The 115,343-nt window shown below is 45.2% G+C and carries 93 protein-coding genes, 2 tRNA genes, 4 rRNA genes, 1 other RNA gene, 5 pseudogenes and 2 other annotated features (2 of these 107 running past the window's edge); of the genes and pseudogenes, 13 read left to right on the top strand and 92 right to left on the bottom strand.

From position 1 onward, the window contains the following. Both AC04Q6_RS00535 and AC04Q6_RS00530 read right to left on the bottom strand, forming a co-directional pair. A protein-coding gene (locus AC04Q6_RS00535) for an NADP-dependent isocitrate dehydrogenase (RefSeq protein ID WP_244832802.1) crosses the window boundary here: on the bottom strand, positions 1–399 show its beginning. It extends 813 nt beyond the left edge of the window; the window shows 399 of its 1,212 coding nt (coding positions 1–399); the start codon lies at positions 397–399; its stop codon lies beyond the left edge, outside the window. Between the two features lie 163 nt (positions 400–562). Then, positions 563–1,399 carry a S8 family peptidase gene (locus AC04Q6_RS00530; RefSeq protein ID WP_118071634.1) on the bottom strand — a complete coding sequence of 279 codons (837 nt, stop codon included), beginning with the start codon at positions 1,397–1,399 and terminating at the stop codon, positions 563–565. A 170-nt stretch (positions 1,400–1,569) separates the two neighbouring features. On the opposite strand from AC04Q6_RS00530, the gene AC04Q6_RS00525 reads away from it, so the two are divergent. Then, positions 1,570–1,731, top strand: a complete 162-nt coding sequence (locus AC04Q6_RS00525; protein WP_021977706.1) for a hypothetical protein — start codon at positions 1,570–1,572, stop codon at positions 1,729–1,731. Between the two features lie 42 nt (positions 1,732–1,773). On the opposite strand, the gene spoIVA is transcribed toward AC04Q6_RS00525, so the two are convergent. From spoIVA to AC04Q6_RS00505, 4 genes are all read right to left on the bottom strand, one after another. Further along, on the bottom strand, positions 1,774–3,243 hold the full coding sequence (spoIVA, locus tag AC04Q6_RS00520) for a stage IV sporulation protein A (protein WP_244832803.1): 1,470 nt from the start codon (positions 3,241–3,243) through the stop codon (positions 1,774–1,776). A 214-nt stretch (positions 3,244–3,457) separates the two neighbouring features. Next, positions 3,458–5,155 carry a [FeFe] hydrogenase, group A gene (locus AC04Q6_RS00515; RefSeq protein ID WP_118062491.1) on the bottom strand — a complete coding sequence of 566 codons (1,698 nt, stop codon included), beginning with the start codon at positions 5,153–5,155 and terminating at the stop codon, positions 3,458–3,460. 15 nt (positions 5,156–5,170) lie between these two features. After that, positions 5,171–7,042, bottom strand: a complete 1,872-nt coding sequence (locus tag AC04Q6_RS00510) for an NADH-quinone oxidoreductase subunit NuoF (RefSeq protein ID WP_021977709.1) — start codon at positions 7,040–7,042, stop codon at positions 5,171–5,173. Beyond that, entirely contained in the window at positions 7,039–7,518 is a 480-nt protein-coding gene (locus tag AC04Q6_RS00505) for a complex I 24 kDa subunit family protein (RefSeq protein ID WP_021977710.1), read from the bottom strand. Before AC04Q6_RS00505 ends, AC04Q6_RS00510 begins: the two co-directional genes overlap by 4 nt. 400 nt (positions 7,519–7,918) lie before the next feature. Between AC04Q6_RS00505 and AC04Q6_RS00500 the strand changes: the two genes are divergently transcribed. Then, positions 7,919–9,427, top strand: coding sequence for a 4Fe-4S dicluster domain-containing protein (locus tag AC04Q6_RS00500; RefSeq protein ID WP_021977711.1), 1,509 nt, complete (start codon positions 7,919–7,921; stop codon positions 9,425–9,427). A gap of 205 nt (positions 9,428–9,632) precedes the next feature. On the opposite strand, the gene AC04Q6_RS00495 is transcribed toward AC04Q6_RS00500, so the two are convergent. The 16 genes from AC04Q6_RS00495 to AC04Q6_RS00420 all read right to left on the bottom strand — a co-directional run bounded on the left by AC04Q6_RS00495 (position 9,633) and on the right by AC04Q6_RS00420 (position 27,468). Next, positions 9,633–10,394 carry a glucosaminidase domain-containing protein gene (locus AC04Q6_RS00495; protein ID WP_476389423.1) on the bottom strand — a complete coding sequence of 254 codons (762 nt, stop codon included), beginning with the start codon at positions 10,392–10,394 and terminating at the stop codon, positions 9,633–9,635. Between the two features lie 21 nt (positions 10,395–10,415). Then, the gene (locus tag AC04Q6_RS00490; protein ID WP_118062494.1) at positions 10,416–11,267 is read right to left on the bottom strand and encodes a bifunctional 5,10-methylenetetrahydrofolate dehydrogenase/5,10-methenyltetrahydrofolate cyclohydrolase; all 852 of its coding nucleotides are present in this window, start codon (positions 11,265–11,267) and stop codon (positions 10,416–10,418) included. A 14-nt stretch (positions 11,268–11,281) separates the two neighbouring features. Beyond that, entirely contained in the window at positions 11,282–11,911 is a 630-nt protein-coding gene (locus AC04Q6_RS00485) for a cyclodeaminase/cyclohydrolase family protein (protein ID WP_021977714.1), read from the bottom strand. Between the two features lie 99 nt (positions 11,912–12,010). After that, the gene (locus AC04Q6_RS00480; RefSeq protein WP_015525292.1) at positions 12,011–13,696 is read right to left on the bottom strand and encodes a formate--tetrahydrofolate ligase; all 1,686 of its coding nucleotides are present in this window, start codon (positions 13,694–13,696) and stop codon (positions 12,011–12,013) included. A 90-nt stretch (positions 13,697–13,786) separates the two neighbouring features. Continuing rightward, entirely contained in the window at positions 13,787–14,449 is a 663-nt protein-coding gene (locus tag AC04Q6_RS00475; protein WP_118062495.1) for a DUF3786 domain-containing protein, read from the bottom strand. Between the two features lie 27 nt (positions 14,450–14,476). Continuing rightward, on the bottom strand, positions 14,477–16,417 hold the full coding sequence (gene acsV, locus AC04Q6_RS00470) for a corrinoid activation/regeneration protein AcsV (protein WP_118071627.1): 1,941 nt from the start codon (positions 16,415–16,417) through the stop codon (positions 14,477–14,479). A 148-nt stretch (positions 16,418–16,565) separates the two neighbouring features. Then, positions 16,566–17,351, bottom strand: a complete 786-nt coding sequence (acsE, locus tag AC04Q6_RS00465) for a carbon monoxide dehydrogenase/acetyl-CoA synthase methytransferase subunit (protein WP_118062497.1) — start codon at positions 17,349–17,351, stop codon at positions 16,566–16,568. A gap of 110 nt (positions 17,352–17,461) precedes the next feature. After that, positions 17,462–18,808 carry an acetyl-CoA decarbonylase/synthase complex subunit gamma gene (gene acsC, locus AC04Q6_RS00460; RefSeq protein ID WP_118071626.1) on the bottom strand — a complete coding sequence of 449 codons (1,347 nt, stop codon included), beginning with the start codon at positions 18,806–18,808 and terminating at the stop codon, positions 17,462–17,464. Between the two features lie 21 nt (positions 18,809–18,829). Continuing rightward, the gene (acsD, locus tag AC04Q6_RS00455; RefSeq protein WP_118071625.1) at positions 18,830–19,771 is read right to left on the bottom strand and encodes an acetyl-CoA decarbonylase/synthase complex subunit delta; all 942 of its coding nucleotides are present in this window, start codon (positions 19,769–19,771) and stop codon (positions 18,830–18,832) included. A gap of 172 nt (positions 19,772–19,943) precedes the next feature. Beyond that, a complete protein-coding gene (gene acsB, locus AC04Q6_RS00450; RefSeq protein ID WP_092072021.1) occupies positions 19,944–22,073 on the bottom strand; it encodes an acetyl-CoA decarbonylase/synthase complex subunit alpha/beta in 2,130 nt (709 codons plus the stop codon). A gap of 17 nt (positions 22,074–22,090) precedes the next feature. Further along, complete coding sequence (locus AC04Q6_RS00445; protein WP_015525298.1) at positions 22,091–22,864, bottom strand: ATP-binding protein; 774 nt, start codon at positions 22,862–22,864, stop codon at positions 22,091–22,093. Positions 22,865–22,908: 44 nt separating this feature from the next. Continuing rightward, positions 22,909–24,801 carry an anaerobic carbon-monoxide dehydrogenase catalytic subunit gene (gene cooS / locus AC04Q6_RS00440; RefSeq protein WP_118071624.1) on the bottom strand — a complete coding sequence of 631 codons (1,893 nt, stop codon included), beginning with the start codon at positions 24,799–24,801 and terminating at the stop codon, positions 22,909–22,911. A gap of 117 nt (positions 24,802–24,918) precedes the next feature. Further along, on the bottom strand, positions 24,919–25,689 hold the full coding sequence (locus AC04Q6_RS00435) for an ATP-binding protein (RefSeq protein ID WP_021975845.1): 771 nt from the start codon (positions 25,687–25,689) through the stop codon (positions 24,919–24,921). Between the two features lie 112 nt (positions 25,690–25,801). Next, positions 25,802–26,734 (bottom strand): methylenetetrahydrofolate reductase, encoded by a 933-nt coding sequence (locus tag AC04Q6_RS00430; protein ID WP_021975844.1) that lies wholly within the window; start codon positions 26,732–26,734, stop codon positions 25,802–25,804. 93 nt (positions 26,735–26,827) lie between these two features. After that, entirely contained in the window at positions 26,828–27,010 is a 183-nt protein-coding gene (locus tag AC04Q6_RS00425) for a CooT family nickel-binding protein (RefSeq protein WP_021975843.1), read from the bottom strand. 65 nt (positions 27,011–27,075) lie between these two features. Continuing rightward, a complete protein-coding gene (locus AC04Q6_RS00420; RefSeq protein WP_118071623.1) occupies positions 27,076–27,468 on the bottom strand; it encodes a DUF8180 domain-containing protein in 393 nt (130 codons plus the stop codon). Between the two features lie 346 nt (positions 27,469–27,814). On the opposite strand from AC04Q6_RS00420, the gene AC04Q6_RS00415 reads away from it, so the two are divergent. Then, positions 27,815–28,642: an aldo/keto reductase gene (locus AC04Q6_RS00415; RefSeq protein WP_178087518.1), complete on the top strand. Its 828-nt coding sequence runs from the start codon at positions 27,815–27,817 to the stop codon at positions 28,640–28,642. 275 nt (positions 28,643–28,917) lie between these two features. Here AC04Q6_RS00415 and AC04Q6_RS00410 read toward each other — a convergent pair whose 3' ends face one another. The 4 genes from AC04Q6_RS00410 to AC04Q6_RS00395 are packed head-to-tail and all read right to left on the bottom strand — an operon-like array spanning position 28,918 to position 33,272. Then, positions 28,918–29,934 carry an NAD(P)H-dependent glycerol-3-phosphate dehydrogenase gene (locus AC04Q6_RS00410; protein WP_118071622.1) on the bottom strand — a complete coding sequence of 339 codons (1,017 nt, stop codon included), beginning with the start codon at positions 29,932–29,934 and terminating at the stop codon, positions 28,918–28,920. Positions 29,935–29,946: 12 nt separating this feature from the next. Further along, positions 29,947–30,594 (bottom strand): glycerol-3-phosphate 1-O-acyltransferase PlsY, encoded by a 648-nt coding sequence (gene plsY, locus AC04Q6_RS00405; protein ID WP_118071621.1) that lies wholly within the window; start codon positions 30,592–30,594, stop codon positions 29,947–29,949. Between the two features lie 4 nt (positions 30,595–30,598). Further along, entirely contained in the window at positions 30,599–31,924 is a 1,326-nt protein-coding gene (gene der, locus AC04Q6_RS00400; protein ID WP_021975838.1) for a ribosome biogenesis GTPase Der, read from the bottom strand. Then, a complete protein-coding gene (locus AC04Q6_RS00395) occupies positions 31,887–33,272 on the bottom strand; it encodes a DUF512 domain-containing protein (protein WP_119248255.1) in 1,386 nt (461 codons plus the stop codon). Before AC04Q6_RS00395 ends, der begins: the two co-directional genes overlap by 38 nt. A 144-nt stretch (positions 33,273–33,416) precedes the next feature. Between AC04Q6_RS00395 and AC04Q6_RS00390 the strand changes: the two genes are divergently transcribed. After that, entirely contained in the window at positions 33,417–34,589 is a 1,173-nt protein-coding gene (locus AC04Q6_RS00390; RefSeq protein ID WP_015525311.1) for a ribose-phosphate pyrophosphokinase, read from the top strand. Here AC04Q6_RS00390 and pgeF read toward each other — a convergent pair. The 7 genes from pgeF to AC04Q6_RS00355 form a co-directional block, all read right to left on the bottom strand. Next, positions 34,576–35,421 carry a peptidoglycan editing factor PgeF gene (gene pgeF, locus AC04Q6_RS00385; protein ID WP_021975836.1) on the bottom strand — a complete coding sequence of 282 codons (846 nt, stop codon included), beginning with the start codon at positions 35,419–35,421 and terminating at the stop codon, positions 34,576–34,578. The two genes, AC04Q6_RS00390 and pgeF, sit on opposite strands and share 14 nt — an antisense overlap. Before the next feature lie 18 nt (positions 35,422–35,439). Beyond that, the gene (locus AC04Q6_RS00380) at positions 35,440–35,799 is read right to left on the bottom strand and encodes a YraN family protein (RefSeq protein WP_118062510.1); all 360 of its coding nucleotides are present in this window, start codon (positions 35,797–35,799) and stop codon (positions 35,440–35,442) included. A 51-nt stretch (positions 35,800–35,850) separates the two neighbouring features. Beyond that, a complete protein-coding gene (locus tag AC04Q6_RS00375) occupies positions 35,851–36,606 on the bottom strand; it encodes a ribonuclease HII (protein ID WP_021975834.1) in 756 nt (251 codons plus the stop codon). Next, positions 36,606–37,463, bottom strand: a complete 858-nt coding sequence (gene ylqF / locus AC04Q6_RS00370; protein ID WP_118062511.1) for a ribosome biogenesis GTPase YlqF — start codon at positions 37,461–37,463, stop codon at positions 36,606–36,608. The genes AC04Q6_RS00375 and ylqF overlap by 1 nt, the downstream gene beginning before the upstream one ends. Before the next feature lie 15 nt (positions 37,464–37,478). Continuing rightward, positions 37,479–38,087, bottom strand: coding sequence for a signal peptidase I (gene lepB / locus AC04Q6_RS00365; RefSeq protein ID WP_021975832.1), 609 nt, complete (start codon positions 38,085–38,087; stop codon positions 37,479–37,481). 97 nt (positions 38,088–38,184) lie between these two features. Then, positions 38,185–38,532: a 50S ribosomal protein L19 gene (gene rplS / locus AC04Q6_RS00360; RefSeq protein ID WP_015525316.1), complete on the bottom strand. Its 348-nt coding sequence runs from the start codon at positions 38,530–38,532 to the stop codon at positions 38,185–38,187. Between the two features lie 138 nt (positions 38,533–38,670). Next, positions 38,671–39,546 carry a methionyl aminopeptidase gene (locus AC04Q6_RS00355; RefSeq protein WP_021975831.1) on the bottom strand — a complete coding sequence of 292 codons (876 nt, stop codon included), beginning with the start codon at positions 39,544–39,546 and terminating at the stop codon, positions 38,671–38,673. Between the two features lie 307 nt (positions 39,547–39,853). On the opposite strand from AC04Q6_RS00355, the gene AC04Q6_RS00350 reads away from it, so the two are divergent. Next, positions 39,854–40,354: an Ig-like domain-containing protein gene (locus tag AC04Q6_RS00350; protein ID WP_021975830.1), complete on the top strand. Its 501-nt coding sequence runs from the start codon at positions 39,854–39,856 to the stop codon at positions 40,352–40,354. 93 nt (positions 40,355–40,447) lie between these two features. Here AC04Q6_RS00350 and AC04Q6_RS00345 read toward each other — a convergent pair. From AC04Q6_RS00345 to AC04Q6_RS00230, 24 genes and pseudogenes are all read right to left on the bottom strand, one after another. Next, positions 40,448–40,753 (bottom strand): annotated as a pseudogene (locus AC04Q6_RS00345) (energy-coupled thiamine transporter ThiT); the annotation flags it as partial. Between the two features lie 467 nt (positions 40,754–41,220). Continuing rightward, a 23S ribosomal RNA gene (locus tag AC04Q6_RS00340) occupies positions 41,221–44,108 on the bottom strand. 323 nt (positions 44,109–44,431) lie between these two features. After that, positions 44,432–44,549 (bottom strand): 5S ribosomal RNA (rrf, locus tag AC04Q6_RS00335). Positions 44,550–44,605: 56 nt separating this feature from the next. Next, positions 44,606–46,135 (bottom strand): 16S ribosomal RNA (locus AC04Q6_RS00330). Together the 16S, 23S and 5S rRNA genes form the textbook arrangement of a ribosomal RNA operon. Before the next feature lie 1,334 nt (positions 46,136–47,469). Continuing rightward, on the bottom strand, positions 47,470–48,585 hold the full coding sequence (locus tag AC04Q6_RS00325) for an OmpA family protein (RefSeq protein ID WP_021976318.1): 1,116 nt from the start codon (positions 48,583–48,585) through the stop codon (positions 47,470–47,472). 17 nt (positions 48,586–48,602) lie between these two features. After that, positions 48,603–50,264, bottom strand: coding sequence for a MotA/TolQ/ExbB proton channel family protein (locus tag AC04Q6_RS00320; RefSeq protein WP_021976317.1), 1,662 nt, complete (start codon positions 50,262–50,264; stop codon positions 48,603–48,605). A gap of 128 nt (positions 50,265–50,392) precedes the next feature. Then, positions 50,393–50,605, bottom strand: a complete 213-nt coding sequence (locus tag AC04Q6_RS00315; RefSeq protein ID WP_174088139.1) for a FeoA domain-containing protein — start codon at positions 50,603–50,605, stop codon at positions 50,393–50,395. A gap of 313 nt (positions 50,606–50,918) precedes the next feature. Continuing rightward, complete coding sequence (locus AC04Q6_RS00310; RefSeq protein WP_118170499.1) at positions 50,919–51,527, bottom strand: histidine phosphatase family protein; 609 nt, start codon at positions 51,525–51,527, stop codon at positions 50,919–50,921. Continuing rightward, positions 51,527–53,944 carry a phenylalanine--tRNA ligase subunit beta gene (pheT, locus tag AC04Q6_RS00305; RefSeq protein WP_118170496.1) on the bottom strand — a complete coding sequence of 806 codons (2,418 nt, stop codon included), beginning with the start codon at positions 53,942–53,944 and terminating at the stop codon, positions 51,527–51,529. Before pheT ends, AC04Q6_RS00310 begins: the two co-directional genes overlap by 1 nt. Positions 53,945–54,010: 66 nt before the next feature. Further along, the gene (gene pheS, locus AC04Q6_RS00300) at positions 54,011–55,030 is read right to left on the bottom strand and encodes a phenylalanine--tRNA ligase subunit alpha (RefSeq protein WP_118064244.1); all 1,020 of its coding nucleotides are present in this window, start codon (positions 55,028–55,030) and stop codon (positions 54,011–54,013) included. 95 nt (positions 55,031–55,125) lie between these two features. Next, positions 55,126–55,347, bottom strand: a binding site (T-box leader). A 47-nt stretch (positions 55,348–55,394) separates the two neighbouring features. Further along, on the bottom strand, positions 55,395–56,288 hold the full coding sequence (locus AC04Q6_RS00295) for a YihY/virulence factor BrkB family protein (RefSeq protein WP_118071835.1): 894 nt from the start codon (positions 56,286–56,288) through the stop codon (positions 55,395–55,397). 20 nt (positions 56,289–56,308) lie between these two features. Then, the gene (locus tag AC04Q6_RS00290; protein ID WP_021976311.1) at positions 56,309–56,896 is read right to left on the bottom strand and encodes a GNAT family N-acetyltransferase; all 588 of its coding nucleotides are present in this window, start codon (positions 56,894–56,896) and stop codon (positions 56,309–56,311) included. A gap of 36 nt (positions 56,897–56,932) precedes the next feature. Then, positions 56,933–57,991: an aldose epimerase family protein gene (locus tag AC04Q6_RS00285; protein ID WP_021976310.1), complete on the bottom strand. Its 1,059-nt coding sequence runs from the start codon at positions 57,989–57,991 to the stop codon at positions 56,933–56,935. A gap of 59 nt (positions 57,992–58,050) precedes the next feature. Then, positions 58,051–58,228: non-coding RNA, 6S RNA (gene ssrS / locus AC04Q6_RS00280), on the bottom strand. 73 nt (positions 58,229–58,301) lie between these two features. Next, positions 58,302–59,792: a threonine synthase gene (gene thrC, locus AC04Q6_RS00275; RefSeq protein WP_118064177.1), complete on the bottom strand. Its 1,491-nt coding sequence runs from the start codon at positions 59,790–59,792 to the stop codon at positions 58,302–58,304. A 180-nt stretch (positions 59,793–59,972) separates the two neighbouring features. Further along, the gene (locus tag AC04Q6_RS00270) at positions 59,973–60,809 is read right to left on the bottom strand and encodes a cell wall hydrolase (protein ID WP_021976308.1); all 837 of its coding nucleotides are present in this window, start codon (positions 60,807–60,809) and stop codon (positions 59,973–59,975) included. 471 nt (positions 60,810–61,280) lie between these two features. Continuing rightward, positions 61,281–63,227, bottom strand: coding sequence for a DUF2142 domain-containing protein (locus AC04Q6_RS00265; RefSeq protein ID WP_021976307.1), 1,947 nt, complete (start codon positions 63,225–63,227; stop codon positions 61,281–61,283). A gap of 109 nt (positions 63,228–63,336) precedes the next feature. After that, a pseudogene (locus tag AC04Q6_RS00260) lies at positions 63,337–64,993 on the bottom strand (2-isopropylmalate synthase). A 98-nt stretch (positions 64,994–65,091) separates the two neighbouring features. Then, positions 65,092–65,354 (bottom strand) — a binding site (T-box leader). 43 nt (positions 65,355–65,397) lie between these two features. Then, positions 65,398–66,015, bottom strand: coding sequence for a VanZ family protein (locus AC04Q6_RS00255; protein WP_021976305.1), 618 nt, complete (start codon positions 66,013–66,015; stop codon positions 65,398–65,400). Positions 66,016–66,136: 121 nt separating this feature from the next. Beyond that, entirely contained in the window at positions 66,137–66,643 is a 507-nt protein-coding gene (locus AC04Q6_RS00250; RefSeq protein ID WP_118064183.1) for a hypothetical protein, read from the bottom strand. 12 nt (positions 66,644–66,655) lie between these two features. Further along, positions 66,656–68,233, bottom strand: coding sequence for an AAA family ATPase (locus tag AC04Q6_RS00245; protein ID WP_118064185.1), 1,578 nt, complete (start codon positions 68,231–68,233; stop codon positions 66,656–66,658). Between the two features lie 12 nt (positions 68,234–68,245). Then, complete coding sequence (locus AC04Q6_RS00240) at positions 68,246–68,695, bottom strand: hypothetical protein (protein ID WP_021976302.1); 450 nt, start codon at positions 68,693–68,695, stop codon at positions 68,246–68,248. Further along, the gene (locus tag AC04Q6_RS00235; RefSeq protein WP_118071831.1) at positions 68,692–69,285 is read right to left on the bottom strand and encodes a zinc ribbon domain-containing protein; all 594 of its coding nucleotides are present in this window, start codon (positions 69,283–69,285) and stop codon (positions 68,692–68,694) included. The genes AC04Q6_RS00240 and AC04Q6_RS00235 overlap by 4 nt, the downstream gene beginning before the upstream one ends. Before the next feature lie 12 nt (positions 69,286–69,297). Beyond that, positions 69,298–71,022 (bottom strand): hypothetical protein, encoded by a 1,725-nt coding sequence (locus AC04Q6_RS00230; protein ID WP_021976300.1) that lies wholly within the window; start codon positions 71,020–71,022, stop codon positions 69,298–69,300. Between the two features lie 273 nt (positions 71,023–71,295). Between AC04Q6_RS00230 and AC04Q6_RS00225 the strand changes: the two genes are divergently transcribed. Both AC04Q6_RS00225 and AC04Q6_RS00220 read left to right on the top strand, forming a co-directional pair. Next, a tRNA-Pro gene (locus AC04Q6_RS00225) sits at positions 71,296–71,369 on the top strand. Between the two features lie 131 nt (positions 71,370–71,500). Next, the gene (locus tag AC04Q6_RS00220) at positions 71,501–72,388 is read left to right on the top strand and encodes a LysR family transcriptional regulator (RefSeq protein ID WP_118071830.1); all 888 of its coding nucleotides are present in this window, start codon (positions 71,501–71,503) and stop codon (positions 72,386–72,388) included. 182 nt (positions 72,389–72,570) lie between these two features. Here AC04Q6_RS00220 and ilvC read toward each other — a convergent pair whose 3' ends face one another. From ilvC to AC04Q6_RS00205, 3 genes are all read right to left on the bottom strand, one after another. Then, complete coding sequence (ilvC, locus tag AC04Q6_RS00215) at positions 72,571–73,590, bottom strand: ketol-acid reductoisomerase (RefSeq protein WP_021976298.1); 1,020 nt, start codon at positions 73,588–73,590, stop codon at positions 72,571–72,573. Positions 73,591–73,686: 96 nt separating this feature from the next. After that, positions 73,687–74,184 carry an acetolactate synthase small subunit gene (ilvN, locus tag AC04Q6_RS00210; RefSeq protein ID WP_021976297.1) on the bottom strand — a complete coding sequence of 166 codons (498 nt, stop codon included), beginning with the start codon at positions 74,182–74,184 and terminating at the stop codon, positions 73,687–73,689. A gap of 164 nt (positions 74,185–74,348) precedes the next feature. Then, positions 74,349–75,389: a tyrosine-protein phosphatase gene (locus tag AC04Q6_RS00205; protein ID WP_021976296.1), complete on the bottom strand. Its 1,041-nt coding sequence runs from the start codon at positions 75,387–75,389 to the stop codon at positions 74,349–74,351. Positions 75,390–75,538: 149 nt separating this feature from the next. On the opposite strand from AC04Q6_RS00205, the gene AC04Q6_RS00200 reads away from it, so the two are divergent. Beyond that, positions 75,539–76,483: an AEC family transporter gene (locus AC04Q6_RS00200; RefSeq protein WP_118071829.1), complete on the top strand. Its 945-nt coding sequence runs from the start codon at positions 75,539–75,541 to the stop codon at positions 76,481–76,483. 66 nt (positions 76,484–76,549) lie between these two features. Here the strand turns inward: AC04Q6_RS00200 and AC04Q6_RS00195 are convergent, their stop codons facing one another. The 19 genes and pseudogenes from AC04Q6_RS00195 to eno all read right to left on the bottom strand — a co-directional run bounded on the left by AC04Q6_RS00195 (position 76,550) and on the right by eno (position 95,036). Beyond that, the gene (locus tag AC04Q6_RS00195; protein WP_118071828.1) at positions 76,550–77,359 is read right to left on the bottom strand and encodes a Cof-type HAD-IIB family hydrolase; all 810 of its coding nucleotides are present in this window, start codon (positions 77,357–77,359) and stop codon (positions 76,550–76,552) included. Between the two features lie 17 nt (positions 77,360–77,376). Further along, positions 77,377–78,645: a M18 family aminopeptidase gene (locus AC04Q6_RS00190; RefSeq protein ID WP_118071827.1), complete on the bottom strand. Its 1,269-nt coding sequence runs from the start codon at positions 78,643–78,645 to the stop codon at positions 77,377–77,379. Positions 78,646–78,730: 85 nt separating this feature from the next. Beyond that, complete coding sequence (locus tag AC04Q6_RS00185) at positions 78,731–79,663, bottom strand: AEC family transporter (protein WP_476389422.1); 933 nt, start codon at positions 79,661–79,663, stop codon at positions 78,731–78,733. 222 nt (positions 79,664–79,885) lie between these two features. After that, a complete protein-coding gene (locus AC04Q6_RS00180) occupies positions 79,886–80,944 on the bottom strand; it encodes an FUSC family protein (RefSeq protein WP_021976291.1) in 1,059 nt (352 codons plus the stop codon). Between the two features lie 141 nt (positions 80,945–81,085). Further along, positions 81,086–82,360, bottom strand: a complete 1,275-nt coding sequence (locus AC04Q6_RS00175) for a peptidoglycan-binding protein (protein WP_118071825.1) — start codon at positions 82,358–82,360, stop codon at positions 81,086–81,088. Between the two features lie 81 nt (positions 82,361–82,441). Next, the gene (locus tag AC04Q6_RS00170; protein WP_178087531.1) at positions 82,442–83,266 is read right to left on the bottom strand and encodes a hypothetical protein; all 825 of its coding nucleotides are present in this window, start codon (positions 83,264–83,266) and stop codon (positions 82,442–82,444) included. Between the two features lie 127 nt (positions 83,267–83,393). After that, the gene (locus tag AC04Q6_RS00165) at positions 83,394–83,573 is read right to left on the bottom strand and encodes a site-2 protease family protein (RefSeq protein WP_476389421.1); all 180 of its coding nucleotides are present in this window, start codon (positions 83,571–83,573) and stop codon (positions 83,394–83,396) included. Between the two features lie 130 nt (positions 83,574–83,703). After that, positions 83,704–84,645: pseudogene (locus tag AC04Q6_RS00160) on the bottom strand (site-2 protease family protein); the annotation flags it as partial. Positions 84,646–84,682: 37 nt separating this feature from the next. Further along, complete coding sequence (dxr, locus tag AC04Q6_RS00155) at positions 84,683–85,825, bottom strand: 1-deoxy-D-xylulose-5-phosphate reductoisomerase (RefSeq protein WP_021976287.1); 1,143 nt, start codon at positions 85,823–85,825, stop codon at positions 84,683–84,685. A gap of 11 nt (positions 85,826–85,836) precedes the next feature. Continuing rightward, the gene (locus AC04Q6_RS00150; RefSeq protein WP_118064215.1) at positions 85,837–86,631 is read right to left on the bottom strand and encodes a phosphatidate cytidylyltransferase; all 795 of its coding nucleotides are present in this window, start codon (positions 86,629–86,631) and stop codon (positions 85,837–85,839) included. A gap of 3 nt (positions 86,632–86,634) precedes the next feature. Further along, the gene (locus AC04Q6_RS00145) at positions 86,635–87,342 is read right to left on the bottom strand and encodes an isoprenyl transferase (protein WP_021976285.1); all 708 of its coding nucleotides are present in this window, start codon (positions 87,340–87,342) and stop codon (positions 86,635–86,637) included. 66 nt (positions 87,343–87,408) lie between these two features. Next, positions 87,409–87,960, bottom strand: coding sequence for a ribosome recycling factor (frr, locus tag AC04Q6_RS00140; protein ID WP_021976284.1), 552 nt, complete (start codon positions 87,958–87,960; stop codon positions 87,409–87,411). A 45-nt stretch (positions 87,961–88,005) separates the two neighbouring features. Next, entirely contained in the window at positions 88,006–88,701 is a 696-nt protein-coding gene (gene pyrH, locus AC04Q6_RS00135; protein ID WP_021976283.1) for a UMP kinase, read from the bottom strand. Between the two features lie 14 nt (positions 88,702–88,715). Then, positions 88,716–89,768, bottom strand: coding sequence for a hypothetical protein (locus tag AC04Q6_RS00130; protein WP_118071822.1), 1,053 nt, complete (start codon positions 89,766–89,768; stop codon positions 88,716–88,718). Between the two features lie 150 nt (positions 89,769–89,918). Continuing rightward, positions 89,919–90,410: an acyl-CoA thioesterase gene (locus tag AC04Q6_RS00125; protein WP_021976281.1), complete on the bottom strand. Its 492-nt coding sequence runs from the start codon at positions 90,408–90,410 to the stop codon at positions 89,919–89,921. 50 nt (positions 90,411–90,460) lie between these two features. Continuing rightward, on the bottom strand, positions 90,461–90,931 hold the full coding sequence (gene smpB / locus AC04Q6_RS00120; protein ID WP_021976280.1) for an SsrA-binding protein SmpB: 471 nt from the start codon (positions 90,929–90,931) through the stop codon (positions 90,461–90,463). 11 nt (positions 90,932–90,942) lie between these two features. Further along, a complete protein-coding gene (gene rnr / locus AC04Q6_RS00115; RefSeq protein WP_118071821.1) occupies positions 90,943–93,204 on the bottom strand; it encodes a ribonuclease R in 2,262 nt (753 codons plus the stop codon). Positions 93,205–93,382: 178 nt separating this feature from the next. Next, on the bottom strand, positions 93,383–93,616 hold the full coding sequence (secG, locus tag AC04Q6_RS00110) for a preprotein translocase subunit SecG (protein ID WP_021652956.1): 234 nt from the start codon (positions 93,614–93,616) through the stop codon (positions 93,383–93,385). A 70-nt stretch (positions 93,617–93,686) separates the two neighbouring features. Continuing rightward, on the bottom strand, positions 93,687–95,036 hold the full coding sequence (gene eno, locus AC04Q6_RS00105; protein ID WP_021976278.1) for a phosphopyruvate hydratase: 1,350 nt from the start codon (positions 95,034–95,036) through the stop codon (positions 93,687–93,689). A gap of 768 nt (positions 95,037–95,804) precedes the next feature. Here eno and AC04Q6_RS00100 point away from each other — a divergent pair. Next, positions 95,805–96,656 carry a polysaccharide deacetylase family protein gene (locus AC04Q6_RS00100; protein WP_021976277.1) on the top strand — a complete coding sequence of 284 codons (852 nt, stop codon included), beginning with the start codon at positions 95,805–95,807 and terminating at the stop codon, positions 96,654–96,656. 176 nt (positions 96,657–96,832) lie between these two features. Here the strand turns inward: AC04Q6_RS00100 and AC04Q6_RS00095 are convergent, their stop codons facing one another. Both AC04Q6_RS00095 and mnmA read right to left on the bottom strand, forming a co-directional pair. Then, positions 96,833–98,140: an O-acetylhomoserine aminocarboxypropyltransferase/cysteine synthase family protein gene (locus AC04Q6_RS00095; RefSeq protein WP_118071820.1), complete on the bottom strand. Its 1,308-nt coding sequence runs from the start codon at positions 98,138–98,140 to the stop codon at positions 96,833–96,835. Positions 98,141–98,399: 259 nt separating this feature from the next. Further along, positions 98,400–99,488 (bottom strand): tRNA 2-thiouridine(34) synthase MnmA, encoded by a 1,089-nt coding sequence (gene mnmA / locus AC04Q6_RS00090; RefSeq protein WP_476389420.1) that lies wholly within the window; start codon positions 99,486–99,488, stop codon positions 98,400–98,402. Between the two features lie 208 nt (positions 99,489–99,696). Between mnmA and AC04Q6_RS00085 the strand changes: the two genes are divergently transcribed. Then, positions 99,697–101,856: a SulP family inorganic anion transporter gene (locus AC04Q6_RS00085; RefSeq protein WP_118071818.1), complete on the top strand. Its 2,160-nt coding sequence runs from the start codon at positions 99,697–99,699 to the stop codon at positions 101,854–101,856. Here AC04Q6_RS00085 and AC04Q6_RS00080 read toward each other — a convergent pair. After that, positions 101,846–102,145 carry a LysR substrate-binding domain-containing protein gene (locus tag AC04Q6_RS00080; RefSeq protein WP_476389487.1) on the bottom strand — a complete coding sequence of 100 codons (300 nt, stop codon included), beginning with the start codon at positions 102,143–102,145 and terminating at the stop codon, positions 101,846–101,848. The genes AC04Q6_RS00085 and AC04Q6_RS00080 overlap by 11 nt on opposite strands. Positions 102,146–102,162: 17 nt before the next feature. After that, entirely contained in the window at positions 102,163–102,717 is a 555-nt protein-coding gene (locus tag AC04Q6_RS00075) for a LysR family transcriptional regulator (protein ID WP_476389419.1), read from the bottom strand. 307 nt (positions 102,718–103,024) lie between these two features. On the opposite strand from AC04Q6_RS00075, the gene AC04Q6_RS00070 reads away from it, so the two are divergent. Together AC04Q6_RS00070 and AC04Q6_RS00065 are read left to right on the top strand one after the other, a co-directional pair. Next, complete coding sequence (locus tag AC04Q6_RS00070) at positions 103,025–104,791, top strand: ABC transporter ATP-binding protein (RefSeq protein WP_021977961.1); 1,767 nt, start codon at positions 103,025–103,027, stop codon at positions 104,789–104,791. Next, positions 104,788–106,551 carry an ABC transporter ATP-binding protein gene (locus tag AC04Q6_RS00065; RefSeq protein WP_021977960.1) on the top strand — a complete coding sequence of 588 codons (1,764 nt, stop codon included), beginning with the start codon at positions 104,788–104,790 and terminating at the stop codon, positions 106,549–106,551. Before AC04Q6_RS00070 ends, AC04Q6_RS00065 begins: the two co-directional genes overlap by 4 nt. 77 nt (positions 106,552–106,628) lie before the next feature. On the opposite strand, the gene AC04Q6_RS00060 is transcribed toward AC04Q6_RS00065, so the two are convergent. The 7 genes and pseudogenes from AC04Q6_RS00060 to AC04Q6_RS00030 all read right to left on the bottom strand — a co-directional run bounded on the left by AC04Q6_RS00060 (position 106,629) and on the right by AC04Q6_RS00030 (position 112,148). After that, positions 106,629–107,315, bottom strand: a complete 687-nt coding sequence (locus AC04Q6_RS00060; RefSeq protein WP_118071816.1) for a hypothetical protein — start codon at positions 107,313–107,315, stop codon at positions 106,629–106,631. Positions 107,316–107,441: 126 nt separating this feature from the next. Beyond that, positions 107,442–107,654: a hypothetical protein gene (locus AC04Q6_RS00055; protein WP_118071815.1), complete on the bottom strand. Its 213-nt coding sequence runs from the start codon at positions 107,652–107,654 to the stop codon at positions 107,442–107,444. A gap of 19 nt (positions 107,655–107,673) precedes the next feature. After that, positions 107,674–108,300 (bottom strand): TetR/AcrR family transcriptional regulator, encoded by a 627-nt coding sequence (locus tag AC04Q6_RS00050; protein ID WP_118071814.1) that lies wholly within the window; start codon positions 108,298–108,300, stop codon positions 107,674–107,676. Between the two features lie 211 nt (positions 108,301–108,511). Further along, a complete protein-coding gene (gene hydF, locus AC04Q6_RS00045) occupies positions 108,512–109,741 on the bottom strand; it encodes a [FeFe] hydrogenase H-cluster maturation GTPase HydF (RefSeq protein ID WP_118071813.1) in 1,230 nt (409 codons plus the stop codon). Between the two features lie 193 nt (positions 109,742–109,934). Next, positions 109,935–110,547: pseudogene (locus AC04Q6_RS00040) on the bottom strand (sugar O-acetyltransferase). Positions 110,548–111,006: 459 nt separating this feature from the next. Next, positions 111,007–111,567, bottom strand: coding sequence for a flavin reductase family protein (locus AC04Q6_RS00035; RefSeq protein ID WP_118071812.1), 561 nt, complete (start codon positions 111,565–111,567; stop codon positions 111,007–111,009). Next, a pseudogene (locus tag AC04Q6_RS00030) lies at positions 111,564–112,148 on the bottom strand (NUDIX hydrolase). Before AC04Q6_RS00030 ends, AC04Q6_RS00035 begins: the two are co-directional and overlap by 4 nt. Before the next feature lie 233 nt (positions 112,149–112,381). Between AC04Q6_RS00030 and AC04Q6_RS00025 the strand changes: the two are divergent. Then, positions 112,382–112,633 carry an RDAC family protein gene (locus AC04Q6_RS00025; protein WP_021977951.1) on the top strand — a complete coding sequence of 84 codons (252 nt, stop codon included), beginning with the start codon at positions 112,382–112,384 and terminating at the stop codon, positions 112,631–112,633. A gap of 105 nt (positions 112,634–112,738) precedes the next feature. Here the strand turns inward: AC04Q6_RS00025 and AC04Q6_RS00020 are convergent. Both AC04Q6_RS00020 and AC04Q6_RS00015 read right to left on the bottom strand, forming a co-directional pair. Beyond that, a tRNA-Asn gene (locus AC04Q6_RS00020) sits at positions 112,739–112,811 on the bottom strand. Between the two features lie 288 nt (positions 112,812–113,099). Next, a 23S ribosomal RNA gene (locus AC04Q6_RS00015) occupies positions 113,100–115,343 on the bottom strand; it runs 644 nt beyond the window's last position.

Raw genomic sequence — 115,343 nt, 5'->3', positions numbered from 1 at the left:
ATGACGTGCAAGTGTGATCGGTTTCACCCAGTTCTTTACACATGGCTCAATTCCTTTTACTACAATCGGAGCGCGGAATACGGTTCCATCAAGAATAGCACGGATCGTTCCATTAGGACTCTTGTACATTTTTTTCAGATCATACTCTTCCATTCTGGCTGCATTCGGTGTGATGGTAGCACATTTTACTGCAACTCCGTATTTCTTGGTTGCTTCTGCCGCATCAATCGTCACCTGATCATCTGTCTCGTTTCTGTGTTCAAGGCCAAGATCATAATACTCTGTATTCAGTTCCAGATATGGTGTGAGAAGTTCGTCTTTGATGATCTGCCACAGAATACGTGTCATCTCGTCTCCATCCATCTCAACTAAAGGTGTCTGCATTTTGATTTTTTCCATATTATTTTCTCCTTTTGAGGTTTATTCTCCTGTCCGGATTCCAGGTGCTCTTTCCTTTAGAATCTTTCTTTGGCACTTTTACTGTACATTGTACTCATATTTTTCATTTCCGTCAACGCTTTTATGCTTTACCACACTATGTTTATAAGAATTGTATAATAATTTAGTTTTTTATTAATTTTTCACAGTTAAATTTTCCCCACCCCTGCTGATTTCTGGGAAGTCCCATATCATCCGTGCTTTCTCTTAACAACATCTTTATTTCCACGTTGGAAAGCTGCGGCTCTTTTTCCAGAAGACAGGCAATTCCTCCGGATACCAGCGGCGTTGACATGGAAGTTCCACTCTTGATCCGGTACGTGTAGGGAATCCCCGGCGCACAGGAAGTTACACGATTCCCCGGTGCAACCAGATCAGGCTTGCACACACACTCAAACGTAGGTCCTCTTCCGGAAACTGCCTTATTTCCCTGCAGCATATCACTGGATCCTACGGTAATAATCTTCCGGCTGCTTCCCGGTGCTGTCACTGTGCCATCCCCAGGCCCTTGGTTCCCGGCAGCTGCCACTACCGTAAACCCTTTATCCCACAGCTGTTCCACGCCTGCAAGAAGATCCGTCTGTTCATTCATACTGCGCGAAGTTGTTCCTACCGAAATATTTACAATGCGGATATTATAAATTTTTCCAAAATCTTCAATCCACTGAAAAGCCTGAAGTACATCTTCACGGCTGCCATTCCCGAAACGATCCAGCACTTTAAGCGCAACAATGCCACATCCGGGAGCAGCCCCCTTATATCTGCCCTGGGATGCCGTGCCGTCTCCGCCCAGAATGCCGCTGACATGGGTTCCATGTCCGTTATCATCATAGGGACCTGATTTTCCTTCTGTAAAATCACAGAATGCCAAAATACGCCTGCCAAAATCTATATGCGGAAAAATTCCTGTATCCAGTACGGCTACACCGATTCCTTTTCCGGTATATTTTCTTTTATACATAAACAAAAAATCTCCTGCCGGACAGATGATTTCTCTTTAGCTTATTCCGGTTACAGCCCGAAGGCAACTGAAAACCGTTAAAATATCTTTGTGCTTTTTTTCATAGAATGTATAAAATCCAGTATTTTCTCCAATGCTTAACATATCTGAAAAATAAAGGAGGTTTTTCTATGCTTCTCTTTTTTCTTGTATTCTTCGGGATTCAGATATTTATTCTTTTCTGCTGTGCAGCGGCAGGTAACGATGCTGCTTCCCAGGAGCTTTCCGACCAGGAACAGCTTCAGTTTATCTCAGAATGGAAAAAACAGCATCAGAAAAAGGACGTCTGCTGAAGAACGTCCTTTTTACTGTAAAGCAAATGCAAATAGGATATTTTATATGATAATACAAACCAGGCCGCCTTTGCTGTCGTTTACGATCTTCTGCATGGTATCCTGGAGTTTTACCTGGCTTTCTTCACTGATCATGGCCAGTTTGTTTTTGATTCCGTCTTCTACCAGCTGCTGGATGGATTTTCCGAAAATGTTGGTCTCCCAGATGCTTTCTCCCCGGTCCGGGCTTTCCTTGATATATTTTATCAGATCTTCTGCCTGCTGCTCTGTGCCGACAATGGGGGCGATCTCCGTTTCGATTCCTGCCCGTATCATATGAATGGAAGGGCTTTTTGACCGGATCTTTACTCCGAATTTATTTCCCTGGCGGATCACTTCCGGTTCCTCAATGGTGATCTCGGAAAGCTCCGGTACCACGACCCCATAACCAGTACCTTTTACCGCCTCCAGGGCTGCCTGAACTTTTACAAACTGCTCCTTCATCCCGGCCAGTTCTTTCATGGTCTGGATCAGTTCATATTCACTTTCCATGGAAATTCCGCTCATTTCGCTGAGCATCTGATAATAATAAATATCTTTTACTGCAATCCGGACACGGACGGTTCCATCGGAAAGACTGATCTGCTCAAGCAATGTATCTTCTACATAGGGACTCTCCAGACGTATCGATTCTCTGTTTACATCCCGCACATGGGTAAGTCTGGTCATTTTTTCCCGGATTTCATTTAACAGTGCCGCTTTTACTTCATGTTCCGGAGAAAGCATCTCCACCCATTTCGGAACAAACAGTTCAATCTCGCTGACTGGAAATTCATAAAGGATTTTTTCCAGGATTCTGGTCACATCTTCTTTTTTGAGCTGTTCACAGTTCACTGCCAGAACGGATACTCCGTATTTCTCTTCCAGATTTTTTACGATTTTTCCGGTTTCCTCACCGTACGGAGTCTGGGAGTTTACCAGGAGCAGAAATGGTTTTCCCTGGGCTTTCAGCTCTTTTATCGTCTGCTCTTCTGCCGGAATAAAATTTTCTCTGGGAATTTCCCCGAAGCTTCCGTCTGTTGTGACTACAATTCCGATGGTGGAATGCTGGCTAATCACTTTTTCCGTTCCGATGCGGGCCGCATCATGAAATGGGATTGCTTTTTCCTGCCAGGGCGTTTTGACCATCCGTTCCCTGCCTTCTTCCACATTTCCGGACGCATCTTTTACCAGAAATCCCACACAGTCGATAAGCTTTACCCGGATTTTCTGGTTTTCCCCTATGGATACTTCCACCGCTTCTTTTGGAATAAATTTGGGTTCTACAGTCGTGATCATTTTCCCGGCACCGCTTAAGGGCAGTTCATCCTGAAGTTCTGCTTTTTTTCCTTCACTGATCGCAGGCAGTGCCACCAGCTCCATAAATCTCCGGATAAATGTGGATTTTCCTGTACGGACCGGGCCCACAACCCCTATGTAGATATCCCCGCCCGTCCGCGCCTGGATATCACGGTAAACCTGAAAGTTTTCCATATAAAAAAGCCTCCCTGCATATACTGTCCTGTAAGTTCCGGGAACTATCGTCAAGCGGATATTCGCAATCCGCTTCGCTACTTGCTCATAACCAAATAACTGCTCCGCAGTTGATTTGGTTAAAAGACCAGTTCCCGCATACCACAGTATATGCCCGGGAGGCTTCTTATATGCTGCTGTTCACCGGGAACAGCAGCTCTTTATATTTCTTACATCAGTCTTTGATATAGAACTCATTGTGAAGCAGATGATGCTCTTTGCCTTTGAGGAGTCCCTCATAAAGCTCCAGAACCAGCGGGTTCTCATCAGATTTCTTGATGATCATGGTGTTGTCCGCATTGTAAAGGCCTCTTGCTCTTGCTGCCTTGGTCCTGTCACCGGATCTGGTCGGCTGACCGCCACCCATAATACATCCACGGCGGCATGCCATAACCTCGATCAGGTGATAGTTTGCTTCGCCGTTCTTTACACGTTCCATAACGGTTCTTGCATTTGCAAGGCCGCTGGCTACGCATACATTGATATCCATGCCTTTATACGGAACGGTAAATTCCTTGATTCCCTCTTCACCACGGACACCGCACTCTGCGATCTCATGCATGGCTTCCTTGCTGTGATCCGGACTCAGTCTTCGAAGAACGGCCTCGGTAACACCACCGGTAACACCAAAGATAACACCACCGCCGGAACCAAATCCAAATGGCATATCACATGCTTCCGGATCCAGTGTTGCAAAATCAAGACCAAAGTTGTCGATCATGCGGAGAAGCTCTGTGGTTGTGATAACGATATCGGTATCCTGCTCGCCTTCTGTAAAGCTATTTGGCCGGATCGCCTCTGCCTTCTTGGCTGTACATGGCATAATGGAAACCATAACTGTTTTCTTGCCTGCTGCATGCTCCGGATCACGGAAGTATTCCTTGATAACTGCAGACATCATTCCCTGTGGGGAACGGCAGGTGGAGATATTTGGAACGTATTCCTTATACTGATCGGTGATAAATTTCACCCATGCCGGACAGCAGGAAGTCAGGAGTGGAAGGTTCTCGCCTTTTTCCACTCTGTTTAAGAACTCCTTGGTCTCTTCCATAATAGTAAGGTCAGCACTGAAGGTTGTATCATAGACTTCATCAAAGCCCATCTTATGAAGAGCATTTACGATCTTGCCCATTACACTTCTGCCTTTGGCAAGGCCATAATGATCACCAACTGCAACACGGACTGCCGGCGCAATCTGTGCAACCACACGGGTATCCTTATCAGCCAGAGCATCCCATACCTCGTCCATATGTGTACGGATGGAAATAGCTCCTGTCGGGCAGTAAACACGACACTGTCCACAGTTTACACACTGTGTTTCTGTGATCTTCTTGTTAAATGCAGGCATGACCATAGCCTCAGTTCCACGGAACGCAAAACCAAGAGCTCCGATTCCCTGAAGTTCCTCACAGGCACGTACACAATTACCGCAGAGGATACATTTATTCGGATCACGGATAATGGACGGTGAGCTTTCATCGATCTCATGCTGCTCTCTCGTATTTTCAAAACGGATGTTACGTACACCAAGGCGGTGTGCCAGCTCCTGAAGAATACATTCACCGCTCTTTACACAGGTTGTACAGTCACGGCAATGTGCTGCAAGCAGAAGCTCTACGATCAGTTTACGATATTTCTTGATACGGCCGGAGTTGGTATAGATCACCATTCCATCTCTCGGCTGCTCGGAACAGGATGCAAAAGTCCTGCCTCTGTCATCCTCAACTGTGCAGAGACGACAGGCTCCAAATGTGGAAAGCTCTGAATGGTAGCACAGTGTGGGGATATTGATACCGGCATTCCTGATGACTGTCAGGACATTTTTTTCGTCGGTAAATTCTACTTTTCTTCCGTCAATTGTCATTGTACCCATAAGATATCCTCCCTTCTATGCTTCCACATAAACCGCATCAAAGTTACAGTTATCCTTACAGGAACCGCATTTGATACATACGTCGTTGTTGATTACATGTGGATGCTTGATCTTTCCTGAAATCGCACCTGCCGGACAGTTCTTCGCACACTTGCCACAGCCGATACAGAACTCAGGATTGATATGGAATTGACGGAGCGCCGTGCAGACCTTCGCACGGCATTTCTTATCTACGATATGCTCTACATATTCGTCACGGAAACGCTTCAGAGTACTGATGACCGGAAGCGGCGCACTCTTACCAAGACCGCACAGAGCCATACTCTGAACCATGTTTGCAAGTTCTTCCAGCTCATCCAGATCGGAAAGCTCACCTTTACCTGCAACGATCTTCTCCAGGATCTCAAGCATACGTTTGGTACCCTCACGGCAAGGAACACATTTACCGCAGCTCTCACGCTGTGTAAAGCTCATGAAGAAACGTGCAACCTCTACCATACAGGTATTCTCATCCATAACAACAAGTCCGCCGGAGCCCATGATGGCATCCAGTTTTTTAACAGAATCAAAATCAAGAGGATGATCGATCTGATCATCGATCAGACATCCGCCGGAAGGACCGCCGATCTGTACACCCTTAAATGCAGCACCACTCTTAAGGCCACCACCGATATCATAAATGATATGACGGAGGCTTGTTCCCATTGGAACCTCGATAAGACCGGTGTTCTCAATGGAACCGGTAAGTGAGAAGGTCTTGGTTCCAGGGCTTCCCTCTGTACCGATGGTGTGGAACCAGTCAGCACCCTGAAGGATGATCTTCGGTACGTTGGCATAAGTCTCTACGTTATTAAGAACCGTAGGTTTGCCCCACAGACCCTGCTCAACAGTTCTCGGAGGTTTTACTCGAGGCATACCTCTGTTACCCTCGATGGATGCAGTCAGGGCAGAACCTTCACCACATACGAACGCTCCGGCACCACGGTTGATATGTAAGTGGAAATTAATACCGGAACCAAGGATATTATCACCAAGAAGGCCATAAGACTCTGCCTGCTCAATGGCCATTCGAAGTCTCTGTACAGAAAGAGGATACTCGGCACGTACATAAATGTAACCGTCTTCTGCGCCTACTGCATAAGCGGCGATCACCATACCCTCGATCATCTTGTAAGGATCACCTTCCATTACGGAACCATCCATGAAAGCTCCCGGGTCACCCTCATCACCATTACATACTACATAGCGTACTTTCTCCGGCTGGCGTGCTACCTGTGACCATTTCTTGCCAGCAGGGAAACCTGCACCACCACGGCCACGGAGACCGGATTTTGTGATCTCATCAATAACGCCCTGCGGGGTCATCTCAAAGAAAGCCTTCGCCATAGCGGAAAATCCACCTACGGAAATATATTCATCAATAGACTCTGCATCGATCTTACCACAGTTCTCAAGAACGATCCTTGTCTGCTGGTTCAGGAACGGAATATCGCTTGGATGTGGACAGGCCTCATCATTATGACGATAGAACAGACGGTCAACCGGCAGTCCGCAGATCACGGTTTTCTCTACGATCTCGCGGCAGTCATCTACCTGAACATGAACATACTGATAATCATATGGCTCAATTCTCATAAGAGGTCCAAGTTCACATAATCCCTGGCATCCGGTCTTAACGATACCTACATGAGGAACATCCTTCTGCATCTCAACCGCAACACCCTCGATACCTTCACAGAGTCTTGACATTTCTTCGTAAATCTTCTGAGCACCGGAAGCGATACATCCGGTACCGGAACAGACGAGAACACGGCAGGTATAGCCATCAAGATTCTTCTTAACCTCAGCCTGTTTGTTTTTCAGATCTTCCATACTGGTTATACTCATACGCTCTCACCTCTCAATTCATTTAAAAGCTCAACAGCCTTCTCAGGAGTCATTTTCGGGTGAACTTCATCATTTACAGTCAGTGTCGGTGCCAGTCCACATGCACCCAGACAGGAAACAGTCTCAACTGTAAAAAGCATATCATCCGTTGTATGTTTCTTATGGGTCAGTCCAAGCTCTTTCAGCATGGCTTCCTTAACAGGCATGGACTTACGTACATGACAGGCAGTACCATCACATACCTTAATAATGTACTTGCCTTTCGGTTCAAAGGAAAAGTTCTCATAGAAAGTGGCTACGCTGTACGCCTTCGCTTCTTTTACACCAATCTGTTCCGCAACATAAGTAAGAAGCTCTCCCGGGAGATAACGATACTCAGCCTGGATATCCTGCATGATCGGAATCAGTGATGCAGCTTTCCGACCGTAGTGCTCGATGATCTCATCCGTTTTCTTGTAATACGTCTGGTCTAACATTCGGTTCCCTCCTTGTTTCTCATAGATTTTCCACTTGATCAGCCTGCTCCCATTACAGGTTGATACTCTAACACTTTGTCAGTGCCGCGCGTTTATGCAAACCATTATTTTGCACTATTTTTGTGCTTTTAATTATAACTTATATCGTCATTTTCCACAAGTGCTTTTTTCGGTTTTTTCAGAATATATTGAAAAGTTTACAATAGCTTACTGGTTTTGTGTCTATTTTCTCCAAAAAATGTTCAATTTTTAACAGTTATGATAATAAAGGAACAAATTTACTTTATGTTCCCGGTAAAAAACATTTCCTGTTATTGATTTTATTTCTCATTTACTTTAATATGAAAGAAAAGTGCGTGGAAAACATTTTATTAATCTTATTTTGAAAAGGAGAAACTCTATGCGAAATCTCGACACACCAGTTAAACAGATCCGAAGAAAGATTTTTACAGAAATTGCGAAGATCGGATTTGAATCCACGGACGAATCCCTGATCCACGATATTGAATCCATTCCCTACAACATCGTAGAAGAACGTGCGAAATACCGTGAAAGTATCTACCGCGAAAGAGCTGTTGCAAGCGAACGTGTCCGCCTGGCCATGGGCCTTTCTCTCCGTCCGGAGAACCGTTCCGTCCATCTGACCGACGGAGTAAAAGCCAGCAACATTGACGAGAAATATTACGAACCACCTCTTATGCAGGTAATCCCATCTGCATGTTCCGCATGCGAATCCAACAAATACGAAGTCAGCAACATGTGCCGCGGCTGCGTCGCACATCCCTGTATGCTCACCTGCCCCAAAGGCGCCATCTCCATGGTAGACGGCAAATCCTTTATCGACCAGGATAAATGCATCCACTGCGGAAGATGCAAATCCGTCTGTCCCTACGACGCCATCGCCCACAAAGAACGCCCCTGCGAACGCGCCTGCGGCGTAAAAGCCATCGAAAGCGACGAACAGGGACGCGCATCCATCAATCAGGACAAATGCGTATCCTGTGGCATGTGCATGGTCAGCTGCCCATTCGGAGCCATCTCCGACAAATCCCAGATTTTCCAGCTGTCCCACGCCCTTCGCGAAGGAACCGAGATCATTGCAGAAATCGCTCCCGCCTACATCAACCAGTTCGGCGAAGACGTCACCCCGGGCAAATTCCGCTCCGCCCTTAAACAGCTGGGCTTCTCAAACATTTATGAGGTAGCACTGGGCGCAGACATCGGCTGCATCTCTGAAGCACACCACTACGCAAAAGAAGTAGCCACTGGCAATCTTCCGTTCCTCCTCACCTCCTGCTGCCCGTCCTGGTCCGTCATGGCAAAGAAATACTTCCCGGCCATGATCGACAACATCTCCCAGGAGCTGACCCCGATGGTAGCAACCGCCCGCATTGTAAAAAAAGAACACCCTAACGCCAAAGTAGTCTTCATCGGACCATGCGCCTCCAAAAAACTGGAAGCTATGCGCCATTCCGTGAGAAGTGACGTAGACTTCGTAATCACCTTCGAAGAACTCTGGGGTCTCTTTGATGCCAAAAATATCACCCCATCCACCTGCGAAGAACTCCCGGAAGAAACCCAGGCCGCAACCGCAGCAGGAAGAGGATACGCCATCGCAGGCGGCGTAGCCGGAGCCATCGAAAACTGCCTGAAAGAATACTACCCCGATGTACCCGTACACATCGAACACGCAGAAAGCCTTGCCGAATGCAAAAAAGTCCTCACCCTCGCCAAAGCCGGCAAAATCAAAAACTGCATGATCGAAGGCATGGCCTGCCCAGGAGGCTGCATCGGCGGCGCCGGAACCAACGCCGGCTTCGCCAAAACCTCCAAAGCCCTCAAAAAATACGTAGACACCTCAGAACCCAAGCTTCCCTCACAGGAACTTGAAAACCTGGAACTGAACTAATATATCGAAATATTTTTCCAGATAATTCCCAGAAATATTTTATACGAAACCAAAAACGGAGATGCAACCTTAATTAAACCTCAAGGTTACATCTCCATTTTTATCAACCAGGACAGGGCAAAGCCCGCCTCCGTCCCTCATCCACATCCTACCGTATAGCCAGACAGCCTACCACGGCCAACCCCTCCGCCACTACTGTCCGCCACTACCTCTCCACCGTCTCCGTGCTCTCCGGCCAGGCATACTCCTCACCTTTCAGACCCGCCAGAAGGCTCCGAAGCTTATATCCATAACTCCTCCCGGCAGCCCAGCCACCTCCATAAGGATTCTCCTGAATCCCCAGCCATTCCACATAAGGAGCACTCTCCCGGGCAACATATTGAAAGCGGTTATCCACACAGGCCTGGTTCAGATCCTCTGATGAGGCATAAGCCTTCAGATGCTGCACCTGCGCCCGGATCCCGGTCCTTACATCCGGAAAAGAATTTCCGGCAACGCCTCCACCCGTAGTCCCAAGCCCGGAAAAATTAAACTGCCCCGCGCTGGCATCCCCGCCAAACTGCAGCCATCCAGTCTCAAGCATCGCCTGCTCATAAACAACTTCTCCACGGACACCCTCCGCATCCGCCTCCTCTATCACAATCGTGCAAAACGAATCAATATCCGGTGCACCACCCTCTGTCAGGACATCCGAAGGATACTCCACATTCTGCGCCTCATACTGCGCCACCATATCCTCCACATCCACTGTGGTACACCCCATGATCGTATAATATCCATAAGTATTATCTGTGGAATCATCCACAAAACCATCTGCATTATTCTCTCCGGATGACTGCGGCTTCGAGATCTGCCCCTCCATGGAATGATCCACATCCTCTGCCAAAACACCTGCAGGCGTTCCGAACACCAGAACGCCTGCAAGCACCATCATCCGTAAACAAAAACGATTTCGGAATCTGTACATATCTAAATAATCAATCCTTTATTACTGCGCTTTTCTCATTGCAGCTTCAACTACATGACCTACAAGAACAGAAGTTGTAACACTTCCAACTCCACCAGGAACCGGTGTAATCGCATCAACGATCGGCTCAACTGCCGCATAATCAACATCACCGCAAAGTTTACCCTCAGCGTTTACATTGATACCAACATCGATGATTGTCTGTCCCTCTCTGACATAATCAGCACCAACAACACCAGCACGGCCAGCTGCAACGATAACAATGTCAGCCTCTTTTGCAACGGATGGCATATCAACGGTTCTTGTGTGGCAGATAGTAACTGTCGCATTTTTCTTAACAAGCATCATTGCAGCTGGTTTACCAACTACAAGGCTTCTTCCGATCACAACAGCTTTTTTGCCTGTGCAGTCGATTCCGTAATGATCCAGGATCTCCATGCATGCCTGTGGTGTACATGGCGGGAATCCGATCTTTTTGCCTGTGAATACACCGGACATGGAAAGATCTGTCATACAGTCAACGTCTTTTTCTGCTGCAAGAGCATTCTCGATCACTGCCTGATCCAGATGTTTCGGAAGCGGACGGAACAGAAGAACGCCGTGGATCTTGTCATCTTTGTTTACTTTATCGATAGTTGCAAGAAGCTCATCCTGGGAAACGTCCTCCGGAAGAAGAATCTTCTCACATGCAACCCCAAGAGTCTCGCAACGTTTGGTTGCTCCTCTCTCATAGGAAATATCGCTTGGATTCTCACCAACACGGATAATGCAAAGTGTAGGATTTACACCTTTTGCCTGAAGCTCTGCAACGTTAGCTTTGATCTTCTCGTTAAGAGCTGCTGTTACTTCTTTACCTAATAACTGCTTTGCCATTTGTCTGGTTCCTCCTATTTCAGTCTTCCGAGAACACTGTCAAATGTCTCGTCTGCGATCTTTGTATATTTCTCAAGCATAGCGTCTGCTTTTTTGTTTAATTCCTCTGCATACGCACGATCTGCCATAGACTTTGTATTGATGTATACATTCAGGCTTGCTCCCTTAAGAGCAGCTTTGCAGAATGCAGCACCTACGCCAGCATCACTGATCGCAAGCTTGGAACCTTTTGCGCCGAACTCAACGATAAGTTCAATGGCCTCACAGCATTTCTCCATGATCTCCATCGGAACAGAGCAGGCTTCTTTCAGAGCAGCCTCCATAACGCGGGCTTTCTCTGCTTTTTCTTCCTCTGTCTCTCTTGGCATTCCGTAAGCTTTGGAAAGAGGCTCAAATACTTCTGCGTCTCTCTCGATCAGATGAAGGAAATCTTTCTGAAGCTGATCACATTTCTTTTTCAGCTCCCACATCTCGTCCTCAACATCTGCATATTTTTTCTTGCCAACAGTAAGGCTTCCAACCATGTTTCCAAGAGCTGTACCAACCGCACCTACAAGAGCAGAAGCGCCGCCGCCGCCAGGAACCGGTGCCTTGGAGCTTAATACCTCAACAAATTCAGTACATGTACTGGTAGAAAATCCCATAGGACTCTCCTCCTTATATTCTTATTTTAGCACTCTTTAGAGCCCATTGGGGGCTTTTATAAAAAGCCCCCTCCGGTAGTTTTTGATCTTATGTTCCGATTAGAAGAGGCCTGTGATCTTACCTGTCTCATCTACATCGATCTTGGTTGCTGCCGGAACTTTCGGGAGACCTGGCATAGTCATGATCTCACCTGTCAGGGCAACGATGAATCCTGCACCTGCGGAAATCTTCAGGTTACGTACTGTTACCTCAAAGTCTGTCGGTGCGCCAAGTTTTGTCTGATCATCTGTCAGACTGTACTGTGTCTTAGCTACACAGATCGGGCAGTTGCCAAATCCAAGAGCTTCCAGCTGTTTTGCCTGTTTCTGAGCATTTGCTGTAAGAACAACTTTCTTACCACCGTAAACTTTCTGTACGATGTTATTCAGTTTATCCTCGATAGATCCCTCAAGCTCATAAGCATATGTGAAGTCATTCGGCTCCTCAACAAGACGGATCACTTCCTCAGCAAGCTTCATGCCGCCTTCGCCGCCTTTTGCCCATACCTCGGAAAGTGCAACGTTAACGCCAAGCTCTTTACATTTTGCCTCAACCAGGTCAAGCTCTGCCTTGGTATCGGTCGGGAATGCATTGATAGCAACTACACATGGAAGTTTGTATACATTCTTGATATTGCTTACATGTTTCAGAAGGTTTGGAAGACCTTTCTCAAGAGCCTCAAGGTTCTCGTTGTTCAGATCTGCCTTCGGAACACCACCGTTGTATTTCAGTGCACGAACAGTAGCTACGATAACAACTGCGCTTGGATGAAGGCCTGCCATACGGCACTTGATGTCAAGGAATTTCTCAGCACCAAGGTCAGCACCGAATCCAGCCTCTGTGATGGCATAATCAGCAAGTTTCATAGCCATCTTTGTAGCTGTTACGGAGTTACATCCATGAGCGATGTTTGCGAATGGTCCGCCGTGAACGATTGCCGGAACATGCTCCAGTGTCTGTACAAGGTTTGGTTTCAGGGCATCTTTCAGAAGTGCTGTCATAGCACCCTCTGCATGAAGATCACCAGCTGTTACCGGTTTCTGCTCGGAAACTTTACCATAGGTGTATCCGATGATGATTCTGGAAAGTCTCTCTTTCAGGTCTTTGATGTCGCTTGCAAGACAGAGAACTGCCATGATCTCAGATGCAACTGTAATGTCGTATCCGTCTTCACGTGGCATACCGTTTGTTCTTCCGCCAAGACCATCTACTACATTACGAAGCTGACGGTCGTTCATGTCCACGCAACGTCTCCATGTGATCTTTCTCGGGTCAATGTTCAGGTCATTACCCTGGAAGATATGGTTGTCGATCATTGCTGCAAGAAGGTTGTTTGCCGCACCGATCGCATGGAAGTCACCGGTAAAGTGAAGGTTGATATCCTCCATCGGAACTACCTGTGCGTAACCGCCGCCTGCTGCACCACCTTTTACACCGAATACCGGTCCGAGGGATGGCTCACGAAGAGCTACCATTACTTTTTTGCCCATTTTCTGCATTGCATCTGCAAGACCAACGGTTGTTGTTGTTTTTCCCTCTCCTGCTGGTGTCGGGTTGATAGCTGTTACGAGGATCAGCTTACCATCTTTCTTGTCACTCTCTTTTAACAGATTGTAATCAATTTTTGCTTTGTACTTTCCGTACTGCTCCAGATATTTGTCATCAATACCTGCCTTCTCTGCAATCTGTGTGATTGGAAGCATTTCGCACTCCTGTGCAATTTCGATGTCACTTTTAAATCCCATAATGTTACCTCCCTTTAGGTATTTTTACAGTTTTTAATCCCTTAAAACTGCATTTCTATAAAAACAGGTCCCATCCTGTTCTTAACTTTTTTAAAGACATTTCAAAAACGCCTTCAGAGATCCGATGATAACGTCTCCCATCACAGCCATGTCCTCAGCTGCAAAGGAAACCGGAAAATTATCGGAAAACAATATCTGTGAAGAAGGTGGAAATTCCTCATCACCCTCCCACAGGATCATCTGGATCAGATATCCGGGGAATATCTCCACCTGATAGGCAATATCGCCATGATCTACAGGAGCTGCATGGATGTGCTCCATGATCCCCTTAAAATCCTTCAGTCTGTTTCCATAGGTAAAGGCCAGACGCTTGATACATCTGCCATCAAACTGACGGAGATATACCTCCCCCCAGGGCATTTCCCTGTAGGTCTTAAATCTTCCGCTTCCCTGGGAATTATTTCCATTCAGCAGGAAACGTATGGTAAGGATCTTCGCATAGATCATTTCTTCCAACGGATAAAATCCCATATCATCTTTCTCATGAGTTACCTGAAAATCCGGCCAGGAAATATGATACACCGTTCCCAGAAATTTCAGAGTCAGCTGTTTTGTCTCTTCATCATAGGGAATAGAAAGCCTCCCGGCAATCTCTGCCGGGTCTGCTTTCTGGAACTCTTCTGTATAATGTTCCCAGGGCATCCTTTCCTTGCTGTCTTTTTCATAATTCAGGTCATTTATACTAAAAGCCATGTTTTACCTCTGCCATTTTAGTCTGTATTATCTCTTCTGCTGTTCTTCCATAACAGACGGAAACAGATGTGTATCCGTATGCGGAATAAAGCATGCACCTACAAACTCGTCCATATACGTAGGAACTGTGGAAAGTTCCAGATAAGTCATATTGGAAGCCAGCTCATAAGTTTTCTTCTCTGCTGATGTGGAATGAAGCATCAGATAAGCACCTGTAAGAGAAGAGTTTCCAATGTAATGGAACTTCTCAAGAGGAATATCCGGGAACATTCCGATATGCACTGCATTGGCCATATTGATTCCACTTCCGATTCCACCGGCAACGTATACATCGTCGATCATGGAAACATCGAAGTCAAGAGAATTCAACATGGTACGGATTGCTGAAAAAATAGCACCTTTTGCACGGATAAAGTTATCAATATCTACCTCTGTGATCTCTACATCCTTAACAGAGCCTGCTTCATCCTCAAATGCGATCACATAGCTTCCCATGCCATACTGATCGTGACGGACTCTCTTGCCCTCGCGGACAAATTTGCCCTTCGGATTGATGATTCCTGTCATAAAGAGTTCACTGATCACATCAATGATACCGGAACCACAAAGTCCTACCGGTTTGGTTCCAGGATCTCCTACAACCTTATACGTCGGCTCCATGGTCTCTTTATCAATGGTACATGCCTCAATGGCACCGTCTGTAGCACGCATACCGCAACTGATGTCTCCACCCTCAAAGGCAGGACCAGCGGAACATGCACAGCTCATCATGAAATCGGAATTACCGAACACAAGCTCTCCGTTAGTACCAAGGTCGATAAACAGAGAAAATTCCGGTCTGTTCCAGATCATACTTACCAGTGTACCGGCAGTGATATCTCCACCTACATAGCTTCCGATATTCGGAGCCATGATAATATGTGCATCCGGATTGATCTCAATTCCCACATCCGATGCAAACAAGGAATTTGTTTTGAAAAACGTAGGAATATACGGTTCCATACGAAGCGGATCCGCATTGATCCCTGCAAACAGATGATTCATGGTTGTATTAGAAGCAACACACATCCGGTAGATCTGCTCTTCCGGAAAATGAATGCTTCGGCACATCTCATGGATCATCGGGTTAATGGTCTCTTTGATCACCGCGTCCTGAAGTTTCTTCTTTCCACCAGGTTTCTGAGACTCGATGATACGGTTGATAACATCCGCACCAAAACGAATCTGTCCGTTTCCGGAAGAACTCTTGGCCAGGATCTCTCCTGTTTCCATATTGATCAGGACTGCCGAAACGGTTGTGGTACCGATATCTACAGCAAGACCACCGATCACAACATCTTTCTTACTGTCAAAAATATCATAAACATACATGTCATTTGGTGCTGTACGAACCACGCACTTCACAGAAAATTTACTCTCACGAAGTACATCTGGAAGCTTCTTAAGCACCGCATACGGAATTCTGACACGCTTCAGGTTCATAAACTTCTGAAGTGCACGGGTCAGTCTTTCATTATCCGGCATGGTATCATCCAGTGATGGAATATCCATCTGAAGTTCCACAACATCAAGACTGTTTGTAAGTTCTATGCCAGCCATCTCAACTTCATGCTTGGCATTTTCAAAAATAGCGATTTCTTCTTTTGAGCTCAAATCAGCCACTTTCATTCGGCTCTTATATGCGGATGCAATATCCGGAACAAGAACCTCCACATCTGCACTGATCTTGCTCATACAGGCCAGACGCCAACCTGCGCCATATTCTTCATCCGAAATATGAAGAGTTTTCTTTGAGTCCAGTTCTCCGCTTTTTAACTGTACCCGACATTTTCCACAGGCTCCGTTTCCGGAACATGGTGCATCGATAGCCACATTGGCACTACGAGCAACCTCCAGTAAATTATCCCCCGCATTGGCAAATGCTTCTACCGTACTGCCATTTTCAAAAGCAAAAGTCACCTTAAACATTCGGCAACCACCTTTCTCGCCTCGTAAAAGTTATTCGTCTTCCACCTGTGGCGTTGGGAGTTAGACTAAACTATATTAGTAAAAAAGAGGCTGAAGGCCGAAGCCCCCAGCCTCTGAAACAGCGCTCCTGTTTTGTTCACACGCCAAATTAGATCTCAAGGTAAGAATCTGCGTAAAGTGTGTTACCCTTGAATACGTCACAGGATTTGATTGTCTCCATAAGACGAAGGTCGTTAGGGTTAACGATTGCAGATGTAAGACCATTCATCATAGCCATAGCTACAAGAGCAGAGTCCATGATCGGACGGATATGTTTTGGCATACCGTTACTGTTGTTGGAAAGACCACCTGTGGAGTTCAGACCCATCTCGGAGAACATCTTGATTGCCTCAAGAACTTCCATCTGTTTGTCCTGCATTCCTTTTACAACAAGGAAAAGCGGATCAAACCAGAGATCCTCTGCTTCCATACCAAGGCCAAGACCTCTCTCAAGCATGTTCTGGCAGTGCATCATACGCTCGTCGTTGTCTGCTGCAACCATACCGGAAGAGCAAAGTGCGATACAGATCGCATCGTTAGCTGCTGCGAGATCAATATTGGAAATTCTGTCACCAGCATCTGCAGAGTTTACGATCGGTTTACCTTTGCTTCTGTTGTATACAGAAATACCAGCCTCGATTGCTTTCTGGTTTGTTGTATCCAGAGCAAGCGGAACGTTGTCAAACTCGGACTGAAGGAGCTGTACTGCCCATTTCATAAGATCCTCGCCATCGTTCTCAGCCGGTCCGATATTTACATCAAGATATGTAGCACCTGCATCAAGCTGCTGTTTCGCTCTTTTGATGATCGGCTCAGGATCTCTCTCAGTAAATGCTTTGTTTACTGCCGGTGCTGTTGTTGAAAGTCTCTCCCCAATTGTTACAAATTTTGCCATACTCGTGTTCTCCTTTACATATTAGTAGGATATGGCTGTGCAGCAACCCTGCACAGCCTCTTATAACTGTCGGCGGCATTGCCGGACAGCTGATTTCTCAAACCTTAAGATTATGCGTCAAGGTCTTTTAAGAATTTCACAAGCTGTACTGCTTCTCTTGGTCCTACGATGATCTCCCATCCAGGAAGCTTAGCCTCAAGGTCTCCCTTAAGAACTGCTACTTTACCAGGAATAACCAGTCTTCTGCATTTAACCTTCGGCTCAACATTCTCTTTGATGTACTCGGAGATGCTGTTTCCGGAGAATTTACCGGCTGCCCAGGATGTCAGTACGGAAAGTCCGCCTGCATCATTGATTACCAGGTTAAGCGGAACGCCGGAACGCTCCAGCTCGCCAGATACTACGAAGTATGTAAGAGCAAAGTCTACTGTTGTTACAACGAGAGAATTCTCGTCTGCTCCGTTCAGAGGATAGATGCCCGGCTCTACCTTCATTGGCTTCTGCGGGTCTGTAAATACGTTCTGACGAAGTCCGAACAGCGGAAGTGCCTCTGCATATGTCATCTGCTCCATAACGATGATGGAACCATATTTCATAGTAAACATGGAAGCAAGTGCTGCCTGTAAATGTTTGTCACCCTTCGCAAGTTTAACAAGGTTAACGATGGAAGGATAACCAAATGTTCTGTCCTGATTCTTAAGAGCTGCACGACGAACCTGTACAGTGTTTGCAAAAGTCTCTTTGATGTCAGCTCCTGTTGTGTCAAGTACGAGATTCTTGTTTCCAAGTTTCTCGATAGCTGCTGTAGTATCATATAACTCGTTGATGTCCTTACCGGATACACCAAGAACTACGCCTGCATCTGTAGCAACTTTGCTCATTGCCTCATAGTTGGAAGCGTTTGCTCCGTTAAGAACCGGTTTGCCGTCCTTACATACTTCAAGGGCAGCTTTTGCGATTTCAGGATCTGTACAGCCAAGGATCAGTGTTCTTCCAAGGCCTTTCGCCTTCTCTACAAGTGCTGTGAATTTTGCAGCATCTGCATTCTCATCGCAGTTTACATATACAAGCTCTACATGCATTCTCTCACCGATACGGTCGTAATCAACCTGTGGGATCTCTGCAAGTTTAGCTTCTACTTCTTCATCACTCATGCATGTGCAAAGTGATACGGCATATCTTGTTTTGCTTACGAATGTCTTCTCATGTCTGAAAAGAACAGTCTCTCCACCAAGTGTAAACTCTCCGTCGCCTGTTCCGATCTTGATAGTTTTCATTGGCGGTGCAGTTGCCTCAGAAAGAGATGCTAATGCATCCTCGGACATATGAGGACACTGCTCAATTTTCATAGCGCCCTGTGCAACTTTCATAGAGAAAGCCATACATGTAGGGCATCCACATTCCTTACAGTTTTTCTTTGGTGTTAATTTAAAGATCTGAATACCATTCAGTGCCATAGCTCTTTATCCTCCTATTTATTACGCAAGTGCTTTGATCAGCTTGGAAATTGTCTTAACGGATTCCGGATGTCTTAAGATAACTGCATCAGAACCAGCTGCAAGATCAGCTGCTGCTGTCTCAACTTCCATGTCGATTCCACGCTCGTCCTGTGGTCCCCATGCCGGCATGTCAGCCTCGGAAGCCATAGCCTCTTTAACATTCCATGTCTCTGCGGATACAGGTGTAATAATAGGCATCTGCAGCATGTTATCATCCTGGCCTAAAGCGGCACCTTTGATACGGTCCATAGTAGATACTACGTACTCATATCCATAACCAACTGCTGCACTACCGATATTCATAACGATCTTCTTAGCATCTACACCAAGCTGTGTAGTAACAACGTTAAGCTGTTTAGCAAGGTTGATATCAACGGCAGACTCAGCGCCTACGATCTGATTATAAGCAAGACCTGCTGCTGCACCGATTGCTTTGTAGTTCTCCTCTTTCTCGGAAAGGATCAGTGCGTTTCTGCCCTGAAGAGCCTCTGCAACCTTCGGAAGGAGCTCTGCATCCTTCTCAACATTCTTGCAGCCCTCTACAACCAGTGGACAGTCAACTGCATCTGCAACTTCTTTAACAACTGCGATCAGCTCATCGATAGATTTGTTAACACCGTTCGGGTCGCCGCCCTCAAGAATAAGTGCAACAAAGTCAGCACCCTCCATAGCTGCAGCTTTCTTAGCAATGTCAGCCATTGTAGTAGCGCCTTCATAGTAAGCTTTGATACCTTCAGATACGCCCTCAAGACCCATATCAGAGATCTCTACACCGATCTTCGGGCAGTTCTCTGACTCTGCGTCAAAGGAATAAAATGGGAATGTACAATCCCCACCAATTGTCACAGTCTTATCTCCGCTTCCGATTGTGACAGCATTAATCTTTGCATTGAACTTTTGTGGTTTCTGATTAAACGGCATTTTTCGTTAGCCTCCTTAAAAATAATAATTAAAAACTACAGAGCTTCTTATATTATACTACATAGCACCAGTTATTGGCAAGATGCAGCACTATATTTCTGTTAAAAAATCAACAAACTTTTTAACAGTTTACAAGAGAAAGGATGTCCGCACATCCTTTCTCCCGGATAAATTACATCATCGGATCAAGTCCGAGAGCCGGATGTCCTTTTTCTGTAAGGAATGCAACCAGTGTCTCTGGATCTTCTGCGATCGTCTCATCACCGATCATGTCTGTAAAGTTATCGATTCCGTAAAGCTCTTTTGCAGTCTTATTAAGTCTGTCAGCTACGAATTCTTTCAGTTCTTTTGGCATCCATACGATACGCTCGATACCGCCCTCAGCCTTCATGAACTTCTTGGAGGAAATGAAATGTTTACCATGTCCCATGAATCCAGGTGTCTGAACTCCACCACCTGTCATGGATGCCATCTCAGGGAATGTCATTCCAAGTGGTGTCATGCCTGCATACTCACGGTTAGCAATAACAACACCGTTGGAGAATGGCTCGATACCACAGATACACTCGAAGCATCCGCAGGAAGTCATCGGATCCTGCATGATGGAGTACAGTGTAACGTGCTCCAGAGCACCCTGGGAGAATTTCTGAACTGCCTCATCAACGTCCTCATAAGAACCAAGATTCTCATCGATCGGACGCTCTTTTGTGATGATCTGGCAAGGGCCAGCTGGGTCAAGCTGATGTGTAGCTTTTGCATCCAGCCATGAAACCGCACCGCAAAGACCAAGTCTCTCAGGTGTTACTACACATACGTGGCTTGGTGCGAATGCCTGGCAAAGGATACAGCTATAATATACGTCAACAGACTCATCTGTCAGAGTATCAAGACGCTCATCACGTTTGTCAAAGATCGGAATTGCAACCTCATGACGGATTCTTGTACACTCAGCAGGATCTGTATAGATAACAACCTCACATTTATCAACAACCGCATCGAACTCATTCTTAACAGATGCATAAAGAACCTCACCGATATGTTTGATTCTGAAGCCTGCATTAAATGCATCAATGCTGATACGGATACGCTGCATATCACGCTGTCCTGTATGGTATACACCCTCGATACAGTTGATATAGTTGTGGAATTTACGCTCGATAACCGGCTCAAAGTCAGACTGCATATTCTTACCTGCAACTTTAACAACATATGCAATGCTGTTCTTGCTGCCGAATTCCATCTCATCTACTTCAGGTCCGATTACTGTGATCTTGTGATCCTCGATCTCAGAAGCATCGCAGGTCTGTACAAGCTCTGCACAGTCTACACGGGAGCCATCGAACTCAACCTGCATATCTTTACGACGGATGATCTCACCCTCGAATGCAGATGCGAAAGCAACCGGAATATCAATATTTGTGATCTTGATCTTAATATCACGCGCCTCAAGAGAAGTAGCGTTAAATTTGCTTACGTCCTCCTGAACGATAAGGCTCTTCGGTACACGGAAGATATTCTCTGTCTCATTTGTAACAACCGGGAATCCAAGTGCGATAGCGCCTGCACCGCATGCTACGATCACATCATCCAGAGGTTTGAATGCGTTAACAAATGCCGGTACACGATCCATTGTGTATTTCATAAGTGTTCCTGCATCTCCAGGTGTTACGTTACCGAAGATCAGAGCTGCACGGATCGCAACGGAAACTACATGAACAACAGATGTAACATCTTTTCCAAGAGGAATAACACGAACGTTGGCACCTGTCTTCATTCCGGCTTCTGCAACCTGATCAATGATTCCGCCAACAAGTGTTACCAGGATACCCTGTGCCTGATAGCTCTTTACAAGAGCAACACCCTCTTCTGTAGTAGGAGCCGCACCAAGGATAACAGCAACGCCTGGGATATCGCCTGTTACAAGCGGTACACCGAGCTCACGGATAACAGCATCACCAAGATGTCCATAGCATGGCTCTTCGTAAGGAGTTGCTCCGTCGATATATTTCAGAACCTCGATGAACTCTGCGCAGAGTGCTGTAGCAACACCGGACATGAATGCATCGTTCAGTCTTTTCTCTCTTGTCATAAGTGTTTTTACAACGCCAAGAGCTTCTTTTAATTCTTTTAATGTTGTAACTTTTGTTCCTGTTACAGCATAGTAGCAAGGAAGGCTGTAAGCGGTATTCGGGAAGCTGACAGCTTTGTCTTCGCCATACTGAGCGATCGCGCCGTCAATAGCACCCTCTGTTAAACCATATACAGCATCGTTTCCGCCGAATACTCTATCAAATAAAGTCACTGTAATACCTCCTATTTTTACAGAATTGAATTCTGATCAATTTTGTCTTTGATTTTTCTGATTTCAGCTGTTACAGTTTCACTAAAATCGTAGGGAGATTTTCCCTGACGATCAGCATCTATAACTTCTGTATTGTAGTGGATCATTCCAAGCAGATCCTCTGCCGGGATCTTACTCCGGATAAATTCCTCATCCTCCGGATTTCTTACCTTATTGGCCACGACCTTAACCTGAGAAACTCCCAGATCCTTTGCAAGACGTTTAACATTCTTATATGTCTGTACACTTCTTGCCCCTGGTTCGATCACTACAATAAATTCATCCATGCTCTCCGTGGTGCCCCGGCCCAGATGTTCCAGGCCGGCCTCCATATCCATGATCACCACATCATCTCTGTGGATCACAAGGTTATTGATCACTCTTTTAAGCATCACATGTTCAGGACAGACGCATCCGCCTCCACCTGTTTCCACAGTTCCAAGGACAAGCAGCTTTACGCCATTACAGGTTTTTCCATAAGTATCCGGAATATCGTCTACCTTTGGGTTCAGTTTATAAAACTGATTCTGGCTGTTGGCTCCGGTGCGTTCTTCTATGAGCTTACGCATTTTTGAGATTGGAACAATAGAATCCAAGGTTTCCTCGTCAAATCCAAGGGCAAGACCCAGGTTCGCATCCGGATCCACATCCGCCGCAAGGACTTTTTTTCCCTCATCTGCGTATAGTCTTGCAAGTGTTGCTGCGAAAGTTGTCTTTCCTACTCCGCCTTTACCGGTTACTGCTATTTTCATTTTACGTCTTCCACCTTTTATAACATTTTAAAGATCGCAACGGATTAGATTCCTAATGCTGTTCTCTTCTCTTCAATTCTCTCGATCATAAGATCAACTAATTTCTCGATGTCTGTCTCTACTGTGTAAGCAGCACCTGTCCATTTTCTTGTTCCCTCTGTAAGAAGCTCGCACATTTCTGAAGAACCGGAAACATATGGATCAACGCCAAGGAATGTATCAATACCAGTACCAACTACGTAGTTACCGATGGATACAGCTTTTTCAGACATCCACTCAGGAGCACATCCTACTACAGGAAGCTGATTGATCTGAAGTCCTGCATCTTTTGCAAGTTCAGCAGCCAGGATCATCATACGGGAGATATCTACGCAGGATCCCATATGAAGTACTGGTGGGATATCAGCCAGCTCACAGACACGTTTCAGACCTGCACCGCAGAGATCTCTTGCGGATTTGTCCATCAGACCAGCTTTAGCAGCTGCCTGTGCGGAACATCCGGAAGCGATGATAATGATATCATTTGCGATACACTTCTTCATCAGTTCGATATGTGCATAGTCAGGACGGATCTTAGGATTGTTACATCCAACCATAGCAACAGCACCACGGATAACACCGGAAGTGATGCACTCAAGTAATGGTTTGGTTGTTCCTGTTACGTCAACCTGAGAGTTTGTAACACCATCAAGAACTTTGACGATTGCTTCTACTGAGTAACCAACAGTAGCTTTCTGTTTCAGCTGCGGGATATGTACAAGCTCAGGTTTTCTGTTCTTGAAGTTATCGATAGCCATCTTAACGATTGCTTTTGCATTTTCTCCTGCTGTTTCAGCGTTGAATCTGATAAATTCAGAATCCGGCATCTGAGCGATCGGAGAAGTTGTAACAAATTTAGTATGGAAACATTTGCTCAGAGGTCCTAATGCAGGGAAGATACACTGAACATCAACTACGATCGCCTCGCAGGCACCTGTCAGCACTACGTTCTCCTGCTGCAGGAAGTTACCAGCCATCGGAACACCACGACGCATAGCTACCTCGTTAGAAGTACAGCACACACCGGAAACGGTGATTCCTTTTGCTCCTACAGATTTTGCATAATCGATCATTTCTTTGCTGTCTGCATACTCACAGATCATCTCAGAAAGACTCGGATCATGTCCGTGCACAACAATGTTTACGTTCTCTTCAACCATTACTCCAAGGTTAGCCTCTGTATCAAGTGGCTTCGGAGTTCCGAATAATACATCAGAGAACTCTGTTCCCATCATGGAACCGCCCCATCCATCAGCCATACCGCAGCGAAGAGACTGTTTTACAAGCGCCTCCGGAAGAGATGAACATCCCATATGAGACATATGCAGGGAGCTTGCAACCTCACGGTCGATAGCACGTGGTGCGATTTCGTTCTCGATCAGTTTTTCTTTCTGTCCTGCAGGCATTCTGTCAAGGAATCTCTGATATCCGAACGGTTTACCATATTCCATAAGACCGATCTCAGCCATCTCATGAGCCAGATCATAGATATCCTTGCCTTCTGTTTCCACGCCCCACTCTTTAGCGATGCGAAGCAGTTTCTCAGGATCTTTTACCTGATAATTTCCGCCCTCTTTTGCACAGTACAGTGTATGGCAGATCTCACGACCATGATCGGAGTGAGTAGCTGCACCACCGGCTGTAAATTTAAGGAAGTTTCTTCCTACGATACCATGAGCATCACATCCGCAGATTCCTCTTGGAGCCTTTGGTGTAATACGACACGGTCCCATTGCACAGATACGGCAGCAGATACCCTGCTCACCGAATTTACAGTGCGGAGTCTGGTTCTTTGCACGGATCTGCCATGCATCTGCTCCTACCTTTGCACCTGTCTCGAGAAGACGGGCTGTAGCGGCTTCAAATTCCTCCACTGTAGTTAATTTGAATTCACTCATTATAGACCTCCTTTAATAGCACATCTATTTTTATTTTTCTTTTTATAATAAGCCCAGGGCAGGAACCCATCCCCACCCATGGGTTATTTTCTTTTTTAAAAAAAGGTTTATATTCCATTATAAACCTAATTTATCAAAAATTTCAAAAGCTGCTTTTCTCATCGGATTATCCTCAGGAAGAGTAACGGTTGGTTTACCATCGCAGTCATATTCATAAACTGCCTCATCCTGTGGTACCACACCGATCAGATCGAGTCCCTGATTCCGGATTTCCTCAAGGATTCCTGAATTCAGTTCTGCTTTTGGCGCGCGATTGATAATAAGACCTACTCTGGAAGGCTTCATATCGCATTCCTTAATAAGTTCTGCGATCCTGCCAACTGCCTGAACGCCTCTTCTGGAGCAGTCACTTACAAGAATTGCTGTCTCCATGCTCGGAAGGATTCCTCTGCTGATATGTTCCATTCCGGCTTCGTTATCCACAACAATATACGGATAATTTTTCTGGTATTTGGCAAGCTGTGCCTGAAGCAGACCATTTACAAAGCAATAGCAGCCTTTTCCCTGGGTTCTTCCCATTACAAGAAGATCATAATCATCTTCCTCTGCAAGAGCATCCTCAAAACGTACCTCCGCATAATCTGCCTTGGACATTCCTTTGGGGATCGGGCTTTTCTCTGTCATCTCAGCATGTGCGATCTCCTCGCGGACATCGCCAAGAGTCGTATCTACTTCTACGCCAAGAACCTCATTCAGATTTGAATTGGCATCTGCATCTACAGCCAGTACAGGTCCTTTTTTCTTTTCGCAGAGATACTGGATCAGCATTCCGCATAATGTAGTTTTTCCAACGCCGCCTTTTCCGGCGACTGCAATAACATGTGCCATAAAACGGGCACCTCCTGATTTTATATCTGTTATGCCGGCGCATAAGGGAGGTGCCTGATACTGTTCTGACACCTCCGCATCGTGCCGGAATTCTTATTTATTTCGTTGATGATTAGATAAGTGTACGAAGTCCGGATCTGTCAATGATCTCGGATACATCTTTCCATTTGTTTAATGCATAAAGATGGATACCGTCAACACCAAGAGCGCGATACTCATCGATCTGTCTGATGGTGTATTCGATTCCTTCTTCTTTGAATCGTTTAACCTTGTCCTCATAGAACATGTCAAATGGTTTACCGTCAGCGTCTTTTGCGTTGAACGGATTCGGGAACAGCCAGTTTCTGGAGATCAGTCTACAAAGCTCGCTGTCCATCACACAGCCATTACGTGAAAGAGCCATGTTAATGGTAGCTGCCTGATCCAGGATCGGCATTACTCCAACATCTACAGGCATTGTCACACCAGCCTCACGGATAGCGTCCAGCCAGTATTTGAACTGTTCCATATCCCAGCAAAGCTGAGTCATAATGTAGTCAGCGCCATTGTCCTGTTTCTGTCTTAAAACAGCGATATCCGCATCCAGGCTTCTGCATGCGATATGGCCTTCCGGTGAGCCGGCTACTGCGATCTCAAATTTATCGCCAAATTCATCGCGGACAAATTTAACAAGATCGGTTGCATAATTGAAGTCTCCACATGTTGTTGTCTCACCAAGCGGAATATCTCCACGAAGCGCAAGCATATGGTCTACGCCTTCAGCCAGATACTGTTCCAGTTGCTCTTTGATGCCTTCTTTTGTATTCTTGATTACTGTGAAGTGTGTTACAGGAGTGGTTCCTGCATTCTTGATCATCTGGCATACTTCTCTGTTTGCGCCGACATTTCCGCCGCCGGCACCGTATGTACAGGAAATATACTCCGGTTTATACTTCATGAGATGTTCAATGGTTCCCGGCAGATTTGCCATGCCTTTTTCTGTCTTCGGTGGAAAAAGTTCAAAGGAAAGCAGCATTTTTTCTCTCATTGCTTCAGATAATTTCATTGATCGTCCCTCCACGTCTTAGTGTTATTATATTTTTATAGGAATGATCTCTGTCATTCCCTCAGCTCACATTTCCATAAAACTGCTGTAATATCAGTCACACTGCAGTTTCACGATACTGTTCGCCAGATCTACCATGAGAATACTGCCCTCTACCACGCGCTCATCTCCCATGATATCACGAAGGATCAATTTATTTCCGTCCACATCAATGCGGCTTACATTTTTAAAAATTACTGAATTATCTTCTTCTTTATATACAGTTGCAAGACACATAATCAATTCCTCCAAATAAGCGGTTTTCTGTTCTTCCGCTCTGCTGTCAAAATCATTCTGTCAGTTTATTTCAGTTCTTCCTTAACAAGGGTAAGGGCAAGTCCTAGTCTCATATTACCCTTCTGGAAATCGGATACTGCTTCCTTGATTGTCTTGGCAGCTGCATCCATGTTAAGTTTCTTAAGGTTGTCAGCCATCTGGTCAAGTTCTGCCGCATGATGCTCATTATGCTGCAGCATATAGGTAAGAAGTGCTACAGTCTCATTCTTGCAGTCACCGGACTCGCAGGAACCGCAGTGGCCATCGCCGTGTGTATGGCTGTGGCTGTCTCCTTCTGCATGACTGTGTGTATGGCTGTGAGTCACTCCATCCTCGTGAGTGTGCTCATGTGTATGTTCGTGGCTGTCCGCATGTCCATGCTGAACAAGGTTGCCATTCTCATCTTTGATTAAATGCATAAATACCCCTTTCCTGTATCCGCAGGGCGGACACGCTCATGACAAGAATTTATCAATTAAATTCATTATACATCTTTTTGTCTCTATTATCAAGAAAATTATTATAAAAAATATCCAAAATTATACGCCATTTTTCCTGATTTTTCAAAAACTTTGACAGTTAATTAACTCGATTGTCTCGATTTTAACGAAGTTAGTTTCTTCAAACCATATAATATTTCCTATAGCCGCTTTAAAATTCGGACCAAGCTTTATCACTTTTGTAATATATTTGATGTGATTCTTTCATATTTTTGTGCTATAATGGCAAAAGCATGGGAAACAGAACAAACAAGGAGGAATTATTTTGAGAGAGACTGTTTTTCTGAATAACGACAGAGAAATGCCCCTCCTGGGGCTTGGTGTATATAAGTTGCCCGACGACGTACAAGCTGAGGCTGCCATCACTTCTGCAATCTCTGCCGGCTACCGCATGATCGATACCGCATCCGTTTACAAAAACGAAGAAAGTGTGGGACGTGCCATCGCCAGATGTGGTGTTCCCCGGAAGGATCTTTTTATCACCAGCAAGATCTGGAACACAGCCCAGCGGCTGGGTGATGTTCAGGGTGCTTTTTCCCGCAGTCTTGACCGTTTGAAGCTCAGCTATGTTGATCTCTGCCTGATTCACTGGCCAGTTCCTGGCTGCTACCTGAGCACCTGGAAAGAACTGGAAAAAATCCTGGAATCCGGGCGTGCTTTGAGTATCGGCGTCAGCAATTTTGACATCCGGCATCTGGAAGAGCTCCGTAAAATTTCCGGAATTATCCCGGCTGTAAATCAGATTGAATGTCATCCCCTGTGTTATCCATCCGAACTGATCGAATACTGTAAAGCTTTTGGTATTCAGGTACAGGCTTATGCCCCTCTGGCAAGAGGCGCCTATTTTGACAACGATGTCATGTGTGTTCTGGGAACCAAATACGCAAGAACTCCTGCACAGATAGGTCTTCGCTGGGCTGTTCAGAAGGGAATTTCCGTTATCCCGAAATCCAGCAATCCGGAACGCATCCGAAGTAACGGAAATATTTTTGATTTTAATATCGAAGATGAGGACATGGCAATCATTGATACGCTTAATGAAAATCTGCATACTTCTCATGTTCCGGAAGATCTCCGTGACATTCAATTTTAACCAAATCAAGTAAGTCCCCTGCGGGGTTGCGAAAAGCAATAAGTAGTGGGTGGGGACTTGCTTGTATCAGGAAGAGTGCAAGCTCCTCCTGATAAACTGCGGAGCAGTTATTTGGTGTAGAGCTACGTAGCGAAGCGGATTGCGAATATCCGCTTGACTTTTTTTATAATAACGCAAAAAAGATATCTGCCGGATTCTGACTGATCTTCCGGCAGATATCTTTTTATTTTCTAACTGAATTTCCTATATTTGAAACGGACGGATATTTACCTGGCTCATACATTTTCCCAGGGGAGCATCGGTGTTTCCACTTTTTTGTCACGCAACATCAGATCCATTACCGCTTCTGCTGCAGATTTTCCCTCAAAAAGTACACGGTTCACTTCCGTTATGATAGGCATCTCCACTTCATATTTCTCCGCAAGTTCTCTTGCGGCTCTTGCGGAATAAACACCTTCCACAACCATCTGTACCTTATCCATAGCCTGTTCCATTGTACATCCCTGACCGATCAGATATCCGGCTTTTCGATTACGGCTGTGTACGCTCGCACAGGTTACGATCAGATCACCAATTCCGGAAAGTCCGTAAAACGTTTCCATCTGTGCTCCCATTTTCTTTCCAAGCCTTGCAATCTCCGTGATTCCCCTGGTGATCAGAGCTGCTTTTGTATTGTCTCCATATCCCAATCCGTCAGCGGTACCTGCTGCCAGTGCAATCACATTCTTAAGTGCTCCCCCAAGTTCTACTCCCAGAATATCCGGCGTTGTATACACGCGGAATACAGGACTCATAAAAATACTCTGAAGATATTCTGCAGTCACCCTTGTACGTGCGCTGACCACGCAGGTCGTAGGAATTCCTTTTCCAACTTCTTCCGCATGACTTGGACCTGAAAGAACTGCCACATCTCCCTCAGGAATTTCTTCCTCAATTACGTCACTGAGTGTTTTCAGTGTTTTTTCTTCGATACCTTTTGCAACATTGACAATCTTCTGACCCTTCCTGATAAATGGTGCCATTTTATGAGCCGTACTTCGAATGTACGGAGAAGCCACTGCCAGCACTGTTACATCAGCACTTTTAATCGCCCGTTCCAGATCTATCAGAATTTCAATGTCTTCCGGAATCTGTACACCTGGAAGCCGGTCAGGATTTTCTCTTTTTTCCCGGAGTTTACGGGCATCCTCCGGTCTTGCCGACCAGAGGAGAACTTCATGGCCGTTATTATACAGCAGGAGCGCCAGAGCCATACCCCAGCTTCCTGAACCCAGTACGCTGATTTTCGCCATAAATCTTACCTCTTATTTTTTATTCTTACTGCTTAAAAACACCTTATTTTCTGTTCCGTGAAGCAGCCTTACAATGTTTGCCCTGTGCCTGTAGAAGGCCATTGCCGTAAGAACTGCCATCACAATATAAAGTTCCATTGTATGTGGCTGATCCATCCCGTATTTCCCCATATGTCCAAAAACAAGGACCAGGATAAACGCTGCCGCATAGGCACTGAGGGAACAGAGAGATACATAATGTGTTGTAAAAAACAGTACAAAAAAGACAACTGCACATACAATAAAAATCCGACAGTCAAAAGCAATGATCATGCCTACAGAGGCCGCAATTCCTTTTCCACCGCGAAATTCCATGGAAATTGGGAAATTATGTCCCAGAATACAGCCCAGTGCAGCATAAAGCGTCAGAAGCGGGAGAATACCGCTCATGGAGTTCCCATAAATCATTCTCACGATCACAATGGCAAGCACACACTTCAGGCAGTCTCCCAGAAGTGTAAGCGCTCCCGCCTTTTTTCCGAAAGTGCGGAATGCGTTGGTCGTTCCCGCATTTCCGCTTCCATGCTCTCTGATATCTGTCTTGTGAAGCTTTCCTATAATATAACCTGTCTGAAAAAGTCCGCATACATAACCGATAACAAGACAAATAATACGTTCCATATTTTTATTCCTTTTCCCCGCGCTCGCGGATGATGAATTTCAGGGAAGTTCCGGAGAATCCAAAGGCATCCCTGATCTTGTTCTCCAGATATCTTACATAGGAGAAATGCATCAGTTCCTTATCGTTGACAAAAATTACAAATGTGGGCGGTTTTACCGCAACCTGTGTCATGTAGAAGATCTTCAGTCTTCTACCACGGTCGGACGGCGGCTGCTGGAGAGCAACTGCCTCGGAAAGGATCTCATTGAGAACACCAGTCTGGATACGGAGTGTCTGATTCTCGATAACTGTATCGATATTCTCAAAGAGCTTCGGAAGTCTCTGGCCTGTTTTTGCAGAAATAAAAATAATCTGTGCATACGGCATAAAGGAAAGGATCTGACGGATCTTCTCTGTATGCTTGTAGATGGTCTTGTCATTTTTCTCAATGGCATCCCATTTGTTTACAGCTACAATGATACCTTTTCCTCTGTCATGGGCGATTCCCGCGATCTTTGCATCCTGCTCGGTAACTCCCTCGGAAGCATCGATCACAACTACGACCACATCTGCACGCTCTACAGCTGTTACTGTACGGATAACACTGTAGCGCTCGATCTCTTCTTTTACTTTTCCTTTACGGCGAAGTCCTGCAGTATCAATAAATACATAATCCTTATTGTTCCAGGTAACCTTGGTATCAATGGCATCACGTGTAGTTCCCGCAATGTTGGATACGATCACACGCTCCTCACCAAGAAGTTTGTTGATCAGAGAAGATTTTCCAACGTTTGGCTTTCCTACGATGGCGATCTTCGGGATATCGTCCTGATCTTCCTCCTCGCTCTTATCTGGGAACTCTTTGATCACCTCATCCAGCATATCTCCAAGACCCTGTCTGTTGGCTGCGGAAATTGGGATCGGTTCTCCGATTCCAAGATTATAAAATTCATATACATCCATCATGTACTTCTGATGGCTGTCCACTTTGTTGACTACAAGGCGTACCGGCTTGCCACTGCGGCGGAGCATATCTGCCACCTTGGCGTCAGAATCCACAAGCCCCTGGCGGACATCTGTGATAAAAATAATCACATCTGCCGTGTCAATGGCAATCTGTGCCTGCTCTCTCATTCTGGAAAGAATGATGTCACTGCTGTCCGGCTCAATTCCACCTGTATCGATCAGGGTAAATGTCCGGTCAAGCCATGTGACATCTGCATAAATTCTGTCACGGGTTACTCCTGGTGTATCCTTTACTATGGAAATATTATCACCTGCCAGAGCATTAAACAGAGTGGATTTTCCTACATTAGGCCTTCCCACTATTGCTACTACTGGTTTGCTCATAAATCTGTCTCCTTCTTGTTGGTTTATGTTTCAGAGGGTTGATCACAGCTTCCACCAGATCACGTCCTCCTGTGTCTACGATTACAATTTCTGTTTTCAGTGCCTCTGAAAGTTCTTCCAGTGTCATATCATCCAGAAAAATCTCTTCATCACCTTTCAGCATACTGCACGGGATCAGAAGTTTTTCTCCCAGGTCAAGGTCGGAAAGCTGTTCTTTCAGATCCTGCCCTGTGATCAGTCCGGACACCGTGATCTTTTCACCGAAAAAGCGATTCTCGATGGTCGTGACCGGAATCTGCACATTGGGAAATTTTTTCTTGATTTCTTCTATATAGCGGGCAATAAAAGGCGCCGCCAGTTTTCCTGTGGCGATCCTTCCTGTCACTTTACGGTCGTCACCGGTAAGTTTCTTAAGTGTTTCCTTTACTTCGGTTTCCAGAAGTCTTAACATGCCCACGCCATTTTCAAGCTGCAGATATCCGTCGTATTCCTCCTCACAGGGAAGCTCCCTGTCAGCCAGAATATACCACTCATCCGAAGCATGGATAAAATGAATCCCGTACTTCTCCATCATAATCTTCTGCCAGCGTTCAATCTGATTCAGAACTTTTTCTGCATCTTCTTTATTAAAAGGCTCCAGAGGATAGAGACCTTTTCTGTATTTGGTAAGTCCTACCGGCACAACAGAAACACTCTGAAGAACCGGAGCATAAGCGGAAAGTTTCTCAAGGCTGTATTCCAGCTCATCCCCGTCATTGACACCTTTGCACAGTACGATCTGTCCGTTCATGGTGATCCCTGCGTTATACAGCATATCCACCTTCTCTAGGGCCTTTCCCGCAAAGCGGTTATGCAGCATTTTGCACCGGAGCTCCGGATTCATTGCCTGGAATGAAATATTGATCGGTTCCAGATGATAGCGGATCACTCGCTCAATATCCTTCTCGCTCATATTGGTAAGCGTCACATAATTTCCCTGAAGAAAGGAAAGCCTGGAATCGTCATCCTTAAAATACAGCGTCTCACGCATATCCGGCGGCATCTGGTCAATAAAACAGAACATGCACTTATTTGAACAGGAACGATAGTCATCCATCAGTCCCCCGTTCTCAAATTCTATTCCAAGGTCTTCCTCATATTCCTTCTCTACCTCCAGCTCCCACTCTTCGCCATCTGGCTTCTCTACCAGAAGCACCACAAGCTCTTCATTCATGAGATACCGGTAATCGAAGACATCCTCCACAGGCTGACCGTTTACAGACACAAGTCTGTCCCCCGGTTCCAGCCCCAGCTCCTCGGCAATACTGTCGGGCAGCACCCTGGAAATCATATGCTTTCTTAATTTCATCATTATCTCCCTTTTCTATCCCGTATATAATAACAACTTTGCTCTTAAAAATCAACACTTTGAGAAAACACCTTGACTGACACGTGGGTCTGATGTTATAAATAGACTGAGAATTTTTAATGACATACACTTAGGAGGAATATTATGCCAAACATAGAATTGCTGGAAAAGTCTATGCCTGTTGCCCCGATCCGAATCGCCGCACTTGCCGGATGCCGCGAACTGGCCGAGGAGGTTGACAAAAAGCTGGTTAAATTCCGTAAAGAACTTGTAGCAGCCAAGAAATCCACCATTATCCCACAGGGCTATGCAGAGAAATCTTTCCTTGTAGACTGCGAATGCCCGCGTTTCGGAACCGGTGAAGGTAAAGGTTACATCAAAGAATCCGTTCGTGGTACAGACCTTTACATTATGGTAGATGTGACCAATTACAGCCTTACTTACAGCGTATGCGGCCACGAGAACCACATGTCTCCGGACGACCATTACCAGGATCTGAAGAGAATTATCTCCGCAGCCACCGGTAAAGCACACCGTATCAACGTTATTATGCCATTCCTTTACGAGGGACGTCAGCACAGACGTACCAAGAGAGAATCTCTCGACTGTGCACTTGCACTTCGCGAGTTAAGCGCAATGGGTGTTTCCAACATCATTACTTTTGATGCTCATGATCCACGTGTGCAGAACTCTATTCCGCTGAAAGGCTTTGATAACTTTTTCCCGACATACCAGTTCCTGAAAGCACTGGTCAAAAATGTCCCGGATTTCAAACTCGACAATGATCACCTCATGATCATCAGCCCGGATGAAGGCGCTATGTCACGTGCTGTATATTTCTCCAATATCCTTGGAGTTGATATGGGTATGTTCTACAAACGCCGTGATTACTCCACTGTTGTCAATGGCAAGAACCCGATCGTTGCTCATGAATTCCTCGGAGATTCCGTAGAGGGCAAAGATGTTGTCATCATCGACGATATGATCTCTTCCGGAGAGAGTATGCTGGATGTTGCCCGTCAGCTGAAAGAGCGTAAAGCCGGACGTGTATTCGTCTGCACAACCTACGGTCTGTTTACAGACGGCGTAGCCAAATTTGACGAATATTACGAGAAAGGCTGGCTGGACAGAGTCATCACAACCAACCTTAACTACCGTATTCCGGAACTTCTCGACCGTCCATACTATATCGAAGCAAATATGAGCAAATATCTTGCAAGTATCATCGATATCATCAACCATGATGTATCTGTCGAGAAGGTTCGTTCCAGCAACGAAAAGATCATGGATCTCATGAAAAAAGTCAACGAACAGTAAGAAATGCTCCCAGGTTTCCACGTTTCCCGTGAGAAGCCCTGTGCGAATAAAGAAAGAGCGGATTACAGCAGGTGCAGATGCCCGGCATGGAAATCCGCTCTTCTTTTATGCCTGCATCCAGAAAGATCCTTCGGTTCGCCTCCCACAGATTCAGCTGATATTTTCCATCTGGTTTCTCATAAAAAAGTACATCCCAGTATTTTTCTTCAAATGCTTCTTTAAACTGATCGATCACATCTTCACTGACTTCATAACAGTCCTGACAGATAGACGGACCGATGGCTGCGTAAAGTTCTGAAGGGTCTGTCTGAAATTCCTCAGCCATTTTTTCCACCGTCACTTTACCGATCTTTCCTACCGTACCTCTCCATCCGGAATGTGAGAGTCCTATCGCTTTATGTACCGGATCCACAAAGAAAAGTGGTACACAGTCCGCATAAAAGGTCGCCAGAACCAGTCCAGGAACATTGGTGATCATTCCATCCACATCCGTATAAGGCCTCGGTTTTGTGATTCCATTTCCCCTGTCTGTTTCCGTGACCACATGCACATTGGTGGTATGTGTCTGATCAGAAGTTACGATATCTCCCATGGAAAATCCCATAGCATCAGAGAGTCTGCGGTAATTTTCCCGCACTGCATCCTCGTTATCTCCTCTTGTAAAGCTTAAATTCATGGATTCATAAATTCCCTGACTCACTCCGCCCAGACGGGTACTGAAGCCATGTACGATCCCGGGAATTTTCTCAAAGGCAGGATACGTCAGCCACGTAACCCCGTTCTTCTGATTTACATTCATTAATTGCTTATCTTTATACCATTTTATTTTCATATTATGTAACCAGCCCTTTCATCTGCAAAAATCAAAAGCATTTTTTATCCAGTGGATTTTTTCTCCGTCAATTCCCACTACATCAAAACGGCAGGGAGGAAATTCCCGGTATCCATGTACAGCCAGGTAAAACATTGCCACTCTGCTGATGATCCGCTGTTTTTCTCTCCCTACCGCCGCAAAAGAACTTCCACTTCTTCCGTTCTTTCTGTATTTCACTTCTACAAATACCAGATATCTTTCATCTTGTGCAATGAGATCAATCTCACCGCTTCGACAGCGAAAATTTTTTTCCCTGATCTGCAGTCCCCTCTTTTCCAGGAACACTGCCGCAATTTCCTCATAATAACTGCCCTTCTGTCTTTTATTTTCTTTCAGAAAAACATAACCTTTCTGTTTTTGATGTCGGTATCTTAAGTATCTTATCCGTTATACAAAATGTGTGATAAACGTTTTCCGGTGTATCGGACTTGGCCCGTATTTCTTCAGTGCTTCAATATGTGCTGCAGATCCGTAACCCTTGTTAGAGGCAAATCCATACTCCGGAAGAACTTTGTCATATTCTTCCATCATCCGGTCTCTGGTCACCTTTGCCACAATACTTGCCGCTGCAATGGATACGCTTTTTGCATCGCCCTTGATAATGGGTACCTGAGGGATCTGAACCTCCGGTATGGTAACTGCATCGTTCAAAAACAGCTGTGGCTGCACAGAAAGTTTGCTTATCGCCTGACGCATTGCCTCATAGGTTGCCTGCAGGATATTGATCTCATCAATTCTTTCCGGACTTGCCATTCCGATTCCAACAGAAACTGCACCTTCCAGGATCACATCATACAGCTCTTCTCTCTTTTTGGCTGTAAGCTTCTTGGAATCATTCAGCCATAAAATATCGCAGTCTTTCGGAAGGATCACCGCACAGGCTACAACCGGGCCGGCAAGCGGTCCTCTTCCCACTTCATCGATCCCGCAGAGATACCCAAGATGCTCATATTTATGTTCATATTCTTTCATGATTTCTGTGCGCGCACGTTCATTTTCCAGTGCCTGGAGCTTTTTACGATACTGCTGGATCAGTTTCTGTACACCGCTTCTTTCATCGTTTTCATAATGCTGAAAAAGGGCGTTGTATTCGCCCTCCTTCGCTGACGCAAAATGCGCCCTGATATCTTTCATTGTTTCCATTATGCTTCCTCTGTTCCTTTCGGAAATTCCAACGTTACTTTTCCAAGTTTTCCGGAACGGAATTCTTCCAGCAAAAGACGGGATGCTTTTTCATAATCAAGTTCTTCACCTTTTTTCAGACATCCTCTCGCTTTTGCAACTGCAGTAAGGATATCCAGCGGTTTCTGTCCTTCTTCCACGCTGTATCTCTCTTTGAGTGCTGCCGGGTAAAATTCCTGCAGATATCCGATCAGACCCAGGGCAAGCTCCTCAATATTCAGAATATCATCCTTTATAGAACCGATATAGGCAAGACGCATTCCAACTTCCTGATCTTCAAATTTGGGCCAGAGAATTCCTGGTGTGTCCAGAAGTTCCACACTTTTATTCAGACGGATCCACTGTTTTCCCTTCGTAACTCCCGGTTTATTTCCAGTCTTGGCACATGCTTTTCCTGCAAAAGTGTTAATAAATGTTGATTTTCCAACATTCGGGATGCCTGCTACCATGGCACGTACCGGACGGTTTTTGATTCCTCTTCTTCTGTCCCGCTCTGTCTTTTCCTTACATGCTTCTGTAATTGCCGCAGAAACAGCTTTCATGGAGCCTTTATTACGGGAATCGATACTTACCGCATAGATCCCTTTTTCTTTGAAATATTCCATCCAGGCACGGTTCTGTCTCTCATCGGCAAGGTCTGCTTTATTGAGAAGGATCATACGTGCCTTGTTTTTTCCGAGTTCATCAATATCCGGATTGCGGCTGGAAAGCGGAACCCTTGCATCTACAAGCTCAATGATCAGATCGATCAGCTTGATATCTTCCTGCATCTGGCGTTTCGCCTTTGTCATATGGCCTGGATACCACTGTACGTTCATAATTCACCTCATTTTTTATCTGATAAAACCTATTTTACTTTTGGGAGAAACTGTAAACCATATCTTCCCTACAATATATTTCTTGCTGATATTTCCAATATCGCTGAAACGGCTGTCCTCGCTGTTATTCCGATTATCTCCCAGAACAAAATACTCTCCACTTTCCAGTGTGATAGCACTGTCTGCAAGTCCGCCATCTGCGATTTCCTGATAAGCACCATTCTCTTCGTAAACATTTCCATTAATGTAGATCTGGCCTTCTTTTATCTGAACTGTTTCGCCTGGAAGGCCGATCACACGTCGGATATGCAAAGCCGCATCATCACTGGCACTTGTTTTAAAAACAATTACATCCCCACGTTTCGGAGATTTTATCTTATACAATGCTCTGTTTACAAAGAATTTCTGGCCTACCGAATACGTAGGTTCCATAGCACTCTCCTGCAATGTCACAGTCTGAAATGCAGAAATCGCAACCAGCACAGCAAATACCAGCGTTACGATAATCTCAAATACCCACTTGACGATCCCTCTTGTGCGGTCATCCCGAAGTCTTTCCCTTGCTTCGGAAACAGCTCGGCTTTCTTTCAGATCTTCAATTTTTCTCTTCTTATTTAATCCCATATTCTATCCCCTGTATGCATCATTATTTTGCATACCTCTTGATGTAAAAAGAGGGACAATAGCAAATGTTATTGTCCCTGCCTCTTTACTTATGAAATTATTTTACAAGCTCTTTAACCTTAGCTGCTTTACCTACGCGATCTCTCAGGTAGTTCAGTTTCGCACGGCGTACTTTACCATGACGGATAACTTCAACCTTAACTACGTGTGGGGAATGAAGCGGCCATGTTTTCTCAACGCCTACACCGTTGGAGCTCTTTCTTACTGTGAAAGTCTCTCTTGTACTTCCACCTTGTCTCTTAAGTACTGTACCCTCGAAGATCTGAACACGCTCACGTGTTCCCTCTTTGATCAGTGCGTGTACTCTTACTGTGTCTCCTACGCGGAACTGCGGTACTTCAGCTTTCAGCTGAGCGGACTCAATGTTCTTAATAATTTCGTTCATGTCTTTCTCTCCTTAATTATACTGGATGTTCTTAATACGCATGTGGTAACAGAGGACCATCTTTTTTCACAACATAAGTGATTATACACTAGATAATATTCTATTGCAAGAACTTTTTTCCTGAATTTTCGAGTTTGTTTACCAGCAAAGTACCTCATGTCCTGTCTCTGTGACAAGCACCATGATCTCCCATTGCGCAGACGGCAGGCCATCTTCTGTCCGCACTGTCCAGTCGTCAATCTCATCTGTATAAATTTCGTCAGATCCCATATTAACCATTGGTTCAATGGTAAAGATCATTCCCGGTACCATGAGTACACCTGTATCTTCTTTGGAAGTGTAACTTACCCACGGATCTTCGTGAAACTCAAGACCTACCCCATGTCCGCCGATTTCTCTGACAACTGTGTATCCATTCTCCACTGCGTGCTTGTGCACAGCACTTCCCATATTTCCGATCGGTGTCCATGGTTTTACCTGCTCAAGGCCAAGCTCTACACATTCTTTTGTCACACGGACAAGTTTTTCCTTCTCCGGGCTTACCTCTCCGATACAGAACATACGGGAGGAATCAGAAAAATATCCCTGATAGATGGTAGATACATCTACATTGACAATATCTCCTTCTTTTAAAACGATCTCTTCATCCGGGATTCCATGGCATACTACCTCGTTGATCGATGTGCATACGCTCTTTGGAAAACCTTCATAATTAAGTGGTGCCGGAATTCCACCATGACGTACCGTTTCTTCATGTACCCAGTCATCAATCTGCTGTGTGGTCACACCCGGTCCGATATGCTCTGCAACATAATCAAGAACTGCGATATTGATCTTACAGCTCTCTTTGATCTTTTCAATCTGTGCAGGTGTTTTAATCAGATCATGGTCAAGAACTGCATATCCTTTCTTTTTCATAAGTTCCATTTTTTCATCAAATGCTTCATGGCATTTTTTATATTTCTTTCCGCTTCCGCACCAGCACGGATCGTTTCTTTCGATTTTCTTTGCCATTTCTTTTCTCTCCTTTTGCAGTCTGACTCTCTGCTTTTTCTTTTGTATTTTACACAGGACATGAAGTGCTTTCTATTCAGCTGCATAACATCTGCCTGTTATATTCCTGCAGATCAATCTCTGCCTGATTTATCATAGCACAACTTTCATTTATAGAAAAGTACTCTTTGTGTTTTTGGTTTGTTTTATTTAACTTTTATGTTACTAATAATGTCGATTTTTTTCGAATTATATGAAGTTTATTGTTTTTTCAAAAACTTCGATTATAATAAAGTTATAAAATTTGTCTGTGGAAGGAGATTTACAAATGAAAAAGCTGAAACAATTATTACTTATCTTAGTATTGTCTCTGTCTTTAACTTCACCTGCTGTCATCCCGGCTATGGGAACAACTACCGTTTCTGCCGCCACTGTCAGGAAACCATCTCTCAGTAATTCAAAACTTACCATTTATACAGGAAAGTCTGTACTCTTAAAGGTAAATGGAACTTCTGGCAAAGTTAAATGGATTAGTCAGAATAAACGTATTGTGACCGTAGATTCCAAAGGTAAAGTCACTGCCAGGGGTGTCGGAAAGACCATCATTTTTGCCAAAACCGGGAACTATACATTACGCTGTCAGATTACTGTAAAAAAGAAAGTCGCTTCCAGGCCTCAGGTTCAGTCTTCCGTGTGGATTCCAGCTACAGGAAAAAAATATCATCGAATTCCAAACTGTGGAAATATGAATCCAAATCGAGCGCATAAGGTTACTCTTAGTCAGGCAAAACAGCGTGGCTATACTGCATGCAAAAACTGTTACCGATAAATAAACATAAAAAAGACCGCTGATTTATCTTTATCATGTATCTCTTATAAAGATAGGTCCGCGATCTTTTTATTATGTCCTATTATATGTAAATTATTTCTCTACTGCCGGCTGACGGTTACCCCCGGTAGCCATTACCCTCATTCTTCCAAGTGCACTGGATACTGCTGGTATGGAAATCACTGCAATTGTGAGTACTCCTTCCAGAAGAATATAGCTGTAATTGTAAATGATCGGATATAATGCTGTCAGAGACTTCGGAAAATTATCCGGCATATAATCCATCCAGTATAGATATCCGCCGAGCGCATGGAACGCACCCCTTGCCAGGATTGCTACAATGTAGGCTTTCAGAAGACCATATTTTTTTGATTTTGTAAATAATCCGGAAAATCCCATTGTCTCTCCTCCTTATGCCTAAATCGAGTTCAATGGTTAATGTTCAGGCTTCTTTGGTCTTACCCATTGTAGCATATGGAGAGATGAATGTAAATGAGGGGTGTGGGAAAACTTTTTTGTATGTGACGGTATGCATGTGACAAAAACGGGAGAGAAATCTGTGTGTTGATTTCTCTCCCGTTTTACTCTTTCCCTTGTAGCTTGAAAACTACATACATGTGTTTGTTGATGGTTAATCGTTTTTGTTGAATCAAATTTAACCTGCGTGCCGATTTGCCTTTTTTCACGGGCTCGCAGCTAAAGCTGCATCGCCTGTTCTTTTAGGCTACTCCAGCGGGGGTCATCTCACGACTCCGTCGTTCGATGTCATTTGCTTCGCAAATGTTCAAGTCAGCTAATGCTCATACGTCCACAAGCAAGCTTGCTCCCGTATGACCCTTACCTGCCTTGCCCGCTTCCTCGGCTGGTTGGTCAAGCCCTCACCCGATTAGTAACAGTCAGCTCCATGTGTTACCACACTTCCACCTCTGCCCTATCTACCTCGTCGTCTTCAAGGGGGTTTACTTCACTAAGAATGGGATATCTCATCTTGAGGGGGGCTTCACGCTTAGATGCCTTCAGCGTTTATCCCTTCCGGACTTGGCTACCCGGCCATGGCTTTGGCAAGCCAACCGGTCCACCAGCGGTTCGTCCATCCCGGTCCTCTCGTACTAAGGACAGCTCCTCTCAGATATCCTACGCCCACGCCGGATAGGGACCGAACTGTCTCACGACGTTCTGAACCCAGCTCGCGTACCGCTTTAATGGGCGAACAGCCCAACCCTTGGGACCTACTACAGCCCCAGGATGCGATGAGCCGACATCGAGGTGCCAAACCACTCCGTCGATGTGAACTCTTGGGAGTGATAAGCCTGTTATCCCCAGGGTAGCTTTTATCCGTTGAGCGATGGCATTCCCACTTAATACCACCGGATCACTAAGCCCTACTTTCGTACCTGCTCCACCCGTCGGTGTCGCAGTCAAGCTCCCTTCTGCCTTTGCACTCTTCGAATGGTTTCCGTCCATTCTGAGGGAACCTTTGGGCGCCTCCGATACCCTTTCGGAGGCGACCGCCCCAGTCAAACTCCCCGCCTGGCATTGTCCCACCGCCGGTTCACGGCGGCTGGTTAGAAGCCCAATATCACAAGGGTGGTATCCCAACAGCGGCTCCATAGCAACTGACGTCACTATCTCTCAGCCTCCCACCTATCCTGTACATGCAACACCGGACCCCAGTGCCAAACTGGAGTAAAGCTCCATGGGGTCTTTCCGTCCTGGCGCGGGTAGCCAGCATCTTCACTGGCACTTCAATTTCACCGGATGTATTGCCGAGACAGCGCTCAAATCATTACGCCTTTCGTGCGGGTCGGAACTTACCCGACAAGGAATTTCGCTACCTTAGGACCGTTATAGTTACGGCCGCCGTTTACTGGGGCTTAAATTCAAAGCTTCGACGTATGTCTAACCTCTCCTCTTAACCTTCCAGCACCGGGCAGGCGTCAGCCCATATACCTCACCTTTCGGTTTCGCATAGACCTGTGTTTTTGCTAAACAGTTGCTTGAGCCTATTCTCTGCGGCCTGCTCTCGCAGGCACCCCTTCTCCCTAAGTTACGGGGCCATTTTGCCGAGTTCCTTGGCAATACTTCTTCCGCCGGCCTTAGGATTCTCTCCTCATCCACCTGTGTCGGTTTACGGTACGGGTACAATATAAACAATAGCGGCTTTTCTTGACGCATGGCTCACGGGCTTCGTTACTATATTTCACTCCACATCACGTCTTCCCATTGCATGGCGGTTTTTCCTACCATACTGGTACCTCGCTTGTACCGGGCTTTCCATTCCCGGCTCCCGCTCTCCTTACGTGTCCCCACAGTTCTGTTATACTGCAGTACAGGAATATCAACCTGTTGTCCATCGGCTACGGCTCTCGCCCTCACCTTAGGTCCCGACTCACCCAGGGCAGATCAGCTTTACCCTGGAAACCTTGGATATTCGGCCTAGAGGATTCCCACCTCTATCTCGCTACTCATTCCGGCATTCTCTCTTCCATATAGTCCACAGCTCCTTACGGTACTGCTTCTTCCCATATGCAATGCTCCTCTACCAATCCTTACGGATTCCTTAGTTTCGGTGGCGCGTTTCAGCCCCGGACATTTTCGGCGCAGGACCTCTCGACCAGTGAGCTATTACGCACTCTTTGAATGTATGGCTGCTTCTGAGCCAACATCCTGGTTGTCTTCGAAATCCCACATCCTTTTCCACTTAACGCGCACTTTGGGACCTTAACTGTAGGTCTGGGCTCTTTCCCTTTTGACCGCCCAACTTATCTCGTGCAGTCTGACTCCCGGTGATATCTACACGGCATTCGGAGTTTGATATTCTTCGGTAGGCTTTGACGCCCCCTAGGAAATTCAGTGCTCTACCTCCGCAAGACTCACACCGAGGCTAGCCCTAAAGCTATTTCGAGGAGAACCAGCTATCTCCGGGTTCGATTGGAATTTCTCCCCTATCCACACCTCATCCCCACCCTTTTCAACGGATGTGGGTTCGGTCCTCCACTACCTCTTACGGCAGCTTCAACCTGGACATGGATAGATCACCCGGTTTCGGGTCTACTCCTACTGACTCTGGCCCTGTTAAGACTTGGTTTCCCTTCGGCTCCATCCCTTGAGGACTTAACCTTGCCAGTAAGCGTAACTCGCCGGACCGTTCTACAAAAAGTACGCGGTTGTGCTCATATGGCACTTCCACAGCTTGTAGACACAGGGTTTCAGGTTCTCTTTCACTCCCCTCCCGGGGTCCTTTTCACCTTTCCTTCACAGTACTATGCGCTATCGGTCACTAAGTAGTATTTAGCCTTAGGGGGTGGTCCCCCTTACTTCCCACAAGGTTCCTCGTGTCTCGTGGTACTCCGGATCCTGCTCAGTCAGCTTGGTTTTCACGTACGGGGCTTTCACCCTCTCTGGCCGGCTTTCCCAAAACCGTTCTGTTAACCTCGCTGAATCTTAAATGCAGTCCATGACCCCGGCATGCACGCACACCGGTTTAGGCTCCTCCGCGTTCGCTCGCCGCTACTTACGGAATCGATGTTTCTTTCTTTTCCTCCGGGTACTTAGATGTTTCAGTTCCCCGGGTTCCCTTCCATACGTTATGGATTGGCGTATGGATGCATGAGGTCTTCTCATGCGGGTTTCCCCATTCAGACATCTCCGGATCACGGGATATTTGCTCCTCCCCGAAGCTTTTCGCAGCTTATCACGTCTTTCATCGGCTCTTAGTGCCAAGGCATCCGCCCTGTGCCCTTATTGCTTGACCTTTCGCTTCATCACCCTAGCGTAGGTGATGCGGTCTCTTGATTCTCTGTCTTTAGATACTCACGTATCTTCCGACATGTGTTTGATTACTCTGTTCATAACAGATAAATCGATGTCTTCCTATCTTTGCGTTTGCATTAATTTCTTAATACTTTGCGTTTAAGGATATTTGATTAACTTAATCAAATCTCATGTATGCAGTTTTCAAGGTACAATGCTGACTGATGTTTTATCAGCCATTTAAAAAGAAAATATCTTTTCTTCTTAAATCACTGGTAAAACCAGCATCTATTTCATCAGGCTAAGCCTGCTTTTTCTTTTTTGATCTGGCGCCCACCTGCTCTCCCACACCGTCTCCAGTGCAGTACCATCGGCCGATTGGGTCTTAACCGTCGTGTTCGGGATGGGAACGGGTGTGTCCCCCAACCGCATCGGCACCAGAAATCTTTCAGCTTGATAGCTAAACAGTAAAACACATCTTCTCTACTTTTTCCTTAGAAAGGAGGTGATCCAGCCGCACCTTCCGATACGGCTACCTTGTTACGACTTCACCCCAGTCATCGGTCCCGCCTTCGGCAGCTCCCTCCTTACGGTTAGGTCACTGACTTCGGGCGTTACTGACTCCCATGGTGTGACGGGCGGTGTGTACAAGACCCGGGAACGTATTCACCGCGGCATTCTGATCCGCGATTACTAGCGATTCCAGCTTCGTGTAGTCGGGTTGCAGACTACAGTCCGAACTGGGACGTTATTTTTGGGATTTGCCCACCCTCGCAGGTTCGCTTCCCTTTGTTTACGCCATTGTAGCACGTGTGTAGCCCAAATCATAAGGGGCATGATGATTTGACGTCATCCCCGCCTTCCTCCAGGTTATCCCTGGCAGTCTCCCCAGAGTGCCCATCTTATATGCTGGCTACTGAGGATAGGGGTTGCGCTCGTTGCGGGACTTAACCCAACATCTCACGACACGAGCTGACGACAACCATGCACCACCTGTCTCCTCTGCCCCGAAGGGAAGGAACGGTTAAGTTCCGGTCAGAGGGATGTCAAGACTTGGTAAGGTTCTTCGCGTTGCTTCGAATTAAACCACATGCTCCACCGCTTGTGCGGGTCCCCGTCAATTCCTTTGAGTTTCATTCTTGCGAACGTACTCCCCAGGTGGAATGCTTAATGCGTTTGCGGCGGCACCGAATGACTTTGTCACCCGACACCTAGCATTCATCGTTTACCGCGTGGACTACCAGGGTATCTAATCCTGTTTGCTCCCCACGCTTTCGAGCCTCAACGTCAGTTACCGTCCAGTAAGCCGCCTTCGCCACTGGTGTTCCTCCTAATATCTACGCATTTCACCGCTACACTAGGAATTCCGCTTACCTCTCCGGCACTCAAGACGGGCAGTTTCCAATGCAGTCCCGGGGTTGAGCCCCAGCCTTTCACATCAGACTTGTCCATCCGTCTACGCTCCCTTTACACCCAGTAAATCCGGATAACGCTTGCCCCCTACGTATTACCGCGGCTGCTGGCACGTAGTTAGCCGGGGCTTCTTAGTCAGGTACCGTCATTTTCTTCCCTGCTGATAGAAGTTTACATACCGAGATACTTCTTCCTTCACGCGGCGTCGCTGCATCAGGGTTTCCCCCATTGTGCAATATTCCCCACTGCTGCCTCCCGTAGGAGTCTGGGCCGTGTCTCAGTCCCAATGTGGCCGTTCACCCTCTCAGGCCGGCTATGGATCGTCGCCTTGGTAGGCCGTTACCCTGCCAACTAGCTAATCCAACGCGGGTCCATCTTATACCACCGGAGTTTTTCACACCGGACCATGCGGTCCTGTGCGCTTATGCGGTATTAGCAGTCATTTCTGACTGTTATCCCCCTGTACAAGGCAGGTTACCCACGCGTTACTCACCCGTCCGCCACTAGAAACCAGCTAAATCTGCCGAAGCTTCAATAAAAGGTTTCCCGTTCGACTTGCATGTGTTAAGCACGCCGCCAGCGTTCATCCTGAGCCAGGATCAAACTCTCTGATAAAATGTGTCAGCAATCCAGTGATGCTCGCATCAACTTGATTGCGGTTCACACTGATTAAGCCAGAGGCTTAAGAAGTGTTTGATTCGATCACTCAAGACAACCGTTTGGCTATCTCTCGTTTTTACTGCTTTTGGTTTGTTTAAACCGTTCTTTAAAATGTAAAGAAATTTTCGAGAATCGTATGTGTTTCACTGTTTAGTTATCAAGGTTTTTTCGTTCTGTCTCTCAGACAGCTCGTTTATTTTATCTCATCTCTTTTTGTTTGTCAAGTACTTTTTTCAAGTTTTTTCAAACATTTTTGAGTTAAGATTTTGTTGTCGTTTTGTTGACGACTTGGATACTTTATCATATCTTCTGTCTTTTGTCAACTGTGAATTTCATTTTTCTGAAATCCTTTTTAATTGTTTGCTTTTCAAAAACAATTATTTGCGACAGCTCAGTTATAATACCACTGGGAGTTATGCTTGTCAACCATAAAATTCAAATTTTTTTGGATTTTTTGGAAGTTTATCTTAAAGATGCAATTTTTCTTCTTCCATTCGCTGGTGGCGCTACGGCGGTCGCATTTTCAATGCGGTAAGTGCGAGGGAAGGCGATCTCAAAGTTCCGAAGCCCGAACGCCCTCCCTCGCGCTCCCACCCCGTTGGGCACGGAAAGGAGTGTTACATCTTTGATGTGTAACACGGTTGACTTTTGTCTGTATGCTGCGGTATTCAGAGTGGGACGCTGTGCCGATCTGGGTTCCTGGGTTCTTCGGCACTTATAGTGGAATGGTATACTGAGCTGGTTTCCGAATTCTTCAATATTTACAGTGGAACGTTATACTAATCTGGTTTCCAAACTCTTCAATATTTATAATGAGTCGTTATTCCAATCCTTCTTCTGGTCTCTTCGGTATCTGCGCTGAGACGCTACGCCGATACAGCTGCCCTTTCACAATCCCAGGACAGGACGCCCTGCGTCCGCTTCCGTCCCCTGCCCGGGTTTTATCTTTTTTCCTGCCGGCTGGAAGTGTCAGCCAGAGGGAGAGGATATCGATTCGGGCTGTTGCGGAGGAGGGGTGATACAACTTAGGTCCCGGGAGAGGGCGTTATTGCGGCAGGGTCAGCTGTTTGAGCCACTGGCGAGTTCTGGCCCTGCCGCAATGGTTTTAGCCATCTCACGGAACCTTAGTTGTATCACCCGACGGAGTCCCTGCCCAAGCCGATATCCTCTCCCTCCTGGCGTCCGCCTTTCCATCCACCTCACAAAGTCCCAGTACTCCTCCGACAAACCCCAAACAAAAAAGCTCCAGGCCATGTCCCAAACAGCCTGAAGCTTCCATCAATCCCAATTTACTTTTTCTTAGCACTCGCCTTCCCAGTACCCGAATCCTTCGCAGAATCCTTCCCCGACTCCGCCGCTGTCTTATCCACACTAGAAGAAGCATCCCCCTGCATAATCTTATTCAACTCCTGGATCATCTCCTCATCCTTCAAACGGAACTTCACCTCCACGCGCCTGGAAGCATCTTTGTCTACTTTTCCATCCGCATCCAGAACCGGATCCGACATGGAATGCCCATTAACCGTCAGACAATCCTGCAATTCCTGAACCTGTACATCCTTCAAAAACTCGCTTTTGATATCCAGAAGATATTGAGCTACTGCCAGAGACCTTTTCTGAGACAGTTCCAGATTATAACTGTAATCTCCGTCAGTATCCGTATATCCATCAATAATAATCTCACCCAGATACTTTTTATAAGAATCATTCAGCAGCACTTTACAGTATGTAGGAAGCACCATAGACAACGTCCGTTTACCGGAATCTGTCAGTTCCGCCTGATCATAATCAAACATAACACTGGCATTCAATGTCAGTGCACCTGTCTGAGAATCAATATCCACATTCAGATTCTTTTTTGCAAATTCCTTCTGTAAAGCCTCCACGACCTCAGCCTTCACACCAATAATTTTATCGATCTTTTCCTGCTGCGTATTCAGGAGTTCTGTTTTTTCATCCAACGCAGACTGCTGTTCTTCCAGAGTATCCTGCTGTTTTGCAAGTTTTTTCTTCTGGGAATCCAGCTTTTTCTCCTGTTCTGTAAGCTTCTTTTGCTGCTCCTCAAGTGTTTTCTGCTGCTCCTCAAGTTTCTCTGCCAGAGAAGTCAGCTCCTTATCCTGAGACTTGATCTGTTCATCTTTGGACTTGATCTGCTCATCCTGGCTCTTTAACGTCCCCGCCTGCTTATCCAGCGCACTCTGTTTTTCAAGAAGCTCCTCCGTATACTTTTCCTGAAGAGCAATTTTTTCATCCCGCTCCTTCAGACTGTCATTATAACTCTTCTGTGCCTGAAAAAGAGTCACACACATGATCAGTACAAAAAGCAGTAAAACCCCCGCCATCATGTCTGAATAAGAGCGCCAGATATTAAACCCGTGATCCTCCGGCCTTCTTTTTTTGTGCATCAACAATTCCTCTCTTCTTATTTAAACAAGCCAAAACGCCCTTTCTGGGCTACTTTCGTCATTTCACGGATACTTCTCTCGATCTCATCAAGAAGAGCCTCCTGTCTCGCTCCCTGGCCATCCAGAAGATCTTCAAGACTGGTAAGTTTATCTTTCAGTTCCTGCACGCCTGCACTGCCACCATATCCCCATGGCTGTCCCGCAACAAGATGAATATCCCGGTTGTTCTTTGCAGTCTTGATCTCAGAAAGAAGCCTGCGAACTTCATCCAGAGTACTGTTTACCATTTTCTGGCTCTCTGTAAACTCGTTCAGTTTCGTCTCAAAGCTCTCGATCAGCTTTTTATCTTCCCGCAAAAGTTCTGCACTGATCTTATTGGAATCTGCGGCAGTCTTCATTCCCTCTGCGGCACTGTCCACATACTGGCGCATGGACTCATTACAGGATTTCCATAAATCTGCAGAAGCTTTTTCATTCTCATGCATATGCTCTGCCAGTTTCTCATAATCCCTTTTCTGGAGCTGCTGAATCATCTGGTTATCACGGATGATCCGATCTGCAGTCTTCATATATTTACTCTGCATCTCGTCAATTTCCGCAATCGCGTCACGCATGGCACGTTCCTGTTTTGAAAAAGTCTCACTTAACTGGCTGCTCATCGTCTTATACAGCTCTGACGTGTATTCTGTATTATCTTTCTGAGCCTTCTTAAGTTCAACCAGCGCATCATTGAAATCCTCAAACTGAAGCTGAAACGATCCATGCATCTCACTCAAAAATGAATCCAGGATTTCCCTGATCGCATCCTGCTGACCCTTCGTAACAGACGCGGTAAGTACATCCAGAGAATCATTCATCTTCTGGAATGTAGGTGTGATAACTTTTTCGAAGCTGTCCGCCATCTGTACAGAAAACTGTTCTGCCATCTGTTTCATAGCTTCTGTCTGAGTCTTCTGGCTGGAAACCAGAAGATTCCAGGATTCATTCTCCGCAGTCGGCAATACCAGAGCATGAAAACGGTCCAGAAAATCCTGCATTGCCTGAGACATAGACGAATAACCACTCTTCATACCAAATGTATACACAACCGAAAGTGCGACACCATAGATAGAAGTAAGAAAGGCAACTTTTATACCATCTACAAGAGCAGATACAGAATTTGTCATTACCTCATAATCTGTAGGCTGAAAATTTTTCAGTCCCCAGACAAGACCAATGAATGTTCCAAGGATACCAAGACTTGTAAAAATATCAGGTGCCATTTCCAGAAGTCTTTTGTGAATATGAACATCCACATCATCAATATTTACAAAGTCCTCAACCTCAGCGATTCCTTCTTCTGTCCGGCTGATGCTGTCCACAAAATCATCCATTTTTTTATCCAGATACCGGTCACCGAAGATTCCTCGTAACTGCCCGATTTCTTCCTTCTTCGCCCTTCCCGGAAGCTGGAATACATCGGTAATCTCACTGGCTCCATGTTTCAGCGCAGTCGTCAGGTTATCCATTCTGTACAGTCCGGCAAAAAGACCGACAGCATAAATGATCACCATAATTCCCAGAAATGCAAAATTATAAAACAGTACATTTCCGGAACCCTTTCCCACATAAGCGGTCAGAGTCGCTGCTGCCACTGCAACAAGCAGAAACAGCACTGTATTCATAAACTTTTTTCCCATAATCTGCCTCCCCGTATTTATTTTTGAAAAAAGTTTTCTTTTTTATCATACTATCATAACCGCATTCCCAAAACAACCAAAAAGGACAATTCCCGCAAAAAGAATTGTCCTTTCAACATTTTTCTTATTTATACTTTTATACGACAGGCTGCATCATCACTGATCAGAATCCGATGTCCCTGAACGCCTACGATTACTCCACCGAGAATCCTGCTTATGATCTGCACGGTCTTTCCTTCACTGACATCATACCGCCTGATCTGTTCCATAGTTTCCGGCATTCCGGTCATCCACTTGATCGTGTAGCTTTCCCCTGCTTTTGTTTCATTTAATGACTGCATATACTCACCCCATTCCATATGTCACATCACTGTCAGCACTTATTCTCTCTCCGTCAAGTGGATCAAAGCATTCGCTGCTTGCTCATAATCGAATAACTGCTTCGCAGTTTAACTTCCTTGATTCGGCCAAATAATTTCAACGCAATTCTGCATTTTTATATAATTAGGAGAGTTTAACTTTTATTTTTCTGAATCATTTATTTCTTTTGTATATTTTATCTCAATTTATTACGATTAGTCAATTGTAACCTGTATATTTTTACCAAAAAACGCAGAACAACCATTACAGTTATTCTGCGTTTTTCATTATTTTTTATGCATAAACTTTATCTTCTTCCAGAAGCGTTGTTTTTCCATTCTTCACTTCCACAAGATTGACACAGCAGTTTGGCGGGACACAACCGCGCCAGAAATTTTTCGGATCCGGATCCACATTCTGAAGAAGCGCCCGGACTGCACATCCATGGGAAGCAACCAGAATCGTTTTGTCCGCAAGCGCCGGATCTGATGTTTTTTCATCCCAGAAATCTTTTGTCCTGGCAATCACATCAAAAATATCCTCGCCGTTTTCCGGCCGTTTAAAATTTACCGGATCACGGAAAAAAGTCTCAATCTGCGGATCAATATAATTGCCAGCAGCATCTCTTACCTGGTCGCCTTCCAGCATACCAAAGTTAATCTCCTGAATCCGCTTATCCGGTATGATCGGGACATCACGTTTTCCCAGAACACATTCTGCTGTCTGCCTTGCCCTTGAGAGCGGACTTGTAAAACAGATGTCAAATTTCACCCCCCGGAGAGCTTCTCCCGTTTTTTCAGCAAGGAGAATGCCTTCCTCTGCAAGAGGCACATCGGCAATACCCTGAAGTTTTTTTAATTTATTCCACTCAGTCAGGCCATGTCTTACAATGTAGATCAACATCAGCTTCTCAGCTCGATTCCAAGTCCGTTAAGACCATTCATGATCTTTTTCATTGCTGCAGAGATCTCATTTTCACCAAGAGTCTTGTCGTGAGCACGGAATACCAGAGAATAAGCCATGGATTTAAAGCCTTTCTCGATCTGTGCACCCTCATAGATATCGAACAGCTGATAGCTTTCCAGGATATTTCCGCCTCTCTGATCAAAGATTTCCTCGATCTGGCCGGCAAGAACTGCATGAGGAACTACAAGACTTAAATCACGTGTTACAGCCGGATATTTGGCAATTCCTGTATATTTGTGGTTGAAGCCTGCAAATTCCAGAACATCCAGAATATCAATAACTGCGATATATGCCTTTTCTCCGATAGAATAATTGTCTGCAACAGATGGGTGAACCTCACCTAAGTATCCGACAACCTTACCCTCGTAGATCATATTTGCCTGTCTTCCAGGATGAAGGAATGGCTTCGCGCTGTTCGGATCGTAGGTAACTTTTTTCTTCATTCCGATCTTCTCGAAGAACTCCTCGCATACACCCTTCATATCAAAGAAATCGCCTTTTCCGTACATTCCAAGTGTAAACATGGTACGCTCATCCGGAAGCTCTGTGACCGGAAGGGACTTCGGAAGATAGATATTTCCAAGCTCGTAAAGACGAACATCTTTATTACGTCTGTTATAGTTTGTGGAAAGGGATGCCAGCATACCGTTCAGTGTGCTTGTACGCATGATGCTGTAGTCCTCTCCAAGAGGATTACTGATGGTGATAACTTTTCGAAGATCACTGTCCTCAGGAATGCAGAGCTTGTCAAATACCTTCGGGCTTTCGAAAGAATAGGACATTCCCTCTGAGAATCCGCAGTACTCTGCAATATCTCTTGCGACTTCCTGGATACGAAGCTTGAATGGAAGCTTACCTGTGGTAGCCTCTCCGGTAGGAAGTGTCATCGGGATCTTATCATAGCCGTAGAATCTTGCAACCTCCTCTGCAACATCTGCATTGCAGTGGATATCCTGACGGAATGTCGGTGCAACGATCTCGTCTGTTTTCTCATCATAAGCCAGCTCTACACGTCCAAGATAACCGAGCATCTCTTCTTTTGTAAGGTTGGTTCCAAGAAGTTTGTTGATCTTCTCAGGCTCAAATTTTACTCTGGATGGCTCTCTTGTCTCGTTGCAGACATCAACCATACCACCTACAACCTCGCCGGCACCAAGCTCTTCCATCAGCTGGCATGCACGGTCGATGGCAGCCTGTGCGTTGTTCGGGTCAAGGCCTTTCTCAAATTTACCGGATGCATCTGTACGAAGGCCGATTCTCTTGGAAGAAAGACGGATGCTGGTTCCATCAAAGCATGCAGCCTCAAAAAGAACGGTTTTTACATCGTCTGTGATCATGGAGTTCTCGCCGCCCATGATACCAGCGATGCCGACCGCTTTTTCGCCGTCACAGATCATCAGAACGTTCTCATCCATGGTGCGCTCCTGGCCATCCAGTGTAACGAATTTCTCATCTTTTCCTGCGCGGCGCACAATGATCTCTCTGTTTGCGATGGTATCCAGGTCATAAGCATGCATTGGCTGGCCAAACTCTTCCATTACATAGTTTGTGATATCAACCAGGTTGTTGATCGGGCGGATTCCATTGGAAGCCAGGCATCTCTGCATCCACTTCGGGGACGGACCGATCTTGACATTTTTTACAACTCTTGCACAGTAACGCGGGCAAAGCTCCGGATCCTCTACAGTAACCTTTACATAATCGGAAGCTTTCTCATCATTTTCCTTAACCTCTACAACCGGCGGACAGAATTTCTTCTGGAAGGTTGCTGCTGCCTCTCTTGCGATTCCAAGAACGCCGTAGCAGTCTACACGGTTGGAAGTAATCTCGTACTCAAATACCACATCGTCAAGACCAAGTGCCTTAATCGCGCTCTCACCAACTACTGCATCCTCCGGAAAAATATAGATGCCGTACTCCGGTGCCTCCGGGTACATCTCTCTTGTACTTCCAAGCTCCTCAATAGAGCACATCATACCACAGGACTCAACTCCACGGAGTTTACCTTTTTTGATCTTGATTCCACCAGGAGTCATTTTTCCATCATGACCGCCTGCAACACGTCCACCGTCAAGAACAACCGGAACTTTGTCTCCCTCTTTTACATTGGGAGCACCTGTTACGATCTGTACGCTCTCTGTTCCGATATTTACCTGGCAGATGATCAGTTTATCTGCATCCGGATGTTTCTCAATCTTGTCGATCTGGCCGATCACGATCTTATCAAGATCTGCATCCAGTTCTGTAAAGCCCTCTACCTTTGTGCCTGTTAATGTCATGGCATCTGTATATTCCTGTGCCGTTACATCCAGATCCGGCACATATGTTTTAATCCAAGATAATGAAGTATTCATTTTGGTTGTCCCTTCTTTTTTCTATATTTACTGTCAGACGGATATTTACGATCCGCATTCGCTGTTTTAGAACTGTTTCAGGAATCTGCTGTCGTTCTCATAGAGAAGACGCATATCATCGATCTCATATTTCAGAAGTGCGATACGCTCCAGACCTACACCAAAAGCAAATCCTGTGTACTCATCCGGATCGATTCCGCACATACGGAGAACATTCGGATGAACCATACCGCAGCCAAGAATTTCAATCCAGCCGGAACCTTTACAGAAACGGCAGCCTTTTCCGCCACATTTGAAGCAGGAAACATCAACCTCAGCACTTGGCTCTGTGAACGGGAAATGATGCGGACGGAATTTTGTCTTTGTCTCCGGTCCGAACAGCTCTTTTGCAAACTCCTGAAGAGTTCCCTTAAGGTCTGCAAAAGTAACGTTCTTGTCAATAACAAGACCTTCGATCTGATGGAAAGAAGGAGAATGTGTCGCATCTACTTCATCAGAACGGAATACACGGCCAGGCGCGATCATACGGATCGGGAGTTTGCCTTTTTCCATCTCACGTGCCTGAACCGGTGATGTCTGGGAACGAAGCAGAATGGAATCGTTGATAAAGAAAGTATCCTGCTCGTCTCTTGCCGGATGGTTCTCCGGAATGTTCAGTTTTGTAAAGTTGTAATCCGCATACTCAACTTCCGGACCTTCTACAACCTCATATCCCATTCCGATGAAAATACGCTCAACTTCTTCCAGAGCGATGGTGTTCGGATGACGATGACCAATTTTTGCTTTCTTTGCAGGAAGTGTTACATCGATCACTTCGGCCTTCATTTTTTCCTCGCGGACTTTCTCCTCGAAATCTTTCTTGGAAGCTTCCAGAAGTTCCTCGATCTTGGCTCTTGTCTCATTGACAAGCTGACCAACTTTCGGACGCTCTTCCGGAGCAACATCTTTCATACCTTTTAAGATTGCTGTAAGCTCACCTTTTTTTCCAAGATATGCAACACGCACATCATTCAGCTTGTCCAGGCCCTCGGATTCCTCGATCCGTTTTCTGGCATTCTCAGCCAGTTCCTGAAGTCTTTCTTTCATATCCATGGTCTATTTCTCCTTTAATTAAAATAATCAAATGATACGCCGCCTGCCCCGAAAATTCAGATACAGGCAATAAAAAAACCGTCCCTTATAAAAGGGACGGAATATCCGCGGTACCACCCAGTTTCCCATGAAAAGATCACGGGCACCTCTTATCTGCTTAACGCGCAGCGCACGTCATCTCCTACTGTTACTTCAGAGAGGAAGCTCCGGTGGGAAATTCAAGAATCATCTGAACCCGGGGAAGCTTACAGCCGGCGACCTCCCTTCTCTGTGAGAAAATGATCCTCTATAAACACCTTCACAGCTTTTCTGTCTTTTAATACTATGCCACAAGGTCTGCTTTCTGTCAAGCGCAAAGTCAGGATTCTTTGGAGCTGTTTTTTTCATTTTCTTTCTTGGTAAGGAGAGTTTTTACGGATTTCTGGGCTTTTCGGAACTCATTTTCGAAGTATGCATTAATCTCTGCCCCGTAAAGAATCAGGTTCATACACACATACAGCCACAGCATTACCATGATCAGTGCAGTCAGGCTTCCATACATATTTCCGAAATTCGGAAAAAATTCAAAATACAGAGAAAATCCATAGGAAAAGATTAGCCATGCCATAGCAATGATAAACGCTCCGGGAAGCTGGCTTTTAAAGGTTGCCTTCCGGTTGGGCAGCACTTTATACAACACCAGAAATACCACAAACAGTACCGCAAACACCAGCAATGTCCTGGCTCCCATGATCCTGGCCATCAGTCTTCCCAGAATTGGAATCGTTTTTTGTACAGCCATCTGGATCCGGTTACCAAGGACCAGAACCAGAAGGGTAACAATGATCGCCAGAACAAACAGCAGCATATAAAAAACCGAATAGATCCGGTTCATCAGCCAGTTTCGTGTTTCCTTCACATGATAAATGGTATTCAGACCGTTAATAATAGCCTGCATTCCCTTTCCGGATGCCCAAAGCGCCATCAGCGCAGACAACGGGACGATCGCTGTGCTTCTTTTGTACACTTCCACTACAATGCTCAGCACAAAAGTCTGCAGATTTCCGGGCACAAAACCGACAATGGCGTCCCGGACTACATTATAGCTTAACGGTGTGTAACGGATCAGTGTTGTGAGAAAAAGGATAAACGGAATAAATGACATGATCAGAAAGTATGCTGCCTGCGCCGCATATGCACTGACATGATCTCCGTTTGCCCTTCGCACAAACCCCAGCATGAGCTGGATTATATTTTTCTTTTCCTCGTCCATGCTGACCCCCTCAAGTTTTTTTACCAGGAAAACCGTTCAAAGCCAATCTTATCCTGGATTTTCGGAAAAGCTTTTACTTCCGGCTGTACACTTTTATGTTCGCCAATCATCTTTTCCATCCATATCATATTATACCAGCGGTTAAACTTATATCCGCATCTGTGGAACTCTCCCACGCGTTTATATCCAAAATGTTTATGAAAGTCCACACTGGCATTAGTCAGATATTCATCTTCTTTCGGTGCCACCGCAATACACGCATTCAGGTTCAGCACTCCCATCTCCGCAAGAAGACTTTCCAGGGCACGGTAGAGTCTTCCGCCTGCACCGCTGCCTCTTCGATCATGTTTCACATAGATGGACATTTCGGCGCACCACCCATAAGCAGCTCTTGGATGAAAGGCAGAGCCATAGGCATAACCCAGGATTTCTCCGTTCTCTTCTGCCACAATATATGGATATTTTTCTTTTATGTTATGAATTCTTTCCGCAAATTCCTCTGTGGACGGTGTTTCATATTCAAATGTGATCGCCGTTTTTTCTACATAGTAGGAATAAATCTCTACCAGTGCTGCCGCATCTTTTTCTTCTGCCACACGTATCTGCATTGCTTTATTACACCTCTTTTATTTTTTGTTTCTTCCCTATTTCACCCAGAAACGGTAAACCGTCTCTGAACTGTATTCTTCACCGGGACGCAGGATCGGAGAGTGGAAATCGTCCACATTTACCGCATTTGGCTCCACCTGTGTTTCCAGGCAGAATCCATACCGTTCATGATAAACATGGTCGTTCTTACCCTTCTCATCCTTGACAAAATTACCTGCATAGAACTGTACACACGGGCAGTCAGAAGAAACTTCCATTCCAATCCCGGATTCCTTACAGTACGCACTGGCAATGGAACGGACATTACCCTTGGCATAATTGTCAGTTACATAGTTATGATCATAACCACCCGTAAACTTCAGCTGCTCAAAATCAGCCTCAATATCTCTGCCGATTGGTTTCGCAACATTAAAATCCATCGGCGTTCCTGCTACCGGCGCATATTCACCGGTAGGAATGGACTGACTGTCTTTCACAGGAGTAAAATATTTCGCATGAATGCATACTTCCTGGTCAAGTACATCTCCACTGCCCTCCCCTTTCAGATTAAAATAGGAATGGTTGGTCATATTGGCAACCGTTGCCGCATCGGAGCGTCCTCTGTAAAAGATCTTCAGTTCATTTTCCTCGGTGAATTCATATTTCACAACAATCGAAAATTCTCCCGGAAAACCATTTTCACCATCCGGACTGATGCGGAAGAAATCCACGCTGTTCTTATCCTGGGAAATTTCTTTTACCGCCCAGAGTTTTTTCTCGAAGCCATCAGGACCACTGTGCAGATTATTATGATTTTCATTCTCTGTAAGAATCACTTCTTTATCATCAATAAAAAATCTGGAATTTTCGATACGGTTTCCACTTCTTCCAATGATCGCACCAAAGAAGCAGCCATTCACTTCATAACTTTCCATATCGTCATATCCCAGAACCACATCCTTAAGTTCTCCATTCTTATCCGGCACGCATACTTTCACCAGGATAGCGCCATACTGAAGTACCTCGACATAGGCACCCTTTTTATTCTCAAGATGATAGATCTTTACTTCTTCCCCTGTAGGAAGTGTTCCAAATTTTCTCTCAGAAACACTCATGCTGTAATTCCTCCCATATATGAAAAAAGAGCCATCAACCGGCTCTATGTCTTTAACCGATTAATCCCGGGATGCCGTTCCCTTATTTTTGACGCCTAGCAGATGCTAGGTGGGTATCCTCAACAGTGTCTTCTGCCTACCACGACGTGAGGTCTGACATCCAACCTGCGATTTTGGATTCCCAAAATGTCAATGTAGGTTCAAAAAGAAAAGGGGGATCGAACATTCCAGGATTCGGTTTTCGTTGTTTTTATTATAAACCAGTATTTGTGCTTTTTCAACAGAAAATACACATTCTTACTGATTTTTATTATTTAATGTTAAGAATCTCTTTTACTGCTGCTGGCATATCCACTGCATCTACCACTTTATCATGAAGAACCGGTGCAGTACGGATCTCCTCAACAGCACGCGGAACCGGCACTTTTGAAAGCGCGGATAATGCATCTACCAGGCCAAAATCATCCAGATCTTTATGATCTTCCCCAAGCGCATCCATAACACTTCTTGTAAATTTATATGGACTGGCTGTAGAAGCAATAACAGTTGGAAGATGATCATCTGTCTCACTTACATATTTCTTATATACGCCTGCGGCAACTGCAGTATGTGTATCAATTACATAATTGCTGTCTTTATAGATTTCGCTGATGGTATTTGCAGTCTCTTCCTCACTGCAGAAATTACCATAGAAATCGCCGAGCTGTGCTTTCATCTCTTCTGTAATGGTATACTCTCCGCCCTCACTTAAAGATTTCATAAGCTCTGCACATTTCTCAGCATTCTCTCCTGTAAGGCGATAGATCAGACGCTCCAGGTTGCTGGAGATCAGGATATCCATGGAAGGAGAAGTCGTAAGAATGAAATCTCTCTTTCTGTCGTAGGTTCCTGTGCGGAAGAAATCATAGAGAACACGATTCTCATTGGATGCACAGATCAGTTTGTGGATCGGAAGTCCCATCTGTTTTGCATAGTATGCGGCAAGAATATTTCCAAAGTTTCCGGTAGGAACTACCACATTGATCTCCTGTCCGTCTTTGATCTTACCGTCACGTACCAGTGTTGCATAAGCGTATACATAATATACAATCTGCGGAACAAGTCGTCCGATATTGATAGAATTTGCGGATGAAAACTGGAAGCCTGCCTGATCCAGCTCTGCTGCCATCTCATGATCATTAAACATCTTCTTAACTGCAGTCTGGGCATCGTCAAAGTTTCCGGTAATACCTACCACATAAGTATTGGCTCCCTTCTGGGTTACCATCTGTTTCTCCTGAATCGGGCTGACACCATGTTTCGGATAGAATACGATAATTTTGGTTCCCGGTACATCTGCAAAACCTGCCATGGCAGCTTTACCGGTATCTCCGGATGTTGCGGTAAGAATTACGATCTCATTTTTCACATGGTTCTTCTTCGCTGCTGTTGTCATCAGATGAGGAAGGATGGAAAGGGCCATATCCTTAAACGCAATAGTTGCGCCGTGGAACAGCTCCAGAAAATAAGCTCCACAGGCTTCATGAAGAGGAGCGATCTTTTCTGTATCAAATTTGCTGTCATATGCCTTGCTGATACAGTTCTTAAGCTCTTCCTCTGTAAAATCTGTGAGAAAACGGCTCATTACCTCATATGCTGTTTCCTGATAAGTCATCTGAGCCAGTTTGTCCATTGGTACATCCAACTGTGGAATGCGCTCAGGCACGAACAGTCCGCCGTCCTCAGAAAGGCCTTTCAGTATGGCCATTGACGCTGTAACTGCCTGCTCTTTTCCTCTGGTGCTTTTGTACAATACCTGCATTGGTGTTCCGCCTTTCTATTGTAAAATATTCGTTTTCTTTCTAACGTTATCACATTATAGCATGGAATTATGGAAAATGCCACCACTTTAAAAAAAACCTGAAATTGTTTTTCTCCAAAAAAACAAAACGCCGGCTCTTTTTCTCTGCTGGCGTTCTGTCCAGTGCTGAATCAGCACTTTTTATTTGTATGTATAAAATTCATGGACTCCATACTTGAAAAGCTTTCTGAGATCTTTTTCAAACCATTTAATGTTATGAGCTTCCGCCGCGGATTTCTGGATAAAAAACAATGCCCCTTCTGAATAATCGGTGCCTTTTAGTGCTTGTTTCACAGCTTCCTTTGTTTCATCCGAGACCGTAACTTCATTGATTCTTCCATCATAGGTAGGTGAAAACTGTGGTACTCCATCGCTGTTATCCCATACAACTTCTGTCACTGTATTGGGAAAATCATCACTTTTCATGCGGTTCATGATCACATTTGCCACCAATACACGACCTTTGATGTCCTCACTGCCAGCTTCTGCCTCAACAATACGCAGAAGCGTATCATAATCCTCATCTGACATCAGCGTAGGATTCTCGGCAAGTGTAATCGACCTTGCATCCAGTTCATTCACTTTATTTTCCATGGAGGAGCTTACATTGAGATCTGCTGTGGTATTCTTTACAGTCTGTACTCTCTGACCTACGATCACCTGCTCACAGGAACTTCCAATCCTGGTTACTGTACTCCCCGACACAGGTGTGTCGGAAACTCCGGAAACGACTCCCGCAATTCCTGTAGGAACAGCTACCTCTTCATCCGAAGATCTCGTTCCACCATCCGAAGCAGCATAGACTTTACTGCCATTGCCGTTTTCTGCAAATCCTCTTGTTCCCAAAGAGATCACCATTGCAAAAACTGCACACACTGTCAGTACTGCAAAACTGCGCACGGAATTCCTTGCGGTTTTTCCATTTTTACGTTCATCCTGTATTTCTGCAGAATCCCGTAAATCTTTCTCAACTTTCATAATTTCATTCCCTGCGTTATATTTTCCTTTCTTTGTTTACATGTTTGTAACATTTCTGTAATGTATAAGAAAATTATATTTAATAAAGTGTGATATGTCAAGCTTTTTCAGCTATTTCTGTCCATAATAACAGCATTTATTTGTTATCCACATCCCTTCCACATTGATTCCACATACGAATCCGCAGTTATACACATAACTATCCACTTTTTGAAAACAAACAAGGACAGATAGTAAATACATTTTTTTGTAACAATTGTACTCTTGTACTGTAAAAAATGTATTTCTATCTGTCCTTGTTTCTGTCAGAACAGTTTTTTCTTTCCGGTTATTTATCATAGTGTTTCCAGAAACGCTATAATTGATTATAATATTGCGGCTTCATACAGTCAAGGATTTCCGTCCGATCATAATCGACAGATTCCTATAGCTGTTGCTGTTCACTTTATAATCAAAACAAGGTTAACCTGCTTATTTATACTGACAGAGAGCCTGTACAAAAAGTGTAGCATATACACACAGATCGATACTCCAGGCTCCCAGAAACAGTCCCCACGGAGTTCCATTCGTACCTTCCGCAAATCTCTTTGGCTTCAATGCAAGCACTACCGGCAAAAGCAGCGGCAGGAAATAACGTCCCTGAACCCCCAGAATCTTATCATACCCATAGGCCGTCCACTGACCATAAAGAGTAACAAAAATCAGGCCGAAAACCAGAATACTGATACCTGCCAGCATTATTTTTGCAAAAGGATCCATACGAATTCCTTCCATATCGTTATTTCGTGAAACCTGCAGTAACATCATAACAAGATAACCCACTGCCAGAAGACTGCAGACTGGAATATTCAGCCAGCCAAGGGTACTTCCCACCATTTCTGTAAGATAAGCCAGTCCAAACGCATCCAGGCTACGTACAAAGGTAAGTATAAAAGCAACCGGATTTTTCAGGATTCCGATAAGCTGGGCAGCCGTATCTACTCCCGGCTGCGACTCGCAGAGATATCCGGACGCAATTGCAAGCCAGCCAAAGCTCAAGAGCAGGATCATTGTCCCCGCACACGCCACATGAAGCCAGTAGTTCTTTTTATTCCGGAACCGCTCCTTCGGAATCAGAAATAAAAAGAGACAAAATGGCATATAAACAACTTTACACAAACACAAAAATCCCGTCACTGCATACATTAACACAAGCTGTCCTTTTTTCATTACCCGTTTTTCTTTATAGCGCATGTACAGTACAAACACGATCATGGCTACTGTCAATGCCAGTGCCAGCGCATCTGCAGACATGGAATTTGCGGACTGGATATTCATGGGCACGAGTCCCAGCAATGCAATAAAGTTTTTACCCACAGGTGTAAAACGGATCGCCAGAAAGAAAATCAGACCAAAACATAACATATTGGCGACTCTTCCTCCATAGGCAAGAACAATCGGACGATCTGTGAAAAGATCTGCGATCCGAATCCCTATAGCCTGTGGCAGATAAGATGTAGGCGCATACAGAGCTGTATTTCCAAATCCGTAGAACTGTGTTTTTCCGGTATCGATCCGCTGATTAATATTGCCTCCGATATCCCAGAGTGAAACATGGTCTTTGGAGGAAAAATCAGGGATAAGGCCGCTGTTAAAAGTTCTCCCATATGAAAACAGATCATTCCCCCCATTCCCCTCTGAAGTCATATGACCTCTGGAAACTTCATAACTTCTCAGAAAATGGCTGTATTCATCCGGTGAATTAAAAGCAGGAACTGCTGCCAGAGTAGTAAAACTCATAAAAAGATAAATTACTGCAAATAATACTTCGGTCTTTACTTTTCTCCTTCTGAGAAACGCAAACACCAGCAGCATAATCACTGACGCCGCTGAAATAGCCATGAGCACAAGTCCCTTTGAAAATGGTCTGGAAATAGCACGGTAAGCAAGTGTCTGCGTGCCGTCTTTTTTATTTATCACACCGGCAGCCACACCTGTATCCCCTGTTGCTTCATCCAGGATGATCCGAAATTTCCGGCCTTTACAGTTTAGGATTCTCTGATCCAGTTGAAAATACGTAGTATCGCCTGCAGATATTGTCAGCCGATTTGTTTCCCAGTCCTGAATTTCTTTTTCTTCCTGATAAAGTGTTACATGAAAGCTTCCTGTGACAGACGCACTTTCCGTAGATAAAAAAAGTTCTACCCCGGAAAGCCGGTTTGTTTTGCAAAAGAAACTTGTTTCAAATTTTTCTCCGGATCCGATCATCACTGATGTTTCCGGTCTTTCCTGCTGTTTTACATTGCCAAGGACCTCTGCATCTGCCAGAAGATATACTCCAAAGACCAGGATCGTACCAAAAATCAGGATGTATTTTATTATATCCTTCAGATCAGATGACAGATGACAAGTTCTTCTGCTTTTTTTCTCATTTTTCATATTGTACCTCTTATGTTTCCTGTTATTCTCACATTCCGAACCATTATATCATCTGTACAATAAAAAAAGAAGCGGCTTTTTGCGACAGCTTCTTTTTTTATATCTGTTCTTATCGGTTATTGATTGCAGTTACCAGCGCATCGATAGACGCACGGATGATATCCGGATCAACGCCAGCTCCCCATGCAAGAGTACCATCCGGTTTGCGGATTCCCACATACGCAATCGCTTTGGATGTGGAACTGCGCTCCAGCGCATGCTCCTGATAAGTTTCCAGTGTATATTTCAGCTCATAAGCTTTCTTCAATGCATTACTTACTGCATCAAGACGACCATTGCCGGTAGCTTCTGTAACAATGGTTTTTCCACGGAATGTAGAAGTAACCTGAGTTACAATGCCACCGTCTTTCTGCTGGAAATGAACTTCGTTAATGCTGTATGGCTCAACCACATTTTCGAAGGTAGATTTGAACAGGCTGAAGATCTCGTCCGGATGAAGCTCTTTGTGTTTGTGATCGGACACTGCTTTCGCTGCATAACCCATAGCTTCGCGCATTTTCGGTGGAAGGTTCAGTCCGAATTTTGTTTCCAGGATATAACCTACGCCGCCTTTTCCGGACTGGCTGTTGATACGGATAACATCCGCATCGTAATTTCTTCCCACATCTGTCGGATCGATCGGCAGATACGGAACAGTCCAATGCTCCAGATCTCCATTCTCTCTCCAGTGCATACCTTTTGCGATAGCATCCTGATGAGATCCGGAAAATGCTGCAAATACAAGAGCTCCACTGTATGGGCTTCTCTCATAAATCTGCATTCCTGTACATTTCTCATAAACCTCACAGATATGTGGCATATCAGAAAAATCGATCTTCGGATCCACGCCCTGGGAATACATATTCATACCCAGTGTTACAATATCCACATTACCGGTACGCTCGCCATTTCCAAAGAGAGTACCCTCAATTCGGTCAGCGCCTGCCAGAAGGCCCATCTCGGAATCTGCAACACCGCATCCACGGTCATTGTGAGGATGAAGGGAAACGATTACGTTTTCACGGTATTTCAGATTGTCACACATGTATTCCACCTGGCTTGCATACACATGCGGCATGGAATGTTCAACAGTAACAGGCAGGTTGATGATTGCCTTGTTATCTTCCGTTGGCTGCCATACATCAAGAACTGCGTTGCAGACTTCCAGTGCATATTCCGGCTCTGTTCCTGTAAAACTCTCCGGGCTGTACTCAAACTGGAAGTTACCCTCTGTCTCATCTGCCAGTTTTTTCAGAAGAGCTGCGCCATCTACCGCAATCTTCAGGATCTCTTCTTTGGATTTCTTAAATACCTGCTCTCTCTGAGAAACAGATGTGGAATTGTATACATGAACGATCGCTTTCGGAGCACCCTTTACGGCCTCAAAAGTTTTGCGGATGATGTGCTCTCTTGCCTGAGTCAGTACCTGAATGGTAACATCCTCAGGAATCAGGTTCTGTTCGATCAGGGTACGAAGAAACTCATACTCTGTCTCTGAAGCTGCCGGAAAACCCACCTCAATCTCCTTAAAACCGATTTTTACAAGAAGCTTGAAAAATTCCACTTTCTGCTCCAGGCTCATAGGAATCACAAGTGCCTGGTTTCCGTCACGAAGGTCTACAGAGCACCAGATCGGAGCCTTATCCACATACTCTTTCTCCGCCCATTTCATACATTTCACCGGCGGCATGTGAATACTGACGTTTGTACTTAGATGGTGTCATCATTTTCGTTTTCCTCCATTTTCTCTTCCATTAATTTTTTTGGTTTCTGTAATTTCATTTTGTATTAAGACATAAAAAAATCTTCCGGCTCTGCAGATTCTGCAAGAGACGAAAGACAACTGCTGTCCTACGCGGTACCACTCTTATTTCATGAATAAAAAATCACACACTTGACAGATACGGAATGTAAAAACATCCTTATATCCTCTCCGGGTAACGGCGGACACCGTCTGCGCCTACTCTCTTATAGGATTTCGGGCAGATGCTCCGAGGCGAGTTCCACAAATCCCTTCCACTGCTTCTCACCGGCCAGCAGCTCTCTGTGCTCCGCTCAATGTGTACTATTCCTCATCTATGCATTTCTCTTTTTGAAACTGGTATTAGGTTAACACGTTACGATAAATTTGTCAATGGTGTTTTCTCTTTGACATGTAAGATCCAAACCAGTAAATCAGGCCTCCAACGCCTCCACCCAGAGTATTGTAAAACAGATCTGAAAACTGAAAAGTTCCAAGACGCAGGAACAGCTGCAGAAATTCAATGGACAGAGAAAACAGAAATGTGATCTTAAGTCCCTTCCATATAGTACCGCAAAATGTCATTTTTTCCGTAACTTTATCACGAACAGTCCAGAAAAAAAGAACCGTAAACGGAATGAACAGCATCAGATTCTCAATGCACTCTGTTGTAAGCTGCCTGCTCCCATCTTCCGCATACTTCCAGATCCACCAGTTTCCAAAAACATCAGAAAGAGGATTCATCCACATATCACGGTTCAGCAAAGTACGGAACAGTATCATAGTCGTATAAAACGTAAGAAAAAACAGTTTCCGAAAAAACAGATCCTCACGAAAATATTTCCACCAGACAGAAAAAGCCGCCTTTAATCCCCTTCCACCAGTCTCGTTATGATAAGCAAACAGATAAAAAAACAAAGTCAGTACTGAAAGGGCTACAGAAAACCAGAAGGGCTGATACAGTGCAGTCAGTACATTCGCTGTAATATTCGCTATAATATCTTTCATTTGTATATCCTTTCCGGATACCTATCGCAATTCTCCGATATATTTATCCGGTCTTTATACTACTATATTTTCTTCATAAAATCCAGGATGCTTATCATCTGCATCCCGGATTTTTGTTTTTTCAGCCTGGTATTACAGAAACATATCCGCTGGCACTGACCGCCCTGCAGCAGTCTTTATAAACTTCAATAAACTCATATCCGCCACGCATGGCAATGGTACGTGCCTTTTCGAGGCCATCTGGAAGTGTTTCTCCTGTTTTATAATGTTCAATGATGCCACCTGTAAGATCCAGTGTATGCACTTCATAAGGCTTTCCGAGATAACAGATGGAAACATATCCAAGCAGGACGCCTCCAAGCTGAACTTCCGGAAACTCCTCCTGTATCGTGCGGATGATATCATTTACTTTATTCTGATTATGAACGTGTCCGCCCGCATCCAGTTTATGCAATGCTTCCATATATTCTTTTGATCTTTTTTTTCTCAGCAGCTGATCTAGTTTCATCTTATCCATTTGCTGTTGTTGCTGCTCATGCTCCTGATTTCTGGTTGCACTTAAGATATTATTATTTACAGTTTGTGACTGTGTCTGATTCTGTGGTGTTCTTAACATCGGTCTTGGCATGATCCACACTCCTTATACAAGAACTTTTCGCGTCTTTGGTCCACTTTTCTTCTGGATAAGTTCCTCTCCACCAATCGGCTTTCCGGAAGCCGGTACTGCTCTTTCCTTCCCCCAATCCCTGATCGCTTCGATTTTTTCCGGGCTTGTCTGAGAAAGTGGAACTACATTGTTAAATGCAGTTACTATATTCTCCTCACTTAAAATAAAGTTTGCATTTGCGATAGACCGGTACGCCAGATCTCTGACTGTAGACTCCAGATCTGCTCCTGTAAATCCATCACTGATCTCAACTACTTTATCTGCAAATTCACCGGAAAATTCCAGATTTAAATATTTTCTCATATATAAAGACAAAATATCTCTTCTTTCATCTGCGGTAGGAAGATCAACAAAAAACAGCTCATCAAATCTTCCGCGGCGGAGCAGTTCTGACGGCAGCATGGACACATCATTGGCTGTTGCTACAACAAACACCTGTTTTTTGCATTCCTGCATCCAGAACAGAAACTGTCCAACCATTCTGGTGGACACTCCTCCGTCTCCGGCGCCTCCGGTAGCTCCGGATAATCCTTTTTCAATCTCATCGATCCATAAGATGCAGGGAGATACATTTTCAGCTGTTGTCAGTGCATCTTTCAGCTGCTGTTCTGACTGTCCTACATAACTTCCCTGCACTGTGGCAAAATCCAGCCTGTAAAGAGGCAGTTTCCAGTTTGCGGATATGGATTTCGCAGATAAAGACTTTCCACATCCCGGAACTCCTACAAGCAAAATCCCTCTCGGTGGCTGCAGACCTTTGGAACGCAGCTCATCTTTCTTTTCCGGTGTGAGAAGTTCTTTTTTTTCATCCAGCCACTTCCGGAGTCCTTCCAGTCCACCTACATCCTTTACACTGTCGTCCACTTCGATCTTCTCAAGTCCGGAAATATCCGAAAAAAGACGGTCTTTCGCAAAACGTACTTCATCCATATCTGATTTCCGAATACGTTTGTTGGCGATCAGTGCGGCGATCACATTCTCCGCTTCAATTCGTGTAACTCCATTTAAGGTTGCAGCGGCCTCCCGTATATCTGTATTATCCCATTCAATAGGAATTTCATTTCGATAATCATCAATATATTCTTTGATTATGGAATACATTTCTTCTTCATTTGGGAGATCGATCTTGATCGTCATTCCCTGGCGCTGAAGCTGATTCCAGACTGGCGCGTTGGTAAATACAATGACAACTCCACCAGACTCATTAGCCAGATTTACCAGTGCCAGTATCTGTTTGGAATCGCTGTTTTCTGTGCTCAGGTCCGGAACTTCTGTCAGAATGATCGTTTCATACTGCTTGCGTTTCATCTGCTCCGTCATATAATCAATCGCACCATAAACGGATTTGTCATCACTGAGATTCTTATCCGTTGCCAGATCATAAACTCCCTTTGTCAGCGTATGTACATGAAACGGAAGCTGCAGATCCTCGGATATCTCTTTCAACATCTCCAGTGTTCTGCCAGGTTCTATGGTATTAATTGCAATAAAAGGAATTCTTGCTATAGAATACCGTGTCAAAAGTTCCTTGCTTTTAGCTGTATCACTCATCTGTCTTCTCTCCTAAAATGAATTCACCCTGTGATTTCTGACAATGCTGGACATTCTTCCGCTTCTGTCATTTTTCGCAGAATCTTCCAGCGATTTCTGCATATTATCCGCCTGTTCAATAACCAAAGCCAGATAATGCTTTCTTTCATCATCCGGTAAAGCAGGCAGATCGATTGCATTTGCAAGGAATGCCATTTCTTTTCTTAAGGATAATATTGCCTGAACAATGGCGCCTTCCTGTCCATGAGATCTGGACAGATCCTTCTGAAACTTATCCGAAGCAGCATTCATACGAAAATTCACTGCTTCGATCAGTTTCCGTGAAAACCTTTCTGCCACACCTGACTGCCACTGTATGGACCCTGCCTTCATTGCTCTTAAGACATCTTCATCATTTTTTTTATTTTTGAAATCGGTTAATACTGTAACCCATTCTGAGTATGTATTTGGTACTGCTGTCATTTTTTCTTCTTCCTCCTGACCATGATCTGCGGCGGAACTACATCCCAGGAAGGAAGTCCCTGTGCAAATACACTTACCGGCTCCTTATATTCTTCCACCTCCGGCTCCGCAAAGTTAAATGCCATTTTTTTCCGGACAGGCTTACTCTGGATCGGTGGATCTTTTCGGATTGGGGCAACTGCCGTTTTTTTTGCCGGTTCAAATGCCGGAGCAACCTGGGATGCATTTTTGCCCATATTTCTCTGTACGTCCTGAGCCGGAGCTGCCGGCTGCTGTCCTGCTGCCTTTGACTGTGCCGGAACTGCTGCCGGCTGTGGTGTAACCGGGTCACTGCTCGTTGTGCTTTCTGCCTCGTCTAATTTATTTCCACAGACCGTGCAAAAGCGAAATCCCTTTTTATTCGCATTCTGGCAAACCGGGCAGATTACCGTACCAGAATTTTCATCTTTTTTCTCTTCTTTCTTTAAAGAATGACCACAGGCAATACAGAAACTCCCATCTGGATCATTCAATGTATTGCAGACCGGGCAGGGAACTTTCTGTCCACTGGCCACGGAATTCACAAAATCAGCTCTCATTTTTGCGTCCATGTCTCTTCTCCTTTACATCTTGACTCTTCGATTGGAAGTTGCCAGTTTTCTTACATACTGATCCGGAGACAACTGTTCCAGAAAGTCAATGACCTGCTCGCTTTCGCTATCTTTATCCGCAAATTCAATACGGAAATCAACAACTTCTGCCAGTGTAGCACGAATGATCTCAGAACCACTGCTGCGTTTTTTCTCATAACGCTCTGCAATATTCTGTCGCTTGTTTTCTATATCTTTTTTCTTTGAAAAATGGTTAAGGACCATGCCTACACCTGCAATTACAGCAATAAGGCCCAGGAACTTATTTCCGAACAGAAGCATCACAAGTCCGATCACTCCGACTGCAATTCCGCCATACAGACAGAACTGCTCAAAACTGCTCATTACGCATGTTGCAAGTTCCGCATCTCTTTCTGAACTGACAAGTGTACTGAATCTTTCAAGAAGCTCATTCTCATTCTGACCATCGACAGTTGTATCATTAAATGTATCAACATTTATTTCTATTTCATTTGGAATCTTCATACGGTTCTGGGCAACAACATCATTATACGCATTCATCACCCAATCTCTTGACAAAGCAAATGCAAATTTCTGTGTTGACACACTGGAGTGGGCTGTTTCCGGCTTCATGGCAGCGTCTGTCAAAAGCTGCGTGAAATCCTTATGTGTCTCAAAAGCCGTCTGCTCTACATTCATATTCTGGCGGGCACGACTTTCATCGCCTCTGAAATCTACGATAAACTGTTCAAATTTTTCTTCTTTTCGAAGAGGCAGTTCTTCATCATCAAAATCCGTTACCAGACTGTCCAGAATATCATCCAGCTGTTCTCTCACAGTTGCTGTAGAGACTTTCTGTTCAAAAATCCCGATCAGATATTCAAGCATCTCCGCATGAAGATGTGCACCCTCCAGAATGTCCTCCAGTACCGGCCATGTTTTGCTGTATTTTCTCAGGTAGGTATAAGAAGAAGTATCTATCGGTTTTCTCTTAAGGTTGATCGCCTCTGACCACTGCTGTGTCTGTTTTTCTGTGAATCCCGGCTTCTCTTCCAGATGCTGCAGCCATTCATTCATCTGGCGGGAAATAACGCCCTCTGTATCTGCGCCAAACAGACCGCTGGCAAACGCATCCAGAACAATGATCGTCTTTCGGTCAAGGTTTTCCTCATCCTGGTTTGCAAGATATCTCTGCGTCCATTTCAGACACGCTTCTTTTCGATCCGCACGGCGACAGATCAGTGCAAAAAACAGTGATGTCTTTTCATCGTTGCGTTTGATGCCTTCTTTAATGGCTTTCTCTGCAAGTTCCGGCTGATCGTTAATCCATGCCGCAAGTGCAACAAGACAAGGTGCAAGCCAGTAACCTGGAGTGGAAATCATCAGTTCCTCTGTTGCATTACTGATCGTATCTTTCTTTACAATTCCAATATCATCTGCCTGCAGGATTCCGGTTGTTGTACGACGTACAATATCATAATGTCCATATTTCTTCTCCAATTCCTGCCTGATCTTTACAAGTCTCGTTTCTGCCTGATTAAGCCGGTTTGCTCTTTGCTGAACACTGACAAAATCATGAAATTCCTTTGCCAGACTCCCAATCTCATCATAGACAACCTTTATGTTGCTGTTGACTGCCCCTACATTGGAATCCAGTGTCTGAAGATCATTGTGGATCGCTCCAAGATTGTGTTCAATGGTTCTAAGATCCGCCTGTTCAATTACTCTATCCGACATCTTTTCTCCTCCTGTTTCCGGTTACATCACTTCTTACAGGAAATAAATTATAAATATTTATGCTTTCCCGATCTGTTTTTGTAACTTATTCATACGCGATGTCTTAATTTAAGCACGCTATTGTTATATTATATCTAATTTTTCTCCAAAAAACAACTATCCCCGACAAATCCTCCATTTTCCCCAATGTCTGAGGATACTCCCAAAGACTATCTTTCATCTGCAAAAAGCAGTTGCATTTGCATTGAATTTCTGTTATAATTTTCTTCGTTACGGGGTATGGCGTAGCTTGGTAGCGCGCACGGCTGGGGGCCGTGAGGTCGCAGGTTCAAATCCTGTTGCCCCGATTGAACATTATAAAATGCTGTAAAACCAGGGATTTCCGATGAATCGGAAATCTTTTTTATTATCCGGAAATGATTATTGTTGATTACTATTGTGATTACTATCTACCCCTTTTTGGAAAGGAAGGCTTCGTATGCAGGATAACCTGTCTCTCTATCATATTTTTTATACGGTTGCCCGTACCGGCAGCATCTCCCACAGCTCCAGAGAACTTTATATCAGCCAGCCGGCCATCAGTAAGGCAATCCAGAAACTGGAACAGAATCTGGACACCCTACTTTTTAAACGGAGTTCCCGGGGTGTAACTCTGACCCCTGACGGCGAACTTCTTTTTGAGAAGGTAAAAGAGGCTCTTTTCCTTCTGGATGAAGGCGAAAATTCCATCCGTCATAATCGATCCCGCGATATCCCAAAGCTGCGTCTGGGAGCCAGTTCCACTCTGACCAGATATGTGCTGCTCTCCCACCTTGAAAATTATATTGCACATTTTCCCCATGTACGCATCACCATTTCCTGCCAGTCCACCTATCAGACACTACATCTTCTGGATGAGGAAAAAATCGATCTGGGGCTCATCGGACGGCCACAGAAGCTTCGCGGATATTATTTTCATCCCCTCTTAAAAATCCGGGATACTTTTGTCTGTACGCGGCAATATCTGGAAAATCAGAAAAAACTCTATCCCGACGAACCACTGATCCAGGCGGCGACTTTTATGATGCTGGATGAGGATAATATCACCCGACAGACTGTGAACGCGCAGCTGAAAGAACATCATGTGGAGCTGAGTCATATCCTGGAAGTAACAACTATGGATCTTCTGATCCAGTTTGCGGAAATTGGTCTTGGAATTGCCTGCGTGATCCGGGATTTTGTAAAAAAAGAACTGGAAGAAGGGACACTGGTAGAAGTACCGGTAGGATTTTCTTTTCCTCCACGTGAGATCGGGTTTGTATGCAGACAGAAAGATGCGAATTTGGATTTGATTGTGCCGTTTTTTGGGGATGGACAAGGGAATTAAGTAAAAAATTCAAATAAATACTATAAAAAACCATCTGATCATAATGACCAGATGGTTTTCTTCATAGTAGCCAGTAACAAAAAAGTTTCATGCCACTTTATTCATGCGCCTATTTTTTGACTCAAACTCCGCTTCGCTTCGTTCGAGTAGCGCAAAATTTATTGCTTTGCAATAAATTTTGCTTAGTTGTTGATAAGCTTATCTTCGCCGTTCCAGCTGTAGAGTTTACGGATCTCCTCGCCGACTTTCTCGGACTGATGCTCAGCAGCTAATTTTCTCATCGCTTTGAAGTGAACCTGTGCACCTGCATCGGACATGTCGAGTAAGAACTCTTTTGCGAATGTACCATCCTGGATATCGGAAAGAATCTTCTTCATCGCTTTCTTTGTATCCTCTGTGATGATCTTCGGTCCTGTGATGTAATCGCCATACTCAGCTGTGTTGGAGATAGAATATCTCATTCCAGCGAATCCAGACTGATAGATCAGGTCAACGATCAGTTTCATCTCATGGATACACTCAAAGTATGCGTTTCTTGGGTCATAACCAGCCTCAACAAGTGTCTCGAAACCAGCCTGCATAAGTGCACAAACACCACCGCAAAGTACAGCCTGCTCACCGAAGAGGTCTGTCTCTGTCTCTACACGGAATGTTGTCTCAAGAAGACCAGCTCTTGCTCCGCCGATACCGAGACCATATGCAAGTGCAAGATCCTGAGCTTTTCCTGTGTAATCCTGCTCTACTGCGATAAGACAAGGTGTTCCTTTTCCAGCCTGATACTCACTTCTTACTGTATGGCCAGGTGCTTTAGGAGCGATCATTGTTACATCAACGTTCTTCGGTGGCTTGATGCATCCGAAATGGATATTGAAACCATGAGCAAACATAAGCATATTGCCTTCTTCAAGATTCGGCTCGATAGACTCTTTGTAAAGTTTAGCCTGTAACTCATCATTGATAAGAATCATGATGATATCTGCCTGTTTGGCAGCCTCTGCTGCTGTATATACCTTAAAGCCCTGCTCCTCGGCTCTTTTCCAAGATTTGCTGCCTTCGTACAGACCAATAATGACGTCACATCCGGAATCTTTTAAGTTCAGAGCATGTGCATGTCCCTGGCTTCCGTATCCAATAATTGCAATTTTTTTACCATCCAGTAAACTTAAATTACAATCTTCCTGATAAAAAATCTTATTAGCCATTTTGCTTTCCTCCTCTGATGTTCATCACATCTTCTTCATAAAAATTATTTATCGTTAAGAGAGTGGCTGCTCTCCTAGCAAACATATGTAAAAAATTTACAGGTAACGGACATCGTCGCTGCCTCGTGACAGACCTGTGATTCCTGTTCTTGCAAGCTCAAGGATCTCATAGTCAGCCATCAGCTCCACAAATGCCTTCAGCTTGTTCTGGCTTCCTGTCATCTCCATGATAAGAGAATCCTTACTCACATCCACTACCTTGGCACGGAAGATATCCGCAATGGAAAGTGCTCCCTGTCTCTGTTCCGGCTTCACAGCGACCTTGACGAGCATCAGCTCACGGGCAACGCTGTCATCCTGCTCAAGGATCTTGACATCCTGCACATCCTCCTGCTTCGCCAGCTGCTTGGTGATCTGCTGGAGCATCTGATCATCTCCCTCACAAACAACTGTCATGCGGGAATATCTCTGATCCGCGGTCACACCTGCGGTAATGCTGTCGATATTATATCCACGGCGGCTGAAAAGACCAGCCACACGGCTAAGGACTCCGGAAGTATTATCCACAAGGATGGATAGTATTCTCTTTTCCATAATACACCTGCTTTCAACACTTTTATGTATAGAAAACCGACTTCGTCAGTTAACGCTTTAATCTAATAAACATTTGCTTTGTTATCATTATAACAACTTCGAAAATTTTGTCAATCAAAATTTTCCGTAAAATTCCTTCAAATTAATAAGAAGTGTTTTTATCCTCAGATCAGATATTTTTTCTTAAGCTCTTCGGATGCTTTTGGTGTCAGATAAAGTTTTCTCCGCAGAAATCTCTCGATTCCTCCGTTTTCTTTTTCAATGACATCAAAAACCGTATTGATGTAAGATTCCTTCACCTGATAAAAAGCTTTCAGATCTGCAAGTTTCCGGCTGTTTTCCGGCCTGTCTGCACGGTAAAGCCTCCGCATGTATTTCAGTTCTTCCTCAAGACATGGATTCGACCGCATGTAATCCCTTCGTATTGTTTCCTTTGGCACTCCCAGTGCGAAGAGCAAAAGTGCCGTCCCGACTCCTGTCCTGTCTTCTCCCGTAGTACTGTGAAAAACAACGGCTCCATTTTTTACGTGAAGCAGTACATCCAGAAAGCGCGCATACTGTTTCAGGGAATATTCATCGGTAATAAGACTTCGATACCGTTCCTGTATATATCGTTCTCCTTCCCCGTAACAGGACATCACACGTTCAAAAAAACTGTTTCCGTTACTCTCCTCATCACGGATTGGAATATGGTAATACTCTACACCCGCCATAATGTCATCCGGTTTTTTCTTTACTTCCGCTGCAGAGCGGAAATCAATCACTGTTTTTACGTTATACTCTTCTGAAAGGATTCTGGTATCTGCTATGGATGCGTGATAGATTTCACCACTGCGCAGAAGTTTTCTGGGAAGAATATGCAAACCATCTTCGGTCATCAAAGCGCCAAGATCTCTTGTATTTGGAAGGTTTTGAAGCGGAAGCCTGCTTCCTTTTGGAAAACCCACCGCGAGATCCGGATTCAGTACTTTCAGAAGCCGGAGACAGTCCTGTACTTCCTGCTCTGTCATATCAAATTTATAACGTTTCTGACGCCTGGTTATAATTACCAGGTAATTGATGATCAGCTGTTTTTCGCTGGTTTTATCTGCTCCTTCCCGGCGCATATACGCCCAGAGGATATCTTTACAAGGAAGACTGTTGAGCATCATATGTCTGGTAAATACAAAAAAGCCATCTTCGATCCGTATTTTTCCGTATCTCATTTTTTCTTTCTCCTTCTCGACCCCTGTGCTGCTTTTTCGCAACACTTTTTATCATACCAGAATTTTACAGTTCCGTATACCTTGTTTGACAATTTTCGCAGATTCGATATAATGAATGAAGATATTTTACCTCAGGGAGGCTTTCTTTTATGGACAATCTTATTTTCTGTCTGAACGTTACCGTGCCTATCTTTCTTACTCTGCTCCTTGGATATTTTTTCCGGAGAATCGGACTTTTTGATGAGGCATTTGTCAACCGTATGAACAAATTCGTATTCGTCATCCCGCTGCCAGTTCTTCTGTTTCAGGATATCGCCAAGATCGATATTTACGAAGCATGGGATTCCAAAATGGTGATCTTCTGTTTTCTGATCACCTCAGTCAGTATCATAATTTCCGTACTCCTGTCCCGCCTCCTCCATCCATCCGATATCCGGGGCGAGTTTATCCAGGCATCCTACCGCAGCAGTGCCGCAATCCTTGGCATCGCTGTTATCCAGAATCTTTACGGAAACGCAGGCATGGCACCGCTGATGATCATTGCAAGTGTACCTCTTTATAATGTGATGGCCGTTGTAGTTCTCTCTGTCTTTAAACCGGATCAGGGAAGGCTGGATGGAACTGTTCTGAAGCGTACTTTAAAAGGCATTGTCACCAATCCCATCATTCTCGGTATTGTTGCCGGTACACTCTGGTCTCTTCTTCGCCTTCCCTTTCCGAAGATCCTGGACTCTACCGTAGGCAATCTTGCCAAAACTGCTACTCCTCTTGGTCTCATGGCCATGGGTGGATCTCTTCATTTTGGGAAAGCTTTTTCCAGGCTCAAAGCATCCGTCGCCTGTACCTTTATGAAACTGATCGGTTATGAAGCTCTTTTTCTGCCCCTTGCCATCCGATGCGGTTTTACAAAGGACAAGCTGGTTTCCATTATCATTATGCTGGGATCTGCCAGCACAGTTACCTGTTTTGTCATGGCGAAAAATATGGGACATGAAGGCTCTTTTTCTTCGGGAGTCGTGCTTCTCACTACATTGTTCAGTGCTTTTACCCTGACATTCTGGCTGTTTCTCTGTAAAAGCCTGGGTCTGATCTGAACACCATCATAATACAAAAATGCTGTGGAAAATGTTTTATGTACATCTCCACAGCATTTTTTATTTTCAGATCAGTTTCAGATATCTCAGCCCATCCCGGATTCCATAATGGAACATATCGGACGTAACATAATCTGCCAGTTCTTTGATCTTCGGGGAAGCATTTCCCATGGCAACTTTTGTTGCAGCGTATTCAAACATGGCAAGGTCATTGTTGCTGTCTCCAAAAACAATGGTATCTTCCCACGGAATATCAAACAGGCGGATCACTGCCGCGATTCCCACCGCCTTATTAAATCCTTTTGGCACAAGTTCAATGGTATTTCCCACAAATGAACTGCTGCCCTCATGACGGATGATATCATAATATTCTGACAAAATGGACAATGCAGCCTCTGCATCACACCCTGCAGTCATTTTTGCGCTGATCTTATTGATCCGCATGCAATCCTCATTTCCACGGATCGGTCTCCATTTATCACCCAGAGATTCCGTGATCAGGCTGGCATACCAGTTCACTTCATCGGTATATTCCTCTTTGTCATAGTACATGAAATCCGCACCTTCCATTACCGGAATCAGGCCGTATTTTCTTAAAACCTCCACGGAAAGTTTTGCAATTTCTGGTGTCATCTCTTTGTTAAAAAGTCTCTTCCCGTCTTTTTCAATGGTGGACCCGCAGGCACTGATCATTCCGGTAAAAGGAATCTGCTCCAGATACCAGGAAACAAAGGCGCGGCTTCTTCCTGTACAGAGCCATGCTTCGTGTCCATTATTTACCAGCGCACGGATGGCTTCAATGGCACTGTCCGGCACACCTTTTTTCATATCGCAGACAGTTCCGTCCGCATCAAAAAATACTGCTTTTCTGCTCATTTTCCTGTCCTCCGATGTCATCTGTAAAATACCTTTACCGCGCGGATCAGGCTTTCCGTATCTTTCACTCCGGCCGTCTCATAAGCGGAATGCATTGCCAGCTGAGGAAGGCCGATATCTACCGTATTCATGGCTGCCTGGGTGTTTGAAATATTTCCCAAAGTAGATCCACCGGCAATATCAGAGCGGTTTACAAATGTCTGATACGGCACATCCGCTTCTCTGCAGAGCTCCTTGAAAATCGCTGTGGAGATCCCATCCGTACAGTATTTCTGGTTCGCATTATATTTGATCACGATTCCACCATTCATCACCGGACGGTTTACAGGATCTGCCTTGTCTGTATAATTCGGATGAAGCGCATGTGCATTATCCGCAGAGATCATAAAGCTCTCCGCAAGGGCCATCAGATAACTTTCCTGATCTCCGCCAAGGGCCAGATTGATCCGGAACAGCACATCCTTAAGAAATGTGGATGCTGCTCCCTGTTTTGTGGTACTCCCCACCTCTTCGTTATCCAGTACACAGTGGACTGCAATATTTTTCTTTTTATCTGCCTGAAGAAAACCTTCCAGCGAAGCGAAAGCACACTGCAGATCATCCAGCCTTGGACTGGAAACAAACTCATTCCGGGAACCCCAGATCGTTCCGGGCATCCGGTTATAAAGAAACAGATCATGTCCCAGAATATCCTCCGGCCGAACCTCCGCCTCTTCTGCCATCATCCGCATGAAATTTCCTTTTTCACCACTGCCACTGTACAGTGGAAGCATATCTTTCTGAACATTGTAATGATAGCCTCCGTTGATATCCCGGTTCATATGGATGGCAAGGCTTGGGATCATGACCAGATCTCTGTCAATATTCACAAGTTTTTCCAGGATTTTTCCGTTCTTGCGGACGATCATCCGGCCTGCAACAGAAAGAGGACGGTCAAACCAGGTAGACAGGATCATTCCTCCATACCGCTCCACATTCAGTTTCACGTAAGCTCCGTTTACGGACATCTCAGGATTTTCTTTTATTTTAAAAGACGGAGAATCGCTGTGGCTTGCAATGATATGATATCTTCTGCAGTCATTGACAGGAATGGAAAATCCAATGATGGCGGAATGATTTCTCATGACAAAATATTTTCCGCCTTTTTCCAGGTTCCAGCTTTCCTCCTCTTTCAGTTCTGTAAAGCCCTCCTCCAGAAAACGTTTTCTTGTCTCTTCTGCCGCCTGAAAGGCTGTGGGGCTTTTGCTGATAAATTCCAGCAGTTTCTCTGTTGTCTCTTCGTACATAGTATTTCTCCTCTATCCGGCCCGTATCACCGGTCCGTTTTGCTATTGCCCATTATACGGCAAATTTTTTTTCAGAGCAATACTTTTACCCAAGCGCCTGAAAGATCCAGGATACCACAGGAAGTGTCAGGACTGAACATAACGTAGTAACCACAATTCCTCCCATTGCATAATCTCCATCTGATCCGGAGGCATTTGCCATCATTACCACCGACGACATCACAGGCATGGCAGAAGTCAGCGCCATAGTCATCCGGATATCTGCCGGAATAGGGACAAGCCTCAGCAGGATATAAAAAAGCACTGGAAATCCAATCATTTTTATCAATGTGATCCCATAATAATCCGGCTTCTTAACAAAGCTTAACACATCAATGCAGGCAAAAACACCTCCCAGATAGATCATTGCCAGTGGTGTTGCTGTCGCTCCCATCTTCTGAAGTGCCGTATTTAAAACCAGTGGGATCCTGATTCCTGTCAGTACACAGATCATTGCCAGAATAATGGCCACCGTTACAGGATTGATCAGTTTTTTCGGATTAAAAGTTCCGCTTTCTTTTTCTGAGGAAGTCAGTTTTACCCCCAGAGTCCACAACATCAGCTGATCAATAATCGTAAAAACAGCCATATACAGCATTCCTTTTTCCGGATATATGCTGACAACAATAGGAATTCCCATAAATCCCACGTTTCCGAATACAGTCATTGCACGATATAATTGCGAATGTTCTCCATGAAGATGAAATACTTTTCCGGATAAGGTGCCCAGGATCAGCAGACACACATACATCACTGCCGCAATTCCGAGGATGGACAATGAGGAAAAAAATGACTGCCGATCCACCCCGTTTACCGTATTGATAAAGATCATCACCGGCAGTGACAGTTTGATCACAACTTTTGAAATGATCTCCAGATTTTCCCGTGTCAGTACTTTTGTGCGGATCAGGATCACGCCTGTGATAATGTAGATCACGAACATTCCGATCTGTTGCAGTAAAACTGTTAATGTGTTCATTTTTTTAGAACCCCTCTCTTAAAAATATGTAGTGTAATCCCTGTTAAAGCAGACATTCACATTCATTTTTGCAATTTACATTCAAAAAAATAATGCACCCGGTTATCATAACCCTGCGATGCATTATTTCCTGTAAGATGTTTTCAAAAACACCCTGCGACTATTTCCTTCATATTATCATATCTGGCATATATTTACAATGCGGTTTCTCCTGATCTGCCATCAGATTTCCGCTTTTTTCCGTACCCACATATACTGCGCGAATTTATCTCCAAGCTTATTCAGGATCATGGTATAAGCTGCCCCGAACACATTGGCCCCGATACGCAACAGCACAGCTGCCGGCATTCCAAACAGTCCTGATGCGATGGACAGCGCTCCAAATGTATTAAATGCCGTCTGCCACGCATAGCCTGCGGAATATCCCACACCGATTCCTCCGATCATTCCGATGTAAGGGTACATGGACTTTGGAAGCACCAGATAAAGCACCACAAACAGCAGGCATCCCACAATGTTGAACATGCCTCTTTTTCCGGCTCTGACTTTACAGTCCTCAGTGAATGGCAGGCACACCGACATGCAGGCAATTCCGGCCCACATTGCTCTTGGAAGTCCAAGAAGTGACATGATCAGCATGGCGCTGGAAACGATCAGTGTCAGCCGCAGGTACCATCTGCCTCTTGCGGAATGCAGGTCAAATTCCCGGAACAGATCCAGAAATGTTCTGCGATACGGACGATTTTTCTGATTCTTATAAAAGATCACCATGCAAAGGAACATTCCCACAAGAAGGCCCTCCACGCGAAGCAGATACGCTTTTCCGGTTACGTCATATCCCATCAGAAGCAGATAACCGAGGACAAATGTGGAATGATTATACATAATTACATTGTGGCATCCCAGGATCATCAGCAAAAGGATACTTACAGCGTTTACAAAAAATGCCGGCACCGGTGAAACCATATTGGACAGTCGCGGTCCTATGATCAAAATACCAAAGATTCCGGCAATGGACAGCAAGCCATGTGTGGTCCGGATCCCGAAATCCGCCTGTCTCAAAACCAGCACTGCCAGAAGTACGGTTACTCCTACAACACTGTTATCATTGCCGGTTATCTTACTGTACAATGTCACAACCGCCACACAAAATGCCATGACAAGATATACTTTAAAATTATAGATCAGAATGTGCCTTCGTTTTTCTTTTTTGTCTGTGGTATTTCGAATCAGCTGTTTTGATCCGGTTGAGCTTAACTGTAGTTCCTGATAAAATGTCATTCTCATCGCTCCTTTTGTAAAACGGACATTCTCATTCCGCTTTATCATATGTTCATAAACGCAATTGTTTTACAACGCATTTAAAGATACAAACAGCCATTATACTTGGTTTATTCAGAAACGTCAAACACTTTTTTCAAATTAACGCAGTTCCGCGATCCTGGTCACTGCCACATAAATTTCCTGAATCTTATACCAGGTTGGATAATCCACCACTCCGGACGTGGGAAGTCCAAATACATTCTGAAATTTTTTCACAGATGCCGCAGTAGCCGGGCCATAAATACCGTCCACAGTTACTGTCGGAATGGCTGGATAGGCCTTTGCTATGGCATTGAGCTGTTCCTGGATCTGCTGTACTTTTTCTCCGGTGACTCCAATAGTCAGGTCATATCCAGGCCAGGATGCGGGAATCCCGGAAACTGCTTCCGCCACATTGATATACATATCGTTTCCATAGAAACTCCGCAGGATCTCAATCGCAGAATATCCCTGGTCTCCCAGCGCCTTGCTTCCCCACTGAGTCATCCATCCCCTATCCCTGCACTGCACCTGACGCCCGTCACAGTACTGGGTCAGGATTGGCTGACGCACATCCGGCCTTGAAAGATAATTTTCAAAAAGTTCGTCTACGATCCGGTCAATACTCTCAAAAATATTCCGGCCATTGATCCATTTGTGGTCGTATGCGGTAGAGGATGTGATGGTATAATCATAGCCTTTGTTCCGGTACCATTCCGTATACACCCGGTTTAATGTAAACGACATGATCGCCAGGACATTTGCGCGTATTGTATCATCCGGCCAGGTAGCGTAGATCTCGCTGCTGGCCACATTTTTGATATAATCTTTGTAACGTACATAATAGTTCTGCGCATTAGTATCTCCTACCGGTCCATCATGGACTACGATATACTCCGGGATCACCACCCGGCTTAAAACAATCTCTCCAGATTCATTTACCGGCTTGATCTCAGCCTCAGGATTTTTGGGCGGATACTTACCAAACAAGGTGTGAGGGCCGATCACAATGCGTTGATAATCCTCTCCTGCGCCTCTCTGTCTCATAAGAGATGCCGGCTGCTGTGCGATCACCTGGGGAAGAACTTCCGTTCCTGCCACTTCTTTTGGTTCAAAACCATCTGCACTGATCTGAACGGTATATTCCGCATAAGGCTGCTCTTCCACCGGCTTCATGCTGTATTCCAGAGGAGGAGCTGCCAGATCCAGCATCGGTGTTTTTCCGGAAGAATCGGTGCGGACTTCCTCGATCACATTATCCGGTACTCCCGTATAAGAAATCCGCACTCTGGCATTTTCCACAGGGCGGTTATTAGCTCCGTCCTGCACCGTCACCTGCAGCCGTCCCTGATCCGGGGTATCCTGCTGCATGGAAAGATAAGAATGATTTTTCATAAACAGAGACTCCTTTTTGTGCCTGAAAACACACTGACTCTCTGCCAGTATATGCACAAAATCGAAAAAATGCCATATATCTTACTGTGCTTCCTCCCAGTAATCTTCCGCATCCTGAATATCATCAAATTCATCTGCATGATCATAGTAAAAATCTTCCGGATTATCGTAGTCCTGCACATCATACATATCTTTTCTGGTATTATTCCTGCTGGTATTTCCACTGTAACTATTTTTTCTGGATGCTGTGGACGGAACAAACTCAACTACACTGCTGACCCGTCCGTTTCTGCAGACTGCCATGATTTTTTTTGTTCCGTTGCTGTTATACCACATATATCTGTACTGAATATCCTGTGTCCTTTTTCCCGGTGTATCCCGCCAGTAATGTTCTGTTCTTTTCTCTTTCGCCCTTCCCAGAAGCGTAATATTTATATATTTTTCTTTCATTCCTTTATATGGCTCATCTTTCTTCCTCATTTTTTCCTCTTCTTCTTTTTCTTTCTGTGCCATATATTTTTCATACTGTACTTCTGTATCTTCTTTAACCCTTTTCATTTCTTCTGCATATTTACCACTGTACTTATCCTCTTTCGGAAAATTCCATATGAGTTTATGCAGCTCCTCAATTCCTTCTTCGTTCTGAACAGCTTTGCAAAACTTTGCATACCGGATAATATATTCTGCATCCTCATAATTTCCCGGAAGTTTTTCAAGTAATTCTATCGCTTCATCATATTCACCTGCATCCATGCATTCTCCCGCTTTTTCATAACATACATTATTCTGTTTTTCCTTAAATTCTGCATTTTTTATCTGGATTGCCTCATCCGCTTTTATGATCAGAAAAGGTACCGCCAGAACAACTGCTATCAAAGCCGCCAGTATTAAAATATTCTTTTTCAAATTCCCATATCTCCTTCTCTTTTGCTCTGATATCTTCATTATATAATAAATATCTGCACAGAAAAAGTGCTGTATCATCTTCTCATAGATCATACAGCACTAAATATTTGCCTTATTTTGTCAGATATCAGAAAATCTTCAAAATATCATTATACATAACCACAACCATCAACGCCATCAGAAGCATCAGTCCCGCAAAATGGATCATGCCTTCTACCTGGCGATTTACCGGTTTTCTCCGAACTGCTTCTACCACCAGAAATACCAGCCTTCCCCCATCCAGTGCCGGAAGAGGAAGCAGGTTCATCACTCCCAGGTTGGCCGAAAGCAGAACTGCCATATTCCAGCATGTTCATCCAGATCATCAGTGTTCCTTCGCTCTTGGACTGTTCGTAAGTATCACCGATGGCATCCACAACACCAACCGGGCCGCTTAAGTCTTTCATTCCAAGATGACCGGTCACAAGCTCTTTCAGACTTAAGATCGTAGTGCGGATCATGTATTTTACTTCCACCGCACCGTATTTCAGAACATTGAAACCGGAAGTCTTTTCGCTGTATGTGTTATATCCGAAACCGGAAACCGGTGTCCTGTATTCTCTTGGTGTAATCTCCGCCTCATATTCCAGCCCATTGCGTTCATAAGTGATCGTCACAGGTTCATCAGACAGTGGATGCTCCTCGATATATTTTTCATATGCATTTCCATCCGGGACTTCCACACCGTTGATCTTCGTGATCACATCGCCCGCTTCCAGACCTGCTTCTTCCAGTGGCATTCCCTTGATCAGAGATTCCACTGTCATGGAATTTACATCAGAACGGTTGAAACCAAGGAGATACCGTACATTCACATCCGGCTTATAAGAGATCTCCTGTTCATTTCCATCACGTTTTACCTTCAGATGGATGGTCTCTCCCTCTTTCAGTTCATTGAGATACGAATACACATAGAGATCTTTTCCCAGGTCAATGTGATATCCCTGGTACTCTGTGATCACATCGCCTTCTTTCAGGCCTGCCTTTTCTGCTGCGGAACCTTCTGTTACCTGCAATACAGTTGCAGGATCATAGCCAATACAGCCCACAATGATCACAGACAGGACAAAGGCCAGCAGAAAATTAAATACCGGACCAGCGGCAACCACCGCAATCCTGCCCCACACAGGAGCAGAATTAAAGGTTCCCGGACTGTCATCTTCCGCATCTTCTCCTGCCATGGCACAGGAACCGCCAAGAGGAAGCAGTTTCACAGAATAGCGGGTGCCACCTTTTACCGTACTTATGATCCTCGGACCCATGCCAAGAGAAAATTCCACCACCTCAATGTGGTTCTTTTTTGCCAGGAGAAAATGTCCCAGTTCATGGATCAGTATCACAACGCTGAAAATAATTACAGCAATCACAAATCTCAATTTACCACCTGCTTTCGATCCACTGGTAAGTATCCTGCTCTACAGAAAGGATCTCATCCAGATCCGGATGCGCGATTTTTTTATGTCGTTCCATAGACTGTGCAATAATCTCATAAATATCCAGAAAGCCAATCTTTTCTTCCAGAAATTTCTTTACCGCAAGCTCGTTGGCCGCATTAAAGACAGTCGGCATACTTCCCCCTTCCCGGGATGCCTGGATTGCCATAGGAAGTCCGCGGAATGTGTCCATATCCGGAACCTCAAATGTGATCTCACGGAGTTTCGTGAAATCAAGACGGTCTCCATCCAGATAACGTCTGTGTGGATAGTACAGAGCGTACTGGATCGGGAGTCTCATATCCGGAGTTCCAAGCTGTGCCATGATCGCGCCGTCTTTAAATTCCACCATGGAATGAATGATACTCTGCGGCTGCACCACCACCTGGATATGATCCAGATCCATATCAAACAGCCATCTGGCTTCCATAACTTCCAGGCCCTTGTTTACCAGGGTCGCGGAATCTACGGTGATCTTCCGTCCCATTACCCAGTTTGGATGTTTCAGAGTATCTGCAACCGTGACATTTCGAAGTTCTTCTGTAGTACGTCCGCGGAACGGGCCGCCGGATGCCGTGATCAGAAGTTTATGGATCTCTTTGTTTTCTTCTCCGTGGATAGCCTGGAAAATGGCGCTGTGTTCACTATCTACCGGAAGGATGGATACACCATATTCTCTTGCCATTGGCATGATTAGATGACCTGCCGTGACAAGAGTCTCTTTATTGGCCAGGGCAATATCCTTTCCGGCACGGATTCCCTCCATGGTAGGACGGATCCCGATCATTCCCACGATCGCAGTGACCAGGATATCGGATTCCGGCATGGACGCAAGTTCCAGAAGCCCTTCCATTCCGCTGACTACCTTTGTGTCAGTATCCGCAATACGTGTTTTCAGGTCCCGGGCTGCCTTTTCATCCCAGACCGCTGCCAAAATCGGGTGAAATTCCCGGATCTGCTCTTCCAGTTTCTCCACACTTTTTCCCGCACTGACTGCAACAACACGAAGGTCTTCGTTTTTTCTTGCCACATCCAGTGTCTGGGTTCCGATGGAGCCGGTAGAACCTAAGATTGCAATATTTTTCATTTCAATATCTCCTAAATTCCAAGAATGGTTTTTGCAAGATAGTAAATAACAGGAGCTGTGATGATCACGCTGTCAAAACGGTCCAGGATTCCTCCATGGCCCGGGATCAGCTTACCATAGTCCTTGATGTTCTGATTTCTCTTGATGGCAGATGCTGCCAGATCACCTACCATGGAGATCAGCGCTCCAACTGCACAGATCAGGGCATACTCTGCCATTTTTCCCTGTGTGGCCGCTGCATAGATCACTCCAAGAAGCGCCGCTCCCACAACACCGCCTACTGCTCCCTCGATAGATTTCTTAGGGCTTAAAACCGGAGCCATCTTATGTTTGCCAATGAGCATTCCCACACAGTAGGCACAGGTATCACAACCCCAGGAGCATAAAAATATCAGCCATACCAGGAATTTTCCATCCGGAAGGTTTCTGGTAAGATAGATAAAGGAAAGCATCACCGCAACATACACCATTCCGAAAAATGCTGCCATCACCTGTTCCGCACGGTATTTCGGATAACCGAATACATAAACAAACAGGATCAGGATCATACTGATGATGATCGCCATTGTTCCATAACTTCCAAAATCAAATCTCATGGCAATATAATAAAGCACTGCTCCAAGATATCCCACAAGTTCCAACACGGTAACGTGCTCATCACTTACCTTCATTACCTTGTAAAGCTCTCTCATTCCGATCAGTGAAACAGCCAGAAGTGTAAAAAACAGGATCCAGCTGCCGGAAATAATAGTTGCCAGGGCAATGATGACAAGGATGATACCGCTTATCAGTCTTGTCTTAAACATGATCTACTCCTCCTTGACACCGCCGTAGCGTCTGTCCCTCTGATTATATTTCTCGATGGCCTTGATCAGCTCTTTTTTATTAAAATCCGGCCATGCAACCGGTGTAAAATAAAACTCCGAATAAGCCAGCTGCCAGAGCAGGAAATTGGAAAGGCGCTGCTCTCCGCTCGTACGGATCATCAGATCCGGATCCGGTACACCGGCAGTGTCCAGATAGCTCTCAATAGTCTCTTCTGTAATGCTGTCCGGCTCGACTTTTCCGTCTTTTACATCCTGTGCCATCTTCTGCATACCACGACGGATCTCATCCCGGCTTCCGTAATTTAATGCCAGCTGAAAATAAATTCCGTCAAAATCTTTGGAATATTCCTCAAGTTCCCGGACACTCTGCTGGATATCCGGTGCAAAAGCAGTAATATCTCCGATAACTTTCATCCGCATATTATTTTTCTTGGAAATCTTGATACATTTCTTAAGGTAACTGCGGAACAGTTTCATCAGTGCCTCCACTTCCTCCCTGGAACGTTTCCAGTTTTCTGTGGAAAAAGCGTAAACGGTAAGGTATTTCACTCCCAGGTCTTTAATATCGTAACAGATATTTTCAAGATTGGCACATCCCTTTACATGTCCATAAGTTCTGGGCATTCCACGTTCTTTTGCCCACCGTCCGTTTCCATCCAGAATGATCGCAATATGATTTGGTACGTTCATAAATCTCCTCCATACAGAAAGAGAGCTTCTTCAAAGAAGCCCTCTTTATCCTCGTATCTCTTACAATTATACAGTCAGAATCTCTTTAGACTTGTTCTCAATCGCCTTGTCAACTTCCTTGATGTACTTATCTGTAAGTTTCTGGATCTGATCCTCAAGCTCTTTGATCTCGTCCTCAGAAACATCCTGTTTTGCAAGTTTTTTAAATGCATCGTTGGCATCACGACGGATATTTCTTACCGCAACCTTGGCACCTTCGCCTTTTTTCTTAACGTCTTTTACCAGCTCTTTACGACGCTCCTCGGTAAGCTCCGGGAAAACAAGACGGATCATTTTTCCATCGTTGTTCGGATTTAATCCCAGATCAGAGCAGAGAATTGCTTTCTCGATAGCTTTGATCATGCTGGATTCCCATGGCTGGATCTGGATCATACGTGCCTCCGGCACAGAAATGTTTGCAACCTGCTGGATCGGAGTCGGTGCTCCATAATAATCTACGGTAAGTTTGTCAAGAATATGCGGGTTTGCACGACCGGCTCTGATCGTTGTCAGCTCACTCTCCAAAGCATTCAGTGTTTTTCCCATTTTTGTTTCGTATACCTGAATTCTCTCATCCATTTCACATATCTCCCTGTATGGTTATTTTTTATTATTCCCTTCCGATTACACAGTTACCTTTGTTCCGGAGAACTTACCGTGTACGGTGTTGACGATGCTGTCTTTTTCATCAAGACCGAATACCAGCATCGGCATCTTCTGCTCCATGCACATGATGGAAGCGGTAAGATCCATAGCTGCCAGTTTCTTGGCAACCACTTCATCAATGGAAATCTCATCATACTTCTTGGCATCCGGATTTACCTTCGGATCGCTGTCATAAATTCCATCAACAGCCTTTGCAAGAAGAATGGCATCTGCACCGATCTCAACGGCACGAAGTACTGTAGCTGTATCTGTAGAAAAATACGGATGACCGGTACCACCTGCAAAGAATACAACTTTCCCTTCTGCGAAGCTTTCTTCTACAGCATCTTTGGAATAAAGAGTGGTAAATGCACCACATACAAACGGGGTAAACACCTCTGTCTTAAGTCCCACATATCTGCAGATGTCAGACACATAGATACAGTTCATGATAGTAGCAAGCATACCGATCTGATCCGCCTTGCTTCTGTCCATGGCTCCGCTGGTACGTCCTCTCCAGAAGTTTCCACCTCCGATCACGATACCAACCTGAAGTCCTTCATCCACGATTGTCTTGATCTGTTTGGCAACCTCTGTAACAGTTGCTTCATCAAAACCTCTCTTCTGCTCTCCTGCAAGAGCCTCTCCGCTTAATTTCAGTAACACTCTTTTCATATGTTTATTCTCCTTTACCATACGCCGGATACAACTTCATTGCCGTCATCGTCAAAAGTTGTGGATACCGTAAACGTATCATAATAATAATAACCTGTCTTACCGGACTCCGGCTCGTCCTCATAATCACTGCCATTTGGGCTGCCGCATGCATTCTCAAGTTCAGACATGGACCGACCGATATAGCCAGCAGCTACCGAAGCCGGATCATCATCACTGGATGGAGTTTCTGTTGGATTCGGAGTATCTGAAGATGAATCCGATCCTGAATCCGATGAAGATGAAGAATCACTGCCGTTACCGGAATCACTGCTGTCTGAATTATCTCCACTGTTATCCGTAGAAGAAGATGTGGAATCTGTACTGCTGGAATCTGTACTATCCGTGCTGTCAGTACTGTCTGTAGAATCCGTGCTGTCGCTGGAATCGCTCTCTTCACTGTCATCTTCAATACCAAGTCTTGCCTTTACATCTTTCAACGTAGAAACCTCCTTGGTGCTTCCACTTGTCAGATATGTAGCATATGGGATTCCATCTTCGCCTTCACCATCCATGCACAGATTCAGCTGTGAAATTGTCAGAAGCGGCAGCTGACGGAAAAAGCAATCATTCTGATCTTCGTCCGAAAATGTCACACGCACATCAAAGCTTGTAACTGCATTACCATCGTCATCTTTCTGGCTCTTTTCCATATAATAAACAGCCTTGTCATTGGAAGCCAGTGTAAACTTACCATTTACAAGATCACTGCCCCATGTCTCATCACTGTCATCTCCGTCATCTCTCGTAGGGCGGACATAAATCGCAGAGATTGTAGAATCTATTTTATTTGTGAACACAATACTTGTGGTTGTCTCGCTCTTGGTTCCCATCACATTCTTGATATTTGCTGTATCGTCTGTAGATGTCTGCATTTCTACCACATCAGACTTCGCTGCTTCTGTCACAGTCGGTGTCACCGTTGCTTCCACTTTCTGCTCAGGTGCCACAGAACTCTTCTTACCGCATCCGGCCGCAAGCATACTTGCCGCAAGAATTCCTGCAAGAATCAAATAACGTTTTTTCATTATATCTCCTCCATATAAAATGGTTCTATTTGCTGTCAGCTTACCTCTTTCTATTATTACAGAGTATCACTTTCTTGTCAACCTGACCGGTTTGAATTTCACAGAATCTTTAGATTTTTCAGACTATGTCAAAAATTAAAACATCTGCGGTCAGAAGCCGTTTTCTCTTCTTTTTTTCCGCATGTCGCGGCGCATTTTTGCAGCTTCATTCCGGGCTTTTTCTGCTTCTGTGGTAATGATCAGTTCAGGTACCTGGATCGGCTTCTGATTTTCATCTACAGCTACCATTACAAAGAATGCCCGGTTTACAGTACGGCGCATACCATCCGGCTGCTCCACATACGTATCGATCTCGACTTCCATGGAGGTTCTTCCAACATCCGTCACATATCCCTTAAGTACTACGATCTCACCCTCATAGATCGCATGCTTGAACTGAAGATTGTCCACCGCGGCAGTTACCACACGATAGGTTTCCGCATGCCGCATGGCCACCACACCGGCAACCTCATCCAGCCACTGCATCAGCGCTCCGCCAAAAAGCCTTCCGCCTCCGTTCAGATGCTGCTGCATGATCAGATGAACCTGTTCTGTCATGGACGCTTCCACCGTTTTTTTACGTCTTTCCTGTACCTCTGCCATTTTTCATTCCCCACTTTTTATCATACTTTTTTCCAGCAGAAACCGGTCGGTTAATAAAGATTTTTCACTTTAAACTCTCTCTCTGCTTCTCTTCTCTGATCTTTCTTGGCAATATCCTGGCGCTTATCATAAAGCTTTTTGCCACGTGCCATGCCGATCTCTATTTTTACCAGACTGTCCTTGAAATAAACCTTCAGAGGTACCAGGGTCAGTCCTTTTTCCTTTAATTTGGCTTCGATCTTATTGATCTCGTAACGGTGCAGAAGCAGTTTCCGCACACGAAGGGGATCTTTGTTAAAAATATTTCCTTTTTCATAAGGAGTGATATGCATTCCATATACATAAACCTCCCCGTTTTCCACCCGGACAAAAGCCTCCTTGATGCTGCATTTGCCGGAACGTAAAGATTTTACCTCGGTTCCCGCCAGTGCGATCCCGGCCTCATAGGTGTCCTCGATAAAATAGTCATGAAAAGCCTTTTTATTATTTGCGATCAGTTTCATTCCTGTTTTTTTTGCCATTTCGCGCTCCTTCAGTCTTCTTCGGCCAGAACAAAATCCACGGTTTTCAGCATTTTATCCGCATCTGCCACACGGACACGGACTTTCTGCCCAAGGCGGAAAATCTTTCCTGTCATGTCTCCCCGCAGTTCATATGCATCCTGGTCAAATACATAATAATCATCCCGTAATGTGTTGATATGGATCAGTCCTTCCACAGTATTTGGAAGTTCCACATAAATGCCCCATCCTGTAACACCGGAGATGATTCCCTCATACTCCTCACCCAGATGATAGGACATATACTCTGCTTTCTTCAGCTTGTCAGATTCTCTTTCCGCCTCATCTGCACGCCGTTCACACACACTGGACTGGCGTGCCACTTCATCCAGGATCTCCTTGTAATGCTCGGTACGTCCTTCTCTTACCAGTCTGCCTCTCAGGCGGTCATGGATGATCCTGTGGATCTGAAGATCCGGATATCTTCGGATCGGAGAAGTAAAATGGCAGTAATATTTTGCCGCAAGGCCAAAATGTCCGCTGCATTCGGTGGTATATTTCGCCTGTTTCATGGTACGCAGTGTCAGACGGCTGATCTGTGCCTCATTTGGCATTCCCTCGATGCTTTCCAGGATCTCCTGGATCTCACCTGGTGTGATCTCCTGCCCGGATTTCTGTATATTAACTCCTTCATTATGAAGAAGCATCAGAAGACTTTCGATCTTTTCCGGATCCGGGTTCTCATGAGTTCTGTATACAAACGGATAATCTCCGGTACAGTATTCCTGCGCCACGGTTTCATTGGCAAGAAGCATAAAATCCTCAATGATCCTGGTTGCCACATTGGCTTCATATGGCTGTACGTCAATAGCTTTCCCTGCAGCATTGAGAATGATCTTGCTTTCCGGAAAGTCAAAATCAATGGAACCTCTTGTATGACGGCGGCTGCGTAAGATCCCGGAAAGTTCCTTCATCAGAAAGAACATGGGAATCAGGGATTCATAACGTTTCTTCGCCACATCGTCAGTATCTTCCAGAATATTTTTTACATCGGTGTAGCACATACGCTGATCTACGCGGATCACTGTTTCCGCGATCTTATGGGAAATTACCTTACCTTTTTCATTGACATCCATCAGACAGCTTAAAGTAAGACGATCCTGTCCCTGGTTCAGAGAACAGATTCCATTGGAAAGCCGTTCCGGAAGCATAGGAATCACACGATCCGCAAGATAAACCGAAGTTCCTCTCTTCAGTGCTTCCCGATCAAGGGCACTGCCACCCTGGACATAATTGCTGACGTCTGCAATGTGTACCCCCAGATGATAGATCCCGTCTTCTTTTGTAAGGGAAATGGCATCATCCAGATCCTTTGCATCCTCGCCGTCAATGGTAACTGTGACAAGATCCCGAAGATCCAGTCTTCCGTCCATATCTGCTTCCTGCACATGATCCGGCACACGGTCTGCCTGACGGAGTACCTTATCCGGAAATACACTTGGAATGTTAAAACTCTTCACAATAGCAAGGATATCTGTTCCCGGTGAACGTAAATTTCCCAGCACTTCTGTGATCTTTCCTTCCGGCTTCCGGTTTCTGGAACCATAGTCCACGATTTCCGCAACTACCTTATCGCCATCTTTTGCCCCCATGGAATTTTTCCTGGTAATAAAGATATCTTTGGAAAATTTGGGGTTATCACTGATCACAAAGCCGTAATCACGGCTGCTCTGGTATGTTCCAACAATCGAAGGCATTCCCCTCTCCAGAACCTTCAGAACAACGCCTTCCGGACGCTTGCCCTCTTTATGGCCATTCCGTACAAGGATCTGTACCTTATCCTGATGCATGGCACTTCCCGTGTCATTTTCTGGAATAAAAATATCCTGTTCCTGGTCTTCCACTTCCACGAATCCAAAACCCTTGTAATGGCCGATGAACGTTCCTTCCATGATAGTTCCGTCCTTCTCGGAAAAATGACATTCCTCATTCTCATGTTCCTTACGTTCTCTTCCCTTACGGCCACGCTCCTGCTTCTCTGCCTTCAGAGCATCTTTTTTCTTCCGTCTGTCTCGGCGCTTGCCGGAAACCTTGCTGTATCTTCCTTTATTATCCACTTCCGCCTTTCCCTGGGCACAAAGCTCGTCCAGCACATCAAAAAGCTCTTTTTTCTCACTCTTATCCAGCTGGAGGAGAGATGCTATCTCCCGCAGCCGCATAGGTTTATACAGCGGATCTCCCAGAAGCTCCATTATAAACTTTTTTCTTTTTTCAAAATTTTTCGATCTTTTCACATTTTCTCCTGTTTCTATTTCATTTTTACCCTGTTATCATTCCAGAGGAAGTCTCACCCGTGACCCTGTATCAACGCAAAAACACTCCTGCTGATTAACAAAAGAAGTCTCCATCCGAGGTTCTTCTGCATGCTAACGCAGCAAGAGTGTTCCCAACTTCTGTTCTGCTCCTGGCAGATCAGATAATGTTCAGTACGATTGACAGTACAAAGAAAATAACTCCCATGATAATGGTACCTCTTACGAGACCACCTTCCATGGAACGGCCCTTATTCTTACCCCAGTAAGTATCAGCTACTCCGGCGATAGAGCCAAGACCCTGCTGCTTGCCCTCCTGCATCAGTACGACAACAGTCAGAGCGATACAATCTATTGCATAAATTACAGTCAGAATAATCTTCAAAATGTTCACGCGGTTACACCTCCTAATCAACTAGAGGTTATTTTACCATAGCTAAACCGGGATTTCAACCATTTTCCGTTTATTTTATGCAGGGCTTTTTCTGAGATCTTTTTGCAAAAGGATCGGCATATCTTCCAAGGGTCCCAAGCTGTTCATGGATCCGCAGAAGCTGATTATACTTGGCATTCCGGTCCGAACGGCAGGGCGCACCTGTTTTGATCTGTCCGGCTCCGCAAGCTACCGCCAGATCTGCGATAAAGGAATCCTCGGTCTCGCCGGATCTGTGGGAGATCACCGCGCGATATCCCGCATGCTGGGCCATCTCCACTGCATCCAGGGTTTCCGTGAGGGTTCCGATCTGATTTACCTTGATGAGGATGGCATTGGCGACTTCAAGCTGAATACCGCAGCGCAGACGTTTGATATTGGTGACAAACAGATCATCTCCCACAAGCTGGACCTTTTTTCCCAGATGTTCCGTCAGGTATTTCCAGCCTTCCCAGTCATCCTCCCAGAGCCCATCCTCAATGGAAACAATGGGAAATTTTCCCACCAGTTTCTCGTAGTACTCTGTCATCTCCCTGGCATCCCGGTAGATCTTTTCCCCTTTCATGCGGCTCTCCCCTGGGAAAAAGTACACGCCTTTTTCCTCATCATAAAGTTCACTGGAGGCTGCATCGATGGCAATGGTGATCTCTTCACCAGGTTTGTATCCTGCTTTTTCCACTGCATGGACGATCAGGGTCAGCACTTCCTCTGAATCCGGAAGATCCGGGGCAAAGCCTCCTTCATCACCAACTGCTGTGGAAAGTCCTTTTTCCCGGAGAAGGAGCTTTAAGTGCTGGTAAACTTCCGCACACATACGGATACCTTTTTCCAGACACCCTGCCCCGGTTGGCATGATCATAAATTCCTGAAGATCTACGGTGTTGTCCGCATGCTTTCCCCCATTTAAAATATTCATCATCGGCACCGGAAGCTGCATGGTATGACAACCTCCAAGGTACTGATAAAGAGGAAGCCGGAGTGCACCGGCTGCAGCACGGGCCGTTGCCAGGGATACTGCCAGTGTGGCATTGGCTCCTGCACTGCTTTTGTTTTCCGTTCCGTCCGTTTCGATCAGAAGATGATCGATCCATGCCTGGTTCAGGGCATTTTCTCCGATGATGGCATCCGCCAGACGGGTATTGATGTTCTCCACCGCTTTTTTCACACTCTGGCCCAGATATTCCTCACGGTTTCCGTCCCGCAGCTCCACAGCCTCAAATTTCCCCGTGGATGCTCCGGACGGCACCATGGCTCTTCCCGTAAATCCGTTGATCCCTATGATTCCTTCTCCTACTGTTACTTCCGCTTCCACCGTAGGATTCCCCCTGGAATCCAGGACCTGTCTAGCGTGAACTTTTCGAACAGGCAGATAACGTAGCATAAGTTTTCCCTCCTTGAAAATAATAATACTGTTTATGATCTCCTGCGCTTTTTTGTTCTCTTCTTATGTTCATAAGGGTAGCTTGTCCGAAAAGGTTTTGGTCTATACGTATTCTCCGGCGTCAATATTATCTGAATATTTCAGATATTTTATTTTAGTTATTCTTCTCTTTTAATTTATTTTTATTATTTTTCAAATTTAGTGTTGACAATATCGTTTTTATCTGTTATAGTATAACCATCAAATAAAACAAACGGAAAACAAAAAAACAAATCAAAAAGGAGCGTGAACCCACCGAAAACATAACTTACTTCCCATAATCTAAGAAAGAGAGGTACAGTCCACCAGAAGATTTAAAGATTTCCCATCATAATTAAAACAAGGAGGTACGGACCACCGAGAACGTAAATTTTAATTCCGTATAAGTTTTAAATCTAAGAAATGAGAGGTATATTCCATTGGATAATGAAAATTGAAAGAGTCATCGGCAGAAGAAATGAATCGCTGATGACTCTTATTTTTTGCCTATTTTTGTCCTGTCTCTCCTGAATATCCTACTTTTTTACAATCTGCATGACTACATATTTTTCTCTGGTTGACCATCCCATTTTTATAAAGATCATTCCATCACAAAACTTTTCCGCTAAATGTACATTTATGTTCTCATCCATCATATTTTGCTGAACATAGTCTCATTATCATCTATATTCATATCTTCCTCTGTACGTTCATAAGCATATTAATAACTCCATTTTCTCCGAGGTTACCATGAAACGAAAACATATCTACCGTCTTATCTTTTGCTTTGTCATGGCTTTTGCTTTTGGCAGTCTTGTGGGAAAGATCTCTTCCCATTTTTCTTCCGGATCACGATCCGACCAGAATTTTATGAAAAAAAGCCAGCCCTCTTCTGCCTCTTTGTCCTCTCAGAGTGAAAACTGGGGGCTTGGTTTTCAGGAGAAGGGCACACGGCCTACAGGAAATGCTTCCATAGAGGAACTGAAAAAATACAATGCCTGGTACGCAGATGATACTGATGAGAAAAAAATATATCTCACTTTCGACGCAGGCTATGATAATGGAAACACACCTGCCATTCTGGATGCCTTACATAAACATCACGTACATGCCACATTTTTTGTTGTGGGAACTCTGATCCGGGAAAAACCGGAACTGATCCGGGAAATTGTGGATGCAGGCCATACCGTTGGCAATCACACCATGACCCACCCGGATATGTCCGGCATCTCCACAAAAGAGGCTTTTCAGAAACAGCTGGAAGATGTGGAGGCTCTTTATAAAGAAGCAACTGGAAAAGAAATGACAAAATTTTACCGTCCGCCACAGGGGATCTACAGTACAGAAAACCTCCAGATGGCAAAAGATCTGGGATATCACACGTTTTTCTGGAGCCTGGCTTATGTGGACTGGTATCAGGATAAACAGCCCTCAAAAGAAGAAGCCTTTGAAAAACTTCTGGGGCGGATCCATCCGGGCGCTATTGTACTGCTGCACAGCACTTCCTCTACAAACGCTTCCATCCTGGATGAACTGCTGACGAAATGGGAAGAGATGGGATACACTTTCGGAACGTTGGAAGAACTTGTAGAAGCCGCCTGAAAAAAATCGCACATACCCTGTGCATCCTCAGTACCACAAGCACTGATCTTCCAGCTTCTGGATCTTCCAGATAAACGTATAAAAAATCTGCCCCGGAACTATATTCTCATACGTCCCGGAGCAGATTTTTCTGTGCTATTGATTTAGAAGGTGTTCTTCTTATTTAATTGTCTTATTTACTGAACTGCTTTGAATGCCTCATCAAGATCCTGGATAATATCATCGATATTCTCAGTTCCGATAGAAAGACGGATTGTGTTTGGTTTGATTCCCTGATCAAGAAGCTCTTCCTCTGTGCACTGGCTGTGTGTTGTAGTAGCCGGATGGATAACCAGAGATTTTACATCTGCAACGTTTGCAAGAAGTGAGAACAGCTCAAGGTTGTCGATGAAATCTTTTGCCTTCTGTGCGTCTCCCTTGATCTCGAATGTAAAGATGGAACCACCGCCGTTCGGGAAGTATTTCTTGTAAAGTTCCTGCTGGCTTGGATCTGTGGATACAGACGGATGATGAACTTTCTCTACCTGCGGATGGTTGTTCAGGTACTGTACAACTTTCAGTGCATTCTCAACATGACGCTCTACACGGAGAGACAGTGTCTCAAGTCCCTGAAGGAAGATGAAGGAGCTTACTGGAGAAATGGTTGCTCCTGTGTCACGGAGAAGGATTGCACGGATCTTTGTAACAAATGCTGCTGGTCCGCAAGCTTTTGTGAAGCTTACACCATGGTAGCTTGGGTTTGGCTCTGTAAGAGATGCAAATTTGCCGGATGCCTCCCAGTCGAACTTACCACTCTCTACGATCACTCCACCGATTGTGGTTCCATGACCGCCGATGAATTTTGTTGCAGAATGAACAACGATATCTGCACCATACTCGATCGGTCTTACAAGGTAAGGTGTTGCAAATGTGTTATCTACAACAAGCGGGATTTTATGTTTGTGAGCGATGTTTGCAAGAGACTCGATATCTACAACATCGGAGTTCGGGTTTCCAAGAGTCTCGATGTAAACAGCTTTTGTGTTTTCCTGGATCGCATTTTCTACTTCCTCAAGGTTGAATACATCAACAAATGTTGTTGTGATTCCGTATGACGGAAGTGTGTGCTCCAGAAGGTTTGTTGTTCCGCCGTAGATGTTCTTTGCTGCTACGATATGGTCACCCTGCTGTGCAAGGTTCTCGATCGTATAAGTGATAGCTGCTGCACCGGATGCTACAGCAAGTGCTGCGGAACCACCTTCCAGTGCTGCGATTCTCTTCTCAAAAATATCTTCTGTCGGGTTTGTAAGACGTCCGTAAATATTACCTGCATCTGCAAGTCCGAAACGTGCTGCTGCATGATCGCAGTTGCGGAATACATAGGAAGATGTCTGGTAGATCGGTACTGCTCTTGCATCGGTAACCGGATCCGGTGTTTCCTGTCCTACGTGAAGCTGTAATGTCTCAAATTTGAATTTTCTCTGATCTCTTGTAATTTTGCTCATGTGTTTGTCCTCTTTTCTTTTATTCTTTATATTCGATATAGTGTATTAATTCTTCATGATCATCTGCTTATCAGCGACAACAACACATTCGCTTCTCTTCGATAAACACCCTGGTTGACTTCTGTAAAATCTTCATGATTTCCTCCTGATCATCACGTTGCTCACCTTGTTTTGTGTGCTCCGTTTTTTGATGATGCAATCATATCACCCTTTTCCTAGTATGTCAATGGGTTTTATCGTTTTAGGTTCTCACCTTTATTTATGACTGGCTATAGATTTTGTTTATAACGCCACCACCTACAACTTCGGCTCCGTCATACATTACCACAGCCTGGCCTTTTGTGATCGCTCTCTGCGGTTCATCAAACTTCACATGAAGGATGCCATCCGGTGTCTGCCATGCAGTGGCTGGCTGCTCTTTATGACGGTAACGGATCTTGGCGGTCACTCTCTTCGGCTCACTTAAATTATCCACGGAGATCAGGTTTACACTGTCTGCCTCCAGCTCACTGCTGAAAAGATCTGCGTTGTCACCGAGAACAACCGTATTGGTTTTCGGGGAGATCTCGCAGACATAAAGACGGCTGGCTGCCGGAATACCAAGGCCACGGCGCTGGCCGATGGTATAATGGATGATTCCTTTATGGCGTCCGATATAGTTTCCTTCTTTATCTACAAAATCACCTTCCGGTGTTTTTTTGCCTGTATATTTCTCGATAAATTTCGCATAGTCGCCATCCGGCACAAAACAGATATCCTGGCTGTCATGTTTTCTGGCATTGATAAAACCATGCTCTTCGGCAATCACACGGACCTGATCTTTCCGAAGGCCTCCAAGAGGAAGTTTTACATATGCCAGCTGTTCCTGGGTCAGCATATAGAGCACATAGGACTGATCCTTGGTGTCGTCCACTGCTTTTTTCAGAAGATAGCGGCCTCTGTTCTCATCGTACTCCACTCTTGCGTAATGTCCGGTTACAATATAATCGTAGCCGATCTCCTGCATACGGTGGAACATTTTGTCAAATTTCAGATAACGGTTGCAGTCGATACATGGATTGGGTGTGCAGCCGTTTTCGTAAGCCTCCACAAAACGATCCATAACTTCTGTATGGAAATCTGCGGTAAAGTTAAATACGTAGTAAGGCATATCCATCTGATAAGCCACGCTTCTGGCATCCTCCACATCGTCCAGGGAACAGCAGGTCTTTTCCCTATGGACACCGATATCCTCGTTGTTGTAAAGTTTCATGGTTGCACCGATGCACTCGTCACCGGATTCCTTTGTCAAAAGAGCTGCCACGGAGCTGTCCACACCGCCGCTCATTGCTATGATCGCTTTTTTCATTTATATCTTAACCTTTCATTGATGATCTTTTTTCACACAGCAAAAGTACGGGATTTCTCATCCCACACAGCTGTAATTTCGCATTTATTATAATATGGCAGATATCCTTTGTCCACGATTTTTCACCCGGAACCTTTGCTTTGCTTCTTTCCCGCAGGCTCTCTTTGGTATATAATAGAAAATATTTTTCAGAAAAGGATGTGACTATATGAAGCTTTCCCTGTTTTCCACGCTGCGGGGATACCGGAAAGAATACCTTCTCAAAGATATTTTTTCCGGTATCATCATCGCCGCAGTTTCCATTCCTATCTCCATGGGATATGCCCAGATTTCCGGAATTCCGGCGGTATACGGACTGTATGGTTCTGTTCTGCCGATCCTGCTGTTTGCGCTCTTTTCCACTTCAAGGCAGTTTATCTTCGGAGTTGACGCGGCACCTGCTGCCATTGTAGGCGGCGCACTGTCTACCCTTGGCATTGCCGCGGAATCGGAAACCGCCATGGATTATGTCCCTGCCATTGCACTTTTTGCAGGCCTGTGGCTGTTTGTGTTCTTCCTGCTCCATGCGGATAAGATCGTGGATTTCATCTCCACACCGGTAATGGGTGGTTTTATCAGCGGTATCGCAGTCACCATCATCCTGATGCAGATCCCGAAACTGATGGGAAGCCCGGCAGGTTCCGGTGAACTTCTGGAGCTGGCAGAGCATATCTTCGCTGCCGCAAAAAATATCAGCTGGCTTTCCCTCTGCATGGGACTTGGTGCGCTGATACTGATCCGCATATTCAAAAAACTGGCGCCGAAATTCCCCATGGCCATCGCGATCATGGCCCTGGGTGTTCTCTCCACCGTTGTTTTTCATGTGGATGAAAAGGGCGTTGTGCTTTTGCAGTCTGTAGAACGTGGCCTTCCTTCCCTGGTGATCCCGGATTTCGGAAATGTTGATCTGACCCAGGCAGCAGGCCGCGGCCTTATGGTTGCCGTTGTCATTATGGCGGAAACCCTTCTTGCAGAAAACACTTTCGCCTTTCGCAATGACTACAAGCTGAACGACCGTCAGGAGATCCTGTCCTGTGCAGCGGGAAACATTGCGGCTGCCGCTGTTGGATGCTGCCCGGTAAACGGCAGTATTTCCCGTACCTCTCTCAATGAACAGTACGGAGGAAAATCTCAGGCAGTTTCCATCACTGCCGGGATCACCATGGCTCTGATCCTTCTTTTTGGCACCGGATTTATCGGATATCTTCCGGTTCCTGTGTTGACAGCCATTGTGATCTCTGCTCTGATGGATGTGGTGGAAACCCATCTGGCTGTACGTCTTTTCAAGGTGAGCCGCACAGAATTTTACATTTTTATGGCTGCCGGTTTCAGCGTGCTCTGCCTTGGAACCATCTATGGCGTTATCATCGGCATCCTGCTCTCTTTCGTAGCTGTGATCCTGAAAGCTACCAACCCGCCACGCTCTTTCCGTGGCATGATCCCGGGCAGAGATGTTTATTTTGATCTTTCCAGAAACCGTTACGCCTATCCCATCAAAGGCGTTGTCATCTACCGTTTCAGTGAGAACCTGTTTTTCGCAAATGTAAAGATCTTTCAGGAGGATATTGAAAACAGCATCCAGAAAGATACAAAAGTGGTGATCGTAGATGCCAGTGCCATTAACAGCATTGACGTTACTGCTGCCGACCGTCTGGATGCCATCTCTGCAAGCCTGAAAAAACGAGGGATCCGTTTTTACCTCACTGAACATTCCACTCAGATCAATGACCAGCTGCGTCAGTTCGGCATCGGCCATATGATCAAGGACGGTATGGTCCGCCGTACCATTCTTGCCGCCTTACATGACGCAGGGATCGAAGCTCCTTATGAACTGGATGTTCCAAAGGAGGACGAGGCAAAACTTCTCCGCCGCAGCATCGCCTTTCTCCCGGCAGAGGAAGAAGATACCCTGGAAGAGTTTGCCTGGGCTTTCGGAGATGATGCGGTAAAAGAGATCGAGGAATCTGTCCATCACATTATCGAACAGTTACATCAGATCCCGGATATTGAACGTCTCTCCGAAGAAGGTCTGGAAGAACTTCTGGATAACTGGCATGGCCTGGGGCTTCTGGATGAAGATGAACTTCTCCGAAGGATCGAGTTACATATGGACGAACTGCCGGAAGAGCTGACTTCCGACCGGAGACTGATCCTTCAGCTTCTGGAAAAACGCCGTGGCAAACTGAAAGAAAAGATCCTGGCCGAACACCCGGAAGTTCTGGAACGGCTGGAACAGCGCAGAAAGAAACTGGAAGAACGGCTGGAGAAACAGAATCCGGAAGCCGTTCAGAAGTGGAAACACTGGAAAGAGGAACATCTCAAAGACTGATTTCTTTATATTCCTCACAGATATTGATAAACTCCTGCATTACAGCGGAAGGCCTGCGGTCTTTTTTCCAGGCAAGAAGGATCCTAGTCGTAAGCTTCTCTTCTTCGATGATCCGGATCGGAAGATCTGTACAGAGGTCTTCCATGGATCTTGGAAAAACGGCAGTGGCAAGGCCTTCCTGCACCCAGAGCATAGCATCTCTGGGATCGTCGCAGACACAGAAAATATCCGGTTGGAGATTTTTTTCTCCAAAGGCTTTCATCAGAAATTCTTCATATCGCCGGTAAATAATAAGAGGGCGTCCGGTCAGTTTCTTAAGGCTGATGCCCTCTTTTTTGTTCCGTTTTCCGGGAATGCCGGAGGAAGAACCGCGATCATGGGTTCTTCCGAAAGCTCCAGATAATTTAATCCCTCCAGCTTGATAGGTGTCCGCACCACAGAGACATCAATGATCCCATCCATAAGATAGTTCAGAAGTGTGAAGGTAATGGCATCCCGCACCTCAAAGTTTACATCGGAATTTTCCCTGGAAAATCTGGAAATATAAGGCATAATGGTGGTTACTGTGGTGGGCGTGATCCCGATACGTAAGACCTGCTTTTTCCCTGCCTTGGATACTTCCAGCTCTGTGGAACGGACATAATTTAAAATATTCTCCGTCCTGTCATAAAGAAGCTTTCCCGCTTCTGTCAGTGTCACCCCTGCCCTGGTCCGCTCAAAAAGCTTCACATTCAGCTCTGCTTCCAGCTGTTTGATCTGGTAGCTTAAGGGCGGCTGGGACATATTCAGTCTTCTTGCAGCTTCATGGATACTTCCCGTTGCCGCAATCTCATGAAAATATTCCAACTGTCTGATCTCCATATCCTTCTCCTTTTAATTGCATATAATAATTTCTGTAATTTCCGCATTCCGTTCCCGGATGATCCGCATCAAACACTCTCTGTCTTTGTGTCAAGCGGATATTCGCAATCTATATTCTTCTGTACTGCATACTAATGATTTTTTCATTTTTGCAGATACTATGATCATCTTCCCATAAACTCACGTTTTCTTCAATATAATTTTTATATTATAATACATTAAAAACAATATTATACGTATCATCCCTAAGGGAGTATAATAACAGAGGTTTATTGTAATAAAAAGGAAATGGAGGAAAGAAAAAGAAATGCGAACACTCGCAAAATATCTTCGAAACTACAAAAAAGAAAGCATTCTGGCTCCTTTTTTCAAGTTTCTGGAAGTTGTGTTTGACCTGCTGGTGCCTATCGTCATCGCCCAGATCATTGATGTGGGTATTGCCCATAACGATCACGGCTACATCGTACAGAAATTCTTTATCCTGATACTGATGGCAGCCGCAGGACTGGCAGTCAGCATCACAGCCCAGTTTTTTGCAGCAAAAGCCAGCGTAGGTTTTGCCACAGAAGTACGTCAGGCAGTTTTTGACCATATCCAGAAGCTTTCCTATACAGAGCTGGATACCCTTGGAACCGATACCCTGATCACCCGTCTGACCGATGACGTAAACCAGGTACAGAATGGTGTAAATATGGGCCTTCGTCTTCTTCTTCGAAGCCCGTTTATTGTTTTCGGTGCCATGGTGATGGCCTTTACTATCAACGTGCGCTGTGCGCTGATCTTCGTAGTTGCCATCCCGATCCTGTTCCTGGTTGTCTTTGTGATCATGTTCTTAAGTATCCCTCTTTTCAAAAAAGTACAGGGACGCCTGGATACTGTCACACGCCTTACCAGAGAAAACCTGACCGGTGTCCGTGTGATCCGTGCATTCTGCCGGGAAGATCACGCAGTTGCGGAGTTTGACGAAAGTAACCTTGCTCTCACAAAGCTGAATGAGTTTGTAGGAAAAATCTCCGCACTTTTAAATCCGGCCACCTATGTACTGATCAATATCGCAACCGTGATCCTGATCCAGACTGCAGGCGTACAGGTCAATCTTGGAAACATGCAACAGGGTGAAGTCGTTGCCCTTTACAACTACATGGCACAGATGATCGTGGAGCTGATCAAACTTGCTTCCCTGATCATCACCCTGAACAAATCCATGGCCTGTGCAGACCGTGTTGCCGGAATCCTGAAAGTAGATTCCACCATGACTTACCCGGAGAAAACTTCCGCACCGGCAGCTGCAAAGAACGACTGTGCCGTTGCTTTTGACCATGTGACCTTCTCCTATGCAGGAACCGGCGCACCCAGCCTTTCGGACATCACTTTTTCCGCAAAAAAAGGCTCTACCATTGGAATCATTGGCGGTACCGGAAGCGGTAAGTCCACCCTTGTGGATCTGATCGCACGTTTCTATGACGCAAGTTCCGGAACCGTTACCCTGGACGGCCAGAATGTACAGACCTATTCTCAGAATGAGCTCCGGGAAAAAATCGGCGTGGTTCCTCAGAAGGCAGCACTTTTTCAGGGAACCATCCGCGAGAACTTAAGCTGGGGACGGGAAGACGCCACAGATGAGGAAATGTGGGAGGCTCTTACCACTGCCCAGGCCCGTGAGATCGTGGAGAAAAAAGATGGCCAGCTGGATTTTAAGCTGGAACAGAACGGCCGGAACCTTTCCGGTGGCCAGCGCCAGAGACTTACCATTGCCCGCGCCCTTGTGAAAAAGCCGGAGATCCTGATCCTGGACGACAGTGCCAGTGCTCTTGACTTTGCCACAGATGCGGCACTTCGGAAATCTCTCCACCAGCTTGGCGGAAACACCACCACTTTCCTGGTATCCCAGAGAGCAGCCAGTATCCGTCAGGCCGATCTGATCCTGGTACTGGACGACGGCCAGCTCGCCGGAAAAGGAACCCACCAGGAGCTTGTTTCCACCTGTGAAACTTACCGTGAGATCTTTTTCTCACAGTTCCCGGAAGAACGGATCAAATATGAAAAAGCAACCGGAAAGGAGGTCCTGGCATGAGTAAAACATACAAAAAATCCCAGAACAAAAACAGCATGGCAACCTTCTTCAAGGTGCTCCGCTTTATCGGAAAATACCGTTTCCTTCTTGTCTTAAGTGTAATCCTTGCCGCAGTTACCGTAATTTTGCAGCTGTATGTTCCCGTACTTTTCGGCTATGCCATTGATGAGGTGGTTGCTGACCATGAAGTTGATTTTGGCAGAATGGGATTCTATCTTTCCCGTATTCTTGTCATGATCGTGCTTTCCGGTATTGCCACCTGGGTCATGAGCATTATCAATAACCGCATGACCTACCGCACAGTACAGGATATCCGTGCGAAATCCATCCGCCATATCCAGAAACTTCCGCTGTCCTACCTGGACGGACACAGCACCGGTGATATCATCAGCCGTGTCATTGCGGATACAGATATTCTTTCCGATGGTATGCTCCTTGGATTTACACAGCTGTTTTCCGGTATCATCACCATCATCGGAACTTTGATCTTCATGTTTTCCAAAAACGTGTGGATCACACTGATGGTCATTGCCCTGACACCGGTGAGCTTTTTTGTGGCAAAATTCATCTCCTCCCATTCCTTCCAGATGTTCCGTGCACAGAGTGATGCCCGTGGACGTCAGACTGCACTGATCGAGGAAATGATCGGAAATCAGAAAGTGGTTCAGGCATTTGGCTATGAGAACCGTTCTTCGGAGCGTTTCGCTTCGATCAACGAGGAGCTTCGAAATGCCAGCCAGAAAGCTGTTTTTTACAGCAGTCTCACCAACCCGTCCACACGATGTGTCAACAACATCATCTATGCAGGTGTAGCTCTTGTAGGTGCATTCCTGATCCCGGGCGGTCATCTGACAGTAGGTGGGCTTTCCGTCCTGTTGGCCTATGCTAACCAGTACATGAAACCATTTAATGATATCAGCTCTGTGATTACAGAGCTTCAGAACGCTCTGGCCTGCGCTACCAGGATCTTTGACCTTCTGGAAGAAGAACCGGAAAGCCCGGACCCGTCCGGAACTCTTGATGATGTAAAAGGTGCCGTAGATATCCAGAATGTTTCTTTCCGCTACGAAGAGGACAAACCTCTCATTGAAGGATTTAACCTTCACACAGAGCCTGGCCGACGAATCGCCATCGTAGGTCCCACCGGCTGTGGTAAGACAACTTTTATCAACCTGCTAATGCGTTTCTACGACGTCACCGGCGGAAGTATCTCCGTAGACGGAAAACCGATCACCGAAGTTTCCAGACATACCCTCCGCGGAAGCTATGGCATGGTTCTCCAGGATACCTGGATCAAACATGGAACTGTCCGCGACAACATCTGTATCGGAAAACCGGATGCTTCGGATGAGGAAGTGATCCAGGCAGCAAAAATGTCCCACAGCTGGGAATTTATCCGCCGTCTTCCAAATGGCCTGGATACCATTCTCTATGAAGACAGCTTAAGCCAGGGACAGAAACAGCTTCTCTGTATCACCCGTGTCATGTTGTGCCTGCCACCGATGCTGATCCTTGACGAGGCAACCTCCAGCATTGATACCCGTACTGAAATACTGATCCAGGAAGCCTTCGACCGGATGATGCAGGGCAGAACAAGCTTCATTGTTGCCCACCGTCTCTCTACTATCCGTAATGCGGATGAGATCCTTGTCATGAAAGACGGAAGCATCATTGAGCAGGGAAATCATGAGGAACTTATGGCAAAAGGCGGATTCTATCAGAATCTTTATAACAGCCAGTTTGTGAAAGTTTCTGAATAAAATATCGAATTTATAAAATTCAAAAATCTCCGGATCACAGTTTTTCTGTGCCGGAGATTTTTTTATACCATTTTGTTCTATTTATATTTTGACCGGAGAAGCCACTTCTGATCGATCACTTTCAATTCTTCTCCAAACCGGATATGAAGCCTTACTGAGCCTGGAAGCTGCTCCACATGTTCAATGTTTCCGGTTCCGAATTTCGGATGGCTCACATCCTCTCCGATCTCGTAGCGCACAATGCTGTTCCGGGTATTTTCATGCTGCTGTTTTCTCCGGTAAGTATCCCGTACTGTTACTGTCCGGTCATGGATCGGGCTTCGGAGTTTTTTCTCATAGTCATGTTTCATCAGGGCTTCCCCTGCCTTATAATATGGCGTTGGCGCCGCGCCGGTCAGGGAACAGCAGTATTTCCAGGCACTTCCGTGGGTTCCGTGCTGCCACTGATACTCTTGGGGAATGTGAAAATTATGCTGCATATAATGGGCATATTCATGTTTGTAAAGGTCCAGCCTATCCTCTTTTTTCAGAGGATTTTTTACCGCGTAGCCGATAAACAGCAGGGAAAAATGAAAATGCTCTTTTTCGTGGTAACTGCCTCTTGTATAGGATCCCAGAAGATCTGGCTCCATACCAAAGGTAATGGGAATCTTCGCTCCATTGAGATGAAATTTTTTATCAAATTCCGCATAAAGGCTGCGGATCTGGGCTGTAAGTATGGGAATTTCTTTTTGCAGAGCCTGTGCAAGTGCCTGGTCGATCATTGTTTATAACTCCTCTATATTTTAAAAATACAAACTCTAGTACTATAGCACTTTCTTTCGGAATTGTAAACATCTTCTGAACGTGTATTGCCGGCAGTCGCTAAGAACCGCCGGCAATACCCCTTATTAACCGATCAGGAGAAATCCGCACCATGGCAGGCACTGACTGAAATCCCCGTTTTCCAGAAGGATGCGGATCATTGCCGCAATGCTGAAATAAGCCAGCATGGTTCCTGCCACACCAAGTACAGCCAGAACTACAGAGCCATAAAATTTACTGTGATATTTTTCTGCCCATCCCCATACTACCGATATCGGAGAAGGTTCTTTTTTTTCCATATGTATCAACTCCTTTTTTTCATGATCCACGGATCCCCAGCAGCCGGAACCATCCGGCAGAATAAAATTCCCGCAGGCTGTTCATGTAGGAATTGGCTTTTTCCCTGGGCATGTCGTGGCGTACTGTCTCAAACATGCCGTTAAACATGCTGCTTGCTACCATGTGGATCAGATTTTCATCCAGTTCTTCCAGATGATAACCCGCTGCTTTCATTTTTTCCATAAGGACAATACTGGAATTGACTTCAATCTCCGTGAGGACATCCAGATAGTGTTCATAGCGGGTTCCTGTGGAACAGCATACGATCAGCTTAAATGCATCAAAATGATCATAAATGTATTCCACCATCCAGGAATAGCCTTCGTCAGACACCTCCGGAAGTGTCTGGACCTGGGCATCCACCGGCTGGTCTGCAAATCCCTTCTGGATAGCACGGTATCTCTCCTCCAGTACTCTGGCCGGTTCTTCTACCAGTACATCAAAGAGAGATTCCTTGTCTGTGTAATAGCGGTACAGTGCACCGGTTGTCACAGACAGTCTGGATGCAATCCCGCGCATGGAAGCTCCCTGAAAACCTTTTTCCAGAAATTCCTGCTTTCCCGCTTCCAGAAGATCTGCCGCCAGTTTCTCATTTACAGGTCTCATATGTTTGTCTCCTTTATTCAATAACGCCGTTATTTAATAACAATGTTATTTTAAAATAACTTTCTTTGTTTGCCAATCAGTTGAGTTAAATTAAACTATCTTTTTTCAAAATTTTTTCTGCTTTATAAATGAGTATGCAAAAAGCAGCTGCTCTCTGCACAGAAAATAAATTCTGTGCAAAAAACAGCTGCTTCATAAATTCAAAATATCTTTAAACATCCAGCTCTTTTCTTACATCCGGGAACATTTCCACACATCGTTTCAGGATTCCCTGCATGTAAGCAATGGCAATTCCATAATTGGTGATGGGGATTTCCTGGTCCAGGGCGCATTTCTGACGGTAGCGCATTTCCCGCTCGTTGAGCATACATCCGCCACAGTGCACGATCAGGCTGTATTTCGTTACATCCTCCGGGAACTCTCTTCCTGAGGAATACTCAAATTCCAGATCTTTCCCCGTATAATTTCGGATCCAGCGTGGAAGCTTGACTGTTCCGATATCATCACACTGTCTATGATGGGTGCATCCCTCAGAGATCAGGATCTTATCTCCGTCTTTCAGTCGGTCAATGGCTGCTGCACCGGCTGCCGCTGTTTTCAGATTTCCTTTAAATCTGGCAAACAGAATTGAAAATGAAGTGAGCCAGATATCCTTCGGTGTTTCTTTGCTGACCTTTGCAAAAACCTGGCTGTCTGTGATCACAATTTTGGGGCTCTTGCCCAGGGTTTTCAGTGTATTGGAAAGCTCGTTTTCTTTGATGACAATGGCTGCTGCTCCGGCTTCCAGCACATCACGGATGGTCTGCTGCTGCGGAAGGATCAGGCGGCCTTTTGGCGCGGCTTTATCAATCGGTACTACAAGAACCGCAAAGTCTGACGGCTCCAGGAGATCTCCTACCAGACGTAATTTCAGATCATCGGTTACTGCAAGAGATGCGATCTTTTCTTTCAGTTCATAGATGTTCTGACCTGTTGCCGCACTGGCGTAAATGAAGGGTTCCTGATTCCGATCCGGAGAATCCGCATTTATTTTCTGATTTTCCGAAAGAAGGTCGGATTTATTGTATACAACCAGGTACGGAATTTCCTTTTCTTTAAAAATGTGGATCAGCTCCTCATCCACATTGGTTTTTCCAAGGGTAGCATCCACAACAAGAACTGCCACATCCACACGGTTCAGTACCTGTTTTGCCTTTCGGACTCGAAGTTCTCCAAGATGTCCTTCATCATCAATACCCGGCGTATCAATAATTACAACCGGTCCCATTGGAAGCAGCTCCATGGCCTTGCTCACCGGATCCGTGGTAGTTCCTTTAACATCGGAAACCACAGCAAGTTCCTGACCTGTCACTTTATTTACAATACTGGATTTTCCTGCATTTCTTCTGCCAAAAAAACCGATATGTACACGGTCTGCTGACGGTGTTTCATTCATTCCCATAATTTTTCCTCTTTTCTTTCAGCATCAGACAGGTCCTCATCCATTCCTGTTCTCATCCACCTGTTTCATATTTCATAAGATCATTCGACCTTTGCTCCCGGCATTATCTGTTGATGTGCAAAAGCTTACGCCTCTGTTCCTGCCCTCTGCTTATTGCTTTTCGCAATTGAAGCAGGGGACTTACTTGATTTGGTTAAACGATCTCAGAATAATCAATTTTTCTGTCTTTAAAATAATATTCTTTATCCCGCTCATTCATTTCTCTCAGCACCCTGCATGGATTACCGACTGCAACCACATTGGAAGGCAGATCCTTCGTTACTATACTTCCGGCCCCAACTACAACATTATCACCAATAGTAACTCCCGGTAACACAACAACTCCAGATCCCAGCCAGCAGTTCTTACCGATATGAACTTCCATATTATACTGATATCCTTTTTCACGAAGCTCCGGTAAGATCGGGTGCCCCGCAGTTGCGATGGTCACATTTGGACCGATCATGGTATAATCGCCAACATAAATATGACCGTCATCTACCAGTGTCAGGTTAAAGTTGGCATAGACATTTTTTCCAAAATGGACATATGCACCTGCCATATTGGCGTGAAGCGGTGGCTCGATATAACAATCTTCACCAATCTCCGCAAACATCTCTTTCAGCATTTCTTTTATCCAGCTGTGTAGGGCGTGTCATATTGAAATCATAAAGCCTGTCCAGTTTCCTGATCTGATCCTGAAAGATTTCATCGTCATTAGGGAGATATAATTCTCCTGTATGCATTTTTTCTCTCATTGGGCGCATGGCAGCTCCTCCTTTTTGTATGTTTTTTACAAAAAATAATATATGGATTATGTTATCATATCGTATATTTACATACAAGCATGAAATTTCTGAATAATCCGAAGTTTTTTCGTGAATCTGTTATGTTCATATATGATCTGTAGCTTCATCTGCTGTTTCTTTTATAACAAAAAGTAATGATCAGGACGGGATTTTCCAGGCATGTCAAGCGGATATTCGCAATCCGCTTCGCTACGTGGCTCTACACCAAATAACTGCTCCGCAGTTTATCAGGAGGAGCTTGCACTCCTCCTGATACAAGCAAGTCCCCACCCACTGCTTATTGCTTTTCGCAACCCCGCAGGGGACCTACTTGATTTGGTTAAAGAGTTTGGAATATTATAAAAAAAGTCTCTTCCAAAAGGCAGGTTTTTCAATCCTTTCTTCTTAAAGAGACTTTTTTGTTTCCATAAATATTATTTATTTCAATGCAGCTCCAGCTTTAAAAGCATCGCCCACCTTTTCGCCAAGACGGATATATGCGTTGTTAAACGGATCAAACGTGATCGGTGCAGCTTTTACTACATCTACATTTCCGTTTTTGTCCAGAACACGTTCGTCCACGCTGACATTTACGATCTCACCAACCAGACGGCAGGTTTCTTTGTCGTAGCTTTTCAGTTTACATTCTACACAGATGGGAAGCTCTTTGATGATGGGGGCATCTACTTTTTCGGACTTTTCTGCTGTAAATCCGGCTTTTGCAAATTTATCCGGCTCTTTGTTTCCGGAAACAATTCCCACATAATCGCAGGCTGTCATATGATCCACATCCGCCATGCTTACTGTGAAAGTGCCTTTTTTCAGAATATTTTCGGTTGTTTTGTGACTCTCACTGACACAGATGGAAATTTCCTTATCATCACTGATTCCGCCCCAGGCAGCATTCATAACGTCCGGTTTGCCATCCTCGCCATATGTGGCGATCATTAATACTGGCTGTGGATAGGTATAAGGTTTTGCACCAAAATCTTTTCTCATGACTGTTTCTCTCCTTTATATTCGTTATTGTTGTTATTTTTTATGAATTCCCGCACAAGCTGCAGGCCTCCTAATGGAACACAGAATTTATCTCTGTGCTGTCTGCACTGCTGATACGTTTCTTCCAGATCAAACCACTGTACCTCTTCTACTTCTTCTTTCTGAAGTGTAAGACGATCGATCTCTACCGGATGATCGTAGATATAAACAAAGGCAATCTCTTCATCCCGGAACATTTTTCCATGAAATTCTTTGGCAAAAGATATCGGGAATTTTCCTGCAAACTGCAGATCTTCTGGCACTGCATGTATCCCCAGTTATTCCTTTAGTTCCCGCAATGCTGATTCCAACGGTTCATCCCCTGCCTGTATGTGGCCTGCAGATGAAGTATCAAATTTTCCTGGAAAAGAATCCTTGTTTCTGGATCTTTTTTGAAGAAGGATCTCTGTTCTTCCATTTTTCCGGCGGATGATCCAGATATGCGCAGTGCGATGGCGGATTCCCTCTGCATGGGCAATGCTCCGTTCTACGGTCTTTCCGGTGGGATTTCCGTTTTCATCTATGATATCAAATATTTCCATTCTTATCTGTCTGCTTCTTTCTCTTATAATTATTCTTAAGTGAATCAGATGATTTTTTATCTGATTACCAAAATGTCTGGGAACTGACAAAATTTACTATAGTATATATTTTAACATGATTTGAAAACAGTTTCCAGTCTGTTGTCGGAAAACCGGCATCTGTATTGCCTGTTTTTCTTTTCTTTGCTATGATATTTCTAACCACAATAATTATTTGACGGGAGGTTGATTTTATGTATTGTATTTCTTTTAATGATATCATTGAACTAAATGGACTACTTAAAGATCAGGGACTTCATTTTCGCATTCATCTTCGTGATGCTTGTGGAAAACAATCCTGTTGGATCGAACCGCTTGGGAATTGTGCATGTGAAGGACATTTTGATGAAATGTATCAGGTTCTGGAGAATTTTTTTGCAGGAAAAAGAGCCTCGATCGAGTATGATGAGAGTAAACTGAATTTCTGGATTTTGTCTGCAGATTGAGGATTCGCCATCCCGCAGGAGACTTGCCCGATTCAGTTAAAACAGATATTATGTGAAAATATAAATATGCCTGTAAACAGCACTCTGTTTACAGGCATAAAAAAACTCCCCCTGTTGGACTCGAACCAACGACACTGCGGTTAACAGCCGCATGCTCTACCGACTGAGCTAAGGAGGATTATTTATTAAGGTTTGTACCTTAAAAACTACATACATGTGTTTGTTGATGGTTAATCATTTTTGTTGAATCAATTTTTAACCTGCGTGCCGATTTGCCTTTTTTCACGGGCTTGCAGCTAAAGCTGCATCGCCTGTTCTTTTAGGCTACTCCAGCGGGGGTCATCTCACGACTCCGTCGTTCGATGTCATTTGCTTCGCAAATGTTCAAGTCAGCTAATACTCATACGTCCACAAGCAAGCTTGCTCCCGTATGACCCTTACCTGCCTTGCCCGCTTCCTCGGCTGGTTGGTCAAGCCCTCACCCGATTAGTAACAGTCAGCTCCATGTGTTACCACACTTCCACCTCTGCCCTATCTACCTCGTCGTCTTCAAGGGGGTTTACTTCTTAAAGAATGGGATATCTCATCTTGAGGGGGGCTTCACGCTTAGATGCCTTCAGCGTTTATCCCTTCCAGACTTGGCTACCCGGCCATGGCTTTGGCAAGCCAACCGGTCCACCAGCGGTCCGTCCATCCCGGTCCTCTCGTACTAAGGACAGCTCCTCTCAGATATCCTACGCCCACGCCGGATAGGGACCGAACTGTCTCACGACGTTCTGAACCCAGCTCGCGTACCGCTTTAATGGGCGAACAGCCCAACCCTTGGGACCTACTACAGCCCCAGGATGCGATGAGCCGACATCGAGGTGCCAAACCACTCCGTCGATGTGAACTCTTGGGAGTGATAAGCCTGTTATCCCCAGGGTAGCTTTTATCCGTTGAGCGATGGCATTCCCACTTAATACCACCGGATCACTAAGCCCTACTTTCGTACCTGCTCCACCCGTCGGTGTCGCAGTCAAGCTCCCTTCTGCCTTTGCACTCTTCGAATGGTTTCCGTCCATTCTGAGGGAACCTTTGGGCGCCTCCGATACCCTTTCGGAGGCGACCGCCCCAGTCAAACTCCCCGCCTGGCATTGTCCCACCGCCGGATTACGGCGGCTGGTTAGAAGCCCAATATCACAAGGGTGGTATCCCAACAGCGGCTCCATAGCAACTGACGTCACTATCTCTCAGCCTCCCACCTATCCTGTACATGCAACACCGGACCCCAGTGCCAAACTGGAGTAAAGCTCCATGGGGTCTTTCCGTCCTGGCGCGGGTAGCCAGCATCTTCACTGGCACTTCAATTTCACCGGATGTATTGCCGAGACAGCGCTCAAATCATTACGCCTTTCGTGCGGGTCGGAACTTACCCGACAAGGAATTTCGCTACCTTAGGACCGTTATAGTTACGGCCGCCGTTTACTGGGGCTTAAATTCAAAGCTTCGACGTATGTCTAACCTCTCCTCTTAACCTTCCAGCACCGGGCAGGCGTCAGCCCATATACCTCACCTTTCGGTTTCGCATAGACCTGTGTTTTTGCTAAACAGTTGCTTGAGCCTATTCTCTGCGGCCTGCTCTCGCAGGCACCCCTTCTCCCTAAGTTACGGGGCCATTTTGCCGAGTTCCTTGGCAATACTTCTTCCGCCGGCCTTAGGATTCTCTCCTCATCCACCTGTGTCGGTTTACGGTACGGGTACAATATAAACAATAGCGGCTTTTCTTGACGCATGGCTCACGGGCTTCGTTACTATATTTCACTCCACATCACGTCTTCCCATTGCATGGCGGTTTTTCCTACCATACTGGTACCTCGCTTGTACCGGGCTTTCCATTCCCGGCTCCCGCTCTCCTTACGTGTCCCCACAGTTCTGTTATACTGCAGTACAGGAATATCAACCTGTTGTCCATCGGCTACGGCTCTCGCCCTCACCTTAGGTCCCGACTCACCCAGGGCAGATCAGCTTTACCCTGGAAACCTTGGATATTCGGCCTAGAGGATTCCCACCTCTATCTCGCTACTCATTCCGGCATTCTCTCTTCCATATAGTCCACAGCTCCTTACGGTACTGCTTCTTCCCATATGCAATGCTCCTCTACCAATCCTTACGGATTCCTTAGTTTCGGTGGCGCGTTTCAGCCCCGGACATTTTCGGCGCAGGACCTCTCGACCAGTGAGCTATTACGCACTCTTTGAATGTATGGCTGCTTCTGAGCCAACATCCTGGTTGTCTTCGAAATCCCACATCCTTTTCCACTTAACGCGCACTTTGGGACCTTAACTGTAGGTCTGGGCTCTTTCCCTTTTGACCGCCCAACTTATCTCGTGCAGTCTGACTCCCGGTGATATCTACACGGCATTCGGAGTTTGATATTCTTCGGTAGGCTTTGACGCCCCCTAGGAAATTCAGTGCTCTACCTCCGCAAGACTCACACCGAGGCTAGCCCTAAAGCTATTTCGAGGAGAACCAGCTATCTCCGGGTTCGATTGGAATTTCTCCCCTATCCACACCTCATCCCCACCCTTTTCAACGGATGTGGGTTCGGTCCTCCACTACCTCTTACGGCAGCTTCAACCTGGACATGGATAGATCACCCGGTTTCGGGTCTACTCCTACTGACTCTGGCCCTGTTAAGACTTGGTTTCCCTTCGGCTCCATCCCTTGA

Source organism: Blautia sp. HA9023, from assembly GCF_056504095.1.
Note: the sequence above shows the minus strand (reverse complement) of the source record. Positions and strands in the feature narration are given on the sequence as shown.

What these genes read in the sequence shown, in the direction of transcription:
- AC04Q6_RS00530 (WP_118071634.1), bottom strand. Translation starts at nt 1,399, where the DNA reads ATGTATAAAAGAAAATATACCGGAAAAGGAATCGGTGTAGCCGTACTG.
- AC04Q6_RS00525 (WP_021977706.1), top strand. Translation starts at nt 1,570, where the DNA reads ATGCTTCTCTTTTTTCTTGTATTCTTCGGGATTCAGATATTTATTCTT.
- spoIVA (WP_244832803.1), bottom strand. Translation starts at nt 3,243, where the DNA reads ATGGAAAACTTTCAGGTTTACCGTGATATCCAGGCGCGGACGGGCGGG.
- AC04Q6_RS00515 (WP_118062491.1), bottom strand. Translation starts at nt 5,155, where the DNA reads ATGGGTACAATGACAATTGACGGAAGAAAAGTAGAATTTACCGACGAA.
- AC04Q6_RS00510 (WP_021977709.1), bottom strand. Translation starts at nt 7,042, where the DNA reads ATGAGTATAACCAGTATGGAAGATCTGAAAAACAAACAGGCTGAGGTT.
- AC04Q6_RS00505 (WP_021977710.1), bottom strand. Translation starts at nt 7,518, where the DNA reads ATGTTAGACCAGACGTATTACAAGAAAACGGATGAGATCATCGAGCAC.
- AC04Q6_RS00500 (WP_021977711.1), top strand. Translation starts at nt 7,919, where the DNA reads ATGCGAAATCTCGACACACCAGTTAAACAGATCCGAAGAAAGATTTTT.
- AC04Q6_RS00495 (WP_476389423.1), bottom strand. Translation starts at nt 10,394, where the DNA reads ATGTACAGATTCCGAAATCGTTTTTGTTTACGGATGATGGTGCTTGCA.
- AC04Q6_RS00490 (WP_118062494.1), bottom strand. Translation starts at nt 11,267, where the DNA reads ATGGCAAAGCAGTTATTAGGTAAAGAAGTAACAGCAGCTCTTAACGAG.
- AC04Q6_RS00485 (WP_021977714.1), bottom strand. Translation starts at nt 11,911, where the DNA reads ATGGGATTTTCTACCAGTACATGTACTGAATTTGTTGAGGTATTAAGC.
- AC04Q6_RS00480 (WP_015525292.1), bottom strand. Translation starts at nt 13,696, where the DNA reads ATGGGATTTAAAAGTGACATCGAAATTGCACAGGAGTGCGAAATGCTT.
- AC04Q6_RS00475 (WP_118062495.1), bottom strand. Translation starts at nt 14,449, where the DNA reads ATGGCTTTTAGTATAAATGACCTGAATTATGAAAAAGACAGCAAGGAA.
- acsV (WP_118071627.1), bottom strand. Translation starts at nt 16,417, where the DNA reads ATGTTTAAGGTGACTTTTGCTTTTGAAAATGGCAGTACGGTAGAAGCA.
- acsE (WP_118062497.1), bottom strand. Translation starts at nt 17,351, where the DNA reads ATGGCAAAATTTGTAACAATTGGGGAGAGACTTTCAACAACAGCACCG.
- acsC (WP_118071626.1), bottom strand. Translation starts at nt 18,808, where the DNA reads ATGGCACTGAATGGTATTCAGATCTTTAAATTAACACCAAAGAAAAAC.
- acsD (WP_118071625.1), bottom strand. Translation starts at nt 19,771, where the DNA reads ATGCCGTTTAATCAGAAACCACAAAAGTTCAATGCAAAGATTAATGCT.
- AC04Q6_RS00445 (WP_015525298.1), bottom strand. Translation starts at nt 22,864, where the DNA reads ATGAAAATAGCAGTAACCGGTAAAGGCGGAGTAGGAAAGACAACTTTC.
- cooS (WP_118071624.1), bottom strand. Translation starts at nt 24,801, where the DNA reads ATGAGTGAATTCAAATTAACTACAGTGGAGGAATTTGAAGCCGCTACA.
- AC04Q6_RS00435 (WP_021975845.1), bottom strand. Translation starts at nt 25,689, where the DNA reads ATGGCACATGTTATTGCAGTCGCCGGAAAAGGCGGCGTTGGAAAAACT.
- AC04Q6_RS00430 (WP_021975844.1), bottom strand. Translation starts at nt 26,734, where the DNA reads ATGAAATTATCTGAAGCAATGAGAGAAAAAATGCTGCTTTCCTTTGAA.
- AC04Q6_RS00425 (WP_021975843.1), bottom strand. Translation starts at nt 27,010, where the DNA reads ATGTGTCTTGCAACTGTATATAAAGAAGAAGATAATTCAGTAATTTTT.
- AC04Q6_RS00420 (WP_118071623.1), bottom strand. Translation starts at nt 27,468, where the DNA reads ATGCATTTAATCAAAGATGAGAATGGCAACCTTGTTCAGCATGGACAT.
- AC04Q6_RS00410 (WP_118071622.1), bottom strand. Translation starts at nt 29,934, where the DNA reads ATGGCGAAAATCAGCGTACTGGGTTCAGGAAGCTGGGGTATGGCTCTG.
- plsY (WP_118071621.1), bottom strand. Translation starts at nt 30,594, where the DNA reads ATGGAACGTATTATTTGTCTTGTTATCGGTTATGTATGCGGACTTTTT.
- der (WP_021975838.1), bottom strand. Translation starts at nt 31,924, where the DNA reads ATGAGCAAACCAGTAGTAGCAATAGTGGGAAGGCCTAATGTAGGAAAA.
- AC04Q6_RS00395 (WP_119248255.1), bottom strand. Translation starts at nt 33,272, where the DNA reads ATGAAATTAAGAAAGCATATGATTTCCAGGGTGCTGCCCGACAGTATT.
- AC04Q6_RS00390 (WP_015525311.1), top strand. Translation starts at nt 33,417, where the DNA reads ATGCCAAACATAGAATTGCTGGAAAAGTCTATGCCTGTTGCCCCGATC.
- pgeF (WP_021975836.1), bottom strand. Translation starts at nt 35,421, where the DNA reads ATGAAAATAAAATGGTATAAAGATAAGCAATTAATGAATGTAAATCAG.
- AC04Q6_RS00375 (WP_021975834.1), bottom strand. Translation starts at nt 36,606, where the DNA reads ATGGAAACAATGAAAGATATCAGGGCGCATTTTGCGTCAGCGAAGGAG.
- ylqF (WP_118062511.1), bottom strand. Translation starts at nt 37,463, where the DNA reads ATGAACGTACAGTGGTATCCAGGCCATATGACAAAGGCGAAACGCCAG.
- lepB (WP_021975832.1), bottom strand. Translation starts at nt 38,087, where the DNA reads ATGGGATTAAATAAGAAGAGAAAAATTGAAGATCTGAAAGAAAGCCGA.
- rplS (WP_015525316.1), bottom strand. Translation starts at nt 38,532, where the DNA reads ATGAACGAAATTATTAAGAACATTGAGTCCGCTCAGCTGAAAGCTGAA.
- AC04Q6_RS00355 (WP_021975831.1), bottom strand. Translation starts at nt 39,546, where the DNA reads ATGGCAAAGAAAATCGAAAGAAACGATCCGTGCTGGTGCGGAAGCGGA.
- AC04Q6_RS00350 (WP_021975830.1), top strand. Translation starts at nt 39,854, where the DNA reads ATGAAAAAGCTGAAACAATTATTACTTATCTTAGTATTGTCTCTGTCT.
- AC04Q6_RS00325 (WP_021976318.1), bottom strand. Translation starts at nt 48,585, where the DNA reads ATGCACAAAAAAAGAAGGCCGGAGGATCACGGGTTTAATATCTGGCGC.
- AC04Q6_RS00320 (WP_021976317.1), bottom strand. Translation starts at nt 50,264, where the DNA reads ATGGGAAAAAAGTTTATGAATACAGTGCTGTTTCTGCTTGTTGCAGTG.
- AC04Q6_RS00315 (WP_174088139.1), bottom strand. Translation starts at nt 50,605, where the DNA reads ATGCAGTCATTAAATGAAACAAAAGCAGGGGAAAGCTACACGATCAAG.
- AC04Q6_RS00310 (WP_118170499.1), bottom strand. Translation starts at nt 51,527, where the DNA reads ATGTTGATCTACATTGTAAGACATGGCCTGACTGAGTGGAATAAATTA.
- pheT (WP_118170496.1), bottom strand. Translation starts at nt 53,944, where the DNA reads ATGAATACTTCATTATCTTGGATTAAAACATATGTGCCGGATCTGGAT.
- pheS (WP_118064244.1), bottom strand. Translation starts at nt 55,030, where the DNA reads ATGAAAGAAAGACTTCAGGAACTGGCTGAGAATGCCAGAAAACGGATC.
- AC04Q6_RS00295 (WP_118071835.1), bottom strand. Translation starts at nt 56,288, where the DNA reads ATGGACGAGGAAAAGAAAAATATAATCCAGCTCATGCTGGGGTTTGTG.
- AC04Q6_RS00290 (WP_021976311.1), bottom strand. Translation starts at nt 56,896, where the DNA reads ATGCAGATACGTGTGGCAGAAGAAAAAGATGCGGCAGCACTGGTAGAG.
- AC04Q6_RS00285 (WP_021976310.1), bottom strand. Translation starts at nt 57,991, where the DNA reads ATGAGTGTTTCTGAGAGAAAATTTGGAACACTTCCTACAGGGGAAGAA.
- thrC (WP_118064177.1), bottom strand. Translation starts at nt 59,792, where the DNA reads ATGCAGGTATTGTACAAAAGCACCAGAGGAAAAGAGCAGGCAGTTACA.
- AC04Q6_RS00270 (WP_021976308.1), bottom strand. Translation starts at nt 60,809, where the DNA reads ATGAAAGTTGAGAAAGATTTACGGGATTCTGCAGAAATACAGGATGAA.
- AC04Q6_RS00265 (WP_021976307.1), bottom strand. Translation starts at nt 63,227, where the DNA reads ATGAAAAATGAGAAAAAAAGCAGAAGAACTTGTCATCTGTCATCTGAT.
- AC04Q6_RS00255 (WP_021976305.1), bottom strand. Translation starts at nt 66,015, where the DNA reads ATGAAAGATATTATAGCGAATATTACAGCGAATGTACTGACTGCACTG.
- AC04Q6_RS00250 (WP_118064183.1), bottom strand. Translation starts at nt 66,643, where the DNA reads ATGCCAAGACCGATGTTAAGAACACCACAGAATCAGACACAGTCACAA.
- AC04Q6_RS00245 (WP_118064185.1), bottom strand. Translation starts at nt 68,233, where the DNA reads ATGAGTGATACAGCTAAAAGCAAGGAACTTTTGACACGGTATTCTATA.
- AC04Q6_RS00240 (WP_021976302.1), bottom strand. Translation starts at nt 68,695, where the DNA reads ATGACAGCAGTACCAAATACATACTCAGAATGGGTTACAGTATTAACC.
- AC04Q6_RS00235 (WP_118071831.1), bottom strand. Translation starts at nt 69,285, where the DNA reads ATGGACGCAAAAATGAGAGCTGATTTTGTGAATTCCGTGGCCAGTGGA.
- AC04Q6_RS00230 (WP_021976300.1), bottom strand. Translation starts at nt 71,022, where the DNA reads ATGTCGGATAGAGTAATTGAACAGGCGGATCTTAGAACCATTGAACAC.
- AC04Q6_RS00220 (WP_118071830.1), top strand. Translation starts at nt 71,501, where the DNA reads ATGCAGGATAACCTGTCTCTCTATCATATTTTTTATACGGTTGCCCGT.
- ilvC (WP_021976298.1), bottom strand. Translation starts at nt 73,590, where the DNA reads ATGGCTAATAAGATTTTTTATCAGGAAGATTGTAATTTAAGTTTACTG.
- ilvN (WP_021976297.1), bottom strand. Translation starts at nt 74,184, where the DNA reads ATGGAAAAGAGAATACTATCCATCCTTGTGGATAATACTTCCGGAGTC.
- AC04Q6_RS00205 (WP_021976296.1), bottom strand. Translation starts at nt 75,389, where the DNA reads ATGAGATACGGAAAAATACGGATCGAAGATGGCTTTTTTGTATTTACC.
- AC04Q6_RS00200 (WP_118071829.1), top strand. Translation starts at nt 75,539, where the DNA reads ATGGACAATCTTATTTTCTGTCTGAACGTTACCGTGCCTATCTTTCTT.
- AC04Q6_RS00195 (WP_118071828.1), bottom strand. Translation starts at nt 77,359, where the DNA reads ATGAGCAGAAAAGCAGTATTTTTTGATGCGGACGGAACTGTCTGCGAT.
- AC04Q6_RS00190 (WP_118071827.1), bottom strand. Translation starts at nt 78,645, where the DNA reads ATGTACGAAGAGACAACAGAGAAACTGCTGGAATTTATCAGCAAAAGC.
- AC04Q6_RS00185 (WP_476389422.1), bottom strand. Translation starts at nt 79,663, where the DNA reads ATGAACACATTAACAGTTTTACTGCAACAGATCGGAATGTTCGTGATC.
- AC04Q6_RS00180 (WP_021976291.1), bottom strand. Translation starts at nt 80,944, where the DNA reads ATGACATTTTATCAGGAACTACAGTTAAGCTCAACCGGATCAAAACAG.
- AC04Q6_RS00175 (WP_118071825.1), bottom strand. Translation starts at nt 82,360, where the DNA reads ATGAAAAATCATTCTTATCTTTCCATGCAGCAGGATACCCCGGATCAG.
- AC04Q6_RS00165 (WP_476389421.1), bottom strand. Translation starts at nt 83,573, where the DNA reads ATGAACCTGCTTCCTCTTCCGGCACTGGATGGGGGAAGGCTGGTATTT.
- dxr (WP_021976287.1), bottom strand. Translation starts at nt 85,825, where the DNA reads ATGAAAAATATTGCAATCTTAGGTTCTACCGGCTCCATCGGAACCCAG.
- AC04Q6_RS00150 (WP_118064215.1), bottom strand. Translation starts at nt 86,631, where the DNA reads ATGTTTAAGACAAGACTGATAAGCGGTATCATCCTTGTCATCATTGCC.
- AC04Q6_RS00145 (WP_021976285.1), bottom strand. Translation starts at nt 87,342, where the DNA reads ATGAACGTACCAAATCATATTGCGATCATTCTGGATGGAAACGGACGG.
- frr (WP_021976284.1), bottom strand. Translation starts at nt 87,960, where the DNA reads ATGGATGAGAGAATTCAGGTATACGAAACAAAAATGGGAAAAACACTG.
- pyrH (WP_021976283.1), bottom strand. Translation starts at nt 88,701, where the DNA reads ATGAAAAGAGTGTTACTGAAATTAAGCGGAGAGGCTCTTGCAGGAGAG.
- AC04Q6_RS00130 (WP_118071822.1), bottom strand. Translation starts at nt 89,768, where the DNA reads ATGAAAAAACGTTATTTGATTCTTGCAGGAATTCTTGCGGCAAGTATG.
- AC04Q6_RS00125 (WP_021976281.1), bottom strand. Translation starts at nt 90,410, where the DNA reads ATGGCAGAGGTACAGGAAAGACGTAAAAAAACGGTGGAAGCGTCCATG.
- smpB (WP_021976280.1), bottom strand. Translation starts at nt 90,931, where the DNA reads ATGGCAAAAAAAACAGGAATGAAACTGATCGCAAATAATAAAAAGGCT.
- eno (WP_021976278.1), bottom strand. Translation starts at nt 95,036, where the DNA reads ATGCTACGTTATCTGCCTGTTCGAAAAGTTCACGCTAGACAGGTCCTG.
- AC04Q6_RS00100 (WP_021976277.1), top strand. Translation starts at nt 95,805, where the DNA reads ATGAAACGAAAACATATCTACCGTCTTATCTTTTGCTTTGTCATGGCT.
- AC04Q6_RS00095 (WP_118071820.1), bottom strand. Translation starts at nt 98,140, where the DNA reads ATGAGCAAAATTACAAGAGATCAGAGAAAATTCAAATTTGAGACATTA.
- mnmA (WP_476389420.1), bottom strand. Translation starts at nt 99,488, where the DNA reads ATGAAAAAAGCGATCATAGCAATGAGCGGCGGTGTGGACAGCTCCGTG.
- AC04Q6_RS00085 (WP_118071818.1), top strand. Translation starts at nt 99,697, where the DNA reads ATGAAGCTTTCCCTGTTTTCCACGCTGCGGGGATACCGGAAAGAATAC.
- AC04Q6_RS00075 (WP_476389419.1), bottom strand. Translation starts at nt 102,717, where the DNA reads ATGGAGATCAGACAGTTGGAATATTTTCATGAGATTGCGGCAACGGGA.
- AC04Q6_RS00070 (WP_021977961.1), top strand. Translation starts at nt 103,025, where the DNA reads ATGCGAACACTCGCAAAATATCTTCGAAACTACAAAAAAGAAAGCATT.
- AC04Q6_RS00065 (WP_021977960.1), top strand. Translation starts at nt 104,788, where the DNA reads ATGAGTAAAACATACAAAAAATCCCAGAACAAAAACAGCATGGCAACC.
- AC04Q6_RS00060 (WP_118071816.1), bottom strand. Translation starts at nt 107,315, where the DNA reads ATGATCGACCAGGCACTTGCACAGGCTCTGCAAAAAGAAATTCCCATA.
- AC04Q6_RS00055 (WP_118071815.1), bottom strand. Translation starts at nt 107,654, where the DNA reads ATGGAAAAAAAAGAACCTTCTCCGATATCGGTAGTATGGGGATGGGCA.
- AC04Q6_RS00050 (WP_118071814.1), bottom strand. Translation starts at nt 108,300, where the DNA reads ATGAGACCTGTAAATGAGAAACTGGCGGCAGATCTTCTGGAAGCGGGA.
- hydF (WP_118071813.1), bottom strand. Translation starts at nt 109,741, where the DNA reads ATGGGAATGAATGAAACACCGTCAGCAGACCGTGTACATATCGGTTTT.
- AC04Q6_RS00035 (WP_118071812.1), bottom strand. Translation starts at nt 111,567, where the DNA reads ATGAGAAAAGATTTTGGTGCAAAACCTTATACCTATCCACAGCCAGTA.
- AC04Q6_RS00025 (WP_021977951.1), top strand. Translation starts at nt 112,382, where the DNA reads ATGTATTGTATTTCTTTTAATGATATCATTGAACTAAATGGACTACTT.